The sequence below is a fragment of the Citrobacter sp. wls717 genome (assembly GCF_005280955.1).
Taxonomy (GTDB): Bacteria; Pseudomonadota; Gammaproteobacteria; order Enterobacterales; family Enterobacteriaceae; genus Citrobacter; species Citrobacter werkmanii.
Genome location: NZ_SZWW01000014.1, coordinates 1 through 102,105, shown reverse-complemented (window position 1 = coordinate 102,105; position 102,105 = coordinate 1). Strand labels below are relative to the sequence as shown.

The 102,105-nt window shown below is 52.2% G+C and carries 86 protein-coding genes and 1 riboswitch; of the genes, 50 read left to right on the top strand and 36 right to left on the bottom strand.

Translation table 11 applies throughout. The features are described from left to right. Positions 1-462: 462 nt before the first annotated feature. Both FDX09_RS09900 and pbpG read left to right on the top strand, forming a co-directional pair. On the top strand, positions 463-1,050 hold the full coding sequence (locus FDX09_RS09900; RefSeq protein WP_038641953.1) for a Yip1 family protein: 588 nt from the start codon (positions 463-465) through the stop codon (positions 1,048-1,050). A gap of 181 nt (positions 1,051-1,231) precedes the next feature. Then, entirely contained in the window at positions 1,232-2,179 is a 948-nt protein-coding gene (gene pbpG / locus FDX09_RS09895) for a D-alanyl-D-alanine endopeptidase (protein WP_038641951.1), read from the top strand. A 64-nt stretch (positions 2,180-2,243) separates the two neighbouring features. Here pbpG and dld read toward each other — a convergent pair whose 3' ends face one another. Further along, a complete protein-coding gene (dld, locus tag FDX09_RS09890; RefSeq protein ID WP_038641949.1) occupies positions 2,244-3,953 on the bottom strand; it encodes a D-lactate dehydrogenase in 1,710 nt (569 codons plus the stop codon). Positions 3,954-4,185: 232 nt separating this feature from the next. Here dld and bglX point away from each other — a divergent pair, with 232 nt between their 5' ends. The 5 genes from bglX (at position 4,186) to FDX09_RS09865 (ending at position 10,461) form a co-directional block, all read left to right on the top strand. After that, complete coding sequence (gene bglX, locus FDX09_RS09885; RefSeq protein WP_137347135.1) at positions 4,186-6,483, top strand: beta-glucosidase BglX; 2,298 nt, start codon at positions 4,186-4,188, stop codon at positions 6,481-6,483. A 223-nt stretch (positions 6,484-6,706) separates the two neighbouring features. Beyond that, complete coding sequence (locus FDX09_RS09880; RefSeq protein ID WP_069323457.1) at positions 6,707-7,624, top strand: ABC transporter substrate-binding protein; 918 nt, start codon at positions 6,707-6,709, stop codon at positions 7,622-7,624. A gap of 15 nt (positions 7,625-7,639) precedes the next feature. Next, positions 7,640-8,806, top strand: coding sequence for an ABC transporter permease (locus FDX09_RS09875; protein ID WP_121529280.1), 1,167 nt, complete (start codon positions 7,640-7,642; stop codon positions 8,804-8,806). Continuing rightward, positions 8,799-9,746, top strand: coding sequence for an ABC transporter ATP-binding protein (locus FDX09_RS09870; RefSeq protein ID WP_137347133.1), 948 nt, complete (start codon positions 8,799-8,801; stop codon positions 9,744-9,746). The genes FDX09_RS09875 and FDX09_RS09870 overlap by 8 nt, the downstream gene beginning before the upstream one ends. Continuing rightward, positions 9,730-10,461, top strand: a complete 732-nt coding sequence (locus FDX09_RS09865) for an ABC transporter permease (protein WP_121529278.1) — start codon at positions 9,730-9,732, stop codon at positions 10,459-10,461. Before FDX09_RS09870 ends, FDX09_RS09865 begins: the two co-directional genes overlap by 17 nt. On the opposite strand, the gene FDX09_RS09860 is transcribed toward FDX09_RS09865, so the two are convergent. Together FDX09_RS09860 and mlrA are read right to left on the bottom strand one after the other, a co-directional pair. Next, the gene (locus FDX09_RS09860) at positions 10,442-10,549 is read right to left on the bottom strand and encodes a protein YohO (protein ID WP_003027354.1); all 108 of its coding nucleotides are present in this window, start codon (positions 10,547-10,549) and stop codon (positions 10,442-10,444) included. The genes FDX09_RS09865 and FDX09_RS09860 overlap by 20 nt on opposite strands. A gap of 51 nt (positions 10,550-10,600) precedes the next feature. Then, positions 10,601-11,332, bottom strand: coding sequence for an HTH-type transcriptional regulator MlrA (mlrA, locus tag FDX09_RS09855; protein ID WP_042307362.1), 732 nt, complete (start codon positions 11,330-11,332; stop codon positions 10,601-10,603). 225 nt (positions 11,333-11,557) lie between these two features. On the opposite strand from mlrA, the gene FDX09_RS09850 reads away from it, so the two are divergent. The 3 genes from FDX09_RS09850 to FDX09_RS09840 are packed head-to-tail and all read left to right on the top strand — an operon-like array spanning position 11,558 to position 14,476. After that, a complete protein-coding gene (locus FDX09_RS09850) occupies positions 11,558-13,243 on the top strand; it encodes a sensor histidine kinase (protein WP_038641939.1) in 1,686 nt (561 codons plus the stop codon). Next, entirely contained in the window at positions 13,240-13,959 is a 720-nt protein-coding gene (gene btsR / locus FDX09_RS09845) for a two-component system response regulator BtsR (RefSeq protein WP_038641937.1), read from the top strand. Before FDX09_RS09850 ends, btsR begins: the two co-directional genes overlap by 4 nt. Before the next feature lie 46 nt (positions 13,960-14,005). Next, the gene (locus tag FDX09_RS09840) at positions 14,006-14,476 is read left to right on the top strand and encodes a DUF1456 family protein (protein WP_085048256.1); all 471 of its coding nucleotides are present in this window, start codon (positions 14,006-14,008) and stop codon (positions 14,474-14,476) included. A gap of 44 nt (positions 14,477-14,520) precedes the next feature. On the opposite strand, the gene FDX09_RS09835 is transcribed toward FDX09_RS09840, so the two are convergent. Both FDX09_RS09835 and metG read right to left on the bottom strand, forming a co-directional pair. Continuing rightward, the gene (locus FDX09_RS09835; RefSeq protein WP_137347132.1) at positions 14,521-14,979 is read right to left on the bottom strand and encodes a YehR family lipoprotein; all 459 of its coding nucleotides are present in this window, start codon (positions 14,977-14,979) and stop codon (positions 14,521-14,523) included. A gap of 205 nt (positions 14,980-15,184) precedes the next feature. Then, positions 15,185-17,218, bottom strand: coding sequence for a methionine--tRNA ligase (metG, locus tag FDX09_RS09830; RefSeq protein ID WP_038641933.1), 2,034 nt, complete (start codon positions 17,216-17,218; stop codon positions 15,185-15,187). A 164-nt stretch (positions 17,219-17,382) separates the two neighbouring features. On the opposite strand from metG, the gene apbC reads away from it, so the two are divergent. From apbC to FDX09_RS09795, 7 genes are all read left to right on the top strand, one after another. Beyond that, a complete protein-coding gene (gene apbC / locus FDX09_RS09825; RefSeq protein ID WP_038641931.1) occupies positions 17,383-18,492 on the top strand; it encodes an iron-sulfur cluster carrier protein ApbC in 1,110 nt (369 codons plus the stop codon). Between the two features lie 265 nt (positions 18,493-18,757). Then, a complete protein-coding gene (locus tag FDX09_RS09820) occupies positions 18,758-19,039 on the top strand; it encodes a DUF2574 family protein (protein WP_137347131.1) in 282 nt (93 codons plus the stop codon). Between the two features lie 278 nt (positions 19,040-19,317). Continuing rightward, positions 19,318-19,887, top strand: coding sequence for a fimbrial protein (locus FDX09_RS09815; RefSeq protein WP_170973235.1), 570 nt, complete (start codon positions 19,318-19,320; stop codon positions 19,885-19,887). Between the two features lie 45 nt (positions 19,888-19,932). Further along, a complete protein-coding gene (locus FDX09_RS09810) occupies positions 19,933-20,616 on the top strand; it encodes a fimbria/pilus periplasmic chaperone (RefSeq protein WP_085047892.1) in 684 nt (227 codons plus the stop codon). A gap of 12 nt (positions 20,617-20,628) precedes the next feature. Beyond that, on the top strand, positions 20,629-23,109 hold the full coding sequence (locus FDX09_RS09805) for a fimbrial biogenesis outer membrane usher protein (RefSeq protein WP_137347129.1): 2,481 nt from the start codon (positions 20,629-20,631) through the stop codon (positions 23,107-23,109). A 9-nt stretch (positions 23,110-23,118) separates the two neighbouring features. Then, a complete protein-coding gene (locus FDX09_RS09800) occupies positions 23,119-23,637 on the top strand; it encodes a hypothetical protein (protein WP_137347128.1) in 519 nt (172 codons plus the stop codon). An 8-nt stretch (positions 23,638-23,645) separates the two neighbouring features. Beyond that, positions 23,646-24,164: a hypothetical protein gene (locus FDX09_RS09795; protein WP_137347127.1), complete on the top strand. Its 519-nt coding sequence runs from the start codon at positions 23,646-23,648 to the stop codon at positions 24,162-24,164. 51 nt (positions 24,165-24,215) lie between these two features. Here the strand turns inward: FDX09_RS09795 and FDX09_RS09790 are convergent, their stop codons facing one another. Next, a complete protein-coding gene (locus FDX09_RS09790; RefSeq protein WP_137347126.1) occupies positions 24,216-24,548 on the bottom strand; it encodes an RcnB family protein in 333 nt (110 codons plus the stop codon). An 823-nt stretch (positions 24,549-25,371) separates the two neighbouring features. Between FDX09_RS09790 and FDX09_RS09785 the strand changes: the two genes are divergently transcribed. The 5 genes from FDX09_RS09785 (at position 25,372) to FDX09_RS09765 (ending at position 31,829) form a co-directional block, all read left to right on the top strand. Continuing rightward, entirely contained in the window at positions 25,372-28,497 is a 3,126-nt protein-coding gene (locus FDX09_RS09785; protein WP_137347125.1) for an efflux RND transporter permease subunit, read from the top strand. After that, the gene (locus FDX09_RS09780) at positions 28,490-29,107 is read left to right on the top strand and encodes a TetR/AcrR family transcriptional regulator (RefSeq protein ID WP_038641918.1); all 618 of its coding nucleotides are present in this window, start codon (positions 28,490-28,492) and stop codon (positions 29,105-29,107) included. Before FDX09_RS09785 ends, FDX09_RS09780 begins: the two co-directional genes overlap by 8 nt. Before the next feature lie 219 nt (positions 29,108-29,326). Continuing rightward, positions 29,327-29,423: riboswitch (TPP riboswitch) on the top strand. A gap of 31 nt (positions 29,424-29,454) precedes the next feature. Then, entirely contained in the window at positions 29,455-30,243 is a 789-nt protein-coding gene (gene thiM / locus FDX09_RS09775; protein WP_087855933.1) for a hydroxyethylthiazole kinase, read from the top strand. Next, positions 30,240-31,040, top strand: coding sequence for a bifunctional hydroxymethylpyrimidine kinase/phosphomethylpyrimidine kinase (gene thiD, locus FDX09_RS09770; protein WP_087855934.1), 801 nt, complete (start codon positions 30,240-30,242; stop codon positions 31,038-31,040). The genes thiM and thiD overlap by 4 nt, the downstream gene beginning before the upstream one ends. 42 nt (positions 31,041-31,082) lie before the next feature. Next, entirely contained in the window at positions 31,083-31,829 is a 747-nt protein-coding gene (locus FDX09_RS09765; protein ID WP_085047898.1) for a GntR family transcriptional regulator, read from the top strand. On the opposite strand, the gene FDX09_RS09760 is transcribed toward FDX09_RS09765, so the two are convergent. From FDX09_RS09760 to FDX09_RS09750, 3 genes are read right to left on the bottom strand one after another with little or no spacing between them, the layout of a single operon-like run. Continuing rightward, a complete protein-coding gene (locus FDX09_RS09760) occupies positions 31,803-32,771 on the bottom strand; it encodes a PfkB family carbohydrate kinase (protein ID WP_121529273.1) in 969 nt (322 codons plus the stop codon). The two genes, FDX09_RS09765 and FDX09_RS09760, sit on opposite strands and share 27 nt — an antisense overlap. Then, a complete protein-coding gene (locus tag FDX09_RS09755) occupies positions 32,768-33,772 on the bottom strand; it encodes an ADP-ribosylglycohydrolase family protein (protein ID WP_069323467.1) in 1,005 nt (334 codons plus the stop codon). The genes FDX09_RS09760 and FDX09_RS09755 overlap by 4 nt, the downstream gene beginning before the upstream one ends. Next, positions 33,769-35,046, bottom strand: a complete 1,278-nt coding sequence (locus tag FDX09_RS09750) for a nucleoside permease (protein ID WP_121529272.1) — start codon at positions 35,044-35,046, stop codon at positions 33,769-33,771. The genes FDX09_RS09755 and FDX09_RS09750 overlap by 4 nt, the downstream gene beginning before the upstream one ends. Before the next feature lie 252 nt (positions 35,047-35,298). On the opposite strand from FDX09_RS09750, the gene fbaB reads away from it, so the two are divergent. After that, positions 35,299-36,351, top strand: a complete 1,053-nt coding sequence (gene fbaB / locus FDX09_RS09745) for a class I fructose-bisphosphate aldolase (RefSeq protein ID WP_038641899.1) — start codon at positions 35,299-35,301, stop codon at positions 36,349-36,351. A gap of 21 nt (positions 36,352-36,372) precedes the next feature. Here fbaB and yegS read toward each other — a convergent pair whose 3' ends face one another. The 7 genes from yegS to FDX09_RS09710 form a co-directional block, all read right to left on the bottom strand. Continuing rightward, on the bottom strand, positions 36,373-37,272 hold the full coding sequence (gene yegS, locus FDX09_RS09740; RefSeq protein ID WP_038641896.1) for a lipid kinase YegS: 900 nt from the start codon (positions 37,270-37,272) through the stop codon (positions 36,373-36,375). 130 nt (positions 37,273-37,402) lie between these two features. Continuing rightward, positions 37,403-38,134 carry an arginine ABC transporter substrate-binding protein ArtJ gene (gene artJ / locus FDX09_RS09735; protein ID WP_061382043.1) on the bottom strand — a complete coding sequence of 244 codons (732 nt, stop codon included), beginning with the start codon at positions 38,132-38,134 and terminating at the stop codon, positions 37,403-37,405. Between the two features lie 178 nt (positions 38,135-38,312). Next, on the bottom strand, positions 38,313-38,981 hold the full coding sequence (gene artM / locus FDX09_RS09730; protein ID WP_003844364.1) for an arginine ABC transporter permease ArtM: 669 nt from the start codon (positions 38,979-38,981) through the stop codon (positions 38,313-38,315). Then, on the bottom strand, positions 38,981-39,697 hold the full coding sequence (artQ, locus tag FDX09_RS09725; RefSeq protein ID WP_038641891.1) for an arginine ABC transporter permease ArtQ: 717 nt from the start codon (positions 39,695-39,697) through the stop codon (positions 38,981-38,983). Before artQ ends, artM begins: the two co-directional genes overlap by 1 nt. A 6-nt stretch (positions 39,698-39,703) precedes the next feature. After that, complete coding sequence (gene artI, locus FDX09_RS09720) at positions 39,704-40,435, bottom strand: arginine ABC transporter substrate-binding protein ArtI (RefSeq protein WP_038641889.1); 732 nt, start codon at positions 40,433-40,435, stop codon at positions 39,704-39,706. Positions 40,436-40,451: 16 nt separating this feature from the next. Then, complete coding sequence (gene artP / locus FDX09_RS09715) at positions 40,452-41,180, bottom strand: arginine ABC transporter ATP-binding protein ArtP (RefSeq protein WP_003027295.1); 729 nt, start codon at positions 41,178-41,180, stop codon at positions 40,452-40,454. 227 nt (positions 41,181-41,407) lie between these two features. Then, complete coding sequence (locus FDX09_RS09710) at positions 41,408-41,923, bottom strand: lipoprotein (protein ID WP_121529270.1); 516 nt, start codon at positions 41,921-41,923, stop codon at positions 41,408-41,410. A gap of 126 nt (positions 41,924-42,049) precedes the next feature. On the opposite strand from FDX09_RS09710, the gene FDX09_RS09705 reads away from it, so the two are divergent. Beyond that, positions 42,050-42,373 carry a heavy metal-binding domain-containing protein gene (locus FDX09_RS09705; RefSeq protein ID WP_001160725.1) on the top strand — a complete coding sequence of 108 codons (324 nt, stop codon included), beginning with the start codon at positions 42,050-42,052 and terminating at the stop codon, positions 42,371-42,373. After that, on the top strand, positions 42,370-43,200 hold the full coding sequence (locus FDX09_RS09700) for an N-acetylmuramoyl-L-alanine amidase (protein WP_085047901.1): 831 nt from the start codon (positions 42,370-42,372) through the stop codon (positions 43,198-43,200). Before FDX09_RS09705 ends, FDX09_RS09700 begins: the two co-directional genes overlap by 4 nt. On the opposite strand, the gene FDX09_RS09695 is transcribed toward FDX09_RS09700, so the two are convergent. The 4 genes from FDX09_RS09695 to poxB all read right to left on the bottom strand — a co-directional run bounded on the left by FDX09_RS09695 (position 43,197) and on the right by poxB (position 48,505). Beyond that, positions 43,197-44,210 carry an NAD(P)-dependent oxidoreductase gene (locus tag FDX09_RS09695; protein WP_038641874.1) on the bottom strand — a complete coding sequence of 338 codons (1,014 nt, stop codon included), beginning with the start codon at positions 44,208-44,210 and terminating at the stop codon, positions 43,197-43,199. The genes FDX09_RS09700 and FDX09_RS09695 overlap by 4 nt on opposite strands. A 97-nt stretch (positions 44,211-44,307) precedes the next feature. Further along, on the bottom strand, positions 44,308-45,738 hold the full coding sequence (locus FDX09_RS09690; RefSeq protein WP_121529269.1) for an SDR family oxidoreductase: 1,431 nt from the start codon (positions 45,736-45,738) through the stop codon (positions 44,308-44,310). Positions 45,739-45,748: 10 nt separating this feature from the next. Continuing rightward, on the bottom strand, positions 45,749-46,750 hold the full coding sequence (gene ltaE, locus FDX09_RS09685) for a low-specificity L-threonine aldolase (RefSeq protein ID WP_085047903.1): 1,002 nt from the start codon (positions 46,748-46,750) through the stop codon (positions 45,749-45,751). 36 nt (positions 46,751-46,786) lie between these two features. Then, positions 46,787-48,505, bottom strand: coding sequence for a ubiquinone-dependent pyruvate dehydrogenase (poxB, locus tag FDX09_RS09680; protein ID WP_137347124.1), 1,719 nt, complete (start codon positions 48,503-48,505; stop codon positions 46,787-46,789). Between the two features lie 153 nt (positions 48,506-48,658). On the opposite strand from poxB, the gene FDX09_RS09675 reads away from it, so the two are divergent. Then, positions 48,659-49,093, top strand: coding sequence for a DoxX family protein (locus FDX09_RS09675; protein WP_069323473.1), 435 nt, complete (start codon positions 48,659-48,661; stop codon positions 49,091-49,093). Positions 49,094-49,160: 67 nt separating this feature from the next. On the opposite strand, the gene hcr is transcribed toward FDX09_RS09675, so the two are convergent. The 4 genes from hcr to aqpZ form a co-directional block, all read right to left on the bottom strand. Further along, positions 49,161-50,129, bottom strand: a complete 969-nt coding sequence (gene hcr, locus FDX09_RS09670; protein ID WP_137347123.1) for an NADH oxidoreductase — start codon at positions 50,127-50,129, stop codon at positions 49,161-49,163. 10 nt (positions 50,130-50,139) lie between these two features. After that, entirely contained in the window at positions 50,140-51,792 is a 1,653-nt protein-coding gene (gene hcp, locus FDX09_RS09665) for a hydroxylamine reductase (protein WP_137347122.1), read from the bottom strand. Positions 51,793-51,947: 155 nt separating this feature from the next. Next, the gene (locus FDX09_RS09660; protein ID WP_038641854.1) at positions 51,948-52,847 is read right to left on the bottom strand and encodes a lysine exporter LysO family protein; all 900 of its coding nucleotides are present in this window, start codon (positions 52,845-52,847) and stop codon (positions 51,948-51,950) included. Between the two features lie 142 nt (positions 52,848-52,989). Then, on the bottom strand, positions 52,990-53,685 hold the full coding sequence (aqpZ, locus tag FDX09_RS09655) for an aquaporin Z (RefSeq protein ID WP_137347121.1): 696 nt from the start codon (positions 53,683-53,685) through the stop codon (positions 52,990-52,992). A 371-nt stretch (positions 53,686-54,056) separates the two neighbouring features. On the opposite strand from aqpZ, the gene FDX09_RS09650 reads away from it, so the two are divergent. Next, a complete protein-coding gene (locus FDX09_RS09650) occupies positions 54,057-55,715 on the top strand; it encodes an ATP-dependent endonuclease (protein ID WP_137347120.1) in 1,659 nt (552 codons plus the stop codon). Here FDX09_RS09650 and FDX09_RS09645 read toward each other — a convergent pair. After that, positions 55,712-56,659 carry a VirK/YbjX family protein gene (locus FDX09_RS09645; protein WP_137347119.1) on the bottom strand — a complete coding sequence of 316 codons (948 nt, stop codon included), beginning with the start codon at positions 56,657-56,659 and terminating at the stop codon, positions 55,712-55,714. The two genes, FDX09_RS09650 and FDX09_RS09645, sit on opposite strands and share 4 nt — an antisense overlap. A gap of 160 nt (positions 56,660-56,819) precedes the next feature. Here FDX09_RS09645 and macA point away from each other — a divergent pair, with 160 nt between their 5' ends. Both macA and macB read left to right on the top strand, forming a co-directional pair. Further along, positions 56,820-57,935 carry a macrolide transporter subunit MacA gene (gene macA / locus FDX09_RS09640; protein WP_038641845.1) on the top strand — a complete coding sequence of 372 codons (1,116 nt, stop codon included), beginning with the start codon at positions 56,820-56,822 and terminating at the stop codon, positions 57,933-57,935. Beyond that, positions 57,932-59,878: a macrolide ABC transporter ATP-binding protein/permease MacB gene (macB, locus tag FDX09_RS09635; protein WP_085047909.1), complete on the top strand. Its 1,947-nt coding sequence runs from the start codon at positions 57,932-57,934 to the stop codon at positions 59,876-59,878. The genes macA and macB overlap by 4 nt, the downstream gene beginning before the upstream one ends. 74 nt (positions 59,879-59,952) lie before the next feature. Here macB and cspD read toward each other — a convergent pair whose 3' ends face one another. Continuing rightward, a complete protein-coding gene (gene cspD / locus FDX09_RS09630; RefSeq protein ID WP_003036813.1) occupies positions 59,953-60,177 on the bottom strand; it encodes a cold shock-like protein CspD in 225 nt (74 codons plus the stop codon). 323 nt (positions 60,178-60,500) lie between these two features. Here cspD and clpS point away from each other — a divergent pair, with 323 nt between their 5' ends. Further along, complete coding sequence (gene clpS / locus FDX09_RS09625) at positions 60,501-60,821, top strand: ATP-dependent Clp protease adapter ClpS (RefSeq protein WP_006683877.1); 321 nt, start codon at positions 60,501-60,503, stop codon at positions 60,819-60,821. Between the two features lie 30 nt (positions 60,822-60,851). Beyond that, positions 60,852-63,128, top strand: a complete 2,277-nt coding sequence (gene clpA, locus FDX09_RS09620) for an ATP-dependent Clp protease ATP-binding subunit ClpA (protein WP_038641840.1) — start codon at positions 60,852-60,854, stop codon at positions 63,126-63,128. Between the two features lie 268 nt (positions 63,129-63,396). On the opposite strand, the gene yegQ is transcribed toward clpA, so the two are convergent. From yegQ to FDX09_RS09585, 7 genes are all read right to left on the bottom strand, one after another. After that, the gene (gene yegQ, locus FDX09_RS09615; RefSeq protein WP_006683890.1) at positions 63,397-64,758 is read right to left on the bottom strand and encodes a tRNA 5-hydroxyuridine modification protein YegQ; all 1,362 of its coding nucleotides are present in this window, start codon (positions 64,756-64,758) and stop codon (positions 63,397-63,399) included. A 165-nt stretch (positions 64,759-64,923) separates the two neighbouring features. Continuing rightward, positions 64,924-65,646: a two-component system response regulator BaeR gene (gene baeR / locus FDX09_RS09610; RefSeq protein WP_038641831.1), complete on the bottom strand. Its 723-nt coding sequence runs from the start codon at positions 65,644-65,646 to the stop codon at positions 64,924-64,926. After that, positions 65,643-67,046 carry a two-component system sensor histidine kinase BaeS gene (gene baeS / locus FDX09_RS09605; protein ID WP_085047912.1) on the bottom strand — a complete coding sequence of 468 codons (1,404 nt, stop codon included), beginning with the start codon at positions 67,044-67,046 and terminating at the stop codon, positions 65,643-65,645. Before baeS ends, baeR begins: the two co-directional genes overlap by 4 nt. Next, the gene (locus FDX09_RS09600; RefSeq protein ID WP_137347118.1) at positions 67,046-68,458 is read right to left on the bottom strand and encodes an MFS transporter; all 1,413 of its coding nucleotides are present in this window, start codon (positions 68,456-68,458) and stop codon (positions 67,046-67,048) included. Before FDX09_RS09600 ends, baeS begins: the two co-directional genes overlap by 1 nt. Next, positions 68,455-71,535 carry a multidrug efflux RND transporter permease subunit MdtC gene (gene mdtC / locus FDX09_RS09595; RefSeq protein WP_137347117.1) on the bottom strand — a complete coding sequence of 1,027 codons (3,081 nt, stop codon included), beginning with the start codon at positions 71,533-71,535 and terminating at the stop codon, positions 68,455-68,457. Before mdtC ends, FDX09_RS09600 begins: the two co-directional genes overlap by 4 nt. After that, positions 71,536-74,658 carry an MdtB/MuxB family multidrug efflux RND transporter permease subunit gene (locus tag FDX09_RS09590; RefSeq protein WP_085047915.1) on the bottom strand — a complete coding sequence of 1,041 codons (3,123 nt, stop codon included), beginning with the start codon at positions 74,656-74,658 and terminating at the stop codon, positions 71,536-71,538. Further along, the gene (locus FDX09_RS09585; RefSeq protein WP_137347116.1) at positions 74,658-75,905 is read right to left on the bottom strand and encodes an MdtA/MuxA family multidrug efflux RND transporter periplasmic adaptor subunit; all 1,248 of its coding nucleotides are present in this window, start codon (positions 75,903-75,905) and stop codon (positions 74,658-74,660) included. The genes FDX09_RS09590 and FDX09_RS09585 overlap by 1 nt, the downstream gene beginning before the upstream one ends. Before the next feature lie 279 nt (positions 75,906-76,184). Between FDX09_RS09585 and FDX09_RS09580 the strand changes: the two genes are divergently transcribed. Next, positions 76,185-76,244, top strand: a complete 60-nt coding sequence (locus FDX09_RS09580) for a type I toxin-antitoxin system Ibs family toxin (protein ID WP_106672390.1) — start codon at positions 76,185-76,187, stop codon at positions 76,242-76,244. A gap of 99 nt (positions 76,245-76,343) precedes the next feature. Here the strand turns inward: FDX09_RS09580 and yegD are convergent, their stop codons facing one another. Next, entirely contained in the window at positions 76,344-77,696 is a 1,353-nt protein-coding gene (gene yegD, locus FDX09_RS09575) for a molecular chaperone (RefSeq protein ID WP_137347115.1), read from the bottom strand. A 136-nt stretch (positions 77,697-77,832) separates the two neighbouring features. Here yegD and alkA point away from each other — a divergent pair, with 136 nt between their 5' ends. Next, complete coding sequence (alkA, locus tag FDX09_RS09570) at positions 77,833-78,702, top strand: DNA-3-methyladenine glycosylase 2 (protein WP_137347136.1); 870 nt, start codon at positions 77,833-77,835, stop codon at positions 78,700-78,702. On the opposite strand, the gene FDX09_RS09565 is transcribed toward alkA, so the two are convergent. Continuing rightward, positions 78,670-81,999: a diguanylate cyclase gene (locus tag FDX09_RS09565; RefSeq protein WP_137347114.1), complete on the bottom strand. Its 3,330-nt coding sequence runs from the start codon at positions 81,997-81,999 to the stop codon at positions 78,670-78,672. The genes alkA and FDX09_RS09565 overlap by 33 nt on opposite strands. A gap of 316 nt (positions 82,000-82,315) precedes the next feature. On the opposite strand from FDX09_RS09565, the gene udk reads away from it, so the two are divergent. The 3 genes from udk (at position 82,316) to asmA (ending at position 85,509) form a co-directional block, all read left to right on the top strand. Beyond that, complete coding sequence (udk, locus tag FDX09_RS09560; protein ID WP_003036776.1) at positions 82,316-82,957, top strand: uridine kinase; 642 nt, start codon at positions 82,316-82,318, stop codon at positions 82,955-82,957. Between the two features lie 91 nt (positions 82,958-83,048). Continuing rightward, positions 83,049-83,630: a dCTP deaminase gene (gene dcd / locus FDX09_RS09555; RefSeq protein ID WP_003834269.1), complete on the top strand. Its 582-nt coding sequence runs from the start codon at positions 83,049-83,051 to the stop codon at positions 83,628-83,630. Between the two features lie 25 nt (positions 83,631-83,655). Continuing rightward, complete coding sequence (asmA, locus tag FDX09_RS09550; RefSeq protein WP_137347113.1) at positions 83,656-85,509, top strand: outer membrane assembly protein AsmA; 1,854 nt, start codon at positions 83,656-83,658, stop codon at positions 85,507-85,509. Between the two features lie 44 nt (positions 85,510-85,553). Here asmA and FDX09_RS09545 read toward each other — a convergent pair whose 3' ends face one another. After that, positions 85,554-87,137 carry a TerC family protein gene (locus tag FDX09_RS09545; RefSeq protein WP_137347112.1) on the bottom strand — a complete coding sequence of 528 codons (1,584 nt, stop codon included), beginning with the start codon at positions 87,135-87,137 and terminating at the stop codon, positions 85,554-85,556. Between the two features lie 655 nt (positions 87,138-87,792). Here FDX09_RS09545 and FDX09_RS09540 point away from each other — a divergent pair. The 14 genes from FDX09_RS09540 (at position 87,793) to cpsB (ending at position 101,934) form a co-directional block, all read left to right on the top strand. Further along, positions 87,793-88,932 carry a polysaccharide export protein gene (locus FDX09_RS09540; protein WP_038641800.1) on the top strand — a complete coding sequence of 380 codons (1,140 nt, stop codon included), beginning with the start codon at positions 87,793-87,795 and terminating at the stop codon, positions 88,930-88,932. A 5-nt stretch (positions 88,933-88,937) separates the two neighbouring features. Continuing rightward, entirely contained in the window at positions 88,938-89,387 is a 450-nt protein-coding gene (gene wzb, locus FDX09_RS09535; protein WP_038641798.1) for a low molecular weight protein-tyrosine-phosphatase Wzb, read from the top strand. Continuing rightward, complete coding sequence (gene wzc / locus FDX09_RS09530) at positions 89,384-91,546, top strand: tyrosine-protein kinase Wzc (RefSeq protein WP_087855953.1); 2,163 nt, start codon at positions 89,384-89,386, stop codon at positions 91,544-91,546. The genes wzb and wzc overlap by 4 nt, the downstream gene beginning before the upstream one ends. Positions 91,547-91,623: 77 nt before the next feature. Further along, positions 91,624-92,466 carry a colanic acid biosynthesis glycosyltransferase WcaA gene (gene wcaA / locus FDX09_RS09525; RefSeq protein WP_069323489.1) on the top strand — a complete coding sequence of 281 codons (843 nt, stop codon included), beginning with the start codon at positions 91,624-91,626 and terminating at the stop codon, positions 92,464-92,466. A 2-nt stretch (positions 92,467-92,468) separates the two neighbouring features. Beyond that, on the top strand, positions 92,469-92,957 hold the full coding sequence (wcaB, locus tag FDX09_RS09520) for a colanic acid biosynthesis acetyltransferase WcaB (RefSeq protein ID WP_038641791.1): 489 nt from the start codon (positions 92,469-92,471) through the stop codon (positions 92,955-92,957). Continuing rightward, the gene (gene wcaC, locus FDX09_RS09515) at positions 92,954-94,171 is read left to right on the top strand and encodes a colanic acid biosynthesis glycosyltransferase WcaC (protein WP_137347111.1); all 1,218 of its coding nucleotides are present in this window, start codon (positions 92,954-92,956) and stop codon (positions 94,169-94,171) included. The genes wcaB and wcaC overlap by 4 nt, the downstream gene beginning before the upstream one ends. Beyond that, positions 94,146-95,363, top strand: coding sequence for a colanic acid polymerase WcaD (gene wcaD, locus FDX09_RS09510; RefSeq protein ID WP_038641784.1), 1,218 nt, complete (start codon positions 94,146-94,148; stop codon positions 95,361-95,363). The genes wcaC and wcaD overlap by 26 nt, the downstream gene beginning before the upstream one ends. Before the next feature lie 5 nt (positions 95,364-95,368). Then, positions 95,369-96,115 (top strand): colanic acid biosynthesis glycosyltransferase WcaE, encoded by a 747-nt coding sequence (wcaE, locus tag FDX09_RS09505; RefSeq protein ID WP_121529256.1) that lies wholly within the window; start codon positions 95,369-95,371, stop codon positions 96,113-96,115. 9 nt (positions 96,116-96,124) lie between these two features. Further along, positions 96,125-96,679, top strand: coding sequence for a colanic acid biosynthesis acetyltransferase WcaF (gene wcaF, locus FDX09_RS09500; RefSeq protein ID WP_137347110.1), 555 nt, complete (start codon positions 96,125-96,127; stop codon positions 96,677-96,679). Between the two features lie 24 nt (positions 96,680-96,703). After that, positions 96,704-97,825 carry a GDP-mannose 4,6-dehydratase gene (gene gmd, locus FDX09_RS09495; RefSeq protein WP_038641779.1) on the top strand — a complete coding sequence of 374 codons (1,122 nt, stop codon included), beginning with the start codon at positions 96,704-96,706 and terminating at the stop codon, positions 97,823-97,825. A 2-nt stretch (positions 97,826-97,827) separates the two neighbouring features. Continuing rightward, the gene (locus tag FDX09_RS09490; RefSeq protein WP_038641777.1) at positions 97,828-98,793 is read left to right on the top strand and encodes a GDP-L-fucose synthase; all 966 of its coding nucleotides are present in this window, start codon (positions 97,828-97,830) and stop codon (positions 98,791-98,793) included. Positions 98,794-98,795: 2 nt separating this feature from the next. Next, positions 98,796-99,275 (top strand): GDP-mannose mannosyl hydrolase, encoded by a 480-nt coding sequence (locus FDX09_RS09485; protein ID WP_038641775.1) that lies wholly within the window; start codon positions 98,796-98,798, stop codon positions 99,273-99,275. Continuing rightward, positions 99,272-100,498, top strand: coding sequence for a colanic acid biosynthesis fucosyltransferase WcaI (gene wcaI, locus FDX09_RS09480; protein ID WP_110497484.1), 1,227 nt, complete (start codon positions 99,272-99,274; stop codon positions 100,496-100,498). The genes FDX09_RS09485 and wcaI overlap by 4 nt, the downstream gene beginning before the upstream one ends. Further along, positions 100,498-101,934, top strand: a complete 1,437-nt coding sequence (gene cpsB, locus FDX09_RS09475) for a mannose-1-phosphate guanyltransferase (RefSeq protein ID WP_038641772.1) — start codon at positions 100,498-100,500, stop codon at positions 101,932-101,934. The genes wcaI and cpsB overlap by 1 nt, the downstream gene beginning before the upstream one ends. The last annotated feature ends 171 nt before the right edge of the window (positions 101,935-102,105 follow it).

Below are 102,105 nucleotides of genomic sequence, written 5' to 3'. Positions count from 1 at the left end.
CGCCTCATCGATTTTCAGCCGGACCGGGGGGATCGCTTCAACGCTCTGACTTCCAGTTAAATCTGTTTTGCTGTTCAGACCAAAAACGCAGATGGTGAGGTGTAGGCTGGTCCGGCTGAAAATTGCCGACGTGTTTCCGTAAGGCCGGGAGAGCCAGCATGGATGCTGGCTCAGGGCGCGTTTTGCAGGGATGCTACCTCGCGCCCGACCCGGTAGCCTGAAGGAATAAGCGGGGGGAACCACGAAGTGGCAATTTTCCCGCCGGGAGCCGGGATTGTTAAGGGTACGGCGATAGTACCCTTAACACATTCACAGGCAGTATCGTTTCAGAGAAGTGATAAACATTGGGTGAACGTAACAATACGCCGTAGCGATCCGGTATTTTCTCTGTGTACATAAAATAATCAAAAGCTGAATTATACTTGAAGTGTTGAGGTCCGGAGCTGACAAGAAGGGGGCGGTATGAACCATGTCTGGGGGCTGTTTTCCCATCCCGATCGTGAAATGCACGTGATCAACAGCGAAAACGAAAGCGTTTCGCATCACTATACCCATCATGTACTGCTGATGGCGGCAATCCCGGTTGTTTGCGCGTTTATCGGTACCACACAAATCGGCTGGAATTTTGGTGACGGCAACATACTGCAGTTATCCCTGTTGACCGGACTGGCGCTGGCCATTCTGTTTTACGGCGTGATGCTGGCGGGCGTGGCTGTCATGGGCCGGGTTATCTGGTGGATGGCGCGTAATTACCCGCAGCGTCCATCGCTGGCGCACTGTATGGTCTTTGCCGGATATGTCGCGACTCCGCTGTTTTTAAGCGGTCTGGTCGCCCTTTATCCGCTGGTCTGGCTGTGTGCGTTGGTGGGAACTATCGCGCTGTTTTACACCGGTTATTTACTCTATCTCGGTATTCCAACGTTCCTGAATATCACTCGTGAGGAAGGGTTAAGTTTTTCCAGTTCCACGCTGGCTATTGGTGTGCTGGTACTGGAGGTTCTGCTGGCGATTACGGTAATCCTGTGGGGTTACGGCTATCGCTTATTCTGACCTGTAAAACGGCTCTGCGCTGCGTTGTTGACGTAAAAGTCAGCAACGCAGCATTTCGAGACGATTATCCTGTAGCGGCAAACCTGTCGGATCGCTATGATGCCTGAGCTAGCCTGAGAAAATACTTAATCTCGGGCGGTGTGCGTTGTGACGTGCGTGAACCCTTATCAGAAATCTCATCATGCTGAAATTCCGAGTTTCATTATTAAGCCTTGCCCTGGTGCTGGCCGTTCCTTTTGCACCCCAAGCCGTGGCGAAAACGGCACCTACCGTAGCGGCTTCTCAACCTGAGATAGCGTCCGGTAGCGCGATGATTGTTGATCTGAATACCAACAAGGTTATCTATTCGAACCATCCGGATCTGGTGCGTCCGATTGCGTCGATTACCAAATTAATGACGGCGATGGTGGTGCTTGATGCGCGACTGCCGCTGGATGAAAAGCTGAAAGTTGATATCAGTCAGACGCCTGAGATGAAAGGAATTTACTCTCGCGTACGGCTGAACAGTGTAATCAGCCGTAAAGACATGCTGTTACTGGCGCTGATGTCATCTGAAAACCGCGCGGCAGCCAGTCTGGCGCATCATTACCCTGGCGGCTATAACGCGTTTATCAAGGCGATGAATGCGAAAGCGAAAGCGCTGGGCATGACCCATACCCGTTTTGTGGAGCCGACCGGGTTATCGATTCATAACGTCTCAACCGCGCGTGATTTAACGAAGTTACTGATTGCCAGCAAACAGTATCCGCTGATTGGTCAGCTAAGTACTACGCGTGAAGATATGGCGACGTTTGCCAATCCGGCATATACATTGCCGTTCCGTAATACCAACCATCTGGTGTATCGCGATAACTGGAATATTCAGTTAACTAAAACCGGGTTTACCAATGCGGCGGGCCACTGTCTGGTGATGCGCACGGTGATTAATAACAAACCGGTGGCGCTGGTGGTGATGGATGCTTTTGGGAAATATACCCACTTTGCCGATGCCAGCCGTTTACGCACCTGGATTGAAACCGGCAAGGTGATGCCGGTTCCGGCGGCGGCGCTGAGCTACAAAAAGCAAAAAGCGGCGCAGATGGCGGCGGCAGGTTCAGCTACGGGTGAGCAAACCGCGCAGAACGATTAAACCGTCGGCCGGGCAAGCGAAGCGCCCCCGGCAACGTGCCCGATGGCGCTTATGCTTATCGGGCCTACGATTCTTTCCAGAACTTCTGCTTACTCGTTTTCCCAATACCCGGGTTCATACTGTTGGTTGGGTCATTCTCGCGGTAAAAGCGGGTTAATGTTTCCGGCGCCTGGTACAAATGCCCGACGTTATGCTCCGCCGGATACTGTGCCCCACGCTCGCGAAGTAACTCCAGCATCTGCTCTTTCAGCGCATGGGCATCCACGCCTTTTTTGACGATGTAATCCTGATGGAATACATAGCACATAAAATGCCCGTAATAGAGCTTGTGCACCAGTTGGCTGTCGATTTCTGGCGGCAGATGTTCATACCATTCGGTGTCGTTACGACGCAGCGCGATATCCAGCGCCAGAATATCTTCCACTTCATCCGCATGAACGGCCTGATAACGAATAGCTGCGCCAGCCGCCGCAAAGCGGTGCAGGAATGCCTTGCTGCCTTCTTCCGGCGTACAGGCAAAGAAGTCGCCCTCGGCCGTTTTGAAAAACTCATTTAGCCAGTTTTGCGCTTCAGCCACGCCGCCACCGGCCATTTTTAACAGCAGGTGATGCTCGTATTTGTCGCGCCAGCTTTTCATACGCGCCGGTAAGTGGCTGGGGAATAAATGGCCAAACTTCTGCATCGCCCGGTCGGTGAAGTGCGGACGGAAAAATTTCACTTTTTCCAGCATCGCATCGGTGCGACCTTTCAGGGTGAAGAAAAACGGCATTTTGTCGGTGCCGAGCTTGTCAATCATCAGGAACGTATCTTTGCCGTACTGCTCAGCGATGTCGTAAATATCGCGATGCATATATTCACCGGCAACCGGCAGATGTTCAAACTTCGCCAGAATATGACGGCGGATCTCCGTCAGCACCTCTGGCTGGTTGGTGCCGATATAAAAGACCTGCTGATTTTTTTCGGCTTCGAAAGTGTCCAGACGCACGGCGAAAACCGCGAGCTTTCCGGCACAACCGGAAGATTCAAACAAGCGGTCCGGGTCGGCGTTATAGCGTGCGGGCGTGTCCGCCTCAATATCTCTGACGCGGGTCACGTAGTCGTGATCGTGCGCATGACGTCCGTCGTGGCGAACATCGTCATCTTTGATGCGCTCGTCATCGAGTTTGCTAAGGATCTGCTCTGGGGTTTGGCCAAGGTCGATGCCCAGATGGTTAACCAGCTGTAATTTACCCTGTTCATCAATACGTGCAAACAGCGACATCTCCGTGTAGGCCGGGCCTCGTTGCACCAGCGAGCCGCCGGAGTTGTTACAAATGCCGCCAATCACGGAAGCACCGATGCAGGAAGAACCGATCACTGAATGCGGTTCACGACCAAAAGGTTTGAGCGCTTTTTCCAGCGAATAGAGCGTTGTTCCAGGCCAGGCCAGCACCTGTTCGCCTTTGCCGATGACGTGCAGCTTATCAAGACGCAGGGTGCTGATAATAACAATCTCACGGTCGTAATCATTGCCGCTTGGCGTAGAGCCTTCGGTCAGGCCGGTATTGGCGGCCTGCATCAGAATGATTTTGTCTGCGGCGACACAGGCGTTCAGGACGCGCCACAATTCTAAAAGCGAGCCCGGGAAAACGACGGCGAGCGCATCGCCCTGGCCGGAGCGGAATCCCTTGCGATAGCGGGCGGTTTTAGCGGGTTCAGTGAGCAGGTGCGAATGACCCACCAGGCGGGTCAGTTCATTCAGGAAAGCTTTATTATCTGTTGTAATGGAAGACATTCTCCACTCCTTGTGGTGGGACTCAATATCAGGAACAAGCATAGCGCTTTGTATGACAATACGCTTTCTCATTCATATTGTCTCTGGCTTGTCTTTCATTGATTCACGCTGGTTTTGAAAATTAGGAGAATAACCTTAGCTTTCTTTAGCGCTCCCGTTTAGTCTTACGGCAAATTGCGGTTTTTGTTATATTTTCGCTGATGCGTCAGGAAAAAATAAAGAGAGAATCAACATGAAATGGCTATGTTCTGTAGGTGTTGCGGTGAGTCTGGCGGTGCAACCCGCGCTGGCGGACACTCTGTTTGGTAACCATCCGCTGACGCCAGAAGCGCGGGATGCGTTTGTTACCGATTTACTCAAACAGATGACCGTCGATGAGAAAATTGGTCAATTACGCTTAATCAGCGTCGGGCCTGATAATCCGAAGGAAGCCATCCGCGAGATGATCAAAGACGGGCAGGTTGGGGCTATTTTTAACACCGTCACACGCCAGGATATCCGCAAAATGCAGGATCAGGTGATGGAACTCAGCCGCCTGAAAATTCCTCTCTTTTTTGCCTACGACGTATTGCACGGTCAGCGTACCGTGTTCCCGATAAGCCTCGGTCTGGCGTCCTCCTTTAATCTCGATGCGGTCAGAACCGTCGGTCGCGTTTCAGCGTATGAAGCCGCTGACGATGGCCTGAACATGACCTGGGCGCCGATGGTTGATGTCTCCCGCGATCCGCGCTGGGGCCGGGCATCGGAAGGGTTTGGCGAAGACACGTATTTGACCGCCACAATGGGTAAAACCATGGTGGAAGCGATGCAGGGGAAAAGCCCGGCCGATCGCTATTCGGTGATGACCAGCGTCAAGCACTTCGCTGCTTATGGTGCGGTAGAGGGCGGGAAAGAGTACAACACCGTCGATATGAGCCCGCAGCGTCTGTTTAACGACTACATGCCGCCGTACAAAGCCGGGCTGGATGCCGGTAGCGGCGCGGTGATGGTAGGACTTAATTCACTCAACGGTACGCCGGCGACGTCGGATGCATGGCTGCTGAAAGACGTGCTGCGCGATGAGTGGGGCTTTAAAGGCATCACCGTTTCCGATCACGGCGCGATTAAGGAACTGATTAAGCACGGCACGGCGTCCGATCCTGAGGATGCGGTACGCGTGGCTATCAAGTCCGGTATCAACATGAGTATGAGCGATGAGTATTACAGCAAATACCTGCCGGGGCTGATTAAATCAGGCAAAGTGACGATGGCGGAGCTTGACGACGCTGCGCGTCACGTGCTGAACGTGAAATATGATATGGGGCTGTTTAACGATCCGTACAGCCATCTGGGAGCCAAAGAGTCTGACCCGGTGGATACCAACGCCGAAAGCCGCCTGCACCGTAAAGAAGCGCGTGAAGTGGCGCGTGAAAGCCTGGTGCTGCTGAAAAACCGCCTCGACACGCTGCCGCTGAAAAAATCCGCCACCGTGGCGGTTGTCGGGCCACTGGCCGATAGCAAGCGTGATGTGATGGGCAGTTGGTCCGCAGCGGGTGTTGCCGATCAGTCGGTAACGGTGCTGACAGGGATTAAAAATGCCATTGGCGAGCAGGGTAAAGTGGTATACGCCAAAGGGGCGAATATCACCAACGATAAAGGCATTGTCGACTTCCTGAACCTGTATGAAGAGGCGGTGAAAGTTGACCCGCGCTCGCCGCAGGAGATGATTGATGAAGCCGTTAACGCTGCGAAACAGTCTGATGTGGTGGTTGCGGTGGTCGGTGAGGCACAGGGAATGGCGCATGAAGCCTCCAGCCGTACGGACATTACTATTCCGCAGAGCCAACGTGACCTGATTGCCGCGCTGAAAGCAACGGGCAAACCGCTGGTGCTGGTGCTGATGAACGGACGTCCGCTGGCGCTGGTTAAGGAAGATCAACAGGCTGATGCGATCCTCGAAACCTGGTTTGCCGGGACGGAAGGCGGTAACGCCATCGCCGATGTGTTGTTTGGCGATTACAACCCATCAGGCAAGCTGCCGATGTCTTTCCCACGCTCTGTCGGACAGATTCCGGTCTATTACAGCCATCTCAATACCGGTCGTCCGTATAACGCCGATAAGCCGAATAAGTACACCTCGCGTTATTTTGACGAGGCAAACGGTCCGTTGTATCCCTTTGGCTATGGCCTGAGCTACACCACCTTTACCGTTTCGGATGTGAAACTCTCTGCACCGACGATGAAACGTGACGGGACTGTGACGGCCAGCGTCCAGGTGACCAACACCGGCAAGCGCGAAGGTGCCACGGTGATTCAGATGTATTTGCAGGATGTGACCGCTTCAATGAGCCGTCCGGTAAAACAGCTGAAAGGCTTTGAGAAAGTGAATCTTAAACCGGGTGAAACGCAGACTGTCAGCTTCCCGATTGATATCGAAGCGCTGAAATTCTGGAACCAGCGTATGAAATACGATGCTGAACCGGGTAAATTTAACGTCTTTATCGGCGTGGATTCCGCCAGAGTGAAGCAGGGTGAATTTGAACTGCTGTAGTTGATGAAGAAAGCCACGCATCATGCCTGATGGCGCAATGCTTATCTGGTCTATGAAATAACGCTATCCGGCAAATTCACTTTGGGTTTGCCGGATTTTTTTATCGCCTTACTGCTAATTACTCTCAGTGTTACTACCCAATTGCCAGGTTAAGGCCTGATTTTTCGACTATGCTTTTTCCTCAAGTCTCTGAAAAGGGCCGCAAAAGGATGAGGAGCACAGCATGATAATCTCAAAGTTTGGGGTAGGGTCGTTGGCATTGTTAGCCGCGATAAGTATGCCCTTGCAGGCCGCGTCGCCCGTTACGGTTGGGTCAAAAATTGATACCGAAGGGGCGCTGCTCGGTAACATTATTTTGCAAGTGCTCGAAAGCCATGGTGTGAAAACCGTCAATAAAGTGCAACTGGGGACTACGCCAGTGGTGCGTGGCGCGATTACATCCGGCGAGCTGGATATCTACCCGGAATATACCGGCAATGGCGCCTTCTTCTTTAAAGATGAGAATGATCCGGCGTGGAAAAATGCGCAGGCTGGTTTCGACAAAGTGAAAAAGCTGGACGCAGAGAAAAATAAACTGGTCTGGCTAACGCCTGCGCCCGCCAACAATACCTGGACCATTGCGGTCCGCCAGGATGTCGCCGAAAAGAATAAACTGGTTTCGCTTGCAGACTTAGGGCGCTACCTGAAAGAGGGGGGCACCTTCAAACTGGCCGCCTCTGCGGAGTTTATCGAACGTGCGGACGCGCTGCCCGCGTTTGAAAAAGCCTATGATTTTAAACTGAATCAGAATCAGCTTTTATCACTGGCCGGGGGGGATACCGCCGTGACGATTAAAGCCGCAGCGCAGCAAACCTCCGGCGTCAATGCCGCGATGGCCTACGGCACCGATGGTCCGGTCGCCGCGCTGGGGCTGCAAACGTTAAGCGATCCGCAAGGCGTTCAGCCGATTTATGCGCCTGCGCCAGTGGTACGTGAGTCGGTACTCAAGGCCTATCCGCAAATGGAAGAATGGCTGCAGCCTGTTTTTGCCAGTCTGGATGAAAAAACGCTCCAGCAGCTTAACGCCAGTATTGCCGTAGAGGGGCTGGATGCAAAAAAAGTTGCAGCAGATTATCTGAAGCAAAAAGGATGGGTTAAGTAACGGAATTTACGGCGGGTGGGTGTTTTGTCCAATATCTCGGTTAATCGGGTGCTGTTGCTGCTGGTTCTTCTTACCTTCGCAGCAGCTGCGCTTCCTTTCATTAGCTATGCTCCCAATCGCCTGGTTTCCGGCGAAGGTCGTCAACTCTGGGATATCAGGCCCGACATGGCGTGGGGACTGGCGGTGGCCTGTCTGCTACTGTTTCTTCTGTGCTTTGTGTCGGGCAAACCCGGCAATATATTGACGCTTGTTATCAGCCAGCTGTTGGTGATTGCGGCGCTGGTAACCGCAGGTACAACGGCAACGTATCTGGCACAGACGGGCAGTACGTTGGCCAGAACCAGTCTTGGCTCCGGGTTCTGGCTGGGTCTCGGATTCATGCTGCTGGCTGCCAGTGACGCCATTCGGCGCATCACCCGTCAGATGTTGTGGCGATGGGTGCTGCATGCGCAACTTTTTGTTATGCCGATAGTGTTATTACTGTCCGGCACGTTTAACGATCTTTCCCTGCTTAAAGAGTATGCCAACCGCCAGGATGTCTTTAACGACGCACTGGCGCAGCATCTGACTATTCTGTTTGGCACCGTGATACCCGCGCTATTCCTTGGTGTGCCGCTGGGCGTTTGGTGCTCTTTTTCTGACTCGCGTCAGGGACCCGTTTTCGCCGTACTGAACATTATCCAGACCATTCCCTCGGTGGCCTTGTTTGGCCTGTTGATTGCGCCGCTCGCTGGGCTGGTTAAGCATTTTCCCTGGTTAAGCTCACTCGGTGTTGCGGGAACCGGCCTGACACCCGCGCTTATTGCGTTGGTACTGTACGCGCTCTTACCGTTGGTACGTGGCGTGGTGGCTGGACTGAATCAGGTTCCACAGGATGTACTGGAAAGCGCCCGGGCGATGGGGATGAGCGCGCGTCAACGGTTTATCTCGGTGCAGTTGCCGCTGGCGCTGCCGGTCTTCTTGCGCAGTCTGCGGGTGGTGATGATCCAGACAGTAGGGATGGCGGTGATTGCCGCACTGATCGGTGCCGGGGGCTTTGGCGCGCTGGTCTTTCAGGGGTTGCTCAGTAGCGCCGTTGATTTAGTGCTACTGGGCGTGATCCCGGTAGTTGTGCTGGCAGTGTTGATTGATGCGCTGTTTGATTTAGGGCTAGCGCTGCTGAAGGGAACGAATAATGATTGAATTTAGTCATGTCAGTAAAACCTACGGTCAGCAAAAAGCCGTCGACGACCTTAATCTGCATTTGGCGGAGGGGAGCTTTTCGGTGCTGATTGGCACGTCGGGTTCCGGGAAATCCACCACACTGAAGATGATCAACCGACTGGTCGAGCATGACCGCGGGCAGATTCTTTTTGCGGGCGAGGAGATTCGCAGTCTGCCGGTACTGGAGTTAAGGCGGCGTATGGGGTACGCGATCCAGTCTATCGGTTTGTTCCCGCACTGGACCGTCGCGCAGAACATCGCCACCGTGCCGCAATTACAAAAGTGGTCGCGCTCGCGTATTGATGATCGCACAGATGAACTTATGGCGCTGTTGGGGCTGGAGGCGAGTTTGCGTCACCGTTATCCGCATCAGCTTTCCGGTGGGCAACAGCAGCGGGTCGGGGTTGCACGCGCGCTGGCGGCAGATCCGCAGGTGCTATTGATGGATGAGCCTTTTGGCGCGCTGGATCCCGTCACCCGCGGTGCGCTGCAGCAGGAGATGACCCGTATTCATCGTCTGCTGGGGCGAACCATTGTATTGGTGACGCATGATATTGATGAGGCGCTGAGGCTGGCGGAACATCTGGTCCTGATGGACGCGGGTAAGGTCGTGCAGCAAGGGACTCCGTTGTCGATGCTGACGGCGCCAGCGAACGATTTCGTACAAACGTTCTTTGGCCGCAGCGAACTGGGCGTACGGTTACTGTCGCTGCGTACGGTGGGGGATTTTATTCGTCGCGGCGAACATTCAGCCGGTGAGCCGCTGGTGGCTGAAATGACGCTGCGTGATGCACTGTCGATGTTTGTGGCGCGAGGGTGCGATGTACTGCCGGTTGTGACGCCGCAGGGCGTGTCCTGCGGTACGCTTCACTTTCGCGATCTGCTTTCGGAGATGCCGCCCCGTGAAACGTCTTGCTGATCCACTGCTGTGGCTGGTTGTCCTGTTCCTGATCCTGTTGGTCGGGTTACCGCACAGTCAGGCCCTGTTTAGTTCGTTGTTTCCAGAGTTGCCGCGTCCCGTGTATCAGCAGGAAAGTTTTACGACGCTGGCGCTGAGTCATTTTGCGCTGGTGGGAATATCGAGTCTTATCGCTGTACTCATCGGCACCGGCGCCGGAATTGCGGTAACCCGGCCCTGGGGGGCAGAGTTCAGGCCGATGGTAGAAACTATCGCCGCCGTGGGGCAGACTTTTCCCCCGGTAGCGGTGCTGGCGATTGCCGTGCCGGTGATGGGATTTGGTCTTGAGCCGGCGGTTATCGCGCTGATCCTGTATGGCGTGTTACCGATCCTACAGGCAACCCTGGCGGGGTTGGGAGGCGTCTCTGCCAGCGTGATGGATATCGCCAGCGGGATGGGGATGAGTCGCTGGCAGCGCCTGCGTAAAGTGGAGTTGCCGCTGGCGGCACCGGTTATTCTGGCGGGGATCCGCACATCGGTGATCATTAATATCGGCACCGCAACGATAGCCTCAACCGTCGGGGCGAATACGCTGGGCACGCCGATAATTATCGGACTTAGCGGATTCAATACCGCCTATGTGATTCAGGGGGCGTTGCTGGTCGCGTTGGCGGCAGTGATTGTCGATCGCGGATTTGAGCGATTAGCGAGCTACCTTACCCGGCACGTAAAATGAAGGTGTAGCCTGCCAGCATGACGCCGCCGATACCGCCGATAGCCATCAGCAGGAAGAGGGTTATTACACCGATTTTAGCTGCGCTCATTGTGCACTCCTTATGTGAATCTAAGGATTGTACACTTTTGTTAATAGAATATTAAATACCGAGTGGATAAATATCGTGACCTAACGCGCGCCATTCACTTAACTGTTGCTGCTGAGCGGGCGTCTGGTTCTCGCCGCACCAGACAAGTAAGGTTCGACCTTCGAACATTTCCGGTCGTAGTTGGTTCAGTGAGTGGGCCAGAACGTCAACGCGCCACCCCTGCTGACTGGCAACCCAACCCTCCAGCCACAAGCGGGTGGTATCGTGAATGTTCCAGCCGACAACCAGCGCATCTTTACCCTGTTTCTTGCGCGCTGAGGCCAGACAAATTGCAATATAGTTGATGAGGACGCCGTCAAGGATCCCGAGTAACGCCTGGAGGATCGGCTGCTGACATTGCAGACGGCGGCGTAACGGTGTGAACAAATGGGTGTTGAGCGTTTGTGCGGGATAATCCTGGCCACGCTCTTTGATCCACATTCTCAGACTATGCAAATTATTGCTTTGCAAATAGCTTAATAGCGTCTCTTGCTGTTCACGCCAGCCGTTATGCACATCAATGTTCTCATTGCTGAGCAACATTTTCACCTTACTGACCTGAACGCCGTTGTTTATCCAGCGTTTTATCTCTCGGATCCGGTCAATATCCGCGTCGTTAAACAGGCGATGACCGCCGTCTGTCCTCTGCGGTTTGAGTAATCCGTAACGCCTCTGCCACGCGCGTAAAGTGACAGGGTTGATATCACAAAGCAAAGCCACTTCACCGATTGTGTAAAGCGCCATCGTCGTCTCACTCTTGCTCGCGAGGTCCCAGTTTTACTTTAGACGCTCTTTTACGAACCAGGTAGTTTTGTCTGTTTTTTGATCAATGAAGGGGTGAGTTTGTCGTCATACTCGCGCTTTCGAGTGATCGTTCTCACAAATTCCTGTTTTTTTGCAACACTTCAAAGAAAGTTACGCGCAGCCCATGTATGTTACGCGCTTTTAAGTGATGTGTGGTTGGCGCGTATGTACGAGTTTAATCTGGTGTTGCTGCTGCTTCAGCAGATGTGCGTGTTTCTCGTTATCGCGTGGCTAATGAGCAAAACGCGTTTGTTTATCCCGCTGATGCAGGTCACTATCCGTCTCCCGCACAAACTGCTTTGCTATGTCACCTTTTCCATTTTCTGCATTTTGGGCACCTATTTCGGGCTGCACATTGATGACTCAATTGCTAACACGCGTGCCATCGGCGCGGTGATGGGGGGGCTGCTTGGCGGTCCCGTAGTCGGTGGTTTAGTCGGTCTGACCGGTGGCTTACACCGTTATTCAATGGGCGGTATGACGGCGCTAAGCTGCATGATTTCGACCATTGTGGAAGGTTTACTCGGCGGGCTGGTGCACAGCGTGCTCACTCGTCGCGGCCGTACCGATAAAGTCTTCAGCCCGTTGACGGCGGGCGCGATTACCTTTGTGGCCGAACTGGTGCAGATGCTGATTATCTTATTAATTGCTCGTCCGTTTGATGATGCGTTTCGGTTGGTCAGCAATATTGCCGCCCCGATGATGGTCACCAATACCGTGGGCGCAGCCCTGTTTATGCGTATATTGCTCGATAAACGGGCGATGTTTGAAAAATACACCTCCGCTTTTTCCGCTACTGCGCTCAAAGTTGCCGCCTCTACGGAAGGTATTTTGCGTCAGGGATTCAACGAGGTTAACAGCATGAAGGTGGCTCAGGTGCTGTACGAAGAGCTGGATATCGGCGCGGTGGCGATTACCGATCGTGAGAAACTGCTGGCATTTACCGGCATTGGTGACGATCACCACCTGCCTGGTAAACCGATTTCGTCGTCGTACACTCTACGGGCAATAGAAACCGGAGAGGTGGTGTATGCCGACGGGAATGAAGTCCCTTACCGTTGTTCTTTGCATCCGCAATGCAAATTAGGCTCGACGCTGGTGATTCCGCTGCGGGGTGAAAACCAGCGGGTGATGGGGACTATCAAACTGTATGAGGCTAAAAACCGCCTCTTTAGCTCGATCAACCGCACATTGGGGGAGGGGATCGCTCAGCTACTTTCGGCGCAAATACTGGCCGGACAGTACGAGCGGCAAAAAGCAATGCTTACGCAGTCGGAAATAAAACTCCTGCATGCCCAAGTGAATCCTCATTTTCTGTTCAATGCGCTCAACACCATCAAAGCCGTGATCCGCCGCGATAGCGAGCAGGCCAGTCAATTGGTGCAGTACCTGTCGACCTTCTTTCGCAAAAACTTAAAGCGTCCGTCGGAGATTGTCACACTGGCCGATGAAATTGAGCACGTGAACGCCTATTTGCAAATTGAAAAGGCACGATTCCAGTCACGGCTACAGGTGACTTTAACGGTGCCTGATGAACTTTCGCATCAGCAATTACCGGCTTTTACCCTGCAGCCCATCGTGGAAAATGCCATTAAGCACGGTACCTCTCAGCTACTGGATACCGGAGAGGTGTCGATTACCGCCCGTCGCGAAGGGCAGTATCTGATGCTGGATATTGAAGATAATGCCGGGCTGTATCAGCCAACGTCTGAGGCCAGCGGGTTAGGTATGAATCTGGTCGATAAGCGACTACGCGAGCGGTTTGGCGATGATTTTGGCATCAGCGTAGCGTGTGAACCTGACCGCTTTACCCGAATTACTTTACGACTTCCTCTGGAGGAACAGGCATGATCAAAGTGCTGATTGTCGATGACGAACCGTTAGCGCGGGAGAATCTGCGGATCCTGTTGCAGGAGCAAAGCGACATCGAGATTATCGGGGAGTGTTCGAATGCGGTGGAAGCCATCGGCGCGGTACATAAACTGCACCCGGATGTCCTGTTTCTCGATATTCAGATGCCGCGTATCAGCGGCCTGGAAATGGTCGGGATGCTTGATCCCGAACATCGTCCGTACATTGTTTTCCTGACCGCGTTTGATGAGTATGCGGTCAAAGCCTTTGAAGAACACGCGTTTGATTATCTGCTCAAGCCGATTGAAGAAGCGCGGTTGGAAAAAACGCTGAGCCGTTTACGTCAGGAACGCACGAAGCAGGATGTATCGCTACTGCCCGAGCATCAGCAGCCGCTGAAGTTTATTCCGTGCAGCGGTCATAGCCGTATTTATTTGCTGCAAATGGATGATGTGGCGTTTATCAGCAGCCGCATGAGCGGCGTGTATGTCACCAGTAGCGATGGCAAAGAGGGGTTCACAGAGTTAACGCTCAGAACGCTGGAAAGCCGTACGCCACTCCTGCGCTGCCACCGCCAATATCTGGTGAATTTGGCGCAATTGCAGGAAATCCGACTGGAAGATAACGGCCAGGCCGAGCTGATTTTGCGTAACGGGCTGACCGTTCCTGTTAGTCGTCGTTATCTTAAAAGTCTAAAAGAGGCGATTGGACTGTAAAACTGATACACTGCGCGCCATTGCATCACCGACTGTTGAAGGCTCTATGCTAAGTAACGATATTCTTCGTAGCCTGCGCTACACCCTGAAAGCGAACAATAACGACATGGTGCGTATTCTTGCGCTTGCTGACATGGAATCCACCTCCGCGGGTTTTGATACCTGGATGACAAAAGAAGATGAAGACGGGTTTGTGCGTTGCCCGGATATCATTCTTTCCGGTTTTTTAAACGGTCTGATTTATCATCTGCGTGGGAAAGATGAATCAGCGCCGGAGCTGGCGCTTGAGCGTCGTGTTAATAACAATACGGTGCTGAAAAAGCTGCGTATCGCCTTTTCGCTGAAAACCGATGATATTCTGGCCATTATGACCGAGCAGAAATTTCGCGTGTCGATGCCGGAAATTACCGCCATGATGCGCGCGCCGGATCATAAAAACTATCGCGAATGCGGCGATCAGTTCCTGCGTTATTTCCTGCGCGGTTTGACCTCACGCGTACATAGCACGAAAGCATAACGAGAAAAACGGGCGACCACGATTAAAATCGGGTCGCCAACGGTTTACTTCACTTCTTTAAAACCCGCCGATTCCATTACCGTTTGCATTTGCTTCATGCTGATGTTTTTATCGGCATTCTCAGATAGCTTCATCCCGGAGATGGCCTGCAACGATTTTATATCGACCTTTTCCATATCGATAGTGACATTTTCTTGCGCGTAGGTGTCTGAATAGGTGAGCTTTTCTTCTATGCCAGGGATGTTTTGATATTTAGCGCTTAAGGCGTCGAAGATTTTTGCTGCTTCTTCTTTATTGCTGGCACCGACAGACGCATAGCTGATTTTACTTTCAGAAATTTGTTTCAGAACCTTATCGCCCTTATAGGTGTAAGAGACGGTAATATCCGAGCCGTTAAGGTTGGCATTGAAAGTTTTCGTCTCTTCTTTATCACCGCAACCCGCGAGGGAAAAAACCAGAATAGATGCCGCGGCGAGTGAAAGTAATTTTTGTAACGCTTTCATGTAAAACTCCATTTCATGAATATTAGATGCAAAATAATAGAGCCTGTGAATTTAATGGACCCGTACGACCTTAATAGCAAAGCAGTATAGAATAAATCTAATCGCGATGGCTGAGCAGTCCGAAAATGGAGTGAAGTGACGAGTTTAAGATTAGGGGAAAAGCTAACGCAAAAAAAAGCGCTGCCATTGCAGCGCTTGATATATCTTACTTCACCTGTTGGCCAGGTTTTGCACCTTCGTCCGGGCTTAACAGGAAGATATCTTTCCCGCCAGGACCCGCCGCCATCACCATACCTTCGGAAATACCGAAGCGCATTTTACGCGGAGCCAGGTTGGCTACCATAATGGTCTGACGTCCAATCAGAACCTGCGGATCCGGATAAGCAGAACGAATACCGGAGAAGACGTTACGCTTTTCGCCACCGAGATCCAGCGTCAGACGCAGCAGCTTGTCAGAACCGTCTACAAACTCAGCGTTTTCAATCAACGCTACGCGCAGGTCAACTTTGGCGAAATCGTCAAAGGTGATGGTTTCCTGAATCGGATCGTCCGCCAGCGGGCCGGTAACCGGTGCGGCTGCGGCTTTCACCTCTTCTTTAGACGCCTCAACCAGCGCTTCAACTTGTTTCATGTCGATGCGATTGTAGAGCGCTTTAAAGGTGTTGACCTTGTGACCGAGCAGCGGTTGCTCGATAGCATCCCAGCTGAGTTCGCTGTTCAGGAAAGCTTCAACACGCTCAGCCAGCGTCGGCAGTACCGGTTTCAGGTAAGTCATCAGCACGCGGAACAGGTTGATGCCCATCGAGCAAATTGCCTGCAGGTCTGCGTCGCGGCCTTCCTGTTTAGCCACAACCCACGGAGCCTGTTCGTCAACGTAGCGGTTTGCCACATCGGCCAGCGCCATGATCTCACGGATAGCTTTACCGAATTCACGGCTTTCCCACGCTTCGCCAATGACCGCAGCGGCATCGGTAAAGGTTTTATACAGTGCCGGATCGGCCAGTTCTGCCGCCAGCACGCCGTCAAAACGCTTGGCGATAAAACCAGCGTTACGGGAGGCCAGGTTAACCACCTTGTTGACGATATCGGCGTTAACGCGCTGGACAAAGTCTTCCAGGTTCAGGTCGATGTCATCAATACGTGAAGAGAGCTTCGCGGTGTAGTAGTAGCGCAGGCTGTCGGCGTCAAAGTGCTTCAGCCAGGTGCTGGCCTTAATAAAGGTGCCGCGAGATTTGGACATCTTCGCGCCGTTCACCGTCACATAACCGTGTACGAACAGGTTGGTCGGCTTACGGAAGTTGCTGCCTTCCAGCATGGCAGGCCAGAACAGGCTGTGGAAGTAGACGATATCTTTACCGATGAAGTGATATAGCTCGGCGGTAGAGTCTTTCTTCCAGTATTCGTCAAAGCTAGTGGTGTCGCCGCGCTTATCGCACAGGTTTTTGAACGATCCCATATAGCCAATCGGCGCATCCAGCCAGACGTAGAAGTACTTGCCAGGCGCATTCGGGATTTCAAAACCGAAGTACGGTGAGTCGCGGGAAATATCCCACTGCTGCAGGCCGGCTTCAAACCATTCCTGCATTTTGTTGGCGACCTGCTCCTGCAACGCGCCGCTGCGCGTCCATGCCTGCAGCATTTCGCTAAATGACGGCAGATCAAAGAAGAAGTGTTCTGAGTCACGCATCACCGGCGTTGCGCCGGAAACGACGGATTTCGGCTCGATAAGTTCGGTCGGGCTGTATGTTGCGCCACAGACTTCACAGTTATCGCCGTATTGATCCGCAGACTTACATTTCGGGCAGGTGCCTTTAACGAAACGGTCCGGCAGGAACATGCCTTTTTCCGGATCGTAAAGCTGGGAGATAGTGCGGTTTTTAATAAAACCGTTCTCCTTCAGGCGCGTGTAAATCAGCTCAGACAGCTCGCGGTTCTCTTCGCTATGCGTAGAGTGGTAGTTGTCATAGCTGATGTCAAAACCCGCAAAATCAGTCTGATGCTCCTGACTCATTTCACCGATCATCTGCTCTGGCGTGATCCCAAGCTGCTGTGCTTTCAGCATGATTGGCGTACCGTGGGCGTCGTCCGCGCAGATGAAGTTTACCTGGTGGCCGCGCATTCGCTGGTAACGGACCCAGACATCAGCCTGGATGTGCTCCAGCATATGGCCGAGGTGGATAGAGCCGTTGGCGTACGGCAGCGCGCACGTTACCAGAATTTTCTTCGCGACTTGAGTCATAGTGGGCAATTACTTCTTTTGTAGTGAAAAGGGCTTTGATAGTACCAAAATGGTAATTACTGCGCCAAGCGATAAGGGCATTTATCCGTAAATGAATAATTGTTGCGGTTGGAGTAAACTACCTGGTGACTATTGTATTTTCAGAACAACAAAAAGGAGTCGGGATGAACGCACAATCCCAGGCCAAATCACCAGAAACCCTGCGCGCTATGGTCGCCGGGACGCTGGCGAATTTTCAGCATTCAACCCTGAAGCATAATCTGACGACGCTTAAAGCGTTGCACCACGTCGCCTGGATGGATGACACGTTGCACGTCGAGCTGGTCATGCCCTTCGTCTGGCATAGCGCGTTTGAAGCATTAAAAGAGCAATGCAGTGCCGATCTGTTGCGTATTACCGGCGCGAAAGCGATTGACTGGAAGTTGTCACATAACATCGCCACCCTGAAACGTGTGAAAAATCAGCCGGGTATTAATGGTGTGAAAAACATCATTGCCGTCAGTTCCGGCAAAGGCGGGGTGGGTAAATCTTCCACTGCGGTGAACCTGGCGCTGGCGCTGGCTGCGGAAGGGGCAAAGGTGGGCATTCTGGACGCCGATATTTATGGCCCGTCCATCCCGACGATGCTCGGCGCGGAAAACCAGCGTCCCACTTCACCGGACGGCACCCATATGGCGCCGATTATGTCTCACGGTCTGGCGACCAACTCCATTGGCTATCTGGTCACCGACGATAACGCTATGGTGTGGCGTGGGCCGATGGCCAGTAAAGCGCTATTGCAGATGCTGCAGGAAACCTTATGGCCAGATCTTGATTATCTGGTACTGGATATGCCGCCAGGCACCGGTGACATCCAACTGACGCTGGCGCAGAACATTCCGGTAACTGGGGCGGTTGTAGTGACCACGCCGCAGGATATTGCGCTGATCGACGCGAAAAAAGGCATTGTGATGTTCGAAAAAGTCGAAGTGCCGGTGTTGGGTATTGTTGAGAATATGAGTATGCATATTTGCAGCAACTGCGGGCATCATGAGCCAATCTTTGGCACCGGCGGCGCACAGAAACTGGCCGAGCAGTACCACACCCAACTGTTGGGACAAATGCCGCTGCATATTTCTCTGCGTGAAGACCTCGATCGCGGTACGCCGACGGTTATCAGCCGCCCAGACAGCGAATTTACCGCCATTTACCGTGACCTTGCAGGGCGCGTGGCAGCGCAGCTGTACTGGCAGGGTGAAGTTATTCCGGGCGAAATTGCCTTCCGCGCGGTGTAATTTCTTGCGTTAAATATTATTCACCGTATCAATGATATATTGATGCGGTGAATATATAAGATGAAGAAAAAATAGAGCATTGTTTACCCTGTCTTAATAAAATATGTTTTTTTCTGAATTAAATCCGTTATTCATCATTTAAATTGATCATGCCTATCCTATTGATTTAGTATTTCAATTGGTTTTCACGTGGTAGCGCACCTATTATTATGCTAAATAACTACCCTTCATGTTAAATCGGGCTTAATACAGGAATGACATTTAGATGAAAAAAACTTTGTTGCTGGGAATTATAGTTCTGGCTTATGGATTAAGTCTTCCCGCGTTGGGAACAGATACCGCAACCTTAACTATTAGCGGCAACGTTGTCGCGCCGACCTGCAGTACCGAAGTGGTAAATGCTCAGCTTCAACAGCGCTGCGGCAACACCACCCACGTTTCGAGTACCGAACAAACTGTTTCATCGGTGGTGAGGGGAGTAACAACGGAACTGGTCGCTGTTCCGGGCAGCGATAATCGTCAAATTATCCTCAACCGCTACGACTAGGATACTCTCTTTCATATAGCCCACATCACTCTCATGAATGATGTGGGCTTTTTTTATTTATCTTAAAAATAAATATGAATGGTAAATTACGTTAACTTATTAATTGTGTAAATAAGATTGGTTCCTGACTATTTGTTGTAATTATATTGCATTGAGTAACTTGTCTTAAATCAAAAAAACATTCCGTTTACATTGCGGTAACGATTTAAGTGTGTAGATTCTAATTACAGGAATAACACCACGTAACAAATCTAAATATGTTGATTAAGGAAGATACTATGAAACGTTCAATTATTGCTGCGGCAGTGGTAACAGGATTATTTATGAGTGGCGGGGCGTTTGCTGCTGGGGTTGAAGAAGGTACGTTAACTATTACCGGTATGGTGTCAGGTACCGCTTGTAAGTTCCTTGATACAGCAAATACCGCTACTATTAAATTAGACGATATTCCCGCTACAATACTTACTCCACTGGCCGCGGGTCAGGATACGGGGTATGGTGAAAATGAAGCAGATAAGAATTTAATTCTTGAGTGTAATAGTAGCGATAATGTCAAAATAAAAGTTGATGGTAGTGCTTTTGATTATAATAGTGTTATTGAAAATAAAGGCACAGGTCCTGCGGAGGTCGGTTTTAAATTATTTCACAAGAATGTTTTAATTACAAAAGATGGTCAGGATGAATTTAAGCTTTCAGATCTTGAACGGTTGGGTTTATCAACTGAGGGTAATACTCAATACGGGCTTCGACTTTCGGCTCGTTATGCAAAGGCTTTAGGTGCTGCGGGTGCTCCCGTTGGTACAGGTGAAGTAAAAGCAAATATAAAACTGATTGTTGTTCAGGATTAGTGTTATACCGGCAACCCTGGTTGCCGGTATAAAAAGGGAATTAAAATGAAAATATTAGGCGCGGTAATTACATTATCACTTATGACACCGGCTCAGGCAGGGATAGTGATTTATGGCACAAGAGTAATTTACCCTGCAGAAAAAAATGAAATAGTTATACAGTTGATGAACCAGGAAAAAAGCGCTTCTTTGATACAGGCCTGGATTGATGATGGTAATACAACGCTGCCACCCGAGAAGATTCAGGTACCTTTTTTGCTGACGCCTCCAGTCGCTAAAGTAGCGGGAAATTCAGGGCAGCAGCTTAAAATTAAGAAAATGCCTAATATGCTACCAAATAATAAAGAGAGTCTGTTTTATCTCAATGTGTTGGATATCCCGCCCAATAATCCGGCATATGATGGTAAAAATGTACTTAAATTTGCTATGCAGAACCGGATTAAGCTCTTTTATCGTCCTGCAGGTGTTGCGCCAGTTAATAAAGAAATTTTTAAAAAATTATCGTTAAACCATAGTGGAAGAAATTTCTCTATAAAAAATAGCAGTGCTAACTGGATAACGGTCACGGAAGTTAAAGCTGGCAGTATCAAGATAAATAATGACTCGGTGATGGTTGCGCCATTATCTAGCGAATCTTTTACGGTGAAAAATAGTAATGCCAGTCAGTATAAACTAACAATTATTGATGATCATGGCAATTATATAAGTGATAACGTCAGCCTGAGATGACAGGAGCTGATTATGTTAAGGATGACCCCGCTTGCTTCTGCGATATTATTGTCTTTGTTGTCTTTTTCTGTCCTGTCGGCAGAAGAAACTTTTGATACACACTTTATGATGGGCGGGATGAAGGGCGAAAAAGTTTCTGCTTTACGCGTTGATGATAATCATCCTTTACCTGGACAATATGATGTGGATATCTACGTTAATAAACAGTGGCGCGGCAAATATGAGATTACAGTTAAAGATACGGCTGCTGAAACCTGCCTGACTCGCGATACCATCACGCGTTTAGGGATTAATACCGATAAGCTTGATAAAACCAAAAACTGCCTTTCTCTTGAGCAAGCGGTGCAGGGCGGGAGTTATCGCTGGAACATAGGAAAATTTCAGTTAGATCTTAGCGTACCCCAGGCCTACGTTGACGAGCTGGAAAATGGCTATGTGCCGCCGGAAAGCTGGGATCGCGGTATCAATGCCCTTTATACCTCCTATTATCTCAGCCAGTACAATAGCGACTATAAGAATTCTGGTAACAGCAAAAGTACCTATGCGCGATTTACCAGTGGATTAAACCTGCTGGGCTGGCAGTTGCATTCCGATGCCAGCTACAACAAAACGGATGACAGCAGCGGGGAATGGAAAAGTAACACCCTTTATCTGGAATACGGTATTCCACAAATTCTCGGCACGTTACGCGCCGGGGATATGTACACCTCATCTGATATTTTTGACTCGGTACGCTTTCGTGGGGTGCGTTTATACCGCGATATGCAGATGTTACCCAACTCAAAACAAAGCTTTACCCCGGTAGTACAGGGGATTGCGCAGAGCAATGCGCTGGTCACTATTGAGCAGAACGGTTTTGTGGTGTATCAGAAAGAAGTACCGCCAGGCCCGTTTTCTATCGCGGATTTGCAGTTAGCAGGGGGAGGTGCAGATCTTGATGTTAGCATCAAAGAAGCTGATGGATCGGTTACCACCTATCTGGTGCCATATGCAGCGGTACCTAACATGTTGCAGCCTGGGGTCTCAAAATATGATTTTGCCGCCGGACGTAGCCATATCGAAGGGGCAAGTAATCAGACCGACTTTGCGCAGATGAGCTATCAATATGGGTGGAGTAACCTATTAACGTTATATGGCGGTACGATGCTCGCTGATAACTATAATTCGTTCACGTTAGGAACTGGCTGGAATACCCGAATTGGCGCAATCTCCGTGGATGCGACGCGTTCACACAGTAAACAGGATAATGGTGATGTATTTGATGGGCAAAGCTATCAAATTGCTTATAATAAATATTTGACACAAACCGCCACGCGTTTTGGCCTTGCTGCCTATCGATACTCATCACGGGATTATCGGACTTTTAACGATCACGTTTGGGCCAATAATAAAGACAGCTATCATCGTGATGAAAATGATGTTTATGACATAGCAGATTATTACCAGTATGATTTTGGTCGCAAAAACAGTTTTTCCGCCAATGTGAGCCAAACTTTACCGGCGGGCTATGGTTCCTTATCACTAAGTATATTGTGGCGCGATTACTGGGAGCGTAGTGGCACGAGTAAGGATTATCAGTTGAGTTATACCAATAACTGGCAACGTATTAGCTATACCTTTTCGGCCAGCCAGACCTATGACGAGGATCATCGCGAGGATAAGCGTTTTAACCTTTTAATTTCTGTTCCGTTTGACTGGGGGGATGATATTACCTCAAGACGCCGCCAGATATATTTATCTAACTCAACGACCTTTAATAACGATGGGTTTTCCTCAAACAATACCGGACTTTCCGGGACGATGGGCGATCGCGACCAGTTTAACTATGGCGTTAACCTGAGCCATCAGCGCCAGGACAGCGAAACGACGGCAGGCACCAACTTAACCTGGAACGCACCGATTGCTAAACTAAGCGGTAGCTATAGCCAGTCTAATAAATACCGGCAGGCGGGTGGTAATATTTCGGGCGGGATAGTGGCCTGGTCCGGCGGGGTGAATCTTGCGAACCGCCTTTCCGATACTTTTGCAGTAATGCAGGCGCCGGGACTGCAAGGCGCCTACGTCAACGGGCAACGTTACCGCACCACTAACCGCAGCGGTGTGGTGTTATATGATATGTTGACCCCGTACCGGGAAAATAGCCTGACGCTGGACGTTTCTAATACCGAAAGTAAAACCGAGCTATTGGGTAACCGACACAGTGCCGCGCCTTATCGCGGCGCCGTGGTGCTGGTGAAATTCGATACCGACCAACGGCAGCCCTGGTTTATTCGCGCCCAGCGCCCGGATGGTTCACCGTTAACTTTTGGTTATGAGGTGGAAGATAACCAAGGGAATAATATTGGCCTGGTCGGTCAGGGCAGCCAGCTCTTTATTCGTACCGACAGTGTGCCGCCGGAAATTAAAGTCGCAGTGGATAAACAACAGGGACTTTCATGCTCAATCTCCTTTGGTAAAACGATTGATGAAAGTAAAGTTTATATTTGTCGGTGAGGAGGAGATATGAGATTTATCCTGGGATTAATTTTGGTTATGATGTCAAGCTCAGTACTCTGCAATTGTTTTCCGGTTTCATTTCAATATTTTGATTTTAACCCAAGTACTGCTGGTGCAATAGCTGAAAGTGAAGTGATTGAGTTGGATTTGAATGATGCCTCTCTTAATTCATTTCAATCAAAAGAAGGTATTCCTCTTAATTTTACGGGAGGAAATAGTACCTATCATTGTGACTTTGGAACGTCTAACCCAGGCTCGCCTTATTATTTAATAGCCAAAAGTCAAGAGTCTGGCACCTCTGAATATTATCAGGTATTAACAACTGGAAATAATGAAGGTGTATATGTTGAAGTTCAGTTGTCTGTTAATGGTTCACTCGGGCCTTATAGCGTTGTAAATAGTTTTTTGGGTATTGCTCGTTATTATTTTAATTTTCCGAGAGATGATCTTAATTCTAAGGTAACCTATGCAATTAAATACAGGTTAACGAAAAATAAATCTGTTTCATCTGAAATAAAAAAATAGGGGAAACTGTGACTCTTAAAGATCATGTGCGTTTTAATGAAAGTTCCGGATCGGATTCTTATAATTTAAAACAATATATAAGAGTTAAGTTTAATTACACTCCAACCACATGTTCTTTCAATGATACTACCGTTAAAGTTAGCAACATAAATTACGGAGATGTAAGTAAAGGGCTTGCGCATGATGCTGATGCCGAAGTGAAAATTGATTGTGACCAAATTGTGGCCTATGCCACAAGATCAGTTCATTACAGATTCGTTTCTGATAATGCTGTCGGTAATGTTTTACCTAATGAATATACGAATAGTGATAGCGCTGGAAATATTGGCTTTGAGTTAATAAAAGATGGTTCTGTAGTTAATTTAAGAAATAATCATTATGATCTGATAGCATGGGGAGATTTAAAAGAAAATGTGGCCAGAAATACGATTATACCGCTGAAATATAAATACACTCCTTATGGAGATAAGATATTTAAAGCCGGGCAGGTACTAAGCCGTGTAAAAATTGTTATCGATTATGATTGATCACGCTATGGTATTTTACGCACTCCCTCATCAGAGTGAGTGCGTGTTTTATCACCGGTGATAAAAAATCTCGCCGTCGTAGGCTTTAATGATCTTAGCATCGGCATCATTGACCAGCACATACGCGCCGCCCATGTAGGTCCAGTGGGTGCCTGCTGTCGGTGCGGGCAGGTTGCGCAGATTCCACTGCTTAATAGTGTATTCGCTGGTGAGATACAGTGGTGGAACTTTGTCACCGGGTTTGAAATGGGTGAAGTCAGCAATAAAGCTGCTCAGCTCATATTTATCGATACCGGTGGGGGCAACTGTTGCAGCCGGCGCGGCCCAGACGACACTGCTCGCAAGCAGGAGTGCACCCAGCAACATTTTATTCTTCATACCCATCTTCTCTACCTCTTCGGGTCATCAAAATCAGTCATGTATCATTCCTGGCTTACAGGGCATCTGACAAGGACTTTTTTGTTATCACTCCAGAAATTTCGTAAAAAGTGTAAATGAATGTACAGCATTGCGACAATTTAGAGTGGCAATTTAGCGATGAGGTGTCACGTTTTTGCATATCAACTCAGGGTAGCGCTGTTCCACAGCATACATGAGTTGCTCCGGTTTCTGTGGCCCGGAACAATTGTCTTCAAGAAAACCCACTACTGGAATGGAGTAAAAAAGTTGATGCTTGTTTAATCAATTTATTTACTTTACTGTAAAGTAAATAAATTGGCGAGGCTTTACTATGACGAACTTTAGTAAATGGGGAAAGTTATTAATTTTCATATTGTTAATGACTTTGTCATGTCATCTTAAGGCATCTCTGCCTGGAAGGGGGTCTGTAGAGCCAAAGACGGTTGATCGCTGTCTTGTCATGCGGGACCGGGAGCAGGCTTGCTTTCAGTGTACCGATTTGAATTATCAGCATATGCAGTTACGACTCAGCTATTTACGTTTTTTACTACTCCAAAATAGTTTCACTATCCAAACCTATGACTATTTATGGCGTGAACATCAACGAACAATGTCTTGCCTCGAAATCAGCAGATACATTGTCGCGAAAGCAATCAATATTCTGCTATGCCCAGCAACGGTCAAATTACCCATACCTCAACCTGTTTTTAATTTGTGGCAAACATCGCATATGGCTTTTATTCAACGAGCCAGGCCTCCGCACGTGTTTTCACTGCGCGACCCCATTGACTAAACGGAGGAAAACACGATGCTGGCTCACTTCTTTATTTTCCGTCCTGTGTTCTCCGCGGTCATTGCTATTTGCATCGTTTCTGCTGGTATCCTGGCTCTTTTAACACTGCCTGTTGAGCAGTATCCGGATATTGCGCCACCGGGGGTGAACGTTACGGCAAACTACCCAGGCGCTTCTGCGCAAAACGTTGAGGACAGCGTAACGCAGCTACTTGAACAGCAAATAAAAGGAATTGATGGTCTGCTTTATTTTTCTTCAACCAGCAGTTCAGCTGGCCAGTCCCGTATTAGCCTTAGTTTTGAACAAGGTATCAATCCCGATATAGCCCAGGTCCAGGTACAAAATGCTGTAAACCAGGCTATGACACGGCTACCGCAGGAAGTGCAACAACAGGGACTTTCTGTGACTAAATCACAGGGAGATAGCCTGATGGTTATCTCCTTATATGACCAGAACGACCGTTTAACCAGTGTCGATATCAGCGACTTCCTTATCAACACGTTGCAGGAGCCCTTAAGTAGAGTTAAGGGGGTGGGAGAAACAACAGTTTTTGGTGCGCAATATGCTATGCGGATTTGGCTCAACCCACATCAGCTCAATAATTATGGTTTGATGCCCTCTGATGTACAAACGGCTATCGAGGCACAAAATTCGCAAGTTACCAGCGGAGAAATTGGCTCTCTTCCTTCTCTCAATGATCAGTATCTGAATGCGACGGTGACCGCCCAGTCCCGCCTGGAAACATCGACGCAATTTGAAAGTATCATTCTTCGGACAAATAATGATGGCTCAGCTGTATATTTGCGAGATGTTGCTCGAGTCGAACTCGGGGCTGAAAACTATCAGAATCTGACCACACTTAATGGTCATCCTGCGGCTGGAATATCTATTCAACTCGCATCCGGAGCTAATGCTCTGGAAACTGCTGAAAAGGTTCGCGCTGAAGTTAACAGATTAAAAGATCGATTTCCGCAAGGCATTGTAGTTGCCTATCCTCGTGACAGTACTCCGTTTGTGACGGTGTCCATCACAAATGTTGTGCAGACGCTGATTGAAGCGATCGTTTTTGTTGTGGTGGTAATGTATCTGTTCTTACAAAACTGGAGAGCCACATTAATTCCCTCATTGACGGTGCCTGTCGTATTATTGGGCACATTCGGCATCCTCAGCCTGCTAGGGTATAGCATCAATACCTTAACACTTTTTGCCATGGTGCTTGCCATTGGGTTACTTGTCGACGACGCGATTGTCGTGGTTGAGAATGTCGAACGAGTAATGGAAGAAGAACATCTCGAGCCGCTGCAGGCTACGCTAAACTCCATGCGGGAAATAACCGGTGCATTAATAGGTATCGCGCTGGTCTTATCCGCAGTTTTTATTCCAGTTGCGTTTTTTGGTGGCTCAGTCGGCATTATTTACCGCCAGTTCACGGTCACCATTGTTTCTGCTATGGTGCTTTCCGTGCTGGTTGCACTGACTTTAACCCCTACATTGTGCGCTCATTTGCTTAAAAGCCGAAATGAGAATAAAGGGAAATTCTTCACTCATTTCAACAGGTATGTCGAAAAAAGCCAGCATCGTTATATTAATGTGCTCGCGCAAATATCAGCACGCCCTGTGAGAATCATTATTCTCGCTTTTCTGATGTCGATGTTCATGGTTTGGCAATATCAAAAACTCGCGACCAGTTTTCTTCCGGAGGAGGATCAGGGGGCAATATCAATCCAGTTCACTCTTCCTCCAGGGGCGCCAATGTCAATGACTCAGAGGGTTGGAGATGAAATCACACGCTATTTCATGACGCGGGAGAATGCCAATCTTAACGCTATATTTACTGTCGCTGGACGAAATAACGCAGGTAGCGGGCAAAATGTGGGAATGTCCGTTGCTGAGTTAAAGCACTGGGACGAACGTCAGGGGGAAACTAACAGCGCTCAGGCTATTATCGCAAGAGCTAATCAATATTTTAATCAAACGTCTCAGAACGCCTCTGTCAGCATTGTATCGCCACCCACAGTTCGGGGGCTAGGACAATCCAGCGGGTTCGAATTATGGCTTCAGGACATTTCAGACCGCGGTTACCACAGTCTTAATCAGGCGCAAACAATGTTACTTACGGCTGCCAGAGAAAACCAAAATCTGAGCGCTGTGCGAATGAACAGCCTGGCCGAGAAGGCGTTGCTGCAGGTAGATATTGACAGACAAAAAGCACAAGCTCACGGCCTTGAACAGGCGGATATCAACGAAACGCTTTCTGCTGCATGGGGAGGGATTTACGTTAATGACTTTATTGACCGTGGCCGTGTAAAAAGGGTTTATATACAAGGTGATGCGCCATGGCGTTCACTACCTGAAAACTTATCCTCCTGGTTTGTACGTAACAGTAGCGATAATATGACCTCATTCGCCAGTTTTGCTTCCTTCCGCTGGACTACTGGTCCACAAATGCTTCAGCGATTCAATGGATTACCTGCTGTGCAATTTCAAGGAGACGCAGCTCCGGGAATAAGTTCTGGGGCAGCAATGGCTGAAATGGCCCGGCTGATAGCGCCAATTGAAGGATTTGATCTGCAGTGGAGCGGGATATCATGGCAGGAACAGGCTTCATCGGCACAGACACTATGGGTATATCTTGCCTCCGTTGCGTTCGTATTTTTATGTCTGGCTGCTTTATATGAAAGCTGGTCTGTGCCCATTGCTGTGCTGCTGATTATCCCACTTGGGGTTCTCGGCGCAGTGAGCGCAGCCTTGATCGCCGGATTTGAAAATGATGTCTACTTCCAGGTGGGTATACTCACAACGATGGGGCTCTCAGCAAAAAATGCAATTCTCATTATTGAATTTGCTCTGGCGCAAATCCGCAAGGGTAAACCTTTGATTCAGGCTGCTTTTGAAGGAGCAAGATTACGCTTACGTCCTGTCATCATGACGTCTCTGGCATTTGTTGTTGGTGTTATCCCTCTGGTACTCTCTACTGGCGCAGGGGCCTCCAGCCAAAAAGAGATTGGAACTTCGGTAATCGGCGGTATGCTCACAGGCACGTTACTGACGCTGCTCTTTGTCCCAATATTTTTTATTCTCATTCAGCAGGGAATCTCGAGACTGAAAAAAGGCAAACGTAAGGAATGCAATAATGGTTAATCAACGCGGGCGGCCAATGAAGTCCCGTCCTCGCATTTTACAAACGGCATGTGAGCTGTTTCTCAAGCATGGCATTGACGTGTCTCTTGATACTATTGCCAGTGAAGCAGGGACAACGCGGCCGACACTTTACAGCCATTTTCCAGGGGGAAAGGATGCTCTCCTGCTGGCGACGTTTGAATTTCTGAATGACAAAATGCAGCCGCCTTTACGCCAGTTGCTCCAGGAGCAACTGGATTTTCCCGATCTCCTGAGAGGGTTTGCCCGGGTTGTACAGAATCATTTCTATACTCCGGAGAATATCCATTTCCAGCGTTTATTGATTCAAGTGCTGGTTCAAAAGCCCGATTTACATGTCATGCTGGAGCAAAGAAACTCTGGACGCGTTTTGCAGGCGTTGACGGAAATTCTGGAACAGAAAAATAATGAAGGAATAGTAACGCTAGATGATCCTGAATTACAGGCTACGGCTTTCCTCGGGGCCATTATGGGTTATCTCCTTCCTGGTGCAATAATTGCGCAAAAAGCAGTTGATCCCCATAAACTTGAGAAACTGGCTGAATGTTCAGTGGCAACGTTTCTGTCTGCCTGGAAATTTAAGCAGGGATGATCGTTGTGTCCCAGCATTGAGACGCTATACGAAATGCCTGAGTGGATGACGTCGCCTGCGCCAATGATCATCCTTTCCAGAATCAACCCCTGCTGTTCACTTCCCTCACTGACTGGTAAAGTATGTGGTGTGGATACATTCCGCCATTCAGTAAATGGATAGCAGGGGCTCGAGTATGTAAGTTTCTCTCGCTATCCTTTAATATTATTGAGTTTTATGTAAAACGACTCGGGGTGCCCTTCTTTGTGAAGGCTGAGAAATACCCGTACCACCTGATCTGGATAATGCCAGCGTAGGGAAGTCTGACACTGCTCGTGTCCCTTCTTCGCGCGGGCAGGAGCTGAACCATGCAGCCTGACCTGCACAGCCGCGCGCTCGCGGCCCATGCCTTACACCACTTTAGAACGCTTTCCCCCCTCACGCACTGTATGACCAATGAGGTCGTGCAAAACTTTACCGCCAATACGCTGCTGGCGTTAGGCGCATCACCTGCGATGGTGGTTGAACCTGAAGAAGCCAGCCAGTTTGCGGCTATCGCCAGCGCATTGCTGGTTAACGTCGGCACGCTTACCCTGGAGCGGGCCACGGCGATGCGCGCCGCCGTTGAGCAGGCGCTTCTTGCTAAAACCCCCTGGACACTCGATCCCGTTGCCGTGGGCGCTCTTGAGTTTCGCCGCCGCTTCTGTCTGGATTTACTGTCGCTACAGCCAGCCGTAATTCGCGGTAATGCCTCGGAAATACTGGCGCTGGCAGGAATGAACGGCGGGGGGCGTGGCGTGGACACGACCGATACGCCAGCCGCTGCGCTCGGCGCGGCCCAGGAGCTGGCCCGTCAGGTAGAGACCATCGTCGTGGTGACCGGCGAAGTGGACTATGTTACCGATGGCCTGCGCACCGTCTGCGTGAATGGCGGCGATCCGTTGATGACGCGCGTGGTCGGCACCGGATGTGCGCTATCTGCGGTCGTTGCGGCCAGTTGCGCACTGCCCGGTGACCGGCTTGATAACGTCGCCTCCGCCTGTAGCTGGATGAAACAGGCCGGACAAATCGCCACGCAACAATCGACCGGGCCGGGCAGTTTTGTCCCGGTATTTCTCGACGCCCTCTATAACCTGAACGCGCAGGAGCAAGCATGAAACGGATTAACGCATTAACGATTGCCGGAACCGATCCCAGTGGTGGCGCGGGTATTCAGGCCGATTTAAAAACGTTCTCCGCGCTTGGCGCTTACGGCTGTTCGGTGATCACGGCGTTGGTGGCGCAAAATACGCGAGGGGTGCAGTCGGTGTATCGCATTGAACCTGACTTTGTCGCTGCGCAACTGGACTCGGTGTTCAGCGATGTACGTATCGACACCACCAAAATCGGCATGCTGGCGGAAGCGGATATTGTTGAAGCGGTCGCCGAACGTTTGCACCGCCATCGGGTGCAAAATGTGGTGCTGGATACGGTAATGCTGGCGAAAAGCGGCGATCCGTTACTGTCGCCTGCGGCGGTAGAAACGCTGCGTACCCGTTTGCTGCCGCAGGTTTCAATTATCACCCCAAATTTGCCGGAGGCCGCGGCATTGCTCGGCGCATCGCATGCGCAAACGGAACAGGAGATGTTAGAACAGGGAAGGGCGCTGCGAGCGCTGGGCTGTGAGGCGGTGCTGATGAAAGGCGGTCATCTGGAGGATGCGCAAAGCCCGGACTGGCTGTTTACCCGTGACGGCGAACAGCGTTTTACTGCGCCCCGTGTTATCACTAAAAATACCCACGGTACCGGTTGTACGCTGTCCGCAGCGCTGGCGGCGCTGCGTCCACGGCATAACAACTGGGCTGATACGGTACAGGAAGCCAAGCTGTGGCTTTCAGCTGCGCTGGCACAAGCCGACACCCTTGAAGTCGGGCAGGGAATAGGTCCGGTGCATCATTTCCACGCGTGGTGGTAATGAGTATACTGGCAGCAGAAACGTCTGCCTGGAAAAAGATAAATGGAACAAGCGCATACCCAGCTTATCGCGCAACTGAATGAACGCATTGCAGCGGCAGATAACACGCCGCTGTATATGAAATTTGCGCAAACGGTGAAAAACGCTGTGCGCAGCGGGATCCTTGAGCATGGCAATATCCTGCCCGGCGAGCGCGATCTCAGTCAGTTGACCGGCGTGTCGCGAATTACGGTACGCAAGGCGATGCAGGCCCTGGAGGAAGAAGGCGTGGTGACACGCGCCCGCGGTTACGGGACGCAGATCAACAACATCTTCGAGTATTCGCTTAAAGAAGCGCGGGGTTTTTCGCAGCAGGTCGTTTTACGCGGTAAAAAACCAGATACGCTGTGGGTCAACAAGCGCATTGTGCCTTGTCCGGAAGAGGTAGCGCAGCAGTTGGCTGTTGCCGCCGGGAGTGACGTTTTTCTGCTCAAGCGTATTCGCTATGTCGATGAAGACGCCGTTTCTATTGAAGAGTCATGGGTGCCGGTCCAACTAATCCATGATGTGGATGCCATCGGCGTTTCGCTGTACGACTATTTTCGCAGCCAGCATATCTTCCCGCAGCGCACGCGCTCACGCGTCAGCGCCCGGATGCCTGACGCAGAGTTCCAGGCACACATTCAAATGGACAGCAAAGTGCCGGTGCTGGTGATCAAGCAGGTAGCGCTTGACCAGCAGCAACGGCCCATTGAATACAGCATCAGCTATTGCCGAAGCGATCTATACGTCTTTGTGTGCGAGGAGTAACGCCTCTCGCGAGGGGGCGCAATCGCCGCCGCGATGCCCGACTACCCAGGAAGCCACCGCATTGCCCAGCAGTACCGCATCAGCCAGCGGCCAGCCTGACGCCAGTCCGGCCAGCATGCCGCCGGCGTGGCTGTCGCCCGCGCCAATGGTATCCACGACGGTCGTCTTAAATGCTGGTACGCAACCGGATGTTTGCGCGCTGAAATACCACGCGCCGTCTTTATCGTGGCGTATCACCACCGGCGCGGCGAAACGGCGTACCCACTCTGCGCCAAAACCCTCTACATCCTGGCTTAATGCAAACCGCTCGGCGGCAATTTCGGCCTCCTGTCGATTGAGTGATACCAGTGGTCGGCAGGCCATGATTCGCGCCATTAAGGCGTCTGAAATATCGCCGATTCGCGGACCAAAATCGATAAACGGCGTCACGTCTTCCAGACCTTCCAGCCACTGGACCAGCAGCTCGCCACATGGAGAGGCTAACTGATAGCCTGACAGATAGACCAGGCTGTTACGCGGGATGTTCAGTCGCGCCAACCAGTCGGTGTTCCACTGGTTTTCGACGCCGCTAAAAGACATAAAGGTTCGTTCGCCATCCGGTTCCACCAGCGCCAGACACCAACCGTTATCGCCTTCTGCGTTGTCGATCAGGCTATGCAATCCCTCTTTTGCCATCCGGTTGCGGATAATATCGGCCCATACCCCCTGACCCAGCGGTAGCGCATTGCTGGCGCTGATACCTAAACGCCTGAGCGCAACGGCAATATTGAGCGCGCAGCCGCCAATGTTAACGCCTTGCTGCTTAAGCTCGATATCACATCCGCGCCAGGGGAGGGCATACGCATCGGCAATGACATCAATGACCGCTGCCCCCACCACCGTAACCGGCCTGTGTGAACCTAACTGCGGGAGAAGTTGTTGCAGACGCGTGGTGCTGTTCATAGCGCCTCCCGTTGTCCGCGCAGTCGCAGTAATCCATTGGCGTAGCGGTTAAAGTCCAGCTGATTTACCGCATCCAGTTCCTGTTTCAATGCCGGGTCAATCGCGCTTACGCCATGTAACGCACCGCAAATAGCGGTCGCCATTGCCCCGATGGTGTCGGTATCGCCCCCAAGATTCGCGCACAGAATGGCGCAGCGGTTAGGATCGGTCTGCGCCAGTTCGACCATTGCGATGGCGCAGGGCACGGACTCAATGGTGCTGGTTCCGGCCCCAACGACCTGGTATAACTGCTCGCTGGCGGACTCTATACCATCGGCATGACGGACGATTTTCAGCGCCAGTTCAAGACGGGCAGAGAGCGAGGCGCTAAAGGTGGTGATCCGTTTTTGCTGCGCATGTCGGGCAATGGCAGGCAGCGCGTCGACGATCTCCGACCATTTTCCTCCGTCGATAGCACGCGACACCGCCCATGCGATGACGACAGCGCCGGCGATAGCCAGATCCGATTTATGCGTCGGGCTGGAGGCCAGTGCGACGTCATCAATAAAGGTATCGAGATCGCGCGCGGGCAGCAGACATCCCAGCGGCGAAACGCGCATTGCCGCTCCGTTAGTGACGCCATTATTTTCCAGTTCGGCAACAGGTTTGCCGTTGCGAATGGCATTTAGCGCAATTTTTGACGTTGGACCAAGCACGTTTTTATTAAAGGCATCGAAACGTTCGGCCCAGGCCAGAATATTGCGGCCAATAACGTCTGGAACTATCTTTCCATCACATTCAAGCAAGGCATCAGCCAGACACAGGGCCATGGATGTGTCATCGGTAAACTCCGCCTGGTTAAAATAACAGGCGGCATTATTCTCCGCAGGTCCAGGCAAAAAACGGTCGATCCAACCGAAGTGTGCTTTAACCCGGGTTCTTGGCCACAGTTCAGACGGCATGCCCATCGCATCCCCTAACGCCTGCCCATAAAGAGCACCGAGAATACGTTCTGCTTTCATTTCACTTCCCCTTGTTTCAACGCTTCATCGCGATCGTCCACCTGAATGGCGGTAATTTCTTTATCTGATTCGCGAAAGAAAATCATAAACAGCACGGCAATGACGGCGATCATGATCGCGCCAAATCCCCACATGCCCGCCCAGTTGAAGGTGAGACCATTAATCGGTTCCTTATAGGCAAACATTTTTTCCATCATTACGCCGCCCAGGCGATAACCCAGCAGGCTGCCGAATCCCTGACAGCAGAGCGTGATAAGGCCTTGCGCTGCGGTGCGCATGTGTACCGGCGCTTTTTTATCGACATAGATATAGGCCGTAACGTAGTAGAAGTCGTAACTGACGCCATGTAGCAGAATGCCGAGAAAAAGCAGGGCATAAGTGAAATATTCTTCCGCACCGCCGTAAACGAAGAATCCGTAGCGGATAGCCGCAGTAATAAGACCAAGCAGTAATACCTTTTTAATGCCAAAGCGTTTGGTGAAGAACGGCAGCGCCAGCATAAAGAAGATTTCAGAGAACTGGCCCAGCGTCATCCAACCGGTCGCATTTTTCATCCCCACTTCTGTCAGATAACCGTTGGCGAAGATGTAATAAAATGCCAGCGGCATGGCAAACAGGAATGAGCAACAGAAAAAGACGAGGAAGTTCTTATCCCGCAGCAGGATCAGCGCATCCAGCCCCAGCATGACTTTGAAATCCATCTTGCCGGTACTTTTCGGCGGCGTATCCGGTAAAAAGAACGCAAAAACGCCTAACAGCGCGGAACTTCCGGCCGTAACAAGCAGGGGGATATTGGTGGGGGAAATATCGCTATAGCCGAGCATTTGCGGCAAGAAGCCGCAGGCCAAACCAGACGCAATCCAGCCAATGGTGCCCATCACGCGAATGCGTGGGAAATCACGTTCCACGTCCGGTACGTTGGCAAAAGCGATACTGTTGGTTAACGCAATTGTCGGCATATAGGTCAGTGAATAGGCCAGTAACAGCGGGAAGAATCCGCTAAAGGTGGTTTGCTGCGCGGCGAAGTACATCAGGATAGCGCCGACAAACATCAATACGGCGAGGACTTTTTGCGCCGAGAAGAAACGGTCAGTGATAGAGCCGACCAGAATCGGCGACAGGATCGCAGCAATGGCGGTACAGGCGTACGACCAACCAATTTCACCCGCGGTAAAGCCACTTTTGCTGAGCCACAGCCAAAGCGGGACAAACCAGGCGCCCCAGATAAACCACTCAACAAACATCATGAACGACAGCTTAACTGTAGTTTTCATCTTTAAATCCTTCATGACAGGTAAGGTACGCGTTGATAGTACCACTTGATAATACCTTTAAAATACCTTTGCGGTCTAAATTTGACCGCCTTAACATTATTTCTTCCTGAATCGTTCCAGCGGAAATCGCTGAAAAGTGCGCTAAAGATGGAAAAAAAGCGCAGTCGGTACCAGGCTTATTGCTGCCCGCAAAAAAGCGGGTCAGGATAATTCACATTCCGATTATTAATCGGAACTTACGGGAGCATAGCTATGACTGATATTGCGCAGTTGCTTGGCAAAGATGCCGACAGCCTTTTACAGCATCGTTGTATGACCATTCCTTCTGACCAACTTTACCTGCCAGGACATGATTACGTTGATCGCGTAATGGTTGATAACAACCGTCCCCCAGCCGTACTGCGTAATATGCAGACGCTGTATAACACGGGGCGCCTGGCTGGAACAGGGTACCTGTCGATTCTTCCGGTGGACCAGGGCGTGGAGCACTCCGCTGGGGCATCGTTTGCGGCTAACCCGTTGTACTTTGATCCAAAGAATATCGTGGAACTGGCAATCGAAGCAGGGTGTAACTGCGTGGCATCGACCTATGGCGTGCTGGCTTCTGTTTCCCGCCGTTACGCGCACCGTATTCCGTTCCTTGTGAAGATTAACCACAACGAAACGCTCAGTTATCCCAATACGTTTGACCAGACGTTATATGCCAGCGTCGAGCAGGCGTTCAATATGGGCGCGGTGGCGGTCGGGGCGACTATTTATTTCGGTTCTGAGGAGTCTCGACGTCAGATTGAAGAGATTTCCGCCGCGTTTGAGCGTGCCCATGAGTTGGGTATGGTCACCGTACTGTGGGCTTATCTGCGTAACTCCGCGTTTAAGAAAGACGGGGTGGATTATCATGTCTCCGCCGATCTCACCGGTCAGGCTAACCATCTGGCTGCCACTATTGGGGCGGATATTGTGAAGCAGAAAATGGCGGAAAATAACGGCGGATACAAAGCCGTTAACTTTGGCTACACCGACGATCGCGTCTACAACAAGCTGACCAGCGACAACCCGATTGACCTGGTACGTTATCAGTTGGCGAACTGCTATATGGGGCGCGCCGGATTAATTAACTCTGGCGGCGCTGCCGGTGGAGAAACCGATCTGAGCGATGCGGTACGTACGGCAGTCATTAATAAACGCGCTGGCGGTATGGGGCTGATCCTTGGACGCAAAGCATTCAAGAAAACCATGGCCGACGGCGTTAAGCTGATTAACGCCGTGCAGGATGTTTATCTGGACAGCAAAGTCACCATTGCCTGATTGCGGCGGGGTGCCGTTTTGTTAGCGCAACAACGGGCAACCCGGCGGCAATCTGCAACGTAGCGCCGCGGGCAGGATTTCAATATGAAACTCCTGTCCGCTGAGCGGTTCGCCATCAAGATTAAAGGTAATTTCGTGTGGGGCGCGGATATCAAACCACGATGAAGCGCCATCAATGATATTAGGGTTGTCTTCAGATTGCGTTAACGCTGAAAGCAGGCCGGGCAACAACTCCTCGCCAGTAAAAATGCGTAGTTGCAGCAATCCGTCGTTAATCAGCGCCGTCGGGCAAAGCTGTTGTCCACCACCGGCCTGGCGGCCATTACCAATCCCAATCACCAGCGCTTTGCCCTGCCAGTGAAAATCTTCTCCACGGATGTCGCAGACGTCGGGCTTGAGCGTATCCATGCGCATTAAACCGTGAATAAAATACGATACGCCGCCCAGCGCGGCTTTGAGTTTTTCTGGCGTTTCGGTGGTGATACGAGTGCCGAAGCCGCCGGTCGCCATGTTGATAAAACAGGTTTTATCATTGACCTGCACCATATCGATCTCTGTCGCATTTCCGGCGATAGCCAGTTTTAACGCTTTATCCAATGCTTCAGGAATACCCACGCTGGTGGCAAAGTCATTCGCCGTTCCCAACGGTAAAATACCCAGGGCGGGAACATTGCCGCCCTGCGACTGGATTAGCGCTGTCGAGACTTCGTTGATCGTGCCATCGCCGCCGCCGGCAATCACCGTTGCAACGCCTAATCGACGCGCTTCATCCACGTAACGTTGAGCGTCGCCTTTTTCCCAGGTGACGCGTACATGAATTTCCACGCCCTCATCGCGAAGTTGCGCAATAGTTTCACGCAGAGGGAGATTATCAGCACTTTTTCCATTGAGGATCAGCAAGCTGGCAGGAAACGCTATCATCCTTATGCCTCATTCTTTATCGTTTTAATTAGTGTATGCCATGAATGCATTTCTGGCGTAAGAACTGACTGAAAGCGCAGGCGAAGAGATAAAAAAAGCCGCGGTTGCGGCTTTTCAGATTGAGCGGAAATTACTGCGGGAACCACTGATCGCTGATTTTTTGGTAGGTGCCGTCCGCTTTGATGGCGGCCAGTGCGTTATTCAGTTTTTCCAGCAGGGCTTTGTTATCCGGGCGAACCGCAATGCCAAGACCGGTACCGAAGTATTGTGGGTCGGTCACTTTGTCGGTAGCCACGCCTAACTGCGGGTTAGTTTTCAGCCACTCGTTAACGACGGCGGTATCGCCAAATACGCCATCAATACGGCCATTTTTCAGGTCGATAATTGCATTCTGATAGCTGTCATAGGCCACGGTTTTCACTTCAGGATGTTTGTCCTGCAGGTATTTCTGGTGTGTGGTGCCGTTTTCCATACCGATGCGTTTTCCTTTCAGATCGGCAAAGGTTTTATAGGCGTCTTTCTTGGCAATAACCAGCGCGGAGTTAGCATAGTAAGGCTGTGTGAACGCAACCTGTTTGCTACGTTCAGGCGTGATATCCATTCCGGAAATCACTGCATCATATTTTTTGAATTTCAGCGCGGGGATCAGGCTGTCGAAAGCATGATTGGTAAAAGTACATTCCGCCTGCATTTGTTTGCACAGCGCCGTTGCCAGGTCAATGTCAAAACCGACAATTTTGTTGCTCGCGTCCAGCGATTCAAATGGCGGATAAGTCGCTGATACACCAAAGCTAATTTTATCAGCGGCTGAGGCGCCAGCGGCGAAAGTAGCCAGTAATGCGGCCAGTACTAACTTTTTCATGGTGGAACTCCCGTCTGTCAATCTTATGATGATTTACCGTGTCTGCGGCGTGAATTAACAATGCCATCTAATGAATTTATATGCAATAAAAATGATTAAGTATTTTATCGATATAAAAAAAGACGGGCGGTTGTTAGACTTGCCCGTCTTTTATATTTCGCTTTATGCAGTTATCGGCTTAATTCCGGTGTTCAAACGCCAGCGCTTTACGTTCGATTAAGCGCATCATCAGCGTCAGCAAACCGTTGACGATCAGGTAAATCACGCCCGCCGCGCCGAAGACCATGACGTCATAAGTGCGACCATACAGCAGTTGGCTGTAGCCCATGACTTCCATCAGCGTGATGGTGTAAGCCAGTGAGGTACTTTTAAACACCAGCACCACTTCGTTGGAATACGAGGAGAGGGCGCGTTTAAAGGCGTATGGCAACAGAATCGCCAGCGTATCCTTTTTGCTCATCCCTAATGCACCGCATGACTGCCACTGACCTTCCGGGATGGCGCGGATAGCGCCGTAGAACAGCTGCGTGGTGTAAGCCGCACTGTTTAACGACAGCGCAATTAACGCGCACAGCCACGGTTCGGAGAGCAGATGCCACAGTACCGGATATTCCTGCAGCGTCGGGAACTGTCCTGGCCCGTAGTAGATCAGGAAGATTTGCACCAGCAACGGCGTACCGGTAAACAGCGTGATATAGGCGCGGACCAGCCAGACCAGGACCGGCGTTTTTAGCGTCAGGATGACGGTAAAAATCAGCGCCAGCACCAGAGCAACCACGATGGAGGCGACCGTCAGCGTCAGGCTGGTATGCAGCCCTTTCAACAATTCAGGTAAATACTCAAGCATCAGCCTGGTCTCCGCTCAAAACGTGTCGCGCGCAGGTCAATGCGTTTGAGAATGTACTGACTCACCAACGTAATCACCAGGTAAATAGCCGCCGCCACAATGTACCAGGTAAATGGCTCCTGGGTACGCGTGGCAATGCTTTTGGTTTGCAGCATCAAATCGTTCACGCTGATCAGGCTGACCAGCGCGGTATCTTTCAGCAATACCAGCCACTGGTTACCCAGCCCCGGCAGAGCGTGACGCCACATCTGCGGCATCACCAGACGAAAGAAGATCGCGGCTTTAGACAAACCCAACGCCTGACCGGATTCCCATTGTCCGAGTGGCACGGCCTTCAGCGCGCCACGCAGCGTTTGCGACGCATAGGCGGCGTACAGCAAAGACAGCGCAATCACACCGCACAGGAACGGGCTGACGTCGAAGTTTTCGATCTGCATCTGTACCGGGATTTCTACAAACCCGAGATTAATCGTAAAACCATCGGCCAGCGTCAGCAGCAGTTGCGAGGAGCCGAAATAGATAAACAGAACCACCAGAATTTCTGGTAACCCGCGCAGAATGGTGACCAGCGCAGAACCTGCCCATGCCACTGGACGCCATTTTACGGACTCCCAGACGGCAAAAAACATGGCAAGCGCAAGGCCGATGATCAGCGCACAAACCGCAAGGCCGACGGTCATCCCGGCGGCGCTTGCTAACGGAAAAAATTCATTCATCAAATATTACTTCTGGAACCATTTGTTGTAGATGGTCTCGTAAGTCCCATCTTTCTTCACTTTTTCCAGCGCAGTGTTAAATTTCTGCTGCAGCTCAGTGTTGCCCTGACGCACCGCGATGCCCAGACCTGTACCGAAGTAATCTTTATCCGTCACTTTGTCGCCAACAGCGGCCAGTTTTGGATTGTCTTTCAGCCATTCGGTTACCACTGCGGTATCACCGAAGACGCCGTCAATGCGACCGTTTTGCAGATCGAGCTTGGCATTCTGGTAGCTGTCATACGGTACGGTGGTCACTTCCGGATGCTTATCCATGATGAATTTCTGGTGCGTCGTCCCGTTTTGTACGCCAACCTTTTTGCCTTTCAGCTGATCAATGCTGGTGTATTTACCCTGCTGGCCAACAAACAGCGCAGAATTGTCGTAGTAAGGGGTGGTAAACAGGACCTGTTTTTCACGCTCAGGCGTGATGTCCATACCGGCCATCACCGCGTCAAAACGACGGAACTTCAGGCTCGGGATCAGGCTGTCGAAGGCCTGATTGGTGAAGGTACAGGTGGCGTCAATCTCTTTACACAGCGCGTTCGCCAGATCAACGTCAAAACCGACGATCTTGTTATTCGCATCAATAGATTCAAACGGAGGATAAGACGCTTCGGTGGCGAAACGAATGGTTTGGGCTGCGGTAGCGGAAAGGCTAAAACCTGCGATTAGCGCGGCAATCAGAACTTTTTTCATTGTATTGTCCCGAATCTTAGTGAGAGAGATAGTTTTTAAATGCTTCGGTTTGCGGGTTAGCAAAGCAGCTCGCATCCCCAAACTCGACGATATGACCGTTTTCCATATACACCACACGACTGGCCGTTTTACGAGCAACTTCCACTTCGTGGGTGACGATCACCTGAGTAATGTTGGTTTCCGCCAGCTCACGAATGATGCTGACGATTTGCGCGGTAATTTCCGGATCAAGCGCGGCGGTCGGTTCATCAAACAGCAGCACCTGCGGTTCCATCATTAATGCGCGGGCAATGGCCACACGCTGCTGCTGGCCGCCGGAGAGATGCAACGGATAACGATCGCTGTAGGGCTTCAGACGCAGACGTTCGAGCAGTTTCTCGGCGCGCGCCATTGCTTGCTCTTTTGTCAGACCGAGCACACGGCAGGGCGCTTCAATCAGGTTCTGCACAACCGTGAGATGCGGCCAAAGATTATATTGCTGAAAAACCATACCCACGTTCTGGCGCAGATCGCGAATAGCTTTATCTGACGGAGTTTTCGTAAAGTCGAAACGGTTACCCGCAATAGAGAGCGTGCCCGAGCGCGGCATCTCAAGCAGGTTGAGTACGCGCAGTAGCGAGCTTTTCCCGGCTCCACTAGGGCCAAGTAACACCAGTGTTTCACCCTGAGGGCAATCCAGCGTGATATCGAACAGCGCCTGATGTGCGCCGTAGAAGCAGTTAATGCCGTTTAATTGAATACTCATTGACACTCGTATGCTGGCAGTCTGATAGCTATTGAAGCCGCAGATACTACCTTTGACAGAATAGTTATGCAATATTTATGCGTTAAAAGTTAAATGCAAACCGCATTCTTATCTAAACATAGCACAAAATAGCGGGGCCACCAGCGGGCAAGAATAATTGTCGGCATTCTATGCAGAATGCCGGACAATTTATGGGGGTTATGATGCGGGCGGGTGAATGGGGGGGACTAGCGGTTTTCCACAGACTGGCGCAGCGTCCCGGCTGGCGCGTGTACGCTGCCGCCCAGATAGCGGACGTCGTCTACTACCCAGCACTGGCCTTCGCGGATCATCAGCACTTCGTCACGCCAGCTCTGATCGCCCTGTTTCAGCTCTACGCGCAGCGGAATGTTGCGTGCATCACTATTCGGAATGGTCGATGCGCTGGCGACGCTGGCGCTATCCGGTAACGTGGCGCGGCTGGAGAAAGGATCGCTGTTAAACAGGTCGCGATGCGTGTTATCGCGGCTGGCATCGGTCAGCAGTTTCGCCAGATTGTCGCTGAGGTACGGGCGAAGGGCGGTAATGTCGTTGTCACGATGCTGAATACGGTAATCATAGAATTGTTGAGCCACGCTGTCTGGCCCACCTTCTACGCATGCACCGCTACGAGAGCCGTTATCTTTATAAACCGGGGTCACGGTAGTACAGGCGCTGAGAAGTAGTGCACATGGAACCAGCAGTGAGAGTTTCGAGTAGCGCATAATGATTTCCTTATTAGCTTTCTACTATTAGTGTTCTACGTTGATAGAATATATCCTTTCAATGATAGTGGATCGGTTCGATAATGCTTTTGAGATCGTGCTCTTAGCGCAAAAAGGAGATTAATCATGCAGTTTTCAACTACCCCAACGCTTGAAGGGCAGAGCATCGTGGAATACTGCGGTGTGGTGACGGGCGAAGCGATTTTAGGCGCGAATATCTTCCGCGATTTCTTCGCCGGCATTCGCGATATTGTCGGCGGCCGCTCCGGCGCGTATGAAAAAGAGTTGCGTAAAGCGCGCGAAATTGCTTTTCAGGAGCTGGGTGAGCAGGCGAAAGCGCTGGGTGCTGATGCGGTCGTCGGTATCGACATTGATTACGAAACCGTGGGTAAAGATGGCAGCATGTTGATGGTGAGCGTCAGCGGTACTGCGGTGAAAACTCGCCGATGAAGCGTCTGTTGTGGCTGCTGGCATTGACGCTGCTGCTGGCGGGCTGTGCTGGCGAAAAAGGGATTGTCGATAAAGACGGATATCAGTTGGATACCCGCCGTCAGGCGCAGGCCGCTTACCCGCGCATTAAAGTGCTGGTTATCCATTACACGGCCGATGATTTTGACGCTTCACTGGCTACGCTGACCGATAAAAACGTCAGTTCGCACTATCTGATCCCGGCTGTGCCGCCGCTTTATCACGGCAAGCCGCGTATCTGGCAACTGGTGCCGGAAAACGATCTGGCCTGGCATGCCGGGATTAGCTTCTGGCGCGGCGCGACGCGGATTAACGATACCTCGATTGGCATTGAGCTGGAAAACCGCGGCTGGCAAAAATCGGCGGGAACGAAATATTTTGCCCCGTTTGAGCCAGCGCAGATTCAGGCGTTGATCCCACTGGCGAAGGACATTATTGCTCGCTACGACATCAAGCCGCAAAACGTGGTGGCTCATGCGGACGTCGCACCGCAGCGTAAGGACGATCCTGGCCCATTGTTTCCATGGAAACAGCTGGCTGCACAGGGAATCGGCGCATGGCCTGATGCTCAGCGCGTGGCGTTTTATCTCAACGGGAGAGCGCCGTCTACACCGGTAGACACTGCATCGTTACTCGATCTGCTGTCGCGCTATGGTTATGAGGTGAAACCCGAAATGACGCCGCGTGAACAGCAGCGAGTGATTATGGCATTCCAGATGCACTTCCGCCCGACGTTGTGGAACGGCGTGGCGGATGCAGAAACGCAGGCGATTGCGGAGGCCTTGCTGGAGAAATACGGGCAGGGTTAACGCGGCAGCTTACCGTGGTCGCGCAGCCAGGCCGCGGTACGCTCAATCCCTTCATCCAGCGTGACGATGGGCTGGTAACCTAACTCTTCCTGAGCGCGGGTGGTATCCAGCGTAAAGTCAAAATTCAGCTTCGAGACGCCGTAGTGCGTAAGCTTTGGCTCTTTCGCCGATTTATTGCCCAGACGCTCCATGCTGCGAGCAATCATGTCCAGCATCGGGTAGGGCACCGAGCGGATTCGGCAATCAATATTCAACTCGTCGATCAGCTTCTGCACGATACTGCGCAGCGTTCGATGCTCGCCGTTAGTAATGTTGTATGCGCGGCCTGACGGCAGGTTATCGCAAGCTTCCTGGCTTACCAGCCACATTGCGTGTACCGCGTTCTCATAATAGGTCATATCCACCAACGCACTTCCACCGTGCGGCAACAGGATGCTGCCGTAGTGGTACATCATGTGGGCCAGACGGGGGATAAAAACTTTATCGTGAGGTCCGAACAGACTTTGTGGACGCAATACCGTGAAGCGGGTCTGCGGGTTAGCCTGCGCGAGCAGCGCAATCACATCTTCACCAGCCGCTTTACTGCGGGCGAATTCATTGGCGAAGCGATGTGGTCGGAAGTCCTCTTTGATATCCCGATGATGGTGATAGTCAAAATAGAGTGACGGAGAGGAGATATGGATAAAGTTACGTACGCCCCAGGCAACGGCCCATTCGCCCAGACGGCGGGTAGCACGAACGTTGGCCAGATCGAAGGCTTCCTGCGTTCCCCACGGCGAGGTAAAACTGGAGCAGTGCCACAGCGTGTCGATACCTGCGAGCATGACCTTTGCCTGCGAAGAGACCAGTTCGGTCAAATCCGCATGCACAAATTCTGCGCCCATTTTCTCCAGCAGCTTGCCCATCGCTTCGTTGCGACCGGTGGCTCTGACGCTGACGCCTTTGCTGCATAGAAACTCAACCGCATTTCGGCCCAAGCCGCTGGTGGCTCCGGTAACCAGTACCTTCATATCAATCCACTGTGTTTAAAAAACGTCGTGCGCATTCTTCCGTGAAATACGCCTGTATGCAATGGGAAACGTGAAAGAATACAGTCTCTTTTTGTCATTAGTCTGTGATTTGTTCTGCAAGTTTGGCGATACGCTTTGCCATCCCTCTGAAAATGAACAGATGAGCCGGGATCATCAACAACCAGTAGAAGAGACCGGGCATGCCGTGCGGATGCCACCAGGCGCGTACATCAATGCGCCGATGATCGCCTTTATCTTCCAGTGTAAAGCTTAAACGGCCTAATCCCGGCGCTTTCATGCCAAACAGCAGTGTGAGCTGTTTTTCTGGCTCAACGATGATCACTTTCCAGCTATCCACGGCATCGCCAACCTGCAACAACGGGTTTTCCGGGCGGCCTTTTGCCAGCTTATGGCCGACCAGCAGGTCCAGCGCGGCGCGCGTCTTCCACAAAAAATTGCCAAAGAAATAGCCTTCTTTCCCGCCGAGTCGGTTCACCACTTGCCACAGCGCTTTCAGACTGGCGGAGGTGTCGACGCTAAAGCCAGCCTGTTTGGCAAAATAGCCATATTCGGGACGCCAGCGGGCGAATGCCTGAGCGTCATACCCCCAGTCGCTGGAGTTAACCAGCTTCTCTTCTTCTTTCAGCGTGCTGCGCACTGCGTCATCAAAGGCGATCAGCTTTTGCGGGATCAGCGCGCGTAGCTCAGCGTCATCGGCCAGCAGGTCATGCTTTAAGCCTTGTATCAGCGCCTTTGCCGTAGTGGGCGGTACCGACGTAATAACATTCAAAAACCACACCGAAATCCAACTGGTCGGAAACGGGATAGGGATCAACAAGCGGTGTTTGCCGCTGACGGCCATGAAATGCTCGAACTGTTCCTGATAGCTTAATATCTGTGGCCCTGCGGCTTCGAGTACGCGGTGATGGCTTGTGGGATGGTCCAACAGCGCCACCAGATAGTACATCAAATTTTCCAGCGCGATGGGCGTGGTACGCGAACGTACCCAGCGCGGAGGCGTAAGTACCGGCAGGTTGTAGACCATATCGCGCATCACTTCAAAAGCGGCGGAACCCGCCCCGACGATAATGCCTGCCCGTAATTCGGTCATCGGCACGCCTGCTTCGCGCAGGATGTCTGCGGTTATCTGCCGCGCACGCAGATGATCGGATTGTTCATGTCGCGGAGCCTGTAATGAGCTCAGGAAAATAAGCTGTTTGACGGGGATGCTACGTAGCGCATCACGCACGTTCATCGCGACCTGGCGCTCATGAGCGATAAAATCACCGCCTTCACCCATGCCATGGACCAGGTAATAAACCGTATCAACATCCGTCAGCAGCGGCGTCAGGTTATCAGGCCAGGTTAAGTCGACTTTGTGGCAACTGACGTTGGCCAGTTGCAGTTTTTCCAGCCGTTCAATCCGGCGTGCCGCAGCCAGTACCTGGTGCCCTTGCTGACTGAGCGCCTGTACCAGATGCTGACCAATGTAGCCACTGGCGCCAAGAACCAAAATCCGTTGCGGCACGCCTATCTCCTTAGCGAGTTAAAAAAGCGCGCCAGTGGGCGGCGACTTCAGCAAGTTGTTCACGCGATACGTCCAGATGCATCACCAGGCGTACAATCGGGGAGGCGTTAATCAGTACCCCTTGCGCCTTCATGTACTCGCCCAGCGCAGCAGCGTGTTCTTCGCCAACGCGGACAAACAGCATATTGGTATCGTGACGCATGACATCTGCGCCTGCTTCGCGCAGTTGTTCCGCCATCCAGGCCGCGTTGTCATGGTCTTCCTGTAAACGCGCCACGTTATTTTTCAACGCATACAGTCCGGCCGCCGCCAGAATCCCGGCCTGACGCATTCCGCCTCCGGTCATTTTACGCCAGCGGATGGCGCGTTTAATGTAGTCGTGACTACCGACCAGCAGTGAGCCTACCGGCGTTCCCAGACCTTTGGAGAGACAAATGGTGAACGAGTCGCAGTATTGCGCGATCTCTTTCAGCTCACAACCGTAAGCGACGACGGCGTTAAAAATACGCGCGCCATCAACGTGCAGGGCCAGATTGCGCTCACGAGTGAATTCCCAGGCATCTTTCAGATACTCGCGTGGCAGCACTTTGCCGTTGTGGGTGTTTTCCAGACTAAGCAGGCGTGTGCGGGCAAAATGGATATCGTCCGCTTTGATTTTTGCCGCCACTTTGTCCAGCGGTAAAGTGCCATCCGGCGCGGCGTCGATAGGCTGCGGCTGAATGCTGCCGAGCACCGCTGCGCCGCCCGCTTCGTAGAGATAGTTATGTGCGCCCTGGCCTGCGATATACTCTTCACCACGCTGGCAGTGGCTGAGCAGTGCAACCAGGTTCGCCTGAGTGCCGGTAGGTAAGAAAATAGCGGCTTCTTTGCCAGAAAGCTCTGCAGCGTATTGCTGGAGAGCGTTAACGGTAGGATCATCTCCGTATACGTCGTCCCCGACCGGGGCGGCCATCATCTCTTCCAGCATGGCGCGACTCGGCCGGGTTACGGTATCACTGCGTAAGTCAATCACGGGCATTCCTTTTTTAGTGAGGTAATGCCCTCTGTTTTACCTGAGCCAGTTCGTTTTCGCCAGTTCCATCACTTCATCACCGCGTCCGCTGATGATTGCGCGCAACATATACAGGCTAAAACCTTTTGCTTGTTCGAGTTTGATCTGCGGCGGGATGGCTAACTCTTCTTTCGCCACCACCACGTCGACCAGCACCGGACCGTCAATCGACATCGCCCTTTGCAGCGCTTCATCGACCTCTGAGGATTTCTCCACACGAATGCCCGTAATGCCGCAGGCTTCGGCAATCCGCGCGAAGTTGGTGTCGTGTAGCTCCGTGCCGTCGGTCAGATAACCGCCAGCCTTCATCTCCATCGCCACAAATCCCAGTACGCTGTTGTTGAAGACGATAATCTTCACCGGCAGCTTCATCTGGACAACCGACAGAAAATCTCCCATCAGCATGCTAAAACCGCCGTCACCGCACATGGCGATGACCTGGCGTCCCGGTTCGGTCGCTTGGGCGCCGAGCGCCTGTGGCATAGCGTTCGCCATCGACCCGTGGTTAAACGACCCGAGCAGGCGGCGTTTGCCGTTCATTTTCAGATAGCGTGCCGCCCAAACCGTCGGGGTACCAACATCGCAGGTAAAGATCGCGTCGTCAGCGGCAAAATGGCTGATCTGCTGCGCCAGATACTGCGGATGAATGGCTTTATCGCTCGGTTTGGCTAAATCATCCAGACCCTTGCGTGCCTCACGATAGTGCTCCAGCGCTTTGTCCAAAAACTTCCGCTCGGTTTTTTCCTCCACCAGCGGCAGCAGGGCGCGGAGAGTGGATTTAATATCGCCCACCAGCGCCATATCAACTTTACTGTGCGCGCCGATGCTCGCCGGATTGATATCAATCTGAATAATTTTGGCGTCGGTGGGGTAGAACGGGCGATAGGGGAACTGGGTGCCGAGCAGGATCAGCGTGTCGGCATTCATCATGGTGTGGAATCCGGATGAAAAGCCAATCAGCCCGGTCATACCGACGTCATACGGGTTATCGTATTCGACGTGTTCTTTACCCCGCAGGGCATGAACAATCGGCGCTTTGATTTTTGCCGCAAACTCAACCAGTTCTTGATGCGCACCGGCACAGCCGCTGCCGCACATCAGGGCGATATTGCTGGAATAACGCAGCAGTTGCGCCAGTTTTCTGAGTTCTTCTTCAGCCGGGGTGACCACCGGCAACGGTGCATGATACCAGTGCGTGCTGGCGCTTTCCGGCGCGGGCTTCAGCGCGACGTCGCCGGGTAATACCACGACTGAGACGCCACGATTTAATACGGCTTTACGCATGGCAATGGCGAGTACCTGTGGGATCTGTTCAGGGCTGGAAACCAGCTCGCAATAGTGGCTACATTCGCGGAACAACTCTTGCGGGTGGGTCTCCTGAAAATAACCGCTGCCGATCTCACTGGAAGGGATATGTGCGGCAATCGCCAGGACCGGAACATGGTTGCGGTGGCAATCAAACAGCCCATTGATCAGGTGCAGGTTCCCTGGTCCACATGAACCGGCACAGACGGCCAGTTCGCCGGTTAGCTGCGCCTCTGCGCCAGCGGCGAAGGCGGCAACTTCTTCATGACGGGTCGGCATCCAGTCAATCGTTCCCATACGATTAAGACTGTCACTAAGACCATTTAATGAGTCGCCCGTCACGCCCCAAATGCGTTTAACGCCAGCTTGTTCGAGGGTTTTAGCAATAAAAGCGGCAACCGTTTGTTTCATGGTTTTCCATCTCCTTTAATGTGATACCGGTTACAAGTTTAGATGAAGATGATAGTTATGCTTCTCATTTCCCCCTTATTTTCGGCAGCTTACATTTCGAGCAGATAACGCGTAGTTTGATATCTGGCATGGTGAAACAAGGAATGAATTCAAATGGTTACTAAACTATTAAATGCAGTTAACCGAACGCTGACTCATGAAGACTTTGGCAAGTTTCTGTTACGCATCGCCGTTGGTGGACTGATGCTGTTTCATGGCTTACATAAATTGTTCTCCGGTATTGATGGCATCAGCGGCATGCTGATAGCGAAAGGTTTTCCGGGCTTTATTGCTTACGGCGTTCTGTTGGGGGAGGTCGTTGCGCCTTGCCTGATTATTCTGGGGATCCTGACCCGTCCGGCGGCGTTGGGGCTGGCGTTTACGATGGTGGTGGCGTGGCTGATGGTCGGGATGGGCGAAACCTGGTCACTGGACAAAACCGGCGCATGGGCGATTGAGAGTCTGGTGTACTTCTTGCTCGGCGCGCTGGCTGTCGCGTTTTTAGGGGCGGGGCGTTTCTCGGTGGCAGGAAATTCGGCCTGGCGGTAAAAAAAGGCCGGATATGGCGTAAACGCATTATCCGGCCTGGAGCAGCTACGAAGGAGTATTTTACAGATTAAGCGAGTACTAAATCGCTCTGCGGATGACAGGAGCAGGCCAGTACATAGCCTGCGGCTATTTCTGCATCCGTCAGCGTCATGGTGCTGCTGACCGTGTAGTTACCGTCAACCACTTTGGTTTTGCAGCAGCCGCAAACGCCCGCACGACATGCGGCAACGACCGGTACTTTATTGCTTTCCAGCGCGTCCAGCAGCGTACTGCCCACCGGCGCGTAAAACTCTTTCGCCGGTTGCAACTTGGTGAACTTCAGACCGCTGGTGGCGGCCTCGGCAACTGGCGTGAAGAACTGCTCTTTAAAGAAGCGCGTCACGCCCAGTGCTTTGACTTCTTTCTCGACCAGATCCATATACGGCGCCGGGCCGCAGGTCATCACGGTACGAGAGACCAGATCCGGCACGCTTTTCAGCAGATCGGTCGTCAGTCGGCCAGAAACAAAACCGTGGGTGGCATTGTTTTCAGCGACTAGCGTCACCGGATAGTCACGCCATTCGTCGGCAAAAATAACATCTTGCGGTGAACGAACGTTAAAGATCACCTGCACATCGGCCTGTGGGCGGTACTTTGCCAACCAGCGACGCATTGACATGATTGGCGTCACGCCGCAACCGGCAGCCAGCATCAGGAACTTATCTTCCGCCTTATCTTCACAGGTAAATTCACCCATGGCATCGGACAGCCAGATATAGTCGCCGCGCTTCACGTCACGGGTCAGCCACTGTGAACCTGCGCCATCGTCAATCCGGCGAACGGTCAGCGTAATGTACTCGCTTACTCCCGGGGTAGATGAAATGGTGTAAGCACGCAGCGTCTGGGCTGAGTTACGTACGCTGACCAGTGCATACTGCCCGGCGCGGTACGGATAATAGTCGTGGCACAGCAACGAAATCGTCCATACATCCGGCGTTTCCTGATGGATGTGATGCACCTGCATCCGCCATGGGCACTGATGAGTTGGCATTGTCATTCTTTACTCCTTACGCGCTCAGCAACTGCTTCATGTCTTCTTCAACGGTGGTGACGGAACGCAGACCGAATTTCTCGTTGAGCACAGCCAGCAGATCCGGCGTGAAGAAGCCAGGCGCTGTTGGGCCAGTGACGATGTTTTTCACACCCAGCGACAGCAGGGTCAGCAGAATCACAATCGCTTTCTGTTCAAACCAGGAGAGCACCAGAGACAGCGGCAGGTCGTTGACGCCGCAGCCCAGTTTCTCCGCCAGAGTGACCGCCAGGATGATGGCAGAGTAAGCATCGTTACACTGACCGGCATCGACCAGACGCGGCAGGCCTTCGATATCGCCGAACTCCAGTTTGTTGAAACGGTATTTACCGCACGCCAGGGTCAGGATCAGGCAATCGTCCGGGACACTGGTGGCGAAGTCGGTGAAGTAGTTACGTTCGCCGCGCGCGCCGTCGCAGCCGCCGACCAGGAAGATATGACGCAGTTTTTCACGGCTGACCAGGTCGATCAGCGTATCAGCAGCGCCCAGCAGCGTCTGACGACCGAAACCTACGGTTATCAGGTGCGGGATTTCGCTGTACGGGAAGCCTGCCATCTGTTGTGCCTGAGCGATGACCGGACCGAAGTTGTCGCCTTCGAGGTGGCTCACACCCGGCCAGCCGACGATGCTACGGGTCCAGATACGGTCGTCGTACGCGCCCACGGTTGGGTCGATGATGCAGTTAGAGGTCATCACGATTGGGCCAGGGAAGCGAGCGAACTCAACCTGCTGGTTCTGCCAGCCGCTGCCATAGTTACCAATCAGATGTTTGAACTTGCGCAGTTCCGGGTAGCCGTGTGCCGGCAGCATTTCGCCGTGGGTATAGACGTTAACGCCGGTACCTTCGGTCTGCTCCAGCAGGTTGTAGAGATCTTTCAGGTCGTGACCGGAGATCAGGATGCATTTACCAACGGTGGCTTTAACATTGACCTGAGTCGGCGTCGGGTGACCGTATTTAGTGGTTTCACCGGCGTCCAGGATGCTCATCACTTTGAAGTTCATCTGGCCGATTTCCATAGAACACTCCAGCAGAGCGTTCATATCGGCAGGCCAGGTACCCAGCCACGCCATAATTTTGTGGTACTGGGCGTAGATGTCGTTGTCGTACTGGCCGAGAACGTGCGCGTGTTCCATATAGGCCGCGGCACCTTTCAGACCGTACAGGCACAGCAGGCGCAGGCCGAGAATGTTCTCGCCGATGGCCGCTTTGTCTTTGTTCGGGGTAAATTCCGCCGCCTGACGTTGCAGGTCGCCCAGATCGTCGCTGACCAGTTGCAGGTCGGCCATCGGGTTGTCGACCGCTGCGTTCGCATCGATGTTCAGACATTGCGCTTTCAGCGCGTCGCGCATGGCAATCGCTTCACGGGCATAGCCAACAATACGCGGGGAGTCGAAGTTAACGTTGGTCAGCGTGGAGAAGAACGCGCGCGGTGCGAAGTTATCAACGTCATGGTCGATGATGCCGTATTCACGCGCTTTAACAGCCCATGCAGACAGACCTTGTAGGGAAGCAATCAGCAGATCCTGCAAATCGGAGGTTTCAGCCGTTTTACCGCACATACCCTGCGCGTAAGAGCAGCCGTTCCCTGCCGGAGTACGGATGGTTTGTTCACATTGCACACAAAACATGGTCACACCTTTTAAAGTTATATTTAATATACATGTTTAAGGTTATGCCTGTGCGCGCAGGGATAAAAGGGATTTCTGCTACAACTTGCAAGGAGATTGATTTAGCGCAATTTTGGCGGTAGCTGACTACCGCCAGAGAGGTATTTGTTTGAGGGTCAGGCGGAGAAAAATGCCATTAACAGAGGGACTAACAGACTCAGGATAAAACCGTGCACGATGGCTGCCGGAACCATTTCCAGTCCACCGCTGCGTTGTAAAACCGGCAGGGTGAAATCCATCGATGTGGCCCCGCATAGCCCCAACGCGGTAGAGCGACTGCGGCCCACCATGCCGGGAATCAACATAATGGCAATCAGTTCTCGCGCCAGGTCATTAAAGAAGGCGGCACTGCCAATCACCGGCCCGAACGATTCGGTTAACAGAATACCGGACAGCGAATACCAGCCAAAACCTGACGCCATCGCCATCGCGGTTTTGACCGGCAGGCCGAGGATAAACGCATTGATAACCCCCGCCAGCATCGAACTGGCGACGACGACGACGGCAACAATCATGCCCCGGCGATTCAGCACGATTTGCTTGAGGGTCATGCCGCTGTTGCGAAGCTGAATCCCCACCAGGAACAGTAAAAAGATTAACGTATATTCGCTGGCTTCGGTGGCGTGCTGCAAAAAGGAAAGACCGGTGAGACCCAGCAGGAAGCCCACCACGACAACCCCGCAAAGCTGGAGCGACTCAAACGCCATCGCGATCCGCGACGGTAGTTTCTCTTGCTGATGGTTATGCCGCCAGGGCAGTGAACGCTCCAGCCAGAACAGCGCGGCGATATTACACAGCAAAATGACCGTCACGCTGACAGCAGAATAATGAAGTATGGCTAACAGGTTGCTGGCGAGATTATCCAGAAACGCCAGGCTGATGCCCATAAAAAAGAGAATAAGGTAGACGATCCAGCTCAACAGGCGATTGATGAGTTTTAGTGCGCCCATGTGCCGAAGTGGAATAAGGTAGCCCACAATAAGGGGAACCAGAATGATTAACAGCCCTGAAAACATGAAAACCCGATCCTTGCTGAGATGTAAGACGAAATGCGCAAGCACACACTACTCAATGCAAAGAGGGGAGTAAAGTTGCAAATAAAAGGAAATATAGTGAGGAAAAAAAGGCCTGACTTTCGCCAGGCCTTTTTGTTATCGATTAATCGCGTTTTTCCAGCAGAGTGCGGTAAATAAGACCGCCGAGAACCCCACCGATAATTGGCATGACCCAGAAGAACCACAATTGTTGCAATGCCCAGCCGCCCTGGAAAATGGCAACTGCGGTACTACGTGCCGGGTTTACGGAGGTATTAGTGACTGGAATGCTGATCAAGTGGATCAGTGTTAACGCCAGACCGATTGCAATAGGGGCAAAACCTGCCGGAGCATGTTTGTCGGTCGCGCCGTGGATCACTAATAAGAAACCAGCGGTCAGAATAATTTCAATTACAACAGCAGAAAGCATGGAATAACCGCCAGGTGAATGCTCACCAAAGCCGTTCGAAGCAAAACCGCTGGCGGTTGCATCAAAACCTGCTTTACCGCTGGCAATTAGATACAGAGCCGCAGCTGCAACAATACCGCCCACAACCTGCGCAATAACATATCCAATAACGTCTTTCGCCGGGAAGCGACCGCCAGCCCATAAACCGAAGGTTACTGCCGGGTTAAAATGTCCACCTGAAATATGGCCCACGGCAAAGGCCATAGTTAATACGGTCAGACCAAATGCCAATGCGACACCGGTGAATCCAATTCCCAATTCCGGGAATGCTGCGGCCAGTACTGCGCTACCGCACCCACCAAAGACGAGCCAAAACGTACCGAAGAATTCGGCTGCTAATTTCCTGAACATAACCACCTCAATTAAAAGTTCCGGGTTCGTATTCCTTGCCCGGTAATTCATCGCTTAAAGGGACGATGATGAAAGAGCGGGTATTTTAGAAAAAAACATCATCCCTTCGCCAGTTAAATTGATGAAAAAATTTGATTTAAGGCAATATGTCGTGATTCCTTTTTGAATATTGGATGAATGAAGCATAGTTCAATTAGCTAAAAATGATGATTGAGCTCAGAAATTATAATCACAGGAAAACATAAGAAGAATATTCTTAATTTTTTTGATTTCTGCGATTAACCTCCTGATGATATCGGGTGCCCTGAGCGCTCGGTTAACGTTATACTCCTGATAACTTGAAGGAAAAAGTTAGCATTTCCGGAGGCTATATGATTCTCGAACGAGTTGAGATTGTTGGATTTCGTGGTATTAACCGCCTGTCGTTGATGCTTGAGCAGAGTAACGTGCTGATTGGGGAGAACGCGTGGGGGAAGTCCAGTCTGCTGGATGCCTTAACCTTGCTGCTGTCGCCGGAATCTGATTTGTACCACTTTGACCGCGATGATTTTTGGTTCCCGCCGGGGGATATACAGGGCCGGGAACATCATTTGCACATTATCCTGACCTTTCGTGAATCTCAGCCGGGTCGTCATCGGGTTCGTCGCTACCGTCCTCTGGAAGCCTGCTGGACGCCGTGCCACGATAGCTATCACCGTATATTCTATCGTCTGGAGGGCGAGTGCGCGGATGATGGGAGCGTCCTGACGCTACGTAGTTTTCTTGATAGTGATGGTCATCCGCTAAATCTCGACGACATTAACGATCTGGCGCGGCATCTCGTGCGTCTGATGCCTGTGTTGCGTCTGCGCGACGCGCGTTTTATGCGGCGCATTCGTAACGGTACGGTGCCGGATTCGGCGGATGTTGAAGTGACCGCTCGCCAGCTGGATTTTCTGGCGCGTGAACTGGCTACCCGACCACAAAACCTGACCGATGGGCAGATTCGTCAGGGGCTGTCGGCTATGGTGCAGCTATTAGAGCACTATTTTTCTGAGCAGGGTTCTGGTCAGTCCCGCTATCGCCTGATGCGCCGCCGCTCCAATAACGAGCAACGTAGCTGGCGCTATCTGGATATCATTAACCGCATGATTGATAAACCTGGCGGACGAACGCATCGGGTTATCCTGTTGGGACTGTTCTCGACGCTGTTGCAGGCCAAAGGCACGTTAAGGCTGGATAAAGATGCCCGGCCTTTATTGCTGATAGAAGACCCGGAAACGCGTTTACATCCCATCATGTTGTCGGTTGCCTGGCACCTGCTGAATCTACTTCCTCTCCAGCGGGTGGCGACCACCAACTCCGGTGAGTTGCTGTCTCTCACGCCGGTGGAACATGTTGTCCGTCTGGTGCGTGAGTCATCCCGCGTCGCCGCCTGGCGACTGGGGCCGGGTGGGATCAGCGCGGAGGACGGTCGGCGTATTGCTTTCCATATTCGTTTCAATCGCGCATCTTCACTGTTTGCCCGCTGCTGGCTGCTGGTGGAAGGCGAAACGGAAACCTGGGTCATTAACGAGCTGGCCCGCCAGTGCGGACACCACTTTGATGCGGAAGGCATTAAAGTCATCGAATTTGCTCAGTCAGGCCTTAAACCACTGGTTAAGTTTGCCCGCCGGATGGGAATTGAATGGCACGTGCTGGTCGATGGCGATGAAGCGGGGAAAAAGTATGCCGCCACGGTGCGCGGTTTATTGAATAACGACAGAGAGGAGGAGCGCGATCATTTAACCATGCTCCCCGCGCTGGATATGGAACACTTTATGTATCGTCAGGGGTTCGCCGATGTCTTTCATCGCGTCGCGCAGATCCCGGAAAACGTGCCAATGAATATGCGCAAAATTATCTCCAAGGCGATTCATCGTTCGTCAAAACCGGATCTGGCGATCGAGGTGGCGATGGAAGCAGGGCGACGAGGTGTAGACGCCGTTCCCACTTTGTTGCGGAAAATGTTTTCCCGCGTGCTGTGGCTGGCACGCGGCAGAGCGGATTAGTGGCGAAACATCGACGACAGCTGCGCGTGGATGCTGTCCAGTAGCTGATAGCGACGGCGGTATTCTGCGCGTTTTTTACTGGCAATCTCCGCTTCGCTTTTTCGTGCCAGCGCACGCGGAATATGATAGTACCCGCGGCTGTCGCACTCGCCGCCAAGCGACGCCCAAAATGCGTTGTAGTCGGAAAGAATCACTTTGTTTTTATCGTTGTAACGCGGACTGCGAAAGATATGCTGCTCGTTACTGACAGCCATTACCTTTTCGATATTCAATTGTTCCGCTAAACGACAAATGGCTTCCATAACAAGGCGTTTGGGGAATATTCCGTGGCAGGATTTGGTCGCTTTTTGTGTTGCTTCGTGCGGAAGTTGTGAATTGCCCTGCATGCCGCCGATAAATAATGTACTTTTCCCATTATATTCGCAGAACGTAAATGTCATTTTAGTCAGTTCGTCACCATCGCCATTTCGCACCAGAATGGTACTTTCACCCTCTTTATCCAGTACCGGAAACATCATCATGGTCACGGTAAATATCTCGTTATCTTTACCTGCAATTTGCGCCAACTGTAAGCCGTCTTGACTTAATAAAGCGTTAAATTCACCAGGTAAAAATGCATGGCGGATAACATGATAATGAAAACGCACCGCATCTAATCGCATTCTGGGATCAAAGTTGGCGGCAAGGTAAGGACGATGCAGACGAACGGGCAGTCGGGGTTGACGGGCGAGCAGGTCTTCAAGCTCCGGCCACTGCGCCAGTTCAGTCATCCATTCCTGGGTAAGGCGAGGTATCAGCAATGAACGCCAGATAAACTTACGCCGAAAGCTCCGTTTATCCCAACACTGTGCAGGCCGTAATTGACCGCGGCTCAGGCTGTAAAAAAGACCCAGGCTGGTGATGGGTTTGCTGGAAAGAAAAGCGCTTTCAGTTAGTTGACTCATAATATAAATCCGATTGATACCCTGGCATTAATTTCAGCACAGCGGATCTTAACCATTCATCAATAACTCTGTTATTCTTGCGCTTTTCAACGGCTATTTATTTAACGTTGACGTTTAACACTCCACTCTGATGGACGTATTGGGGGAAATTGGGACATTTATGAAGCTCAAGGGAAAAATCAAAAAACGCTATTTTATCTTCGCCATCATCCTTATTGTGGCGATAATTGCACTATGGCGAACGCTTAATGCGCCTTTACCTCAGTATCAAACGTTAATTGTTCGTCCAGGCGATCTTCAGCAAAGCGTACTGGCAACCGGGAAACTGGATGCGCTGCGAAAAGTTGACGTCGGGGCGCAGGTCAGTGGGCAGTTAAAAACGCTGTCGGTCGCGATTGGCGATAAAGTAAAAAAAGATCAACTGCTTGGCGTTATCGATCCTGAACAGGCGCAAAACCAGATCAAAGAGGTTGAAGCGACGCTGATGGAATTACGCGCCCAGCGTTTACAGGCTGAAGCCGAGTGGAAGCTGGCGCGGGTGACGCTTTCCCGTCAGCAACAGTTGGCGAAAACCCAGGCGGTTTCACAACAGGATCTCGATACCGCGGCTACCGAGATGGCGGTCAAACAGGCGCAAATCGGCACCATTGATGCGCAGATTAAGCGTAATCAAGCCTCTCTTGATACAGCAAAGACCAACCTTGATTACACCCGCATTGTGGCGCCGATGGCGGGTGAGGTTACGCAAATAACCACCCTGCAAGGACAAACCGTTATTGCCGCCCAGCAGGCGCCTAACATTCTGACGTTAGCAGACATGAGTACCATGCTGGTGAAAGCGCAGGTTTCCGAGGCGGATGTTATTCACCTGCATCCCGGACAAAAAGCCTGGTTCACCGTCCTGGGCGATCCGCAGACGCGCTACGAAGGTACGCTGAAAGATGTCCTGCCGACGCCGGAAAAAGTGAATGATGCGATTTTCTACTATGCCCGCTTTGAAGTGCCTAACCCGAAAGGGATCCTGCGTCTGGATATGACCGCACAGGTCCATATTCAGCTCACGGATGTCAAAAATGTCCTGACCATCCCGCTGTCGGCGCTGGGCGATCCTATTGGCAATAATCGCTATAACGTCAGGCTGCTGCGTAACGGCGAAACCCGCGAGCGTGAGGTGGTGATCGGCGCGCGCAATGACACCGATGTGGAGATTGTGAAGGGGCTGGAAGAGGGAGATGAAGTCATTACCGGCGAGGGCAATCCAGGAGCGGCGAAATGACGGCATTGCTTGAGCTGAGCAATATCCGCCGCAGTTACCCGTCAGGCGAAGGACAGGTCGAGGTGTTAAAGGACGTTTCCTTGAGCATTCAGGCCGGTGAAATGGTGGCGATTGTCGGCGCGTCTGGTTCGGGTAAATCGACGCTGATGAACATTCTCGGCTGTCTCGATAAACCTACCAGCGGCACGTATCGGGTGGCCGGGCGCGATGTCTCCACTCTCGATAGTGATGCGTTAGCGCAGCTGCGACGCGAGCATTTCGGTTTTATCTTCCAGCGTTATCATTTGCTGTCGCATTTGAGCGCCGCGCAAAATGTTGAGGTGCCAGCGGTCTATGCCGGGACTGAACGTAAGCAACGTCTGGCTCGTGCGCAGGAATTACTCCAGCGGCTGGGGCTGGGCGACAGGGTTGATTATCAGCCTTCCCAGCTTTCCGGTGGTCAGCAGCAGCGGGTCAGTATTGCGCGTGCGTTGATGAACGGTGGGCAGGTGATCCTGGCCGACGAACCCACCGGCGCGTTGGATAGCCATTCTGGCGAAGAGGTGATGGCGATTTTGCATCAACTTCGCGATCGCGGCCATACGGTGATTATCGTTACGCACGACAGCCAGGTCGCGGCGCAGGCCGAGCGCGTCATTGAAATTCGCGACGGAGAGATTGTACGCAATCCGCCGCCGCACAAATCTTCTGGCGGACGCGAAATCTCCGAATCAACAGTGAAAACAGTATCCGGCTGGAGTCAGTTTATCAGCGGTTTTCGCGAAGCGCTCACCATGGCCTGGCTGGCTATGGCTGCGAATAAGATGCGTACGCTGCTGACCATGCTAGGGATTATCATCGGTATTGCTTCGGTGGTTTCAATTGTGGTGGTGGGGGATGCGGCAAAACAGCTGGTGCTGGCAGACATTCGCGCTATCGGTACCAATACCATTGATATCTATCCAGGCAAAGATTTCGGCGATGACGATCCGCAGTATCAACAGGCGCTGAAATATGACGATTTAACCGCGCTGCAGAAACAGCCCTGGGTAAGTTCGGTGACGCCTGCGGTGTCGAAGAACCTGCGGTTACGCTACGGTAATATTGACGTGGCAGCCAGTGCGAACGGCGTTAGCGGCGACTATTTCAATGTCTATGGCATGACGTTTAGCGAAGGCACCACCTTTAACGCTGAGCAACTGGCTGGCCGGGCGCAGGTGGTGGTGCTTGACAGTAATACCCGACGTCAGTTGTTCCCCAACAAAGCGAAGGTGGTGGGCGAGGTCATTTTGGTGGGAAATATGCCTGCTACGGTGATTGGTGTTGCAGAGGAGAAACAGTCGATGTTCGGCAGTAGTAAGATCCTGCGGGTCTGGCTGCCTTACAGCACCATGTCCGGGCGAATTATGGGGCAATCGTGGCTGAACTCAATCACCGTGCGAGTGAAGGACGGTTTTGATAGCGCTCAGGCTGAGCAGCAACTTACCCGTCTGTTGTCGTTACGCCATGGGAAGAAAGATTTCTTTACCTGGAATATGGACGGCGTCTTGAAAACCGCCGAAAAGACCACACGTACATTACAACTCTTCCTGACGCTGGTGGCGGTCATTTCGCTGGTGGTAGGTGGAATCGGCGTGATGAATATTATGCTGGTTTCGGTAACCGAACGAACGCGCGAGATTGGCATTCGTATGGCGGTTGGCGCGCGCGCCAGTGATGTGCTGCAACAGTTCCTCATTGAAGCGGTGCTGGTATGTCTGGTTGGCGGCGCGTTGGGCATCACGTTGTCGATGCTGATCGCCTTTACGCTACAGTTATTCCTGCCCGGCTGGGAAATTGGCTTCTCACCCGTTGCGCTGCTCACGGCATTCCTGTGCTCAACCGCTACCGGAATTTTGTTTGGCTGGTTACCGGCGCGTAATGCGGCGCGGCTTGATCCGGTAGATGCGTTGGCGCGGGAATAATGTTACAGAGATAAAAATGCCAGCCGCAAAGGCTGGCATTTTGACTGCGGGATGTACACAATGAAACAGAAGGGTTAAGCGACGGCTTCTGCTTCAATGACAGGCACGATGACACTGGCATGATTGCCTTTTGGCCCCTGGTGGACATCAAACTGGACAGACTGTCCGGCTTTTAGCGTTCTGTAACCATCCATCTGAATGGTGGAGTAATGGGCGAAAATGTCTTCGCCGCCGCCTTCGGGGCAGATGAAACCAAACCCTTTGGCGTTGTTGAACCACTTAACAGTACCCGTTTCCATACTTCGACATCCTTCGTAGATCTTATATAAGTAAGATGGAATGAACCGGTTGCGGAGTGGGGGCTGTTCAAAACCTCGCCAACTCTCGAAACTACAATTTAGAGAAATCAGGCGGGGCGTCAAGCGTCAGACGGATGGAATAGGGTAAAAATGCATCAAAATTTGAAGCAGTTAACGCTATTGTCGGTTCTGTGACAGATGTCGCGGATGGCACTAATAGATGATAGTTATCTAATACTTGAGGTAGATTGATTGTGTGCATAGGCTGCTTGTCAGCGGCAACATTTTCTGCCGGAAACCGTAACTGAAGATGACGACTGACAATGAGTAAGACGAACGACTGGCTGGATTTCGATCTGCTGGCGGAAGACAAATTGCGCGACGCGCTAAAACCGCCATCTATGTATAAAGTGATATTAATCAATGATGATTACACTCCGATGGAGTTTGTTATTGACGTGTTACAAAAATTCTTTTCTTATGATGTAGAACGTGCAACGCAACTGATGCTTGCAGTTCACTATCAAGGTAAAGCTATCTGCGGCGTATTCACTGCCGAAGTGGCTGAAACCAAAGTCGCGATGGTGAACAAATATGCAAGGGAGAACGAGCATCCGTTGCTGTGTACGCTGGAAAAAGCCTGAATGCAGGCATAAATATTGGGGGAGGTGCCTATGCTCAATCAAGAACTGGAACTCAGTTTAAACATGGCTTTCGCCAGAGCGCGCGAGCACCGACATGAGTTTATGACCGTCGAGCACTTGTTACTGGCGTTGCTCAGTAACCCATCGGCCCGCGAAGCGCTGGAAGCGTGTTCTGTGGATCTGGTGGCGCTCCGTCAGGAACTCGAAGCCTTCATTGAACAAACCACACCCGTATTGCCTGCCAGTGAAGAAGAGCGCGACACGCAGCCAACGTTGAGTTTTCAGCGTGTACTGCAACGCGCGGTCTTTCATGTTCAGTCCTCCGGGCGCAATGAAGTTACCGGCGCAAATGTTCTGGTAGCTATCTTTAGCGAGCAGGAATCTCAGGCGGCCTATCTGCTGCGTAAGCATGAAGTGAGTCGTCTGGACGTGGTGAATTTTATTTCTCATGGCACGCGCAAAGACGAACCAAGTCAGTCTTCTGACTCCGGGAATCAGCCAAATAACGAAGAGCAAGCTGGCGGGGAGGACCGTATGGAGAACTTCACGACTAACCTTAACCAGCTTGCCCGTGTGGGTGGAATTGATCCGCTCATTGGCCGGGAAAAAGAGCTGGAGCGCGCCATTCAGGTACTCTGCCGCCGTAGAAAAAACAACCCGCTGTTGGTGGGTGAATCTGGCGTCGGTAAAACCGCGATTGCCGAAGGCCTTGCCTGGCGTATTGTCCAGGGCGACGTGCCGGAAGTTATGGCGGACTGCACCCTTTACTCTCTGGATATCGGGTCGCTGCTGGCGGGCACCAAATACCGTGGCGATTTTGAAAAACGCTTTAAGGCGCTGCTGAAACAGCTGGAACAGGATACCAACAGCATCCTGTTTATTGATGAGATCCACACCATTATCGGTGCGGGTGCGGCATCGGGTGGCCAGGTGGATGCGGCGAACTTAATCAAGCCTCTGCTCTCCAGCGGTAAAATCCGTGTGATAGGCTCCACGACCTATCAGGAATTCAGCAATATTTTTGAGAAGGACCGGGCGTTAGCGCGCCGTTTCCAGAAAATTGATATCACTGAGCCGTCGGTAGAAGAGACCGTGCAGATTATCAACGGTCTGAAACCGAAATACGAAGCGCACCATGACGTTCGTTACACCGCGAAAGCGGTGCGTGCCGCGGTCGAACTGGCGGTGAAATACATCAACGATCGTCATCTGCCGGATAAAGCCATTGATGTGATCGATGAAGCGGGGGCTCGTGCGCGTCTGTTACCGGTCAGCAAACGCAAGAAAACCGTTAACGTTGCCGATATTGAGTCCGTGGTGGCCCGCATCGCGCGTATCCCGGAGAAGAGCGTGTCGCAGAGCGATCGTGATACGCTGAAAAATCTGGGTAACCGTCTGAAAATGCTGGTATTCGGACAAGATAAAGCCATTGAGGCGCTGACTGAAGCGATCAAAATGAGCCGTGCCGGTCTCGGCCATGAGCATAAACCTGTCGGTTCATTCCTGTTTGCCGGACCGACTGGCGTTGGTAAGACCGAAGTCACGGTGCAGCTGTCCAAAGCGCTCGGCATTGAGCTGCTGCGTTTTGATATGTCCGAGTATATGGAACGTCACACCGTCAGCCGTCTGATTGGTGCGCCTCCGGGATATGTCGGTTATGACCAGGGCGGTTTGCTGACCGACGCGGTCATTAAGCACCCGCATGCGGTCCTGCTGTTGGATGAAATCGAAAAAGCGCACCCGGATGTCTTTAACCTGCTGCTGCAGGTAATGGATAACGGTACGCTGACCGACAATAATGGCCGTAAGGCGGACTTCCGTAACGTGGTGCTGGTCATGACCACCAACGCCGGGGTACGTGAGACCGAGCGTAAATCGATTGGGCTTATTCATCAGGACAACAGCACTGATGCGATGGGCGAAATCAAAAAAGTGTTTACGCCGGAATTCCGTAACCGTCTCGACAATATTATCTGGTTCGACCATCTCTCTACCGAGGTGATTCATCAGGTTGTTGATAAGTTTATTGTCGAGCTGCAGGTACAACTGGATCAGAAAGGCGTCTCACTGGAAGTAAGCCAGGAAGCACGTAACTGGCTGGCTGAGAAAGGCTATGACCGCGCGATGGGCGCACGTCCGATGACGCGTGTTGTTCAGGACAACCTGAAAAAACCATTGGCCAACGAACTGCTGTTTGGTTCGCTGGTGGACGGTGGTCAGGTAACCGTTGAGTTGGATAAAGAGAAAAATGAGCTGACCTATGGTTTCCAGAGTGCGCAAAAGCACAAGCCAGAAGCCGCACATTAAGTTCTAATCACTAATGAGCCGGGCGTAATGCCCGGTTTTTTTTCGCCTGAATGTTGTGATTTGAATTGGGGGTACCCGGAGTATTTAACCGGCAGGCAAAAAATAAGCCTGCGTAAGGGAGATTACGCAGGCTAAGGAGGTGGTTCCTGGTACAGCTAGCATTTATGGGTTATGTTTTTCAGCGGGTGGGATAATACCCTTAATGAACGAAACGGTATGTGATCGATTTCTAAGAATCTTCCGATCGCTGAAAAATAACCGTAATTAACTACTTAGCATGCGGGTTACGTGTGGACTCACCGGCAAAATTACGCATTAACAAGGCATAATTCAGATCGATATCCTCAGGTACCGGCATCCACACGGTGTAACCATCGCCCGGAGCAACCGGCATGGCTTCGCCTTTCGCGTTTTCCATCTGCTCAAGGGTAAAGTTGATATTGCCCTGTGGGGTCATCAACTCCAGGCTGTCGCCGACGGTGAATTTGTTTTTCACCAGTACGGCTGCAAGTTCGCCTTTACGTTCGCCGGTAAATTCGCCAACAAACTGCTGACGCTCCGACACAGAGAAACCGTATTCGTAGTTCTGATAGTCGTCATGCGTATGGCGGCGCAGGAATCCTTCGGTGTAACCGCGATGCGCCAGACCTTCCAGCGTCTCCAGCAGTTGCGGGTCGAAAGGTTTGCCGGCAGCGGCATCATCAATCGCTTTGCGATAAACTTGCGCGGTACGTGCACAATAATAGTATGACTTGGTACGGCCTTCGATCTTCAGCGAATGCACGCCCATCTGCGTCAGACGTTCAACATGGGCAATAGCACGCAAATCCTTCGAGTTCATGATGTAAGTGCCGTGCTCGTCTTCGAACGCGGTCATGTACTCACCCGGTCGCTGGGCTTCTTCAATCATAAAGACTTTATCTGTCGGCGCGCCAATACCCAGCGTGGGTTCGACGTTTTGTACCGGGATCGGCTCGTACTTGTGAACGATATTGCCCACCACGTCTTCTTTCCCTTCCTGCACGTTGTATTCCCAGCGGCAGGCATTGGTACAGGTGCCCTGGTTAGGATCGCGCTTGTTGATGTAACCAGAGAGCAGGCAGCGCCCGGAATAGGCCATGCACAATGCGCCGTGAACGAAGATCTCAATCTCCATATCGGGCACCTGGGTACGGATCTCTTCAATTTCTTCCAGCGACAGTTCACGAGAGAGGATCACGCGGGTCAGCCCCATCTGCTTCCAGAATTTGACCGTCGCCCAGTTAACGGCGTTAGCCTGCACCGACAGGTGAATATCCATGTCAGGGAAGTTCTCGCGCACCAGCATAATCAGACCCGGGTCCGACATGATCAGCGCATCCGGCCCCATTTCCACCACCGGTTTCAAATCACGAATGAAGGTTTTCAGCTTGGCATTGTGCGGCGCGATGTTAACCACAACATAGAATTTTTTACCCAGTTCATGGGCTTCATTAATGCCGAGCTGCAGGTTTTCGTGGTTGAATTCGTTGTTGCGTACGCGCAGTGAATAACGCGGTTGGCCCGCATAGACAGCATCTGCGCCATAGGCGAAAGCGTAACGCATATTTTTCAGCGTTCCCGCCGGGGAAAGGAGTTCCGGTTTAAACATAATTATCTCGTTCTGATGACAGGTCAGACTCGCCTCATTTAATGAGGCGGTTAGGGGAGTGCCCCCATATTAAGGGCGGGCATTGTAGCGCTGAGGGGCGGGCAGGTAAAGTCATTGTGCTGGTGGTCGCTTCGCCTTACCCGATATCATTTGGACTATCGCTGATTACGCAATTCGGCACGCATCGGCTTCCCAGCGATACCCTACGCCATACACCGCGCGGATAAATGACTGCTCCGCATCCAGCGATTCCAGCTTGCGTCGCAGGTTCTTAATATGGCTGTCGATGGTTCGATCGGTAACGACGCGGTAATCGTCATACAGATGGTTGAGCAACTGCTCGCGGGAGAACACTTTTCCCGGCTCATGTGACAGCGTTTTGAGTAAGCGGAATTCCGCGGGCGTTAAGTCGAGCATTTTCCCCCGCCATGACGCCTGAAAACGACTTTCGTCGACAATCAGCGGGCTGTCTGCATCCATTTGTTGCAGTTCGCGCTGAGGTTTACAACGACGCAGGATCGTCTTCACGCGAGCGACGACTTCGCGCGGGCTGTAGGGTTTACAAATATAATCATCCGCACCAATCTCCAGTCCCAGCAGGCGATCAATCTCTTCGATTTTTGCGGTTACCATCATGATAGGAACTTCAGAGAAACGCCGAATTTCCCGACACAGGGTCAGGCCATCGGTGCCGGGCAGCATCAGATCCAATAAGATCAGATCGGGCGGCGTTTGACGTACGTAAGGCAGAACCAGATCGCCATGGCTGATGAGCGTAGGCGCGTAGCTTGCCGCCCGCAGATAGTCGATAAGCAGTTGTCCCAGCTTGGGTTCGTCTTCCACGATCAGAATACGCGGCGTGTTTTCATCAATGGGTAACTCTGTCATACATCTCTCTGTAAATCGCGTTCGAGCGGTAGCTCTACTGTAATGCTAACCCCGCCAAAAGGCGAATGGGCGGCGCGGATCAGACCATTATGCGCCTGGACGATATTGACGCAAATCGCCAGCCCCAGGCCGGAACCTCCGCTGGCGCGGTTACGCGAGCCTTCGGTGCGATAAAACCGTTCAAACAGCTTCTGCAACTGCTCTTCACTCACGCCGGGAGCGGAATCCGCGAAGGTTAATAACACCATTCGTTCACGTTGTTCGGCGCTGATATGCAGGCCGCCGCCGCTGTCGGTATAGCGCAGGCTGTTTTCCAGCAGATTGTTGAATAATTGCATCAGACGATCTCTGTCGCCAAATACCGTCATGCTGTCCGGGAGAGAAAGTTGTATCGTCAATCCACGACTGGCAAAGCGTTCACGAAATGCACCGCTTGCCACTTCCAGTAGGGGAATAAGATCCAGCGATGTTTTCTGGTAGGCCAGCGCGCCTTCATCGGACATGGAGAGCTGATGAAGATCGTCCACCAGTTTGGTGAGCGTTGCGACTTCTGCCTGTAAAGAGGTAATGGAGTCAGGGGTAAACTGGCGTACCCCATCCTGAATGGCTTCCAGCTCGCCGCGTAGCACCGCCAACGGCGTACGCAGTTCGTGAGAAATATCGGCCATAAAGTCACGCCGCATCTGCTGGTTTTTTTCCAGTGTACTGGCAAGCTGGTTGAAGTCTTGCGCCAGTTTGCCCAGCTCATCGGTACTGGTCGGCGCAACGCGGGTGGTGAAATCGCCTGCCGCCAGTTTATGCGTGCCTTCCACCAGTCGCTTGACCGGGGCCAACAGGCTGCGCGCCAGCGTAAACGTTGCCAGCGCCGCCAGAATTGTGGAGAGTGCGACGATAAGCCAACTGGAGCGTCTTTGCTGCATGTCGAAATTGATATCCGTATTTCGCGTTAAGCGCTCTACGGGAGAGGCAATCACGGCGCCCACTTCGCTACCGTTGACGCGGATAGGATGGCGCATACCGTCGTGAGGGACCGGAGCGCGCGGGCCGACCAACACGCGAGCGTTTTGATCAACAACCCAAAATTGGGTACGCCAGCCGTGCGGCGGCATGCCGGGACCGGGTTTATCATCGTCGTTGTCGTGTTCAAATGAGCGCAGGATCTGAAAAACAAAACGATCGTTATTGCGTAAGAACCGCCAGTTGCCATGCTGCTCATACTGCTCGCTCAACGCGTCGCTGAGCATTTGCAGACGCTGCTCGTTACCGTGTTTGATATAGTCAATAAAACCCCGTTCGAAGCTAATGCGTACGGCCCAGTGCATACTGATCAGCAACACGATGCAGGTGGCGAAAATCGCCAGAAACAGTTTGCCGGTAATACCGGGCCGCCAGAACTTCATCAGGTGCTCCTTCTGCGCCGTGAGATCACCGCGTTAGTTTGCGTGTCGTTCGGCACGCGGGCAAAAATAATGGCGGGCAGCGCAATAATGAATGCAATGCACAGCCAGGTATACATAAAGACGGTATGCGTACTGCCGCTGTCGACAGCGATATGCTGCTGGCCAAACATACCTAGCAACAGGCCAGCGATAGTCACCCCGATACTCATCGACAATTGCATGATCATCGACAGCAGGCTGTTGCCGCTGCTGGCGAGATCGTCTGGCAGGTCTTTAAGCGTAAGGGTATTCATGGACGAAAAACGCGTTGAGTTGACCATTCCCTGTAAGAACAGCACCAAGGGCAGGGCGTAATACCAGCCGAGCAGCGCGGTGGTCATCAGCAACAGGCTGACCAGCGACAGGCCAAGCGTTGTGGCGACCAGTACGCGGCGGTAGCCAAAGCGGTTAACGACCTGTACCACAATGCGCTTCATGCTCATACTGCCGAGCACCATCGGGACCATCATCAGCCCGGCATGAAAAGGTGAAAAACCGAGGCCAATCTGTAAAAACACCGGCGTCATAAACGGCAGCATACCGCTGCCGATGCGTCCGGCAAAACTGCCGAGCAGACCTAACGAGAAGGTTGGTGTGTGAAACAGATTCAAACTAAACAGCGCGCGTGGATTACGATGGGCGTGTTTCAGATACAGCGCAATAGCCAACACCCCGCAGATAACCAGCGCAGCCAGCGTAATACCGGAGATGCCGGTTCCTTTACTGCCATCGAGCGCCACCGTTAGCACCGCCATGCCGACCGCCAGCATCGCGAATCCCGAAAGATCGAAGCGTCGCGTTTGCATCGTATAGTTGGGCATCAGCATTAACGTTGCTATCGCGCCGACAATACCAACCGGAATGTTCAGCAAAAATATCCAGTGCCAGGAGGCATACTCGACCAGAACGCCGCCTAACGCCGGACCCAACAATGGGCCAATCTGACCGGGTAACGTGACAAACGTCATCGCCGCCATATATTGCTCACGCGGGACGATTTTCATCACCGTTAGCCTGCCAACCGGCACCATCATCGCGCCGCCAACGCCTTGTAAGACGCGCGCCATCACCAGCTCATTGAGCGTGCCGGACCAGGCGCAAAACAGCGAGCCAAGCGTAAACAGGATGATGGCGGTGAAGAAGATATTGCGCACGCCAACTTTATCGGCCAGCCATCCGCTGGCAGGCAGCATTACGGCAACGGTTAATACATACGACACAATGACCATATGCATATGTAACGGGCTTTCTCCGAGGCTGGCGGCCATCGAAGGAAGCGCGGTATTGACGATGGTGGTATCCAGCGACTGCATAAAAAAGCCAAATGCCACAATCCAAAGTTGCCAGCGGGTGCTGTCGGGAAGTTCTGTCATAACTCGGCTACCGGTTTGCTATTTTTACGCGAAAAACGCAGACGCAGACGGTCGAAAAAGAGATACACCACGGGCGTGGTGTACAGCGTCAGGAGTTGACTCACTACCAGCCCGCCGACGATGGTGATCCCTAATGGCTGGCGCAGTTCGGAGCCATCACCTGCGGATAACACCAGCGGCAGCGCGCCAAACAGCGCAGCCAGCGTGGTCATCATTATTGGGCGAAAGCGTAACAGGCAAGCCTGGAAAATGGCTTCCTCCGGTTGCAACTTACCGTTTCTCTGCGCTTCCAACGCAAAATCGACCATCATGATGGCGTTTTTCTTCACAATACCAATTAATAGCATGATCCCTATCAGGGCGATTAGGCTGAACGGGGCATTGAATAGCTCCAGTGCCAGTAACGCCCCGACGCCCGCTGAAGGCAGTGTGGAAAGAATAGTCAGAGGGTGAACATAACTTTCATACAGCATGCCCAACACAATGTAGACCGTTGCGATGGCCGCAATAATCAGGATCACCTGCGAGTTCATGGTGTCCTGAAAGACCTGCGCGGTACCGGCAAAACTACCGCGAACCGTTGAGGGCACGCCAAGCTGGGTCATCGTTCTGTTGATGGCCTCTGTCGCTTCAGAAAGTGAAGAGCCCGTCGGCAGGTTAAACGACACCGTTGACGCGGCGGACAAGCCCTGATGATTCACCGACAGCGGGGCATTCGCCGGTTGCCATTTGGCAAAGTACGATAACGGGATCGCCTTACCGTCATTGTTGATGACGAACATTTTGTCCAGCGCGCTAATATCCTGGGTGTAACGTCGATCGACCTCCATCACGACTTTGTACTGGTTCATAGGCTGATAAATTGTCGAAATCTGCCGTTGCCCGAAAGCGTTATTCAACAGGCTGTTGGCGGCGGCAACATCGATTCCCAGACGGGACATGGTGTCGCGATCGTAAATCAGATTCATCTCCGCGCCATTGTCCTGCTGATCGGAGTTGACGTCCGCCAGTTGGGGCAGGGCGGCTAACGCCTTACGAATTTTAGGTTCCCATTCACGCAGCGCCGCCAGGTCGTCGGACAGCAATGTGTACTGATAGCTGGCGTTGGCCTGGCGTCCACCGACGCGAATATCCTGCACTGCCATCAGAAACAGATTCGCGCCCGGCTCTTTTGCCAGCGCGACGCGCAGGCGGTCGATCACCTGTTGCGCGCTTTCACGGCGTTCATCGCGTGGCTTGAGGGTAATAAACATCATCCCGCTATTGACCCGGGAACCGCCGGTGAAGCCAGTGACATTATTCACCGCCGGATCGTCGCGGATGATCTGCATAAAGTCCTGCAGTTTGCCGCGCATCGCCTGGAAAGAGATGCTTTGGTCAGCCTGGATCCCACCCATCAATACGCCTGTATCCTGCTCAGGGAAGAAGGTTTTCGGGATGGAAATGTAGAGCCAAATATTCAGCGCAATGGTACCGAGTAATACCACGCCCACCAGTCGCGTATGGCGCAGTACCCATTTAAGCGATGTGCCGTAACCCTGTTGCAGCGCCACCAACACGCGACCAAATCCCCGCTTACGCGTCTGCGCGCGCGGGGCGCTGGATTTAAGCATCCAGCCGCACATCATTGGCGTTAATGTCAGCGACACCAGCAGGGAAATGCCGATGGCAACCGACAGCGTGACGGCAAATTCGCGTAACAGCCGCCCCGGCAGGCCGCCCATCAGCAGCAGCGGCAGAAACACTGCCACCAGTGACAGGCTCATGGAGAGCACCGTAAAACCGACTTCGCGCGTGCCTTGTAACGCTGCCTGAAGTGGTTTCATTCCGGCTTCCAGATGGCGGGCAATATTTTCCAGTACCACGATGGCGTCATCGACGACAAAACCCGTGGCAATGGTTAGCGCCATTAACGACAGGTTGTTCAGGCTGAATCCGCACAAATACATGGCGGCAAATGTGCCGATTAGCGAGACCGGAACGGCGACGGCGGGGATAAGTGTTGCGCGTCCGGAACGCAGAAAGACAAAGACCACCAGGATGACCAGCGCCACGGAGATAATCAGCGTCTGTTCAACTTCCTCCAGCGAGGCGCGAATGGTCGGAGAGCGGTCCTGGGCAATTTGCAGATCGATGGCGGCCGGGACCAGGGCTTGTAACTCCGGTAGTTTGGCCCGGATGCTGTCTACCGTCTGAATGATATTGGCTTCCGGCAGTTTGCGGATCATCAGCAGGATGGCCGGTTTGGCATTGGTCATCCCCGCATTGCGCACATCCTGCACCGAGTCGCTCACCGACGCAACGTCACCTAACCTCACCGCAGCGCCGTTATTGTAGTGGATGATAATGGGTTGGTATTCGGCTGCCGTTTTCAGCTCATCGTTGGTTTGTACCTGCCAACGATGGGTTTCACTCTCGATAGCTCCCTGCGGCTTACGCACGTTGGCGTTATCAATTGCGCTACGCACGTCGTCGAGTGAGACTCCCTGGTTAAACAACGCTTGCGGGTTGAGTCCTACACGCACGGCGGGCAGAGAACTGCCTCCCACATCCACGTCACCGACGCCGTCGATTTGCGCGATGGTTTGCGCCAGTTGGGTCGAGGCGAAATCGTACAACTCACCCTGAGAATACGTATCAGAAGTGAGCGTCAGGATCATAATCGGCGCGTCGGAAGGGTTGGCTTTGCGGTACGTTGGGCGACTGGGCATTCCGCTTGGTAGCAGGCTTTGTGCGGCGTTAATCGCGGCCTGAACGTCTCGCGCAGCGCCGTTGATGTCACGGTCGAAATTAAATTCGAGAATAATGCGTGTGCTGCCAAGCGAACTGCTTGAGGTCATTTCATTCACGCCCGCGATGCGGCCCAGAGAGCGCTCCAGCGGGGTGGCGACGGAGGAGGCCATCGTTTCAGGAGATGCGCCGGGTAATGAGGCGCTAACCATAATCACCGGGAAATCCACCTGCGGCAGCGGGGCCACCGGCAGCAGACGAAAGCCCAGTATGCCGCACAGAGTGATGGCCACAGAAATGAGAATAGTCGCCACCGGACGATGAATGAAAAGCGCGAAAAATTTCATTTACGCTTCCTCTTCCTGACGTGGGAAACGGCTTTTCACATACAGCGACAAACGATCAAACAGCAGATAAATCACCGGGGTGGTGAACAGCGTTAATACCTGGCTTAACAGCAGACCACCGACCATACCAATCCCTAATGGACGGCGTAATTCAGCACCCACACCGGTACTTAACATCAGGGGCAACGCGCCCAGCAGCGCCGCCAGCGTGGTCATCAGGATCGGGCGAAAACGCAGCAGGCAGGCCTGGAAAATAGCTTCACGCGGCGCCATACCCTGTTCGCGCTCTGCGGCCAGGGCAAAGTCGATCATCATGATGGCGTTTTTCTTAACGATACCGATGAGCAAAATAATGCCGATAATCGCAATGACGTCCAGTTCACTGCCGGCAATCATTAACGCCAGCAGTGCGCCAACGCCTGCCGTGGGCAGCGTGGAGAGAATGGTAATCGGGTGAATAAAGCTTTCATACAGCACGCCGAGTACGATATACATCGCGACAACCGCTGCCACAATTAGCCAGATAGTGTTGCCCAACGCGGCCTGGAAGGCCAACGTACTGCCCTGGAACTGGGTGGTAATGTTCGCTGGCAGGTTAAGCGTTTTTTCGGCATCCAGAATCGCCTGTACCGCATCGCCCAATGAATAGTCGTCTGGCACATTGAACGAGATGGTTGTCACCGGGAACTGATCGAGATGGTTAATCGACAGCGGGGCAAAACGCTGTTCAATGCTGGCGATAGCGCTGAGCGGCACCACGCCGCCGTCGCTACTGGTCAGACGAACAGTGTCCATGGCCGCAAGCCCTGGCGTCGTGTTGGTGTCATGTTCTAACACGACGCGATACTGGTTTGCCTGCGTATAGATGGTTGAAATCAGGCGCTGGCCGAAGGCGTTGTACAGGGCGTTATCGACATCCGCCATGCTGATACCTAAACGGCTGGCGCTGTCGCGATTGACGTTCACATAGGCTACCAGCCCTTTGTCCTGCCAGTCACTGCTGACATCAGACACCTGCGGTAGCTGTTGTAGCTTTTCCAACAGTTGGGGAACCCAGGTGCTGAGCGCATCCAGGGAGGTTGCTTGCAGCGTGAATTGATATTGCGTCCGGCTGACCTGAGTATCAATCGTCAGGTCCTGCGTAGGCTGAAGATAGAGGTCGACGCCAGGAACGTTGTTTACTGCCTCTTGTAACCGCGCGATCACTTTCTGCACGCGATCGTCACGTTCATCCAGTGGCTTAAGGTTGATTTGCATACGTGCGCTGTTTAATGCCGGATTGGTGCCGTCCACGCCAACAAAAGCGGTCAGGCTCTCAACAGCCGGATCTTGCAGGATGACATCTGAAACCTGACGCTGACGCTGGGCCATGCTGGCAAACGAACTGGACTGCGGCGCCTGCAGCGTGCCCTGAATGATGCCGTTATCCTGTATCGGGAAGAATCCTTTTGGAATAAAGATCCACAGCATGACGCTCAGCGCCAGCGTGCCAAGCGCCACGCTGAGCGTCAGCCACGGATGGTTGAGCACCTTTGCCAGCCAGTGGCCGTACCCGGCGATGACGCGATCAAACATCCGTTCCGAAGCGCGAGAGAAGCGGTTCTGTTTACGTAACGATGCCTGGCTGAGCATGCGGGCGCACATCATCGGCGTAAGGGTGAGCGACACCACCGCAGAAATCAGGATCGCCACGGCCAGCGTTACGGCAAACTCGCGGAACAATCGCCCGACAATATCGCCCATAAACAACAGTGGGATCAGCACGGCGATCAGCGAAAATGTCAGAGAGATGATGGTAAAACCAATCTCGCCCGCACCTTTCAGGGCGGCGGTCAGCGGTTTTTCGCCTTTTTCGATATAACGTGAAATGTTCTCAATCACCACGATGGCGTCATCCACCACAAAACCGGTGGCGATGGTTAGCGCCATTAAGGTCAGGTTATTGATAGAGAAATCAAGAAATACCATGACCGCAAAGGTGCCGATTAGCGACAGAGGAACGGCGACCGCGGGTATAATCGTCGCCGGGATATTGCGCAGAAACAGGTAGATAATCATAACAACCAGCGCAATCGCCAGCATCAGCTCAAACTGGGTATCAGCTACGGATGCACGAATATTGGTTGTACGATCCGAAAGCACGCTGACTTTTACTGATTTAGGCAGGCTTTCAGTGAGTTGCGGCAGCATTTGGCGGATGCTGTCAGCAGTGGAAATGATGTTTGCCCCAGGCTGGCGCTGAACATTCATCACAATGGCTTGTTGCTTATTGGCCCATGCGCCCAGCCAGCTATTTTCTGCCCCTTGCTCCACGGTCGCGACATCGCCCAGACGTACCGGCGCACCGTTTTTATAGGCAATAATCAGCTGACGATATTCATCTGCAGACTGCATCTGGTCGTTAGCTGAGAGGGTGACGGCGCGCGTTGGGCCATCAAGACTGCCTTTGGCCGAATTGACGTTAGCGCCGGTAATTGCCGTACGAATGGTTTCGCTGGTCAGACCGAGCGCGGCAATGGCCTGCGCATTAAGCTTGACGCGGACGGCCGGACGTTGCCCACCGGAAAGCGTTACCAGACCCACGCCGGAAACCTGAGAGATTTTCTGTGCGACGCGGGTTTCGACCATATCTTCCACCTGCGTCATCGGCATGGCGCTGGAGGTGACAGCCAGCGTCATGATTGGTGGATCCGCCGGGTTTACCTTGCTGTAAACCGGCGGGTTGGGCAGATCGCCCGGTAATAAATTGGTCGCGGCGTTAATTGCAGCCTGTACTTCCTGCTCGGCGACATCCAGCGGAAGCGTCAGTTGAAACTGCAATGTCACGACCGAGGCGCCGCCGGAACTTTGCGATGACATCTGTTTTAAGCCGGACATCTGTCCAAACTGACGTTCAAGCGGCGCGGTCACTGCCGAGGTCATGACGTCCGGGCTGGCGCCGGGGTAGAGCGTTACGACCTGAATCGTGGGGTAATCCACTTCCGGTAAGGCGGCGATCGGCAAGAAACGATAACCGATAATACCGGCCAACAAAATGGCGACCATCAGCAGCGTGGTGGCGACGGGGCGCAGAATAAACAGGCGCGATGGGCCGCCTGAGTTGCCGGGTGGTAACACCTGCATCAGGAGTTAGCTCCTTTTTTGCCGTAGCCGCGCGGCGCAGTTTTCTCGTCTGCCACTGAGGCGTGTTGCCCCTCCACGACTTCAACTTTTGCCCCTTCCGTCAGGCGGTCAATACCGTCGGTCACCACGCGATCTCCTGCGGACAGCCCGGCGGTAATCACCACTTTCTGGCTATCCTGGATACCCGGTTTCACCAGGTGTTTACTCACCTTATTGTCGCTGTTCAGCACCCAGACAAAGTGACCTTCATTACCCATTTGCAGGGCGGCCGTGGGGATGACTACGGCGTTTTGTTCCGTGTCGACCAGCATGCGGGCGTTAACGAACTGGTTCGGGAATAAGGCATCATCCTGATTGTTAAACCGGGCCTTAACTTTGATGGTTCCGGTGCTCGTGTCGATCTGATTGTCGAGACTCAGCAGGACGCCTTCGCTCAGTTTTTGCGAATTAGTACGGTCCCAGGCTTCGACTTTCAGCGGGTTCCCCGATTTTTGCGCCCGTAACACGGTGGCGATGTCGTTTTCAGGTAAGGTAAATATCAGGTCGATAGGGTGGGTTTGTGTAATGACGACGATACCGGTGGTATCGCCGCTGGAAATCTGGTTGCCAACATCCACCTGCTTCAAACCGACCCGACCATCGACAGGGGCAGTTATACGGCTCCAGTCGAGCTGCAATTGGGCGCTGGCGACGCTGGCTTCATCCGCTTTGATTGTCCCTAACGTCTCATTTACCAGCGCCTGTTGGGCATCCAGCTCCTGGCGGGAGACCAGATTGGTTTTTACCAACTGCTGATAACGCGCAAGGTCGCGACGGGCATTCGCCAGCGTGGCTTTATCTTTTGCCAGTTGCCCCTGCGCCTGAGCCAGAGCAACTTTAAACTGGCTGGGGTCTATCTCTGCCAGCAGGTCGCCAGCTTTTACCTGTTGTCCTTCCTCGAAGTGTAACGCGATGAGCTGGCCATCTACCCGGCTTCGCACCGTAGCGGTATTGGCGGCAGTAATGGTGCCTAGCCCCGTCAGATAACGTGGAACGGCTTCCTCGGTGGCGGTGGCAGCCTGAACGGGAGCCAACGGCCCGGAACGCATACCACGACGCCCAGCCCCTGGCGAGTGCTGTGCTGGTTTGGTCGCGCCTGGTGCGGTTCCCTGGGGTTCACTGCGGCTTTGCCAGAACCAGAATGCGGCGATGGCGGCCACGACGATCACAATTGCTATCACCCGGCGGGATTTGTTACTGCCTTTCATTGTTATGAGTTTCTCATCCTGAAACGATTCGCGGAATGATACTAGTTTAGCCAGCGAACAAGGGAGAAAAATGGAGGAATTATGAAACACTGTCGGGATTCGTCTGAATGCTGACGCGGCTTTGCGAGGTATTACGCAACATTAAGCGGTGAAAACGGCGAACAAGAAATAGTGCGTTAGAGTGCGTTCAAGGCAAAAAGGAGGTAAGCCAGAGATTTCAGCGGGACGCTGGAACGGGAAAACCCCTCCCGAGGAAGGGGCCAAAATAAGGAAAGGGTTATGATGAAGTACGTCATCATACTGGTGATACTCTTAGTGATTAGCTTACCGGCTTACTAAGACACCAGGGGGAGGGGAGACCTTCCCTAACCCTCACTCCTGAAAATAAGCTACAGCTAAGGTGATGTCAATACACGTCCTTTTCAGCATGCGAGCGGCTTAGCGGAAAACAACCTCAGCCCAGCGGGCCAGTCCGGCGGTGACGGAACCGAAATCATCGCCACCGGCAATTGGGATCCCCGGAAGCTGCTCTGCGAGAGCTTTTTTGATCAACGGCGAACGCGCGCTGCCGCCGGTCAGGTAAATCACGTCCGGTTTTTCCTGCGCGTTTTCCAGCGCCAGTTGAACCTGCTCGAGAATGCGCACCAGGGGCTGATTGAGCGCGGCTTCCAGTCCGTGTTGGCTGATATCGGTGGCCAGCGTTTCACTGATAAACGGTATCGCCGCCGTAACGATGTTCTGGTCGGAGAGTGCGATTTTGCTCTCTTCTGCGCTGCGTACCAGGCGGTAGCTCAGACGCTCGCGCCAGACTTTGAGCAACAGGGCGACTTTATCGGCTTCCCGGGCGTCGCGCACAAGATCGTTCAGTAAGCGTCCGTTGGCGCTACTGTAGAACTCACTTTGCGCGGGGACATCGTTAATCGCGACCGCGTTCCACCAGGGCAGAATAGGTAAGGCGATGCCTTTTTCCGTTTCTCCACCCATGCCGAGGAGCGGCATCAAGTGTTTAAATGCCAGCGCAATGTCCAGATCGTTCCCGCCTACGCGGCAGCCGCTGTGCCCCAGCAGGCTGTTTTCGCGATCGCCGCGTTGATGCCATTGCGGTCCCATCAGCAACAATGAACAGTCGGTCGTCCCCCCGCCAATGTCCACGACCAATACGCGTTTTTCTTCCTGTAGCGTGGCTTCGTAATCCAGGCCAGCCGCTACCGGTTCGTATTGAAAAACAACATCCTGAAAACCAGCGCGTTTTGCCGCACGTTCAAGAATCCCCTGCGCCTGAGCATTAGCGTCATCGCCGCCTAAACCCTGGAAGTTGATTGGGCGACCAATAACGGCCTGGGTGATGGCTTCCGGCAACTGGCTTTGTGCCTGATTACGAATATGTAGCATCATGGCGCAGACCAGATCCTCAAACAGCGCAACCTGCTGCGGTTTCAGACCGCTGGCACCGAGAAAGGATTTTGGTGATTTAACGAAGTACACCTCTTCCGGATCGTCAATATAGTGACCCAGTGAAGCCAGACCGAACTGCACGCTGTTGGCATTCACCTCAATATCTTCTTCGCGGTTATAGCGCATCGCACGACGCAGCAGCGCCTGCGTTTCGTCATCCGTGGTTGGCACGTCGTGATGGCGATACAGCCATTCGCTGACCGCTTCGCGCGTTGGCGCACACAGCATTGAGGGCAGAAGCGTGCTGTTGTTTTCCATTTTGAGCAAGTGTGGCTGCCCGTCTTGCATAACGGCCACTGAACAGTTTGCCGTACCGTAGTCAAAACCAATAAACACCGTAAAAATCCCCATGCCAGTGAAGAAGGGGCGTGACTTTAACGAAATGTCGACGTCCCGACAACTGGAATATGAAAGCAAGGCGTATCGTTTGAATACCGTTTATGCTGTAGGTTTGCTTGAAAAGGAAAACGCAATGTTCACGCTGAGTTGGCAACCGCCTTATGACTGGCCCTGGATGCTGGGGTTCCTGGCCGCCCGTGCGGTGGAAGGGGTAGAAACCGTGGGGGATCTGCGTTATGCCAGAAGCCTGACCGTCGGGAATCATCGTGGTCTGGTGCGCGTGATACCGGATCTACACACCCATCAACTACACGTGACGTTGAGTCCGGGGCTACAGCCGGTTGCCGCAGAGTGTCTGGCTAAAATGACGCGCTTATTCGATCTTACCTGTTGCCCGCAGCAAATCGTCAGCGCGCTGGGAAGCCTTGGGGCAGCGCGTCCGGGACTGCGTTTGCCGGGCAGTGTTGATGCGTTTGAACAAGGAGTACGGGCGATTTTAGGGCAGTTAGTCAGCGTAGCTATGGCGGCGAAACTGACGGCGAAAGTGGCGCATACTTATGGGGACACGCTGGAGGATGCGCCAGAGTATGTGTGTTTTCCTACCCCTGAAGCGCTCGCTGATGCCGATCCATTACACCTGAAAGCGTTAGGGATGCCGCTCAAACGCGCTGAAGCGTTAATTTATCTGGCTCGCGCGACGCTGGATGGAACGCTTGCGACACAAGCGCCTGCCGATATCGAGCAAGGCGTCAAACATCTGCAAACGTTCCCCGGAATAGGGCGCTGGACCGCCAACTACTTTGCGCTGCGCGGCTGGCAGGCGAAAGATGTTTTTCTGCCGGATGACTATCTGATTAAACAACGTTTTGCCGGCATGACGCCCGCCCAGATTCGGCGGTATGCAGAGCGCTGGAAGCCCTGGCGCTCCTATGCGTTATTACATATCTGGTATACGGATGGCTGGCAGCCGTCAGTTGATGGCGAAATGACTGGTATTCAGTAGCAGATCCAGCGGTTGGGCGTCGGCAATGATATCGCCATAAATCATATCAATCCCGATGCCAGAAAGCGCATCCATTATTAGCGGCAACTGCACCGGACCAGCGATGGTTTTAATGTCCAGACGCTGAGCATGGCCCTGGATAATGGACACCCACATTTCGTCAATCAAGTTACCGTGGACACTGGCGCTTAGCTCGCTGTCGAGTAGAAGGTAATCAACCATGTGATACTTCAGGTTGTCAAAAAGATCTAAATCGCGACCGACATGACTTAAAATAATTCGGCATCCGCACTGTCGCAGTCGATGTAGTGTGGATATAGCCTGCGTTGGGTTTGTTTTTATCACGTTAGACGGAACGGTCAGGTGCAGCAGTCGTGGTGGTAACGGACTTCTTTGCAGTTGCCCCAGCAGTTCGTCAACAAGTTCTGTATTCAGCAATCCGGCGGCGGAAAGGGGCAGGGCAATGCTGAGTCCCTTACTGGCGACGGCCGGGGCTGCGCTCTGGAAGAACTCGGTAAATACCCGGCGGTCAAGCGCCTGATTCAATGTAGAATCGACCAGCCCGGCACGGAAAGCGTGCTCTTCAATAATTTCCCCTTCAGCTGTCCCTAAGCGTAGTGAGAGCAGCCAGAAGCTAAACGTCTCTGGTATCCGCGGGGAGGCCACGCCCCTGGCGATGATTAACATTGGATTGTGCGTAATGGTGTGTCTTTGTTCATCCAATGACAGTTGGCTTCGCGCCGCATGGGCCTCGCTTTGCTGGGGTTCATAAACGCAGACTCGCCCACGTCCACTGTTCTTCGCCGCATAACAGGCTATATCCGCCTGGGACATGACGTCGCTCGCGACATGGTTTTTTTCATCAATTAGCGTAATTCCCGCACTGGCGCCAATACGGTGCAAGCGTCCATCCCACATGAAGTGGTAATCGTTGATGGCGCTGATGATGCGACCTGAGATAAAGCGGGCGCTTTCGATATTACAATCCGGCAGCAACAGACCAAACTCGTCACCGCCAAGGCGCGCCAGCATATCGCTGGAACGCAGCATGCTGAGCATCAGTGAAGAGAGTTCGCGTAGCAGGGCATCGCCTGCGGCGTGACCGGCACTATCGTTTACGGCTTTAAAACGATCGAGATCGATAAAAACCAATGCATGACGTTGGTGCGTGTCGTGAACCGTATGCAGTAACTGTTTTAGATGATTTTCGAAGCTGACCCGGTTTGCCAACTGCGTCAGATCGTCATGCGAGGCGCTGTAGCTAAGCTGGCGCAGCATTTTACGTGACTCGGTGACATCCTGAATCACCAGCACCGAGCCAATGCTGCCGCCATCGAGTGTGCTGAGGGGGGTGATGCTGTACTGAATGTCATAACTGTTGCCGTTGCGACAATGCAGAACGACTTCCTGCTCGATGGCCGTACGCGACATGTCAGCGCTGTAGATATTCTCCATCAGCGGTCCGTTGTCGCCGAAAGTAATACGGAGTACCGTCAGCAGTGGAATACCGATGGCGCTTTCCTGCTGCCAGCCGCTCATCTTCTCTGCGACCGGATTCATAAAGGTCACGTTCATATCGACATCAATACAAATCACTGCTTCGCCAATCGAATCCAGCGTAATGTGCAGACGTTCTTTTTCCTGATACAACGCTTCGTTAAGCTGCTTCACCTCGGTCATATCCATATTGATGCCAAGGAAGCGTTCAACTTCACCATCTTTATTCAGTACCCGGTTTGCCAGTGAGCGGATGTGCCGCACGCCATCTTTGACCGCAATACGAAACTCGAGCTTAAAGGGGGCCCGTGCGGCCAGCGAATCACGAATGACATTTTTAGCATGTTCACGATCTTCGGGCACAACGCAGTCATACCAGACTTGCCAACTGGGTTTGATATGCGCAGGGACTTCATAGAGATCAAACATGCGCTTATCCCAACTGATTACGTCAGGCTGCAGCTCCCATTCCCAGATGCCAATTCCCCCGGCTTCATTGGCGAGGGTAATGCGCTCCATCAACCGTTTATTAATCCACTCGGTATGCTTCAGATCGTTAATATCCTCAACCTGCGCAATAAAGTAGAGTGGGGTATTGTCGCTATTACGCACCAATGAAACGGCCAGCAAGGCCCAGACGACATCACCGGAGCGCGTGTAATAGCGTTTTTCCATGGAGTAGCTGTTGATTTCCCCGCGCGCCAGCATATCTAACTGCTCGAGATCATTATTCAGATCTTCCGGCCAGGTTAATTGCTGGAAGGTTAGCGAACGTAGCTCATCCTGGCTGTAGCCCAGAAACTGGCACAACGCTTTATTCGCCTGGAGCCATTGCCCCTCGGTCCCCACCAGCGCCATACCAATCGCGGAATATTCCATGGCATTGCGAAAGCGCGATTCGCTTTCAGAGATATGTTTGCGTTCGGCCCGAAACGCGTACATCACCATCGTCATCATATTGGCCGGCAGCAGGATCATCAAAAACGGCAGCCAAGGCAGGCTGGTCGTCAAGTTGGGTTTTGGGATGTAGAGCAGCGAAGGGGCGGCGGCCAACATCATCGAGACCATCATTACGGTGCTGAGGAAAATTAAAAATGCCTCCATTCGCGGCAGACGAACAGCGCTCCACATCAACAGGACGATAACGCAGGTAAAAGGCCATGGAAGATACATCATGGACAGCCAACTGAGCGTCAAGGTCACCAGAAGTGTGATGACGGTTTCAAGCAGTAACCGTGGGTCGCGGTGGCGGAGCAGATAATGGGGCTTAAACAGCAAACCTAACGGCACCAGCGCCAGCGCGCCTATGGACTCTGACAGCACCCAGATAAGAAAGGTATTTAACGAGGTTTCCTTTGGCAGCAATAACCACAGTAGCAAGCCGCCCAACACGGGAGGAACCACGGCGCTGCCAAAAGCCAGGCGCGCCCAGTCGTTGAGATTTTGTAAGGGGTTGTACCAGGGCAGCAGTTTACGCAATAGCATTGCGCCAACGACAGCCTCAATAATGTTGATAGCCGTATAGGTGAAGCTAAGCGATTCACCGGGGAAGAAGAGTAAGGACGCGCCGATATTACCAAATGAACAAGCCAGCGCAATTCCCGGCCACATCTTTCCCGCATGACGGTAAAAAGCCACCATCATGATTGACGTTGGGAACCAAAGCGGCGCCAGCTGCGCGCCGAAACGTGACAGTTCCAGTGAGAATAGCGTAAAAATGAAAGCCACCAGACCTAAACTGGCCATGCGCAGTAGAGGATGAGGTAAGGTAACTAAAACATGTTGGGATTGTTTACTCATTACCACTCTACCCAAATAGCCGATGTTGTCCGGGAGATATGCCGGATACATCTTGTTTAATCTGCGATTATGCTAGTACAAATAATTTACAATTTATACGCCAGCTGCGCATAAATTAACACTCTCAAGCTATTAATTCCTAAGGCTGATAGATAAATTTAGCACCTGCTTTAAAACTGATCATTTTAATTTGCGACAAGGAAAGCATTGGCGCAGGCTGGACTGGCATCGCGCCGCTGAAATCCCTATAATTGCCGCGTTTGGCGTTTCGACGCCGCCCTTCCTTAACATCCAGGTTAATCAGGTCGCTAAATTTATGACTGATCAGTCCCATCAGTGCGTCATTATCGGCATCGCCGGCGCATCGGCTTCCGGCAAGAGTCTTATTGCCAGCACGCTTTACCGCGAATTACGTGAACAAGTCGGTGACGAACATATTGGCGTTATTCCCGAAGACAGCTATTACAAAGATCAAAGCCATCTGTCGATGGAAGAACGTGTAAAAACCAACTACGACCATCCGAACGCGATGGATCACAGCCTGCTGTTTCAACATCTGCAGACGCTTAAACGCGGAAGTGCCATTGAACTACCCGTTTACAGTTATGTTGAGCATACACGCACGCAAGACACTATTCATATCGAACCCAAGAAAGTGATCATCCTGGAAGGCATTCTGCTGCTGACAGACGCGCGTTTGCGTGACGAGATGAACTTCTCTATTTTTGTTGATACGCCGCTGGATATATGCCTGATGCGCCGTATTAAACGGGACGTGAACGAGCGTGGCCGTTCCATGGATTCGGTGATGGCGCAATACCAAAAAACCGTACGTCCAATGTTCCTGCAATTTATTGAGCCTTCAAAACAATACGCCGACATCATCGTGCCGCGCGGGGGTAAAAACCGCATCGCCATCGATATTCTGAAGGCTAAAATCAGTCAGTTCTTTGAATAAGTTCAGCGAATTGTGTACCGTTCAGTGATAACCTGGCTCACCCTTAACGCGCCTGGCATTAAGGGGTTGAAGCACGAAAGGAGAAAGTGCCATGCGTTTATGTGACCGAGATATTGAAGCCTGGTTGGATGAAGGTCGCCTGTCGATCACTCCACGCCCTCCTGTCGAGCGAATCAATGGCGCCACGGTAGATGTGCGTCTTGGTAACAAATTCCGTACGTTCCGCGGTCATACGGCGGCGTATATCGATTTGAGTGGACCGAAAGATGAAGTCAGCGCTGCGCTGGATCGCGTGATGAGCGATGAAATCGTCCTTAAGGACGGCGAGGCATTTTTCCTGCATCCGGGGGAGCTTGCGCTGGCGGTGACGTTCGAATCCGTGACGTTGCCTTCCGATCTCGTCGGTTGGTTAGATGGTCGTTCTTCATTAGCGCGTCTGGGACTGATGGTACACGTTACCGCACACCGTATCGATCCGGGCTGGTCAGGGTGCATCGTACTGGAATTTTACAACTCCGGAAAATTACCGCTGGCCCTGCGCCCTGGCATGCCAATTGGCGCGTTGAGTTTCGAACCGCTTTCCGGTCCGGCTGCGCGACCTTACAATCGTCGTCAGGATGCAAAGTATCGCGATCAGCAGGGCGCCGTTGCCAGCCGGATCGATAAAGACTGAATGTTTTCAGTCCATTGGGGATAGCATGAGACGATTTCTGACAACGCTGATGATCCTTCTGGTCGTGCTGGTGGCCGGTTTTTCTGCGTTAGTACTGTTGGTGAATCCGAATGATTTCCGCGCGTATATGGTCAAGCAGGTTGCTGTGCGTAGCGGATATCAACTGCAGTTGGATGGTCCTCTGCGTTGGCACGTATGGCCTCAGTTGAGCATCCTCTCGGGGCGCATGGCGTTGACGGCTGAAGGTGCCAGCGAACCCCTGATTCGTGCTGACAATATGCGCCTCGACGTCGCGTTGTGGCCGTTGTTGAGTCATCAGCTCAGTGTGAAGCAGGTGATGCTCAAGGGGGCTGTGATTCAACTGACCCCGCAAACTGAGGCTGTGCGTGGACAAGATGCGCCCGTTGCCCCCAAAGACAATACGTTGCCCGATCTGGCGGAAGACAAAGGATGGTCGTTTGATATCGCCCGTCTGCGCGTCGCCGACAGCGTTCTGGTATTCCAGCATGAAGACGATGAGCAGGTAACGGTTCGCGATATTCGTCTGGAGATGGAACAGGATAGCCAGCATCGCGGTACGTTTGATTTCTCCGGGCGTGTGAACCGCGATCAGCGTGACCTTGCGCTATCGTTTAACGGCACCGTCGATGCTTCCGACTACCCGCATAATTTGTCCGCTAATATTGAGCAGTTAAGCTGGCAGCTACAGGGGGCCGATCTTCCGTCGCAGGGCATTAAAGGTGAGGGACAGCTTCAGGCGCAGTGGCTGGAAGAGAAAAAACAGCTCGCGTTTAGCCAGATTCATTTAACCGCTAACGACAGCTCTCTCGCCGGGCAAGCCCAGGTGTCGTTGTTAGATAAACCAGAATGGCTCGTCGATCTGAAATTTGGTCAGCTCAATCTGGACAATCTGATTGTGCAACGCGATGCCGTGGCGGCGACAAACGGTGAGGTTCAGCAAGGGCAGAGTCAGTCGACGCTGGCGCGCCCCGTCATTGCTTCGCAGGTTGATGCCGTCTCTTACCAGGGACTCAAGGGATTTTCGGCAGACATCACGTTACAGGCTGACAAAGTATTGTGGCGTAAAATGGCGTTTGAGAATGTCTCGGCAAAAATAAATAACCAGTTCGGCTTAATGAATATCGCACAGCTGGAAGGCAAAAGTAACGGTGGACGTGTTTCGCTTCCCGGTACGTTGGACGCCAGAAAAGATGCGCCGCGAGCAGTCTTTCATCCGCGGCTGGAAGGCGTAGAAATAGGCGCTATCCTCAAAGCCTTCAATTACCCCATCGCGCTGACCGGCAAGCTGTCACTGGCGGGAGATTTTTCCGGCTCGGATATTGACGCCCAGGCGTTTCGCCATAGTTGGCAAGGCCAGGCTCATGTCGAAATGAGTGATACGCGAATGGAAGGAATGAACTTCCAACAGATGATACAACAAGCCGTAGAACGCAGCGGCGGTGATGTGAAATCACAGCAAAATCTGGATAACGTCACCCGTCTGGATCGCTTTGTCACCGATATGACGCTGGATAACGGCGAGGTTACGCTGGATAACATGGCCGGTGAGTCGGCGATGCTTGCGCTGACTGGCAAGGGGACGTTAGACCTGGTGAAGCAGAATTGCGACACGCTGTTTAACATTCGCGTGCTGGGCGGTTGGGATGGCGAAAGCAAGCTGATTAAGTTCCTGAAAGCCACGCCGGTTCCTCTCAGGGTTTATGGCCAGTGGCAGGCGCTGAACTATAACTTGCAGGTCGATCAGTTGCTGCGTAAGCATCTGCAGGATGAAGCGAAACGTCGTCTGAACGATTGGGCCGATCGCAATAAAGACTCCCGCAACGGTAAAGATGTTAAAAAGTTGCTGGATAAACTCTGATTCACATTGCCGGATGGCAGCTAATGCGCCATCCGGCGGGTGATTTACACCTCGTAATCCATCTCTTCTTCACCGTGTAGCGGTATCAACTGGACTTTTTGCACGCGATGGTTTTCTACCTGCAGAGTTTTTAGTCGGTAGTCGCCAACCTGAACTTCCTCTCCGGTTTTTGGAATACGCTGTAAATATTCCATCAAAAGCCCGGCAATGGTGTGATATTCACGTTTTTCATCTAACGGAATAGGGACATACTGCACCAGATCTTCCAGCGGCATGTGACCGTTAGCTGTCCACGAACCATCGGCATTTTTCTGGATATCATGGCGGGCATCAATCTCCTCTACCTCATTTGGCAGATTACCGGCGATGGTTTCCATTACGTCACTGAGCGTTACGATCCCTTCGACAGAACCAAATTCATCTGCAATAAAAGCGAAGTGCGTGCGGGCATTACGGAACTGCTCCAGCGCCGGAAGCAGCGGCAGGGTTTCCGGGAACACCAGCGGCTGACGAATCAGGACGCGTAAGTCGAGCGCCTCGCCGCGCAGGGACTGCTGCAGCAGATCGATGACATGTACTACGCCCAGCAGCTCTTCCTCCTCGTCTTCCCCGGTAACAACCAGGCGCGTATGCTGATTTTTTTCCAGTAAAGCGCGAATTTCTGCTTCGGGTGCGTTGAGATCGACGTGTTCAATATCGTGGCGTGAGGTCATGATGCTGCTGACGGTACGCTGATTAAGATTCAGTACGCGCTCAATCATCCGCCGTTCCTGGGGCGCAAAAATCTGACCCTCCTGGTGATCCGCCAGCATAGCAGCGGTTTCGGCATCCAGTTCGGCATCTTCTTTTTGACCGCTCAGCAGCCTCATCACCGCCTCGGCAGTGCGCTGGCGCAAGGTATGGTTGGCTGACAGGAAGCGACGACGGTTAAAGATTGCCAACTGGTTCAAGGCTTCGATCATAACCGAGAAGCCGATAGCGGTGTACAGGTAACCTTTCGGGATATGGAAACCGAACCCTTCGGCGACCAGGCTGAAACCAATCATCAGCAGGAAGCTTAGGCACAGAATGACGATGGTTGGGTGGCTGTTGACAAAGCGAGTCAACGACTTACTGGCGAGCATCATCAGGCTGATGGCGATAATCACCGCCGCCATCATCACCGCCAGGTGATCGACCATCCCGACGGCGGTAATGACGGAATCCAGAGAGAAGATGGCGTCAAGCACCACAATTTGCGCGACCACTCCCCAGAACTTAGCGCCTTTACGCTGGGTGGGATTGTCGCTGTCTTTGCCTTCCAGCCGTTCGTTTAGCTCCATTGTGGCTTTAAACAACAGGAAGAAACCGCCAAACAGCATAATCAGATCGCGCGCACTGAAACTGAGGCCGCGAATGCTGAACAGTGGCGTTGTCAGCGTCACCAGCCAGGATATTGATGCCAGTAGCAGCAGTCGCATGACCATCGCCAGCAGGAGCCCGGTAATACGCGCCTTATCCCGCTGGGCAGGAGGGAGTTTCTCCGCGAGGATGGCAATAAAAACAAGATTATCAATGCCAAGAACAAGTTCGATCACGATTAGCGTGACGAGTCCGGCCCAGATTGACGGATCGGCAATCCATTCCATAGTAAATGCTATACCCATAGTTGTATGACAATTGTCACAATTCGATCATGGGTAAAACTGGCGGAAAATGCAATGCCGGAAAGGGATTTCTCTGGCGGTTATATCAGGATGCCTGCGGGATAATAGCCGTAATGTAACTACAGGAAATAAATTTCTTTAGCCAACTATATTTAGGAAATATCGCAGGTGGCGTATTTTTTTAGTCATGCTGTCAATATCGATAAAATCCTAAAAACATATAAATTCCACGCTTAATATTAATCTTAAAAGCAAGTGAACGGAGGCTTGTTATCTTGCCTGCTATTCACTTAGCTGCAACAATTCTTGCGGTAATAATCAAAAGATAATATTTCCTCATTAACCGGTGACGTTATTCCCGATGCGTTGCTGTTCTGAATATGATGAAAATAAAGGAGAAGATAAAAATTTAAATTAATCAGTGCATTGGTAGCTAATGAAGCCAGGGGCGGTAGCGTGTCTGGTCACCTGAAAACAAGCCTAAATTATTCTGTCAAGAGACCGCAGATGAATCCATTATTTTTAGGACTGATGCCAGTTAAATTCCTTTTCAATTAACGGCAAGGTAAATGTGTACAGGCGAAGCCACTATTTAGAACGCACGTGATAATTACTCTGCCAAAGTGATAAATAATCAATGATGAACTCCAAACTTAAATTGATACCAGTCCTGGTATCGGTAATCTTGATAAACGGTTGTACCGTGCTTCCGGGCAGCAATATGTCTACGATGGGCAAAGATGTGATTAAACAGCAGGACGCTGATTTTGATATCAATCGGATGGTGAATGTTTATCCACTGACCCCGCGACTGGTCGAGCAATTACGTCCTCGTCCGAATGTTGCACAGCCTAACATGTCGCTGGAGCAGGAGATTGCAGGATATCAGTATCGGGTCGGTCCAGGCGATGTCCTGAATGTGACCGTCTGGGATCATCCTGAACTAACAACCCCGGCCGGGCAGTATCGTAGCTCAAGCGATACCGGCAACTGGGTGCAGCCTGATGGCACCATGTTTTACCCCTACATTGGCAAAGTCAGCGTGGTGGGAAAAACGCTGGCAGAAATTCGTAGTGATATTACCGGGCGCTTAGCGAAGTACATTGCTGACCCGCAGGTGGACGTTAATATCGCCGCTTTCCGCTCGCAGAAGGCTTATGTCTCCGGGCAGGTGAATAAATCTGGCCAGCAGGCCATCACCAACGTACCGCTTACCATTCTTGATGCCATTAACGCCGCAGGTGGTCTCACCGAGGCGGCTGACTGGCGCAATGTTGTACTGACTCACAAAGGGCAGGAGCAACGAATTTCACTGCAAGCGCTGATGCAAAATGGCGACCTGAGCCAGAACCGTCTGCTCTATCCTGGCGACATTCTGTTTGTTCCGCGTAATGACGATTTGAAAGTCTTCGTGATGGGGGAAGTGAAGAAGCAGAGCACCCTCAAAATGGACTTCAGCGGTATGACGCTCACCGAAGCGCTTGGCAATGCGGAAGGTATCGATCTGACCACCTCCAACGCCAGCGGCATTTTCGTTATTCGTCCGTTGAAAGGCGAAAGCGGGCACAACGGCAAGATCGCCAATATCTATCAGCTTGATATGTCCGATGCGACTTCGCTGGTGATGGCGACGTCATTCCGACTCCAGCCTTACGATGTGGTGTATGTCACGACCGCGCCGGTTGCCCGCTGGAACCGTTTGATCAATCAGTTGCTGCCGACCATTAGCGGTGTTCGCTATATGACGGACACGGCCAGCGACCTTCACAACTGGTAATCGTCATGTTTAACAAAATATTGGTTGTCTGTGTGGGGAACATTTGCCGTTCCCCGACGGCAGAACGCTTGTTAAGGAAGTTTCATCCGGCGTTGACGGTCTCTTCTGCAGGTCTCGGGGCGCTGGTGGGTAAAGGTGCGGATCCCTGTGCTATTAGCGTCGCGCAGGCGCACAACCTGTCACTGGAAAATCATTGTGCCCGCCAGATCTCAGGACGCATGTGCCGGGAGTATGACCTGATCCTGACCATGGAAAAACGCCATATTTCAGCCCTGTGCGAAATGGTGCCGGAGATGCGCGGCAAAGTGATGCTTTTTGGTCACTGGGACAGCGAACGTGAAATTCCCGACCCATACCGTAAAAGTCGGGATGCGTTTGACGCGGTGTACGCATTACTTGAACGGTCTGCCCGCCAGTGGGCTCAGGCATTGAACGCGGAGCAGGGAAAACAATGACAGAAAAAGTAAAACAGTCTGCCGCGCCGGTTACGGGCAATGATGAAATCGATATTGGTCGTCTGGTAGGAACGGTGGTTGAAGCTCGCTGGTGGGTGCTTGGTATTACGGCGACGTTTGCGTTATGTGCGGCGGTCTACACGCTGTTTGCCACGCCGATCTACAGTGCGGATGCGCTGGTGCAAATTGAGCAAAATACCGGGAATTCCCTGGTGCAGGATATTGGCTCGGCGTTGTCGAATAAACCGCCGGCTTCGGAAGCGGAAATTCAGCTCATTCAGTCACGGCTGGTACTGGGAAAAACGGTAGACGATCTCAATCTGGATATCGCGGTGACGAAAGATACATTTCCGATTTTTGGCGCAGGCTGGGATCGGTTGATGGGGCGCCAGAATGAAACCGTTAATGTCACCACCTTTACGCTGCCAAAGGCGATGAAGGAACAGACTTTTACGCTAAGCGTGTTGAACGATAAAAGTTATCAATTAGTCAGTGATGGGGGATTTAGCGCCCGCGGTCAGGTTGGGCAATTGTTGAATCACGATGGCGTGACGATGCTGGTTGAGGCGATTCATGCCAGCCCTGAGAGCCAATTTACCGTCAGCAAATTTTCCACATTGGGCATGATTAACACCCTGCAAAATAACCTGATGGTGACAGAAACCGGCAAAGATACTGGCGTATTGAGCCTGACTTTTACCGGCGAAGACCGCGAACAAATCCGCCAGATCCTCGACAGTATTACCCGCAACTATCTGCAACAAAACGTAGAACGTAAGTCAGAAGAGGCCGCTAAAAGTCTGGCGTTTCTGGCAAAACAGTTGCCTGAGGTGCGTAACCGGCTGGACGTTGCCGAAAATAAGCTGAATGCCTTCCGTCAGGATAAAGACTCCGTGGATTTGCCGCTGGAAGCTAAAGCGGTGCTCGATTCCATGGTAAATATCGATGCGCAGCTCAACGAACTTACCTTTAAAGAAGCGGAAATCTCCAAGTTATTCACCAAAGCGCACCCGGCGTATCGCACATTGCTGGAAAAACGCCAGGCGCTGGAAGATGAGAAAAGCAAGCTGAACGGGCGTGTTACGGCAATGCCGAAAACGCAGCAGGAAATTGTCCGGCTGACCCGCGATGTGGAGTCCGGTCAGCAGGTCTATATGCAGCTGTTAAATAAGCAACAGGAACTGAAGATCACCGAGGCGAGTACGGTCGGAGATGTACGCATCGTCGATCCCGCGATTGCCCAGCCAGGCGTGCTGAAGCCGAAAAAGGCGTTGATTATTCTCGGTAGCATTATTCTTGGTTTGATGCTTTCGGTGGTGGGCGTATTGCTGCGTTCCCTGTTTAATCGCGGCATTGAAAGCCCGCAGGCGCTGGAAGAGCATGGCATCAGCGTTTATGCCAGCATCCCGCTTTCAGAATGGCAAAAAGCGCGCGATAACGTTCAGACGATTAAAGGTGTGAAGCGTTACAAACAAACCCAGTTACTGGCGGTGGGGAATCCAACGGATCTCGCCATAGAAGCGGTCCGTAGCCTGCGTACCAGTCTGCACTTCGCCATGATGCAGGCGCGCAACAACGTGTTGATGCTGACCGGCGTCAGCCCGTCGATAGGTAAAACATTTGTCTGCGCTAACCTGGCGGCGGTCATTAGCCAGACCCACAAGCGCGTGCTGTTGATCGACTGTGACATGCGCAAAGGCTATACCCACGAACTGCTGGGGACCAGTAACGTCAACGGTCTGTCCGAGATCCTCGTCGGTAAGGGGGATATCTCCTCCAGCGCGAAACCGACCTCCATTGCGAATTTTGATCTGATCCCTCGCGGACAAATCCCTCCTAATCCATCTGAGCTTCTGATGAGTGAACGCTTTGGCGAACTGATTACGTGGGCCAGCGAGCACTATGACCTGGTCCTGATAGATACCCCGCCAATACTGGCGGTGACCGATGCGGCAATTGTTGGCCGCCATGTCGGCACCACGCTGATGGTGGCGCGTTATGCGGTCAATACGCTGAAAGAGGTGGAAACCAGCCTGAGTCGATTTGAGCAAAACGGCATTCAGGTTAAAGGGGTGATTCTGAACTCGATCTTCCGCCGTGCCAGTGGCTATCAGGATTACGGTTACTACGAATACGAATACACGTCGGATTCGAAATAGATAACGAACAGCAACGCATATCGAATGTAGGTCTGATAAGCGTAGCGCCATCAGGCAACTTTATTTGGGAAACGAAAATGACGACAGAAAACCCACTCATTTCAATTTATATGCCAACCTGGAATCGCCAACAGCTGGCCATTCGGGCGATTAAATCGGTGTTGCGCCAGGACTATCCTCACTGGGAGATGATCATCGTGGATGACTGTTCTTCCTCGTATGAGCAACTACAGCAGTTCGTTGAGGAACTGAACGACCCACGCGTGTGCTATACGCATAACGCGACGAACTCTGGGGCCTGCGCGGTACGCAATCAGGCCATCATGCAGGCTAATGGGCAATATATTACGGGTATTGATGATGATGATGAATGGACGCCGAATCGCCTGAGCGTGTTTCTGCAGCATCGTCATCAACTGGTTACGCACGCGTTTCTGTATGCCAATGATTATGTTTGTGAAGGCGAAGTGTATTCGCAACCGGCCAGTCTGCCGCTCTATCCGAAGTCAGTTTACTCCCGACGCAAGTTTTACAAGCGCAATATTATTGGTAATCAGGTGTTTACGTGGGCATGGCGTTTTAAAGCATGCCTGTTCGATACCACACTGAAAGCCGCGCAGGATTACGACATTTTTCTCAGGATGGTGGTGGCGTACGGCAAACCGTGGAAGGTCAAAGAGGCGACGCAGATCCTGCATGTGAACCACGGTGAGATGCGCATTACCTCGTCACCGCATAAATTCTCCGGCTACTTTCAGTTCTATCGTAAGCACAAAGGTAAATTTGACCGGGCGAGTAAGAAATATCAGCTGTTTACGCTCTATCAGATCCGCAATAAACGAATGAACTGGCGCACGCTGCTGACGTTGCTTTCCATTCGCAACAGTAAGCGTCTGGCCGACGGACTGCGAGGACGCTAAGTATGCTGGAAGATTTACGTGCGAACGGCTGGAGTCTGCGCCCCTGCTGCATGGTAGTGGCCTATCGGATTGCCCATTTTTGCTCCGTCTGGCGTAAAAAAAATATCTTGAACAACCTGTGGGCTGCGCCGGTGCTGGTGTTGTATCGCCTGATCACTGAATGCCTGTTTGGTTATGAAATTCAGGCCGCTGCATCTATCGGTCGTCGTTTCACTATCCATCATGGTTATGGCGTAGTGATCAATAAACACGTGGTGGCAGGGGACGATTTAACCCTGCGCCACGGTGTCACCATTGGCAATCCTGGCGGCAAAGATTTGTCCTGTCCGGTCATCGGTAACGGTGTCGAACTGGGGGCCAACGTCACTGTGCTCGGCGATGTCGCTATTGGCGATAACGTGACCATTGGCGCCGGGAGCGTGGTAGTGGATAGCATCCCTGACAACACGCTGGTGGTGGGCGAGAAAGCACGAGTGAAGGTAACAAAATGAATATCTTACAATTTAATGTGCGACTCGCAGAAGGTGGAGCGGCAGGTGTGGCGTTAGATCTGCATCTGCGCGCGCTGGCGAAAGGGTTGACGTCACGCTTTGTGTACGGCTATGGCAAAGGCGGCAAGAAAAGCGCCAGCCACGGTAATTATCCGCATGTTATCAAACATACGCCGCGCCTGATGTCGGCGGCGAATATTGCGCTATTTCGTTTCGCTAACCGCGACCTGTTTGGCAATCTTAACAGTTTATATCGTACGGTGACCCGCACATCCGGCCCGCTGGTACTGCATTTTCATGTGCTGCACAGTTACTGGTTGAACCTGGAAGAGGTCGTGACCTTTTGTGAAAAGGTGAAGGCGCATAAACCGGACATCACCTTTGTCTGGACGCTGCACGATCACTGGAGCGTGACCGGGCGTTGCGCTTTCACAGACGGGTGTGAACGCTGGAAAACAGGCTGCCAGAAATGCCCGACGTTAAGCAACTATCCGCCGGTAAAAATCGACAAAGCCCATCAGCAGGTGCCCGCTAAGCGGCAGAGGTTTCGCGACATGTTAGCGCTTGGCTGCCAGTTTATCTCTCCCAGCCAGCATGTGGCTGACGCGTTCAACAGTCTGTATGGCATGGGGCGCTGCCGCATTATTAACAACGGTATTGATGTGGCAACCGAAGCCATTCTTGCCGAACTGCCCGCCAGACATGAACCACACGGCAGACCGAAAATCGCGGTGGTGGCTCATGACCTGCGCTATGACGGTAAAACCAATCAGCGCCTGGTGCAGGAGATGATGGCGCTCGGGGAAAAAATTGAGCTGCATACCTTCGGCAAATTTTCTCCCTTTGCTGGCGATAATGTCATCAATCATGGCTTCGAAAGCGATAAGCGAACGTTGATGAGTGCGCTTAACGAGATGGATGGACTGGTGTTCAGCTCCCGCGTTGATAATTACCCGCTGATTCTGTGCGAAGCGCTTTCCATCGGGGTACCGGTGATTGCTACGCACAGCGAGGCGGCACAAGAGGTACTGGCGAAAGCGGGCGGCAAAACGTTCAGTGAAGCGGATGTATTGCGGCTGGTACAACTGAAAAAATCAGACATTGCGCAGGCGGTATTCGACACGTCGCTTGCCGCGTTCAGCCAGCGCAGCCGGGTGGCATACAGTGGACAACAGATGCTGGAGGAATATGTCTCGTTCTATCAGAATCTGTAGCTATCTGCTGCTACCGCTGCTTTATCTGCTGGTTAACGTCAAACTTGCCCAGCTTGGCGAGAGCTTCCCGATAACGATTGTCACATTCTTGCCCGTTCTGCTGTTGCTGTTTGTCGAGCGCATCAATATTAAAAAATTAATGATTGCGCTGGGCGTGGGGGGAGGGTTGACGGCGTTTAACTACCTGTTCGGTCAATCGCTGAATGCCAGTAAGTACGTCACGTCCGCGATGCTGTTTGTCTATACCGTGGTGATTATTGGCATGGTGTGGAGTATTCGCTTCAAAACCATTTCGCCGCATAACTATATTAAGATCCTGCGCTTTTTCTGGCTGGTTGTCGGGCTGGTGGTAGGGTTAGCGGCAGTTGAAATGGCGCAGATCATTCTCAGCGGCGGCAGCAGTTTAATGGAAGTTATTTCGAAATATCTTATTTACAGTAACAGCTATGTTCTGAACTTTATTAAGTTTGGCGGAAAACGCACCACTGCGCTTTATTTCGAACCGGCATTCTTCGCTCTGGCGTTAATCTCAATTTGGCTCAGTATCAAACAGTTTGGTATCAAAACGCCTAAGTCCGATGCTATGATTCTGGCAGGGATAATATTATCAGGGTCGTTTTCCGGGGTGATGACGTTTATTTTGTTTTATCTCCTGGAGTGGGCGTTCCAGTACCTGAATAAGGATGCGATTAAAAAGAAGTTGCCGCTGGCGATAATCTCATTAAGCGTTTTTTTAGTCGGTGTGATATTTGCGTTTCCATACATCGCAACGCGCCTTGGGGATTTAGGCACCGAGGGGTCATCATCGTATTATCGAATCGTGGGACCGCTAGTGATGGTCGGTTATTCGTTAATGCATGTTGATGGCGTCGTAAGATTCGGTTCGCTTTATGAATATGTCGCGTCATTCGGAATTTTTAACGGTGCGGATGTGGGTAAAACGATAGACAATGGTTTGTATCTGCTGATTATTTATTTTTCGTGGTTCGCCGTGATATTAACCCTGTGGTACATGGGGAAAGTTATGAAGATGATGATCACTGCTTTTGGTGATAATCAGAATTATCGGGTGCAGTTATATCTTTTTACGCCGCTGTCGCTGTTTTTTACAGGGTCAGTATTTAGTCCGGAATACGCTTTTTTAATTGTGTGTCCGTTTATTTTGCGCAAGGCGCTGAATATCGCGAGGTAAATCACATGCTGCTTAGTATTATTACCGTCGCCTTTCGCAATCTGGAAGGGATCGTCAAAACTCACGCCTCGCTGGCACACCTGGCGCAGGCAGGCGATATCAGTTTTGAGTGGATTGTTGTTGATGGCGGCTCCTCTGACGGTACGTCGGCGTTTCTTGAAGGTCTCGGTGGAGAGCACCGGTTACGGTTTGTCAGTGAACCGGATAACGGCATTTATGATGCGATGAACAAAGGCATTGCGATGGCGTGCGGGCGCTTTGCGCTGTTCCTCAATTCCGGGGATATTCTGCATGCCGATGCAGCTCAGTTCATCCGCCAGTTAAAAACGCAGAGTGATAAAGCCATGGTTATCGGCGACGCGTTGCTGGATTTTGGCAATGGCAACAAAATTAAGCGCCGGGCAAAGCCGGGTTGGTATATTTATCACAGCCTGCCTGCCAGCCATCAGGCCATCTTTTTTCCGCTCTCTGGACTGAATGTCTGGCGTTATGATTTGCAATATAAAATATCGTCCGATTACGCGCTGGCTGCCAGACTATATAAATCTGGTTACGCTTTCAAAAAACTGGACGGGCTGGTGTCGGAGTTTTCGATGGGCGGAGTGTCAACGACGAATAATCTGGAATTATGCCGCGATGCAAAAAAAGTTCAGCGGCAGATATTACATATGCCAGGTTTTTTGACTGGGGTTTCTGAATATTTACGGCTGCGTACAACCGGTAAAACAAAAACTTTATATGGCAAAACGTAAGGGCACATTATGCAGGATTTAAGCGGCTTCAGCGTGCCGAAAGGTTTTCGCGGTAGCGGTGTCATTAAAGTGCAATTATGGTGGGCGGTACAGGCGACACTGTTTCGCTGGTCACCCCAGGTAATGTATCGCTGGCGTGCGTTTTTATTACGAATATTCGGTGCGAAAATAGGAAAAAACGTAGTTATTCGACCTTCAGTAAAAATTACTTATCCGTGGAAATTAACCCTGGGAGATTATGCCTGGGTGGGTGATGACGCGGTTTTATATACGTTGGGTAATATTACGATTGGCGCACACGCGGTTATTTCGCAAAAAAGTTATTTATGTACCGGAAGTCATGATTACGCCAGCCAACATTTTGATATTAACGCCACACCGATTGTGGTTGGCGATAAATGCTGGCTGGCGACAGATGTCTTTGTCGCGCCTGGCGTGACGATTGGCGATGGCACCGTCGTTGGAGCACGCAGCAGCGTATTTAAATCGCTGCCAGCAAATGTCGTTTGTCGGGGAAACCCCGCAGTAGTCACGCGCGAACGCGTCGAGAAAGTTACTCCCTGAGGGGATCATTTAAGAGGTAATAACATGTCAAAAGTCGCTCTCATCACTGGCGTAACCGGGCAGGATGGTTCTTACCTGGCAGAATTCCTGCTGGAAAAAGGGTATGAAGTGCACGGCATTAAGCGTCGCGCTTCATCATTCAACACCGAACGTGTGGACCATATCTACCAGGATCCACATTCAAGCAACCCCAAATTCCATCTGCACTATGGCGATTTGACGGATTCATCCAACCTGACCCGTATTTTAAAAGAGGTCCAACCGGATGAGGTCTATAACCTGGGCGCCATGAGTCATGTCGCGGTGTCGTTTGACTCACCGGAATACACCGCGGACGTCGATGCAATAGGTACGTTGCGTTTGCTGGAGGCTATCCGCTTCCTTGGTCTGGAAAAGAAGACCCGTTTCTATCAGGCCTCCACCTCAGAACTCTACGGCCTGGTACAGGAAATTCCGCAGAAAGAGACCACGCCGTTTTACCCGCGTTCGCCCTATGCGGTGGCTAAGCTCTACGCCTACTGGATTACCGTTAACTACCGCGAATCCTACGGTATGTATGCCTGTAACGGCATCCTGTTTAACCACGAATCTCCACGCCGTGGTGAAACTTTCGTCACCCGTAAAATCACCCGCGCCATTGCCAACATCGCTCAGGGCCTGGAGTCATGCCTGTACCTGGGCAACATGGATTCGCTGCGTGACTGGGGGCATGCCAAAGATTACGTCAGGATGCAGTGGATGATGCTGCAGCAGGATCAGCCGGAAGATTTCGTCATTGCCACCGGCGTGCAATATTCCGTGCGTCAGTTTGTAGAAATGGCGGCGGCGCAACTGGGTATCAAACTGCGTTTTGAAGGTGAAGGCGTGAATGAAAAAGGCATTGTGGTTTCCGTGACCGGACACGATGCGCCAGGCGTGAAACCTGGGGACGTGATAATCGCCGTCGATCCGCGCTATTTCCGTCCGGCAGAAGTAGAAACGCTATTGGGCGACCCGGCCAGAGCACATGAAAAACTCGGCTGGAAACCGGAAATTACGCTGCGCCAGATGATCTCTGAAATGGTTGCTAACGACCTTGAAGCAGCGAAGAAACATTCCCTGCTGAAGTCGCACGGTTACGAGGTTGCCATCGCGCTGGAGTACTGAGGATGAAGAAACAACGTATTTTTGTGGCGGGCCATCGCGGGATGGTGGGGGCCGCCATCGTAAGACAGCTGGCCCAACGAGATAATGTCGAACTGGTGCTGCGTACCCGAGATGAGCTTAACCTGCTGGATGGAGACGCGGTGCGTCACTTCTTCGCCGCTGAACGTATTGACCAGGTGTACCTGGCGGCGGCAAAAGTGGGTGGGATCGTGGCCAATAACACGTATCCCGCTGATTTTATTTACGAAAATATGATGATTGAGAGCAACATTATTCATGCGGCGCATCTGCATAACGTGAATAAACTGCTGTTTCTCGGATCATCCTGTATTTATCCCAAACATGCTAGCCAGCCAATAGCAGAAAGCGAACTCTTGCAGGGGCAACTGGAGCCGACCAACGAGCCGTATGCGATTGCCAAAATAGCCGGCATCAAGCTGTGTGAATCGTATAACCGTCAGTATGGCCGTGATTATCGCTCGGTGATGCCGACGAATTTGTACGGGCCGCATGACAACTTTCATCCAAGCAATTCGCATGTGATCCCGGCGCTGCTGCGCCGCTTTCACGAAGCCTGCGAGCAAAATGCGCCGGATGTGGTGGTGTGGGGAAGCGGCACGCCGATGCGCGAGTTTCTGCATGTGGATGATATGGCGGCGGCCAGCATCCACGTAATGGAGCTGGCTCATGAAGTCTGGCAGGAATATACCCAGCCGATGCTGTCGCATATCAATGTGGGTACCGGCGTGGACTGCACCATCCGTGAACTGGCCCAGACCATTGCCAAGGTAGTGGGTTACAAGGGGCGCGTGGTGTTTGACGCCAGCAAACCGGACGGGACGCCGCGCAAATTACTCGACGTTACGCGTTTGCATCAGTTGGGCTGGTATCACGAGATATCACTTGAGGCAGGGCTTGCCAGCACCTGGCAGTGGTTCCTTGAAAACCAGCAGCGTTATCGGGGGTAAGCATGTTTTTACGTCATGAGGATTTTGCCACCGTCGTACGTTCAACCCCGCTGATTTCTATCGACTTGATCGTGGAAAACGCCGAGGGAGAGTTTCTGCTCGGTAAGCGTCTCAATCGTCCGGCGCAGGGCTACTGGTTCGTTCCCGGCGGTCGTGTGCAAAAAGATGAATCGCTACATGCGGCTTTTGAACGGCTGACTGAAGCTGAGTTGGGGTTGCGTCTACCGCTGTCCGCCGCTGAGTTTTATGGTGTCTGGCAGCACTTCTATGACGACAACTTTTCCGGGGATGATTTCTCAACGCATTACATCGTGCTGGGATTTCGTCTGCGCGTATCAGAAAACGACCTGCAACTGCCTGATGCACAACATGATGCCTACCGCTGGCTGGCGGCGACAGAGATTCAGGCCAGTGACAGCGTACACGCCAACAGCCGGGCTTACTTCTGCCAGGCAAGCCAGAGCGGAGTACCTGGGCTATGAGGATCCTGGTGTATGGCATTAACTACTCGCCGGAGCTGACCGGTATTGGCAAGTACACCGGTGAAATGGTGGAGTGGATGGCGCAACAAGGTCATGACGTGCGGGTGATCACCGCGCCGCCTTATTATCCGCAATGGAAAGTTAATGGTCGCTATTCATCCTGGCGCTATCGTCGCGAGGAGGGGGATGCCACCGTCTGGCGTTGTCCGCTGTATGTGCCTGAGCAACCCTCAACGCTCAAGCGCCTGCTGCATTTGGGCAGTTTCGCCCTGAGCAGCTTCTTCCCGCTGCTGGCGCAACGTCGCTGGAAGCCGGATCGCATCATCGGCGTGGTGCCGACGCTGTTTTGTACGCCGGGGATGCGCTTGCTGGCAAAACTCAGCGGCGCGCGCACGCTGCTGCACATTCAGGATTATGAAGTCGATGCCATGTTGGGACTTGGCATGGCAGGCAAAGGCAAGCGCGGTATGGTGGCGAAACTGGCCTGCGTGTTTGAACGCAGTGGTTTGCACAGCGTGGACAATATTTCGACGATTTCCCGTTCCATGATGCGCAAAGCCATGGAAAAAGGCGTTGCGCCACGCAAGGTTATTTTCTTTCCTAACTGGTCGGAAGTGGCGCGCTTTCGTGACGTGACCGACGCCGATGCTTTGGCGTTGCGCCAGAAACTGGGATTGCCCGCGGATCAAAAAATCATTCTCTACTCGGGCAATATCGGTGAAAAGCAGGGGCTTGAGTGCGTCATCGACGCGGCGGCCCAATTGAGTGAGCAACCCTGGCTGTTTGCGATCGTCGGGCAGGGCGGGGGCAAAGCGCGACTGGAGACCATGGTCAGCGAACGCGACCTGCGCAACGTAATGTTCTTTCCGCTGCAATCTTATGAAGCGCTGCCTGCGCTGCTCAAGCTCGCGGACTGTCATCTGGTCGTACAAAAGCGTGGCGCGGCGGATGCAGTACTGCCGTCCAAACTGACTAATATCCTCGCCGTTGGCGGTAACGCGGTGATTACCGCTGAGCCTGAGACCGAATTGGGTCAGTTGTGTGACGCTCATCCTGGCATCGCGGTGTGTGTCGAGCCGGAATCAGTCAATGCGCTGGTTGGCGGGATTCAACAGGCGCTAACCATGCCAAAAGTTAACACGGTGGCACGTGAGTATGCCGAACGCTCGTTGGATAAAGAAAACGTGCTGAATCAATTTATTGCTGATATTCGGGGTACATGATGAGTCAAAACAAACTCTTTCCGGTAGTCATGGCCGGTGGCTCGGGTAGCCGTTTATGGCCACTGTCCCGCGTACTGTATCCAAAGCAGTTCCTGTGTCTGAAAGGCGATCTCACCATGTTGCAGACGACGATTTGCCGTCTGAACGGTGTGGAGTGCGAAAGCCCGGTTGTTATCTGTAATGAACAACACCGTTTTATCGTTGCGGAACAGTTACGGCAACTGCACAAACTGACCGAGAACATTATTCTCGAACCAGCCGGACGCAACACTGCGCCAGCCATAGCGCTGGCTGCGCTGGCGGCAAAACGTCAGTGTCCGGGTGACGATCCGCTGCTACTGGTGCTGGCGGCCGATCACATGATTGCCGACGAAGAGGCATTTCGCGAAGCGGTTCGCAATGCGATGCCGTATGCCAGTGCGGGTAAGCTGGTGACGTTTGGTATCGTCCCGGACCAACCGGAGACTGGCTACGGCTATATCCGTCGAGGCGAGGTTTCACCGTCGAATACTGACGCGGTGGCTTTTGAGGTGGCGCAGTTTGTTGAAAAACCCAATCTGGAAACCGCACAGGCGTATGTGGCAAGCGGCGACTACTACTGGAACAGCGGGATGTTCCTGTTCCGGGCAGGCCGTTACCTGGAAGAATTGAAAAAGTATCGTCCCGATATTCTTGAGGCCTGCGAAAACGCCATGAGCACCGTCGACCCCGATCTCGATTTTATTCGCGTTGATGAACAGGCGTTTCTCGCCTGCCCGGAAGAGTCTGTGGACTATGCGGTAATGGAACGTACGGCCGATGCGGTGGTGATGCCAATGAATGCAGGCTGGAGCGATGTCGGCTCCTGGTCATCATTGTGGGAAATCAGCGCCCATACTGCCGAAGGTAATGTGCATCACGGCGATGTCATTAGCCACAAAACGGAAAACAGCTACGTCTATGCCGAATCCGGGTTGGTGACGACCGTCGGGGTGAAAGATCTGGTGGTGGTGCAGACCAAAGACGCGGTACTGATTGCCGATCGCAACGCGGTACAGGATGTCAAAAAAGTGGTGGAGAAAATTAAAGCTGACGGGCGCCATGAGCACCACATTCACCGCGAAGTTTATCGTCCGTGGGGCAAATATGACTCCATTGATGCCGGAGACCGTTACCAGGTCAAGCGAATTACCGTCAAGCCTGGCGAGGGATTGTCCGTGCAGATGCATCATCATCGGGCTGAGCACTGGGTTGTGGTTGCAGGTACCGCGAAAGTGACAATTAATGATGATATCAAACTGCTCGCTGAAAACGAGTCTGTCTATATTCCGCTGGGAGCGACCCACTGTCTGGAGAACCCCGGAAAAATCCCGCTCGATCTGATTGAAGTGCGTTCCGGATCTTACCTCGATGAGGATGATGTGGTGCGGTTTGCGGACAGATACGGGCGCGCCTGATGCCGGATGCGCTTATCCGGCCTGCAACAGCGTAGGCTCGGTAAGGGAAGCGCACCGGGCAATGCATTAACACTTATTAAAAAGGCTCATTAAGAGTCAGGGCCTCCTGTTGCCTGAAAAAGGGTAAATCATGACAAAACTGACCTGTTTTAAAGCGTATGACATCCGCGG

What these genes read in the sequence shown, in the direction of transcription:
- clpA (WP_038641840.1), top strand. Translation starts at nt 60,852, where the DNA reads ATGCTCAATCAAGAACTGGAACTCAGTTTAAACATGGCTTTCGCCAGA.
- FDX09_RS09645 (WP_137347119.1), bottom strand. Translation starts at nt 56,659, where the DNA reads ATGAGTCAACTAACTGAAAGCGCTTTTCTTTCCAGCAAACCCATCACC.
- FDX09_RS09840 (WP_085048256.1), top strand. Translation starts at nt 14,006, where the DNA reads ATGCTAAGTAACGATATTCTTCGTAGCCTGCGCTACACCCTGAAAGCG.
- mdtC (WP_137347117.1), bottom strand. Translation starts at nt 71,535, where the DNA reads ATGAAATTTTTCGCGCTTTTCATTCATCGTCCGGTGGCGACTATTCTC.
- artI (WP_038641889.1), bottom strand. Translation starts at nt 40,435, where the DNA reads ATGAAAAAAGTTCTGATTGCCGCGCTAATCGCAGGTTTTAGCCTTTCC.
- FDX09_RS09780 (WP_038641918.1), top strand. Translation starts at nt 28,490, where the DNA reads ATGGTTAATCAACGCGGGCGGCCAATGAAGTCCCGTCCTCGCATTTTA.
- wzb (WP_038641798.1), top strand. Translation starts at nt 88,938, where the DNA reads ATGTTTAACAAAATATTGGTTGTCTGTGTGGGGAACATTTGCCGTTCC.
- cpsB (WP_038641772.1), top strand. Translation starts at nt 100,498, where the DNA reads ATGAGTCAAAACAAACTCTTTCCGGTAGTCATGGCCGGTGGCTCGGGT.
- wcaI (WP_110497484.1), top strand. Translation starts at nt 99,272, where the DNA reads ATGAGGATCCTGGTGTATGGCATTAACTACTCGCCGGAGCTGACCGGT.
- artQ (WP_038641891.1), bottom strand. Translation starts at nt 39,697, where the DNA reads ATGAATGAATTTTTTCCGTTAGCAAGCGCCGCCGGGATGACCGTCGGC.
- FDX09_RS09705 (WP_001160725.1), top strand. Translation starts at nt 42,050, where the DNA reads ATGCAGTTTTCAACTACCCCAACGCTTGAAGGGCAGAGCATCGTGGAA.
- FDX09_RS09800 (WP_137347128.1), top strand. Translation starts at nt 23,119, where the DNA reads ATGAGATTTATCCTGGGATTAATTTTGGTTATGATGTCAAGCTCAGTA.
- FDX09_RS09880 (WP_069323457.1), top strand. Translation starts at nt 6,707, where the DNA reads ATGATAATCTCAAAGTTTGGGGTAGGGTCGTTGGCATTGTTAGCCGCG.
- FDX09_RS09785 (WP_137347125.1), top strand. Translation starts at nt 25,372, where the DNA reads ATGCTGGCTCACTTCTTTATTTTCCGTCCTGTGTTCTCCGCGGTCATT.
- macA (WP_038641845.1), top strand. Translation starts at nt 56,820, where the DNA reads ATGAAGCTCAAGGGAAAAATCAAAAAACGCTATTTTATCTTCGCCATC.
- FDX09_RS09805 (WP_137347129.1), top strand. Translation starts at nt 20,629, where the DNA reads ATGTTAAGGATGACCCCGCTTGCTTCTGCGATATTATTGTCTTTGTTG.
- gmd (WP_038641779.1), top strand. Translation starts at nt 96,704, where the DNA reads ATGTCAAAAGTCGCTCTCATCACTGGCGTAACCGGGCAGGATGGTTCT.
- FDX09_RS09485 (WP_038641775.1), top strand. Translation starts at nt 98,796, where the DNA reads ATGTTTTTACGTCATGAGGATTTTGCCACCGTCGTACGTTCAACCCCG.
- FDX09_RS09545 (WP_137347112.1), bottom strand. Translation starts at nt 87,137, where the DNA reads ATGGAATGGATTGCCGATCCGTCAATCTGGGCCGGACTCGTCACGCTA.
- mlrA (WP_042307362.1), bottom strand. Translation starts at nt 11,332, where the DNA reads ATGGCGCTTTACACAATCGGTGAAGTGGCTTTGCTTTGTGATATCAAC.
- FDX09_RS09540 (WP_038641800.1), top strand. Translation starts at nt 87,793, where the DNA reads ATGATGAACTCCAAACTTAAATTGATACCAGTCCTGGTATCGGTAATC.
- FDX09_RS09710 (WP_121529270.1), bottom strand. Translation starts at nt 41,923, where the DNA reads ATGCGCTACTCGAAACTCTCACTGCTGGTTCCATGTGCACTACTTCTC.
- FDX09_RS09490 (WP_038641777.1), top strand. Translation starts at nt 97,828, where the DNA reads ATGAAGAAACAACGTATTTTTGTGGCGGGCCATCGCGGGATGGTGGGG.
- FDX09_RS09815 (WP_170973235.1), top strand. Translation starts at nt 19,318, where the DNA reads ATGAAACGTTCAATTATTGCTGCGGCAGTGGTAACAGGATTATTTATG.
- FDX09_RS09700 (WP_085047901.1), top strand. Translation starts at nt 42,370, where the DNA reads ATGAAGCGTCTGTTGTGGCTGCTGGCATTGACGCTGCTGCTGGCGGGC.
- hcr (WP_137347123.1), bottom strand. Translation starts at nt 50,129, where the DNA reads ATGACAATGCCAACTCATCAGTGCCCATGGCGGATGCAGGTGCATCAC.
- FDX09_RS09870 (WP_137347133.1), top strand. Translation starts at nt 8,799, where the DNA reads ATGATTGAATTTAGTCATGTCAGTAAAACCTACGGTCAGCAAAAAGCC.
- FDX09_RS09755 (WP_069323467.1), bottom strand. Translation starts at nt 33,772, where the DNA reads ATGAAAGCAGAACGTATTCTCGGTGCTCTTTATGGGCAGGCGTTAGGG.
- FDX09_RS09900 (WP_038641953.1), top strand. Translation starts at nt 463, where the DNA reads ATGAACCATGTCTGGGGGCTGTTTTCCCATCCCGATCGTGAAATGCAC.
- FDX09_RS09860 (WP_003027354.1), bottom strand. Translation starts at nt 10,549, where the DNA reads ATGAGCGCAGCTAAAATCGGTGTAATAACCCTCTTCCTGCTGATGGCT.
- pbpG (WP_038641951.1), top strand. Translation starts at nt 1,232, where the DNA reads ATGCTGAAATTCCGAGTTTCATTATTAAGCCTTGCCCTGGTGCTGGCC.
- poxB (WP_137347124.1), bottom strand. Translation starts at nt 48,505, where the DNA reads ATGAAACAAACGGTTGCCGCTTTTATTGCTAAAACCCTCGAACAAGCT.
- FDX09_RS09600 (WP_137347118.1), bottom strand. Translation starts at nt 68,458, where the DNA reads ATGACAGAACTTCCCGACAGCACCCGCTGGCAACTTTGGATTGTGGCA.
- FDX09_RS09675 (WP_069323473.1), top strand. Translation starts at nt 48,659, where the DNA reads ATGGTTACTAAACTATTAAATGCAGTTAACCGAACGCTGACTCATGAA.
- wzc (WP_087855953.1), top strand. Translation starts at nt 89,384, where the DNA reads ATGACAGAAAAAGTAAAACAGTCTGCCGCGCCGGTTACGGGCAATGAT.
- FDX09_RS09695 (WP_038641874.1), bottom strand. Translation starts at nt 44,210, where the DNA reads ATGAAGGTACTGGTTACCGGAGCCACCAGCGGCTTGGGCCGAAATGCG.
- yegS (WP_038641896.1), bottom strand. Translation starts at nt 37,272, where the DNA reads ATGATAGCGTTTCCTGCCAGCTTGCTGATCCTCAATGGAAAAAGTGCT.
- FDX09_RS09585 (WP_137347116.1), bottom strand. Translation starts at nt 75,905, where the DNA reads ATGAAAGGCAGTAACAAATCCCGCCGGGTGATAGCAATTGTGATCGTC.
- wcaE (WP_121529256.1), top strand. Translation starts at nt 95,369, where the DNA reads ATGCTGCTTAGTATTATTACCGTCGCCTTTCGCAATCTGGAAGGGATC.
- artJ (WP_061382043.1), bottom strand. Translation starts at nt 38,134, where the DNA reads ATGAAAAAGTTAGTACTGGCCGCATTACTGGCTACTTTCGCCGCTGGC.
- FDX09_RS09850 (WP_038641939.1), top strand. Translation starts at nt 11,558, where the DNA reads ATGTACGAGTTTAATCTGGTGTTGCTGCTGCTTCAGCAGATGTGCGTG.
- cspD (WP_003036813.1), bottom strand. Translation starts at nt 60,177, where the DNA reads ATGGAAACGGGTACTGTTAAGTGGTTCAACAACGCCAAAGGGTTTGGT.
- FDX09_RS09760 (WP_121529273.1), bottom strand. Translation starts at nt 32,771, where the DNA reads ATGAACAGCACCACGCGTCTGCAACAACTTCTCCCGCAGTTAGGTTCA.
- clpS (WP_006683877.1), top strand. Translation starts at nt 60,501, where the DNA reads ATGAGTAAGACGAACGACTGGCTGGATTTCGATCTGCTGGCGGAAGAC.
- wcaB (WP_038641791.1), top strand. Translation starts at nt 92,469, where the DNA reads ATGCTGGAAGATTTACGTGCGAACGGCTGGAGTCTGCGCCCCTGCTGC.
- apbC (WP_038641931.1), top strand. Translation starts at nt 17,383, where the DNA reads ATGAACGCACAATCCCAGGCCAAATCACCAGAAACCCTGCGCGCTATG.
- wcaD (WP_038641784.1), top strand. Translation starts at nt 94,146, where the DNA reads ATGTCTCGTTCTATCAGAATCTGTAGCTATCTGCTGCTACCGCTGCTT.
- wcaC (WP_137347111.1), top strand. Translation starts at nt 92,954, where the DNA reads ATGAATATCTTACAATTTAATGTGCGACTCGCAGAAGGTGGAGCGGCA.
- btsR (WP_038641937.1), top strand. Translation starts at nt 13,240, where the DNA reads ATGATCAAAGTGCTGATTGTCGATGACGAACCGTTAGCGCGGGAGAAT.
- FDX09_RS09660 (WP_038641854.1), bottom strand. Translation starts at nt 52,847, where the DNA reads ATGTTTTCAGGGCTGTTAATCATTCTGGTTCCCCTTATTGTGGGCTAC.
- FDX09_RS09820 (WP_137347131.1), top strand. Translation starts at nt 18,758, where the DNA reads ATGAAAAAAACTTTGTTGCTGGGAATTATAGTTCTGGCTTATGGATTA.
- dcd (WP_003834269.1), top strand. Translation starts at nt 83,049, where the DNA reads ATGCGTTTATGTGACCGAGATATTGAAGCCTGGTTGGATGAAGGTCGC.
- FDX09_RS09790 (WP_137347126.1), bottom strand. Translation starts at nt 24,548, where the DNA reads ATGGGTATGAAGAATAAAATGTTGCTGGGTGCACTCCTGCTTGCGAGC.
- FDX09_RS09650 (WP_137347120.1), top strand. Translation starts at nt 54,057, where the DNA reads ATGATTCTCGAACGAGTTGAGATTGTTGGATTTCGTGGTATTAACCGC.
- artP (WP_003027295.1), bottom strand. Translation starts at nt 41,180, where the DNA reads ATGAGTATTCAATTAAACGGCATTAACTGCTTCTACGGCGCACATCAG.
- dld (WP_038641949.1), bottom strand. Translation starts at nt 3,953, where the DNA reads ATGTCTTCCATTACAACAGATAATAAAGCTTTCCTGAATGAACTGACC.
- FDX09_RS09810 (WP_085047892.1), top strand. Translation starts at nt 19,933, where the DNA reads ATGAAAATATTAGGCGCGGTAATTACATTATCACTTATGACACCGGCT.
- hcp (WP_137347122.1), bottom strand. Translation starts at nt 51,792, where the DNA reads ATGTTTTGTGTGCAATGTGAACAAACCATCCGTACTCCGGCAGGGAAC.
- macB (WP_085047909.1), top strand. Translation starts at nt 57,932, where the DNA reads ATGACGGCATTGCTTGAGCTGAGCAATATCCGCCGCAGTTACCCGTCA.
- FDX09_RS09835 (WP_137347132.1), bottom strand. Translation starts at nt 14,979, where the DNA reads ATGAAAGCGTTACAAAAATTACTTTCACTCGCCGCGGCATCTATTCTG.
- asmA (WP_137347113.1), top strand. Translation starts at nt 83,656, where the DNA reads ATGAGACGATTTCTGACAACGCTGATGATCCTTCTGGTCGTGCTGGTG.
- wcaF (WP_137347110.1), top strand. Translation starts at nt 96,125, where the DNA reads ATGCAGGATTTAAGCGGCTTCAGCGTGCCGAAAGGTTTTCGCGGTAGC.
- FDX09_RS09765 (WP_085047898.1), top strand. Translation starts at nt 31,083, where the DNA reads ATGGAACAAGCGCATACCCAGCTTATCGCGCAACTGAATGAACGCATT.
- bglX (WP_137347135.1), top strand. Translation starts at nt 4,186, where the DNA reads ATGAAATGGCTATGTTCTGTAGGTGTTGCGGTGAGTCTGGCGGTGCAA.
- thiD (WP_087855934.1), top strand. Translation starts at nt 30,240, where the DNA reads ATGAAACGGATTAACGCATTAACGATTGCCGGAACCGATCCCAGTGGT.
- FDX09_RS09590 (WP_085047915.1), bottom strand. Translation starts at nt 74,658, where the DNA reads ATGCAGGTGTTACCACCCGGCAACTCAGGCGGCCCATCGCGCCTGTTT.
- baeR (WP_038641831.1), bottom strand. Translation starts at nt 65,646, where the DNA reads ATGACAGAGTTACCCATTGATGAAAACACGCCGCGTATTCTGATCGTG.
- udk (WP_003036776.1), top strand. Translation starts at nt 82,316, where the DNA reads ATGACTGATCAGTCCCATCAGTGCGTCATTATCGGCATCGCCGGCGCA.
- fbaB (WP_038641899.1), top strand. Translation starts at nt 35,299, where the DNA reads ATGACTGATATTGCGCAGTTGCTTGGCAAAGATGCCGACAGCCTTTTA.
- yegQ (WP_006683890.1), bottom strand. Translation starts at nt 64,758, where the DNA reads ATGTTTAAACCGGAACTCCTTTCCCCGGCGGGAACGCTGAAAAATATG.
- FDX09_RS09750 (WP_121529272.1), bottom strand. Translation starts at nt 35,046, where the DNA reads ATGAAAACTACAGTTAAGCTGTCGTTCATGATGTTTGTTGAGTGGTTT.
- wcaA (WP_069323489.1), top strand. Translation starts at nt 91,624, where the DNA reads ATGACGACAGAAAACCCACTCATTTCAATTTATATGCCAACCTGGAAT.
- baeS (WP_085047912.1), bottom strand. Translation starts at nt 67,046, where the DNA reads ATGAAGTTCTGGCGGCCCGGTATTACCGGCAAACTGTTTCTGGCGATT.
- artM (WP_003844364.1), bottom strand. Translation starts at nt 38,981, where the DNA reads ATGCTTGAGTATTTACCTGAATTGTTGAAAGGGCTGCATACCAGCCTG.
- metG (WP_038641933.1), bottom strand. Translation starts at nt 17,218, where the DNA reads ATGACTCAAGTCGCGAAGAAAATTCTGGTAACGTGCGCGCTGCCGTAC.
- alkA (WP_137347136.1), top strand. Translation starts at nt 77,833, where the DNA reads ATGTTCACGCTGAGTTGGCAACCGCCTTATGACTGGCCCTGGATGCTG.
- aqpZ (WP_137347121.1), bottom strand. Translation starts at nt 53,685, where the DNA reads ATGTTCAGGAAATTAGCAGCCGAATTCTTCGGTACGTTTTGGCTCGTC.
- thiM (WP_087855933.1), top strand. Translation starts at nt 29,455, where the DNA reads ATGCAGCCTGACCTGCACAGCCGCGCGCTCGCGGCCCATGCCTTACAC.
- FDX09_RS09565 (WP_137347114.1), bottom strand. Translation starts at nt 81,999, where the DNA reads ATGAGTAAACAATCCCAACATGTTTTAGTTACCTTACCTCATCCTCTA.